The sequence below is a fragment of the Streptomyces sp. NBC_00872 genome (assembly GCF_045161915.1).
Taxonomy (GTDB): Bacteria; Actinomycetota; Actinomycetes; order Streptomycetales; family Streptomycetaceae; genus Streptomyces.
In genome coordinates this window covers 2,470,001-2,585,343 of sequence record NZ_CP108806.1, presented here as the reverse complement: position 1 = coordinate 2,585,343, position 115,343 = coordinate 2,470,001, and the positions used below count along the sequence as shown (strand labels likewise).

Here is a 115,343-nt window from a genome sequence, read left to right as displayed (position 1 = left end):
AGATGAAGCCCGCGGAGAGCCCGAAGGACACCGCCGTGGTGGCGGAGCGCTTGGAACGTCCCTGGATGAAGTCGAGCATGAAGGGGCGTACACCGTCGTTGAAGACGGCCAGGGCCAGATGCGAGATGAAGGCGGTCAGCGCGCACATGGCTATGACGAACAGTTTCTGGGTCAGCGAGAAGTCCAGACCGGTGCTCGCTGCGAGGACGGTGCTCACGGGGATGTCTCCTGGTCGGCTTCGGCGGTCAGTCGCGCGCGGCGATCGCGCGGGCCATGATCGGGGCGATCACATCGATCTGGTCGATGGCGAAGCCGAAGACCTTCTTGCCGTCCGCCAGCAGTCCGGCGACCTGCTCCTCGGTGGGCACGGACCGGCCGAAGGTGTGGCAGAGCGGCTGTCCCAGCAGCCCGACGAGGATGCCGAGAGAGGCGCCGGCGCCGGTGTGGCAGGTGCCGAGGTAGTAGTCGGCCTGGCCGGCGCGGAGTTTCATCGCCGCGTCCATGTCGTTGGAGAGGGTGATCTCCAGTCCGTCGAGGGCGAGGGCGCCCACGGTCTGCGCGACCTCGGTCTTGCCGACGCCACCGGTGAGAATCTTTGTCATGGCTCAGTCCTTGTCCTTCTCGCTCGGGGGAGTCGAGGGCGGTTCGGGTCGAGGGCGGTTCGAGTCGGGGGCGGTTCGGTCGGCGGTCTCAGCCGGCGGAGTGCCGGCCGAGTACGGCGAGATGCAGTGCCAGGAAGTTGATCTCGGACTCCGGGAGCGCGGCGCCCAGTTCGCGCCGGGCCCGTACGGAGACGGCGCGCGCCCGCGCCACGGCGTCGGGGTGTCCCACGAGTTCGGCCGCCACCTGCTCGTCGGTACGGAACTCGTCGATCGGCGCCCCGTCGAGGAGCCGGTTGAGCGCCATCATGAGATGGCTGGTCAGCATGGCCGCCGTGTCCTCGGTCACGGTGTTGCCCTCGGCGGCCAGGGCGTCCAGCTCGTCCCCGACGAACGCGGCGACCTCGGGCCTGACCTGGCCGCTCTCGCGGAACAGCGTGATGCGCAGGGCGAGCTGGTCGTCCATGGTGCTCCTTTCCCTCCGGCCGGGTTCTTCCGGCGATCGATCGGACAGTAACCAGGATTTTGTATTTTGAGCCGCCGGGGACTGTGCGTCTCCCCGTGGCGGCGGTCGGTACGAGGGCGGTCGGTAGGGGGGTCAGTACGAGGGCGTGCGTTCACCGTTCAGTACCTCGGACTGGAGTGTGGTGACGACAGACAGGTCGAGTGAGTCCCGTACGGCACCCAGGGCCTTCGCCCCCTCGGTCCTGCCGATGATCGCCGCCCGGGAGTTGCGCAGGGCCAGATCGCGGGTGACCTCGTCGCCGAGCGGCAGGACGTCCACGCCCGGACCGAGCCGGCCCTGCACCTCGTCGAGGTTCCAGACGGTCGCGTCGGCCAGGTCGTGCTCGAACAGCTCGCGGAGCTGCATGTACGAGGCCTCCACCCACTTGATGTCCGCGCGCCCGGCGAACGCCCGCTCCGCGAGCATGCGCTGGTCCTCGGAGGCGTGGTCGACGGCGACGCGCAGCCCCGGTGTGCCGGGCGTGGTGCCGTGCCGCAGCAGCAGTCCGTGCGCGCCCACATAGGTCGCCGGGCCGAGATCCGCGACCAGTTCGACCGGGTGCTCCTCGATCAGGCGGTCGGCGGCGAAGCGCGAGAGCACCACGAGATCGACCTTGCCTTCGAGCAGGGCGGTGGTACGGGCACCGGCGCCCCGCATGAAGGTGATCGCGAAGGGGGCGCCCGCCGCCTCGAAGGCCGAGCGCAGCCCGGTGGCCAGTCCTTCGTAACGACGGGAGTACGGCAGCGGCATCGCGGCGAGCAGGGTTCCGAGCCCGGAGAGCCGCCACAGTATCGAGCGGTCGGAGCGGACGAGGAAGGTGCCGAGATGGCCCCGGGCCGTGGTCTCGATGGCCTGGGCGTTCTCCAGAAGCTGGAGCGCGGCCTGGACGGTTCCGTTTCCGACGCCCAGCTCCACGGCGAAGTCGCGGACGCGCGGCAGCCGGGTGTCCGGCTCGTGGTTCAGCAGCAGAACGGCGAGCTGCCGGGCCGCGAGGCCGTTACGGGTCAGAAGACGTTCGTCGAAGCCGGTCACGCAAGAGACAGTAAACAGGATTCTGGATAGTGGCAAGGGTGTGTGCCGATCCGTTGCCGAAGCGGCGGCCGGCCGTCCCGTCGCGCCGGATCGTCGCGGCTCAGGGCGTACATGCTCAGGGATTACGTGCTCAGGGCGTACGGGCGATCAGATAGCGGAAGACATTCGGCATCCACACCGTGCCGTCGCGCCGCAGATGCGGCTGGAGCGCCTCGCCGATCTCCTTCTCCACCCGCTGCCGGTCCTTCGCCAGGACCGCCCCGTCGAACACGCCGGTCGACAGCAGTCCGCGGACCGCGCTCTCCGTGTCCGCGTAGCCGAACGGGCAGGCCACCCGCCCCGAGCCGTCCGGTTCCAGCCCGGCCCGCGCCGCCACGTCCTCCAGATCGTCCCGCCGCGGCGGGCGCGGGGAGCCCTCGCGCAGCCCGCCGACCGGCCCGTCGGCGGACCGCAGCACGGCGTATGTGGCGCAGCGCTCCGGAGGACCCCAGCCCGCCAGCACCACCGGAGCACCCCGTTCCACCAGCGGTATCGCCGAGTCGAGGGCGGGCACCAGCCCCTGCGCGTCGCCCGCCACGGTGCCGATCGGCTGGAAGGCGGTGATCAGGTCGTACGGCGGCCGGCCGGGCTCCGCGGTGACCTCGGCGGTTTCGGTGATCCGGTCCGCGGGCAGGACCGTTCCGGTGCCGGCGGGCCGGTCCTCACCGTCCCGCTCCCCGTCGGCGAGCAGTCGCTCACGGGCCAGCGCCAGCCGCTCCTGGTCGGTGTCGACTCCCGTCACTCGCGCGCCCCGCGCGGCGGCGAGCAGCAGCGCGAGCCCCGAGCCGCAGCCCAGACCGAGCACCCGTGTCCCGGTACGGACCTCCAGCCGTTCGTACACCGCTTCGTAGAGGGGTACCAGCATCCGTTCCTGGATCTCGGCCCAGTCGCGGGCGCGCGCGCCCGCGCCCGTCCGTGTGTCCACGCGCGCCGTCGGGCCCATCGGTCCGTTCCCGGTGCCCGGAGCGGGCGGGCCCGCATGAGGAGGAAGCTGATGCCGGCCGAGCGTACGTGCCATGGATAGCGCCCCAATCCGCCGAGGTCCTCGATGCCCCTGTCGGGCAGCCCCCCCGATACGTGCGCGTAAAACCCCCGAACGCCAGGGAACTCCCGATCCGTGCCCACGTCCAGTGGGTGAGGGGCAAAGCGTGGATGCCCCGGGCGTGCGCCCCCGCGCACATGGCCCGATCCCGCCGCCCGTCCCCGCCGCCGTACGATTCCTGTCATGGCGAGAGCGCCAGTTCCGACGCCCCGGGCAACCGGTTTCCCCCGCGCGATCCGGCGGGCGGCACCGTGGCGTTCGTACGCCGACGGGCCGGTGCCCGAGGCGGACGACACCCCCGGTACTGTCGCCGTCGTGGCCCGCGCCTGCTGACGCCCACCGGCCGGGGGCGCCGCTCCGGCCCCGTCCGGCCCGGTACTCCCGCCCGTCGCACACCCGCACGGTGAGCTGGGGAGACGACCGGCAGACGTAGATCGTCTACGCGTCTCTGCGTACGCGGCGCTACGTACCACCTTGGGACGAGCTGTGAGGCTTCTCCGCAGATCGACGCACCTACCCTCGTCAGGACGCATCAATGGCAACTGACGGGTACGTGCAAATTATTTGGGATGCCCCGTAATGGAACCCACGGGGGCCCAGGCTCGTTGTTCACGACGTGAGCACGACACCACCTGTTCTCGCCGCAGAGCTGGCGCAGGCGTGGGCCGACATTCAGAGGTCCCACCCCGAGCTGCCGGATCTTGCCGCGCCAGAGTCCCTGATCGGAGAGTCCTCGTCCGCCTGCGGCGCGGAGCTCTCCTTCGAACGACTGCTTCATGAAGCGGTCCATGGCATCGCCGCGGCCAGAGGTGTCCGCGACACCTCGCGCGCGGGCCGCTATCACAACCGCCGATTCCTGGCCATCGCCGAGGAGATGGGCCTCGACCATCCCGAGGAGCCGCATCCCAGCAGCGGTTTCTCCCTGGTCTCGCTCAGTCCCGAGGCCAAGCGCCGATATCGCCCCACCATCGAGCGCCTCCAGCGCGCGCTGAAGGCGCACACGGTCGCGACGGCCGCCGACACCAAGCGCAGTTTCCGCGGTCCGGCCGCCCGGCACGGCTCGTCCGGCGGCGGCGTACGCGTCAAGGCGGTCTGCGACTGCGGGCGGAACGTCCGGGTCGTTCCCTCGGTCCTCGCCCAGGCGCCGATCGTCTGCGGCGGCTGCGGGAAGCCCTTCCGTATTCCGGAAGTGGTGGGAGCCGCGAGCTGATCACCCGCCACCGGGGCGGGACCCGGGGCGGGACAGCGGGCCGCCGACGGGGGGGCACGTCCCGGTTCGGGGGTGTGGCAGAATGGCGAGCTGTACTCGACAGTCGCACAGGACCCCTCTCTCCTCCGGCTGACGCGTCCATCGGGCGGATCGGGTACCGCAACCCCACGCGGCATCCCGTTGCGCCCAACCACGTCAAGACCAGGAGACACCACACCAGTGGCAGTCAAGATCAAGCTGAAGCGTCTGGGCAAGATCCGTTCGCCTCACTACCGCATCATCGTCGCCGACTCCCGCACCCGCCGCGACGGCCGGGCCATCGAGGAGATCGGTCTGTACCACCCGGTGCAGAACCCCTCGCGCATCGAGGTCGACTCGGAGCGCGCGCGTTACTGGCTGTCCGTCGGCGCCCAGCCGACCGAGCCGGTTCTCGCGATCCTCAAGCTCACCGGTGACTGGCAGGCGCACAAGGGCCTCCCGGCCCCCGCGCCGCTGCTCCAGCCGGAGCCGAAGGCCGACAAGCGCGCCCTCTTCGAGGCCGCCGCCAAGGACGCCGGCGACGAGCCCAAGGGCGAGGCCATCACCCAGAAGGCCAAGAAGTCCGACAAGAAGGCCGACGAAGCCGAGTCCTCGGCCGCCGCCGAGTCGACCGAGGCCTGAGCATGCTCGAGGAGGCTCTCGAGCACCTCGTGAAGGGCATCGTCGACAATCCGGAGGACGTGCAGGTCGCCTCGCGCAACCTGCGCCGTGGCCGTGTGCTGGAGGTCCGGGTCCACCCCGACGACCTCGGCAAGGTGATCGGCCGCAACGGCCGCACCGCGCGTGCTCTGCGGACCGTCGTGGGCGCCATCGGCGGCCGCGGCATCCGTGTCGACCTCGTCGATGTGGACCAGGTTCGCTGACAGAGCTGGAACACCGGCACGGGCCGGGGAGGGCCACCGCCTTCTCCGGCCTTCGCTGCTTTCCGCCACCGTGTTGCCGCCGCCTGTTGTCGTCTGTCGTCGTCCGTCGTCGTTGTGAATTGCCGTTCTGCCGGAAAAGAAGGTGCCTGTAGTGCAGTTGGTGGTCGGGCGGGTGGGCCGCGCCCATGGGATCAAGGGTGAGGTCACCGTAGAGGTGCGTACGGACGAGCCGGAACTGCGGCTCGGCCCCGGCGCCGTACTCGCCACGGACCCGGCCTCGGCCGGACCGCTGACGATCGGGGAGGGCCGGGTGCACAGCGGCAGACTGCTGCTGCGCTTCGAGGGCGTACGGGACCGTACGGGCGCCGAGGCGCTGCGCAACGTCCTGCTGATCGCCGAGGTGGATCCGGAGGAACTCCCCGAGGACCCGGAGGAGTTCTACGACCATCAGCTCATGGATCTGGATGTCGTCCTGGCCGACGGTACGGAGATCGGCAGGATCACCGAGATCTCCCATCTGCCCTCGCAGGACCTGTTCATCGTGGAGCGGCCCGACGGCAGCGAGGTGATGATCCCGTTCGTCGAGGAGATCGTCACGGAGATCGATCTGGAGGAACAGCGGGCCGTCATCGACCCGCCTCCCGGCCTGATCGACGACCAGGCGGAAGTCGCCGGCGGCCGGAGCGACTCGGCGAGCGACTCGGCGAGCGACACCGACGGCAGGAGCGCGTCCGGTGGGGACGGCGGCTGATGCGGCTCGACGTCGTCACGATCTTCCCGGAGTACCTGGAGCCGCTGAACGTCTCGCTGGTCGGCAAGGCCCGTGCGCGCGGCCGGCTCGACGTCCATGTGCACGACCTGCGGGAGTGGACGTACGACCGGCACAACACGGTCGACGACACCCCCTACGGCGGCGGTCCGGGCATGGTCATGAAGACCGAGCCCTGGGGCGAGGCCCTGGACGACATCCTGGCGAGCGGCTACGAGACCGGGGCGCGCGGACCGGTCCTGGTCGTCCCCACCCCCAGCGGACGCCCCTTCACCCAGGAAGTGGCCGTCGAACTGTCCGAGCGGCCCTGGCTGCTCTTCGCGCCCGCGCGGTACGAGGGCATCGACCGCCGGGTCATGGACGAGTACGCGACCCGGATACCGGTCGTCGAGGTGTCCATCGGTGACTATGTGCTGGCCGGCGGCGAGGCGGCCGTACTGGTCATCACCGAGGCCGTCGCCCGGCTGCTGCCCGGTGTCCTCGGCAACGCCGAGTCGCACCGCGACGACTCCTTCGCCCCCGGAGAGATGGCCAACCTGCTGGAAGGCCCCGTCTACACCAAGCCGCCCGAGTGGCGCGGGCGCGGGATTCCGGACGTCCTGCTCAGCGGCCACCACGGCAGGATCGCGCGCTGGCGCCGGGACGAGGCGTTCCGCCGTACGGCGCTCAACCGGCCCGATCTGATCGAGCGCTGCGACCCCGTGGCCTTCGACAAGAAGGACCGCGAGACACTCTCGATCCTGGGCTGGTCGCCGGAGCCCGGCGGCCGATTTTGGCGCAGGCCGGATGACATGGAAGAATAGGCCGCTGCCGTACGTCCGGTGTGCGCCCCTGCCACAGGGGGAACGACGCCCGCCCGACGCGAACGGCACCCCCGAACTCTCCTCTCGACATCCGCTGATGACCTGTGGCATCAGCGAGGAAGCAGATCCACATGTCCAGCCTGCTCGACACAGTCGACGCCTCGTCGCTCCGCAGCGACCTCCCCGCCTTCCGCCCCGGTGACACGGTGAACGTGCACGTACGGGTCATCGAGGGCAACCGCTCCCGTATCCAGCAGTTCAAGGGCGTGGTCATCCGCCGTCAGGGCTCGGGCGTCCGCGAGACCTTCACGGTCCGCAAGGTCTCCTTCTCCGTCGGTGTCGAGCGCACCTTCCCGGTCCACAGCCCGATCTTCGAGAAGATCGAGCTGGTGAGCCGTGGTGACGTCCGTCGCGCCAAGCTCTACTACCTGCGTGAGCTGCGCGGCAAGGCCGCCAAGATCAAGGAGAAGCGCGACAACTGAGTCGCGCCGACCGGGCGGGCGTTCGTCACGTCGCACCCGGGTCCATAGGAGGGCCGGATAAGCTCTGGCCCCGATGGACACCGAAGCGGAGCACACGGAGCGCGACCGCTCTTCCGAATTCCTCAGTGGGACGAACCCCACAGGGACGGAAGAGCGGTCGCGCTCCGCGCGTTCTCCGCTCTCGCTGGGCAGGCTCTCCTTGGGCAGAGCGGGACTGCTCGGTGTCGGCTGCGCGGTCGCCGTGCTGCTCTTCAGCGCATTCGTGGTGCAGCCCTTCCAGATTCCCAGTGGCTCGATGGAGCCCACCCTCCAGGTGGGGGACCGGGTGCTGGTCAACAAGCTGGCGTACCGTTTCGACGCCGAGCCGGAGCGTGGTGACGTGGTCGTCTTCGACGGCACCGGATCCTTCGTCCAGGAGCCTCCTCGGGAGAACCCCGTCACCGGGCTGCTGCACGGGGCCGCCGCGGCCCTGGGGCTCGCCGAGCCCGCCGAGACCGATTTCGTCAAGCGCGTGATCGGGGTCGGGGGCGACCGGGTGGTCTGCTGCGACAAGGGGGGCAGGGTCCAGGTGAACGGCCGGGCGGTGGACGAGCGGTATCTCCACCCCGGGGACGCGCCTTCCCAGGTCCCCTTCGACATCGTCGTACCGCCGGGCACCCTGTGGGTCATGGGCGACCACCGGAGCGATTCACGCGACTCCCGGGACCATCTCGGCGAGCCGGGCGGCGGCATGGTGCCCGTCGACAGGGTCATCGGCCGGGCGGACTGGATCGGCTGGCCGCCGGTCCGCTGGTCGGGGCTGGACCCGACCGGCGCGTTCCGGGGTGTACGGAGCCCGGACGGGGCCCATGGGTAAGCGCGGACGGCCGGCGGCCCATGGAGCCGACACCAGGCTCCCGACGGGCTCACGGCCCACCACGGGGCGGGCGCTGCCGGGCCGCGCCGAGCGGCGCAAGCTCGCCCGAAGGGTCAAGCGGCGGCGCCGCAGGTCCGCCGTCGCCGAGATACCGATCCTGATCACCGTGGCGCTGCTGATCGCGCTCGTCCTCAAGACCTTCCTGGTGCAGGCCTTCGTGATCCCCTCCGGATCCATGGAGCAGACGATCAGGATCAGTGACCGGGTCCTGGTGGACAAACTCACACCCTGGTTCGGCTCCCGACCCGAGCGGGGCGATGTCGTGGTCTTCAAGGACCCCGGCGGCTGGCTCCAGGACGAGAAGCCCCCGCCGGACGACTCCCCGGTCGTCGTCAAACAGGTCAAGCAGGCGCTGACCTTCATCGGACTGCTGCCGTCCGCCGACGAGCAGGATCTGATCAAGCGGGTCGTGGCGGTGGGCGGCGACACCGTGAAGTGCTGCGGCGAGGACGGGAAGGTCTCCGTCAACGGTGTGCCTCTGGACGAGCCGTATCTGTCCCCGGGCGATGTGCCCTCGGAGCTGCCCTTCGAGGTCAGGGTGCCGGCGGGGCGTGTCTTCGTGATGGGTGACCACCGGTCCAATTCGGCCGACTCGCGCTTCCACCTCGACGAGGGTTTCCGCGGCACGGTCTCGGAGGACGAGGTGGTGGGCCGGGCCGTCGTCATCGCCTGGCCGTTCGACCACTGGCGCGGGCTGGAGGAGCGGGAGACGTACGCTTCGGTGCCGGACGCCTCGACTCCGGAGGCTTCGGCCCCGGACGCGCGAGCCGCGCCGACGACGGCGCGGGGCGCGTCGAATAGTGTGTCCTCCCAGGATCTCAACGGATTGATCCGGCTCCCGAGCCCTGCGGAACTCCCGCTCGTTATGGGAGTGGTGGGCCTGTCCCGTATCGGCGGCAGGCGATGGCACCGCGTAATCGCGCGGAGCGCTCGCACGGAGTGAGGAGTGGATGTGGGGGATGTGGCGGTCGGCGCACGATCCGGACACGATGATCCCGAGGAGGGACACGAGCAGCTCGCCGAGTCGCCCGAGAATGTGACGGACGCGACGGAACAGCGGAACGACGGTCGGGGCGGTGACGGATCCGAAGCCGAGGACGGCGGATCCACGGACATGCGCAAGCAGCGTTCCTTCTGGAAGGAACTGCCCCTGCTGATCGGTATCGCGCTGCTGCTGGCGCTTCTGATCAAGACGTTCCTGGTGCAGGCGTTCTCGATTCCCTCGGACTCGATGCAGGACACCCTCCAGCGCGGTGACCGCGTCCTGGTGGACAAGCTCACCCCCTGGTTCGGCTCCGAGCCCGAGCGCGGCGAGGTCGTGGTCTTCCACGACCCGGGCGGCTGGCTGGAGGGCACCCCCACGCCCGACCCGAATGTGGTGCAGAAGTTCCTGAGCTTTATCGGGCTGATGCCGTCCGCCGAGGAGAAGGACCTGATCAAGCGGGTCATCGCGGTCGGCGGGGACACGGTGGCGTGCGAGAAGGGCGGCAAGGTCGAGGTCAATGGGCACCCGCTGAACGAGGACGCGTACATCTACCCCGGCAACACTCCCTGTGACGACGAGCCGTTCGGGCCGATCAAGGTACCCGAGGGCCGGATCTGGGTGATGGGCGACCACCGGCAGAACTCGCTGGACTCCCGGTACCACCAGGAGCTGCCGGGCCGTGGCACGGTCTCCACGAAGGAGGTCGTCGGCCGCGCCTTCGTCGTCGCCTGGCCGGTCAACCGCTGGTCCTTCCTGCCGGTGCCCGACACCTTCGACCAGTCCGACCTCGGCACCGCTGTGGCGGCGGCCTCGACGGCTGCCCCGGGGGCGCTGGGTCTCGCCGGGGCGGTGCCTCTCGTGCTCTGGCGCAGGAGGAGGCTGACCTCCGGCGGTACCGCCGGGTAGGGTGCCGTCCCGGATCGTCGGTCTCGGGAACGGGGGGAGTGCTGGGATGAGCGGACGTACCGAAGCCACGGAAGCGGGGCGTACGGAAGCGCGAGTCACAAGAGACGGCCACGGCCGCCTCGGCAGTGTGCTGTCGGGGCTGGCCGTGGCCGTCGGCTGTGTGCTCTTCCTCGGCGGCTTCGCTTGGGGAGCCGTGGAGTATCTGCCGTACACCGTTCCCACGAACTCGATGAACCCGACCGTGCGGGCGGGGGACCGCGTGCTCGCCCAGCGGATATCCGGCGACGAGGTACGGCGCGGGGACGTGGTGGTCTTCACCGACGCGGACTGGGGCGATCTGCCGATGGTGAAGCGGGTGGTCGGGGTCGGCGGTGACAAGGTCGCCTGCTGTGACAAGGACGGCCGGATGACCGTGAACGGCGTTCCGGTTCAGGAGCCGTATGTCCGCGGGGTGATCGACGGGCTCGCGTCCACCACCGAATTCGATGCGAAGGTGCCCGCGGGGCAGCTTTTTCTGCTCGGGGACGAGCGCGGGGGCTCGCTGGACTCCCGCGTCCATCTCCAGGACCCGGGGCAGGGCTCCGTACCGCTCTCCTCCGTGGACGCGCGGGTCGACGCCGTGGTCTGGCCGCTCGGCCGTCTGATCGCCCGGCCGGAGGGCTTCGCGGCGCTGCCGGGCGGGGTGTCCGGGGCGGGACCGGTGCGGCTGGTGGCCGCGGCGATCGTGGGCGGGGCGGTACTGATCCTGGGCGGTGCGGCGTACGGACCTCTCGCGCGCTTGCTGTCGCGCCCGCGACGGACCCGGGGAGCCGGGGAAGGGGGGTCCGCCGGTGTCCGCTGAGGGCGAGGCGGGGGCAGCACGGGGAGAGCAGGGCGAGCAGGGCGAGCAGGGCCGGCCCGGGGCGTTCAGGAAGGTCGCCCGGGTGGTGCTGCTGGACCCCCAGGACCGGATTCTGCTGCTGCACGGATTCGAGCCGGACGACCCGGACACGGACTGGTGGTTCACGCCCGGCGGCGGTCTGGAGGGGGACGAGACCCGGGAGGCGGCCGCGCTGCGCGAGTTGGCGGAGGAGACGGGGATCACAGAGGTGGAGCTGGGACCCGTGCTCTGGCGCCGGATGTGCTCCTTTCCGTTCGACGGGCGACGCTGGGATCAGGACGAGTGGTACTTCCTGGCACGTACGGCGCAGACCGAGACCTCGCCGGACGGGCTGACGGAGCTGGAGCTGCGCAGCGTCGCGGGGCTGAGGTGGTGGACCTCCGCCGAACTCTCGGCGGCGCGTGAGACGGTGTACCCGACCAGGCTCGCCGAGCTGCTGCGTACGCTGCTCGACGAGGGTCCTCCGGGTTCGCCGGTGGTCCTCGCCCCCGAAATCGTCTGAGGGTGCGTGACTCCGGAGCACAATGGGGGGACGTACGGCTGAAGGGGAACATGCCATGAGCGCCGAGGACCTCGAGAAGTACGAGACCGAGATGGAGCTGAAGCTCTACCGGGAGTACCGCGATGTCGTCGGTCTGTTCAAATACGTGATCGAGACCGAGCGTCGTTTCTATCTCACCAATGACTACGAGATGCAGGTGCACTCGGTGCAGGGTGAGGTCTTCTTCGAGGTCACGATGGCGGACGCGTGGGTCTGGGACATGTACAGACCGGCCAGGTTCGTCAAGCAGGTGCGTGTCCTCACTTTCAAGGACGTGAACATCGAGGAGCTGAACAAGAGCGACCTCGAACTGCCCGGCGGCTGAAGGGCATGAGCGGGGCCTGAGCCGGGCGTGAGCTGGGCCGTTGCGCCCGCCTCGCGAGAACGACGGAGCCGCTTCGCGAGACGACGGAGCCGCCTCGCGAAGGGTGACCGAGTTATCCACAACGGGTGAGTTGTCCACCAAGATCCACTCGTTGCGGGAGGTCGCGTCAGAGTCGGTGCCGGAGGTGGTGCCGGATGAACGCGACGAGGGCACTGGGACGGTACGGCGAGGAGCTGGCGGCCCGCCGGCTGGCCGAGGCGGGAATGACCCTGCTGGCCCGCAACTGGCGGTGCGGCAGGACGGGCGAGATCGACATCGTGGCCCGGGACAGCGATGCCCGGGGAAGTGATGTGCTGGTCGTCTGCGAGGTGAAGACCCGCAGGGCCGGCTCGTTCGAACATCCGATGGCCGCGGTGACCCAGGAGAAGGCGGACCGGCTGAGACGGCTCGCCGCCTGCTGGCTGGAGCGGTGCGGCGGCCCGCCGCCCGGTGGGGTGCGGATCGATCTGATCGGAGTGGTGCTGCCCCGGCGGGGCGCGCCCGAGATCGAGCACGCGCGGGGGGTGGCCTGATGGGGTTCGCGCGGGCGTGCTCGGTGGCGCTGGTGGGTGTCGAGGGCGTGGTGGTCGAGGTCCAGGCGGATCTGGAGCCGGGCGTGGCCGCGTTCACCCTGGTCGGACTGCCGGACAAGAGCCTGGTGGAGAGCCGGGACCGGGTCAGGGCGGCGGTGGTGAACTCCGGCGCCGAGTGGCCGCAGAAGAAGCTCACGGTGGGGCTGAGCCCCGCCTCCGTGCCCAAGGGCGGCAGCGGATTCGATCTCGCGGTCGCCGCGGCGGTGCTCGGCGCCGCCGAGCGCGTCGACGCCGGCGCCATCGCCGATCTGGTGCTGATCGGGGAGCTGGGTCTCGACGGGAGGGTCAGACCGGTGCGCGGGGTGCTGCCCGCGGTGCTCGCGGCGGCCGAGGCAGGCTATCGCCAGGTGGTCGTCCCCGAGCAGACCGCCGGTGAGGCGTCCCTGGTGCCCGGGGTCTCGGTCCTCGGGGTACGGAGCCTGCGGCAGCTCATCGCCGTGCTCACCGACGAGCCGGTGCCCGAGGAGCCGCGGGACACCGTGGCGGGGCGTCCGGCCGCGATGACGGCGGGGCTGATGGTGCCGGGCGCGGGGGTCGGCACCGGTCTGGCGACAGGGGTCGGGGAGCACGGGGGCCACCGTCCGGACCTGGCCGATGTGGCCGGTCAGACGCCGGTGCGCAAGGCGCTGGAAGTGGCCGCGGCGGGCGGACACCATCTGCTGCTCCAGGGCCCGCCCGGGGCGGGCAAGACGATGCTGGCCGAGCGGCTGCCCGGGATCCTGCCACCGCTGACCGCACGGGAGTCGCTGGAAGTCACCGCGGTGCACTCGGTGGCGGGCATTCTGCCGCCCGGCGAGCCGCTGGTCCGTACGGTGCCCTACTGCGCGCCCCACCACTCGGCCACCATGCAGTCCCTGGTCGGCGGTGGGAACGGACTGCCCAGACCGGGCGCCGTGTCGCTGGCGCACCGGGGCGTGCTCTTTCTGGACGAGGCGCCCGAGTTCTCCGGGCGCGCGCTGGACGCGCTGCGGCAGCCGCTGGAGTCGGGGCATGTGGTGGTGGCGCGCAGCGCGGGAGTGGTGCGGCTCCCGGCCCGCTTTCTGATGGTCCTCGCGGCCAATCCCTGTCCGTGCGGGCGGCACACCCTGCACGGCTCCGGGTGCGAGTGCCCGCCCTCGGTGATCCGCCGCTATCAGTCGCGGCTGTCCGGGCCGCTGCTCGACCGGGTCGATCTGCGGGTCGATGTCCAGCCCGTCCACCGCGAGGATCTGATGGGACAGGGCGGCAGGGGCGAGCCCACGGCGGCGGTCGCCGCACGGGTGCGGGACGCCAGGGCCCGGTCGGCGGCCCGGCTGGACGGCACCCCGTGGTCGGTCAACAGCGAGGTGCCCGGCCATGAGCTGCGCACCCGCTGGCCGGTCGCCCCCGGCGCGCTGGTGGCCGCCGAACGCGACCTGGAGCGGGGACTGCTCACCGCGCGCGGTCTTGACCGGGTGCTGCGGGTGGCCTGGACGGTCGCGGATCTCGCCGGACACGACAGGCCGCAGGCACACGATGTCGCCCTCGCGCTGGAGCTGCGTACCGGTATCGCACGGGGCACGGCGGTCGCGGCCGGAGGACGGTCATGACCCCGGGGGCCGACCCGGGGGAGCGGCTGGCGCGAGCGGCGCTCACCCGGGTGCTGGAGCCCGGGGACGAGCACGGCGGACGGTGGCTGCGCCAGTTCGGGGCCGCCGGGGTGCTGGCGCTGCTGACCTCGCCGGACGCCGGGCGGGGCCGGCTCACCGGGGTCGGGGAACAGCGGCTCGACGGCTATCGGTCACGGGCCGAGGCGGCCAGGCCCGAGCGGGATCTGGCGGCGGTCACCGCACTCGGCGGGCGGTTCGTCTGCCCGGGTGACACCGAGTGGCCCAGCCAGCTCGACGACCTCGGGGAGGCCAGGCCCATCGGGCTCTGGGTGCGGGGCCACCCGGACCTGCGGATCTGGTCACTGCGCTCCGTCGCCGTGGTGGGCGCTCGGGCGTGTACCTCATATGGGGCACATATGGCCGCGAGCCTCGGCTCGGGTCTCGCCGAGCGCGGCTGGGTGGTGACATCGGGCGCCGCGTTCGGCGTGGACGGCGCGGCACACCGGGGCGCGCTCGCGGCCGGCGGGGCGACCGTGGCCGTGCTGGCCTGCGGGGTCGATGTGGTCTATCCGCGTGGTCACACCGAATTGATCGGGCGCATTGTCGAACAGGGCCTGGTCGTGGCGGAGCTGGCGCCGGGCGCCCATCCCACCCGCAGCAGATTCGTTCTGCGCAACCGGGTGATCGCCGCGCTGACCCGGGGCACGGTCGTGGTGGAGGCGCAGTACCGCAGCGGATCGCTGGTCACCGCGCGCGACGCACAGCGGCTCGGCCGCTTCACGATGGGTGTACCCGGGCCGGTCACCAGCGGACTCTCGGCCGGTGTGCACGAGCTGCTGCGCGGCGAGGGAGTGCTGGTCACGGACGCCGCTGAGGTGGCCGAGCTGGTCGGTGACATGGGCGAGCTGGCGCCGCCGCGCCGAGGCCCCGTACTCCCCAGGGATCTGCTCGATCCCGTCAGCGCACGAGTCCTGGAGGCGCTGCCGGCCCGGGGCACCGCCGCGGGGCGGGAGATCGCACGGAGCGCCGGGACGACCCCGGACGAGGCGCTCGGCAGGTTGTACGAACTCCACTCCCTGGGATTCGCCGAGCGGCACGGAGACGGCTGGCGGCTGGCCCGCCGGGCGACTCCGACGGCCACCGCGCGGCGAGGCGTTACTTGACCTGGGGCATTCGGGTGAAAGGGTGAGAGCGATGATCTCCGCGACTCCATCAGCGATGCCTGACAGACCGGCGCGAGCGGTGTCGGCCGTGGATCGAAGGTGTGGTCGAAGGCGTCCACCGGAGCGGGCGCGGTCGCCGGTCGTACGCGTGGAGCGACGCCTCACTCACGCTACGCTCACCTGCATTCCGGCCCCAGACAGACGTCCCCCGCACTCGACTGCAGAACGGCTCAAGGCAACGCATGCCCCAGCACACCTCCGGGTCTGACCGCGCGGCGGCGCCCCCGGCTGCACGGAGCGCCGTACGGCCCCCGGCGCCCTCGTCGCTCGACGAGCTGTGGCGGTCGTACAAGACCACGGGCGACGAGCGGCTGCGCGAGCAGTTGATCCTGCACTACTCACCGCTGGTGAAGTATGTGGCGGGCCGGGTCAGTGTGGGACTGCCGTCCAATGTCGAGCAGGCCGACTTCGTCTCCTCCGGGGTCTTCGGACTGATCGACGCGATCGAGAAGTTCGACATCGAGCGGTCCATCAAGTTCGAGACCTACGCGATCACCCGGATCCGTGGCGCGATGATCGACGAACTGAGGGCCCTGGACTGGATCCCGCGCTCCGTACGGCAGAAGGCCAGAGCCGTCGAGCGCGCCTACGCCACGCTTGAGGCGCAGCTCAGACGCACGCCCTCCGAGGCCGAGGTCGCCGCGGAGATGGGGATCGCGCTGGAGGAGCTGCACGCCGTTTTCAGCCAGTTGTCCCTGGCGAATGTCGTGGCGCTGGAGGAACTGCTGCATGTCGGCGGCGAGGGCGGTGACCGGCTCAGCCTGATGGACACCCTGGAGGACACAGCCGCCGACGACCCGGTGGAGGTCGCCGAGGACCGGGAACTGCGGCGGCTGCTGGCGCGCGCGATCAACACGCTCCCCGACCGGGAGAAGACGGTGGTCACGCTCTACTACTACGAGGGCCTCACGCTCGCCGAGATCGGCCATGTCCTCGGGGTGACGGAGAGCAGGGTCAGCCAGATCCACACAAAGTCCGTACTGCAGCTGCGGGCCAAGCTGGCCGACGTCGGACGCTGACGCTGTATCCCGGGCGCCCCATCCGTAAAGTGGGTGCGTGCCCAGGATTCGAGCGGCCTCGGTGGCCGAGCACCGGACCATGCAACGCGGCGCCCTGTTGGACGCCGCGCGCTCCCTTCTGTCCGAAGGCGGCACGGACGCGCTGACCTTCCCGGCCCTCGCCGAGCGCACCGGCCTCGCCAGGTCCTCCGTCTACGAGTACTTCCGCTCGCGCGCCGCCGTCGTCGAAGAGCTGTGCGCCGTCGACTTCCCGGTCTGGGCGGCGGAGGTCGAGGCGGCCATGGCCGGGGCGGAGACGCCCGAGGCCAAGATCGAGGCGTACGTACGACAGCAGCTCGCGCTGGTCGGTGACCGCCGGCACCGCGCCGTCGTCGCCATTTCCGCCAGTGAACTCGACGCGGGAGCCCGGGAGAAGATCCGCGCCGCGCACGGCGGTCTGATCGCCATGATCGTGGAGGCCCTCGGCGAACTCGGGCATGACCAGCCCCGGCTTGCCGCGATGCTGCTCCAGGGCGTGGTGGACGCGGCGGTCCGACGCATCGAACTCGGCGCGGCCGAGGCTCCGCCGGAGATCGCCGAGGCGGCGGTGTCCATGGCGCTGCGCGGCGTACGGGGCTGACCTCCCGCGCCGACCGGACCCACCGGGCCACCCGGATCCACCGGGGCGCCCGGATTCCCATAAGCCCCCGTCCTCTCCGCGCCCCGGTGGGTACGCGCCGGCGCGAGCGCCCGGGACGCGCGTCGCGCGCCCGGCGGCGCCCCGCACAGTGAGCCCAGAGCGCCAGGGCCGACAGGACGACCGCATGCGGTGCGCCGTACGCCACGGACGCCGTCGCGGGGGACAGCGGGGGCGTGGCGGCAGGGGACACCGGGACGCCGAGGACCGGGAGCAGCCGGGAGGGGCCCAGCCGGAGCAGTTCGGGCGGCAGCAGCGACAGCGGGTTCACATAGACGGTCCCCCTCAGCAGCCCCCAGTGCAGACAGCCCACACCGCAGTGCGACAGACCGGCGGACAGCGTGGCCACCGCCTGGCCCGTGATCACCTCGTCGCCCTCGGAGACCAGCGGCTCCACCGGCTCATAGGTGATCCGTAACGGCGGGGCGCCCGACCGGGTCAGGGTGATCGCCAGCACCCCGCGGCCGGCCACCCGGCCCGCGAAGGAGATCCGGCCCCCGGCGGCGGCCCGTACCGCCGCTCCCGGGGCGGCGGCCAGATCCACCCCGCGGTGGCCGGGGCCGTACGCCGACGCGGGCGGCTCCCAGCCGCGCAGCACCACGGGCCGCGGTCCGACCGGCCAGACCCGGCCGCCGTCCCCGACTTCTCCGCCAGGCCCGGACCCTCCGCCCCGCGTCCCGGTGGCCGCGGCGGCGGAGTGGCAGAACAGTGGGAACAGCGGGACGACGAGAGCGAGAGCGAGAACGAGGGCGAGAACGGGTGCGAGGAGAGGGACGAGGACGCGGGGTCCCCGCCGCCGTGACAGCGCACGGGAGGGACGGCCCGCGCGGACACGGCGGACAGGACGGGCAGGACGGACAGGGGGACATACGCCGATACGGACAGTGATCATGGCACCCAGCGTGGCCCGGAACGACGCGATCGCGCTGATCATGACCCGGATCTGTGGAGTACCGACCGGTTGTGGACAGCGCCGTCACCCGTGGGTGCGAAGGTCCCGTACACTTCTTGTGGCGATCCGGGTCACCGGGTCGACTTCGCACGCCCCGCCATCGGCCCTCTTCGCGCCGATGTCAGCGCTTCTCGGTCCTCCGTGGCACAGCGCACCGGGACGTCAGGCGCGTCCGCCGTCCGGCGGACGCGACAACCGAGTACCTCAAGGAGTACGGCCATGGCCGTCGTCACGATGCGGGAGCTGCTGGAGAGCGGCGTCCACTTCGGTCACCAGACCCGCCGTTGGAACCCGAAGATGAAGCGGTTCATCTTCACCGAGCGCAACGGCATCTACATCATCGACCTGCTCCAGTCGCTGTCGTACATCGACCGCGCCTACGAGTTCGTCAAGGAGACCGTCGCGCACGGCGGCTCCATCATGTTCGTCGGTACGAAGAAGCAGGCCCAGGAGGCCATCGCCGAGCAGGCGACGCGCGTCGGCATGCCCTATGTCAACCAGCGCTGGCTGGGCGGCATGCTCACCAACTTCTCCACCGTCTACAAGCGCCTCCAGCGTCTGAAGGAGCTTGAGCAGATCGACTTCGAGGATGTGGCCGCCTCCGGTCTCACCAAGAAGGAGCTGCTGGTCCTCTCCCGCGAGAAGGCCAAGCTGGAGAAGACCCTCGGTGGTATCCGCGAGATGCAGAAGGTGCCCAGCGCCGTCTGGATCGTCGACACCAAGAAGGAGCACATCGCCGTCGGTGAGGCGCGCAAGCTCCACATCCCGGTCGTCGCGATCCTCGACACCAACTGCGACCCCGACGAGGTCGACTACAAGATTCCGGGCAACGACGACGCGATCCGCTCCGTCACCCTGCTCACCCGCGTGATCGCCGACGCCGTCGCCGAGGGCCTCATCGCCCGCTCCGGTGTCGCCACCGGCGACTCCAAGCCGGGCGAGAAGGCCGCCGGCGAGCCGCTCGCCGAGTGGGAGCGCGACCTGCTCGAGGGCGAGAAGAAGGAAGACGCCGAGAAGGCCGCCGAGGCAGCCAAGCCGGAGACCGACGTCCAGACGTCCGCCGAGACGGAGAAGGTCGCCGACGCGGAGGCCGAGGCCCCGGTCGCGGACGCCGAGGCCCCGGTCGCGGACGCCGAGCAGGCCTGACCCTTTCATCGGTTCGGCAGTTGACGGCGGGGGCCGTACGGCCCCCGCCGTTCACCCGTAGATCTTTCAGACCTTCGAGAGAGAATTACAGATCATGGCGAATTACACCGCCGCCGACGTCAAGAAGCTCCGTGAGCTCACCGGCGCCGGCATGATGGACTGCAAGAAGGCGCTGGACGAGGCCGACGGCAACGTCGACAGCGCCGTCGAGTTCCTCCGCGTCAAGGGCCAGAAGGGCGTCGCCAAGCGCGAGGGCCGTTCGGCCGAGAACGGCGCCGTCGTCTCCCTCATCTCCGAGGACAAGACCTCCGGCGTTCTGCTCGAGCTGAAGTGCGAGACGGACTTCGTCGCCAAGGGCGAGAAGTTCCAGACCGTGGCCAACACGCTCGCCGCACATGTCGCCGCGACGTCCCCGGCCGACCTGGAGGCGCTGCTCGCCTCCGAGATCGAAGCCGGCAAGACCGTTCAGGCGTATGTGGACGAGGCGAACGCCAACCTCGGCGAGAAGATCGTCCTGGACCGCTTCGCGCAGTTCACCGGCGGTTACGTGGGCGCGTACATGCACCGCACCATGCCCGACCTCCCGCCGCAGGTCGGTGTGCTGGTCGAGCTGGACAAGGAAGACGCCCTGGTCGCCAAGGACGTCGCGCAGCACATCGCCGCCTTCGCCCCGAAGTACCTCAGCCGCGACGAGGTCCCGGCCGAGACGGTCGAGAACGAGCGCCGTGTCGCCGAGGCCACCTCGCGTGAGGAGGGCAAGCCCGAGGCCGCCCTTCCCAAGATCGTCGAAGGTCGCGTCAACGGCTTCTTCAAGGAGGTCGTCGTCCTGGAGCAGGCGTTCGCGAAGGACAACAAGAAGTCCGTCCAGAAGGTCCTGGACGAGGCCGGTGTCACCCTGAAGCGCTTCGTGCGCATCAAGGTCGGCATCTGAGTCTGTACGCGATCAACCGAAGACCCCGATAGGGTCTGACGCAGTCGTCCGCGTACGCGCCGGGCGACCGCAGATCTGACGAGGAGGCCATTGCCGCACTGGGAACCGTGAGGACCCCCGGCAATGGCCTTCTTCGTATGTGCACGAGGAGATCTCCATGGAACAGGCCGACAAAGCCGACAAGAGCGACGACGGCACGAAGCACGGCCGCTTCATGCTGAAGCTGTCCGGTGAGGCGTTCGCCGGCCGGGGAGCGCTCGGCGTCGACCCCGACGTCGTACACGCCATCGCCCGCGAGATCGCCGCAGTCGTCCGGGACGGCGCCCAGATCGCGGTCGTCATCGGCGGCGGCAACTTCTTCCGCGGCGCCGAACTCCAGCAGCGCGGTATGGACCGGGCGCGCTCCGACTACATGGGCATGCTCGGCACGGTGATGAACTGCCTGGCCCTCCAGGACTTCCTGGAGAAGGAAGGCATCGACTCCCGCGTCCAGACCGCCATCACCATGGGCCAGGTCGCGGAGCCGTACATCCCGCTGCGCGCCGTGCGCCACATGGAGAAGGGCCGAGTGGTCATCTTCGGCGCCGGTATGGGCATGCCGTACTTCTCCACCGACACCACCGCCGCCCAGCGCGCCCTGGAGATCGACGCCCAGGCCCTGCTGATGGGGAAGAACGGGGTGGACGGGGTGTACGACTCCGACCCCAAGACCAACCCCGACGCGGTCAAGTTCGACGCGCTGGAGTACAGCGAGGTGATCGCCGGCGATCTGCGCGTCGCCGACATGACCGCGATCACGCTCTGCCAGGACAACAAACTGCCGATCCTTGTCTTCGAACTGCTGAAGGAAGGCAATATCGCGCGTGCGGTCAAGGGTGAGAAGATCGGCACGCTCGTGAGCGACCAGGGCACCCGGACCTGATCCGGGGCGGCCCCGTACGGGATGGACAGAGCCCTGCCGGTCGGACACCGTGCAGGAGAGACGCGACGCAGGTTCCGCCGGCCCACGCGCACGCCGGGCCCACTCAAGACACGCAGGAGCAAGTGGTGATCGAAGAGACCCTCCTCGAGGCCGAGGAGAAGATGGAGAAGGCCGTCCTGGTCGCCAAAGACGACTTCGCCGCGATCCGCACAGGGCGGGCACATCCGGCGATGTTCAACAAGATCGTGGCGGACTACTACGGTGCCCTGACCCCGATCAACCAGCTCGCCTCGTTCGCCGTGCCCGAGGCGCGGATGGCCGTGGTGACCCCGTTCGACAAGAGCGCCCTGCGCAATATCGAGCAGGCGATCCGTGACTCCGACCTCGGCGTCAACCCGAGCAACGACGGCAACATCATCCGGGTGGTGTTCCCGGAGCTGACCCAGGACCGCCGCAAGGAGTTCATCAAGGTCGCCAAGACCAAGGCCGAGGACTCGAAGATCTCGATCCGCGCGGTCCGCCGCAAGGCCAAGGAGACCATCGACAAACTGGTCAAGGACGGCGAGGTCGGCGAGGACGAGGGACGCCGCGCGGAGAAGGAGCTCGACGACACCACCGCGAAGTATGTCGCGCAGGTGGACGAGCTGCTCAAGCACAAGGAAGCCGAGCTGCTCGAGGTCTGATGAACGACTCTTCCCGGGGGGCCCCGCCGACGGCCGGTTACTCCGGTTACACCGACTACTGGGGACCGGCCGACCACGGGGCCGCCCCGGCGGGTCCCGCGTACGACGCGCTTGACGCACAGCAGACTCGCCCCATGCCCATCGTGCCCGACGGACCCGCGAACGGCGGGGACCAGGATGACGACCGGGAGGGTGCTCGGCCGGGCGGCCCTCTGTTCCGTGACGAGACTCCACAGGAGCCCATGGGAGCCCCATCGCCACCGCCGCCCAAGAAGCGGGCGGGCCGTGATCTGCGCGCGGCCATAGGAGTGGGACTCGGGCTCGGCGCGCTCGTCGTGGCGTCGCTCTTCATCGTCAAGGCCGTGTTCGTCGGCGTCGTCGCGGTCGCGGTGGTCGTCGGTCTGTGGGAGCTGACGTCCCGGCTCGATGAGAAGAAGGGCATCAAGGCCCCGCTGGTACCGCTGGCCGTCGGCGGCGCCGCGATGGTCGTCGCCGGCTATCTGCGCGGCGCCGAGGGCGCCTGGGTCGCCATGGCCCTCACGGCGCTCGCGGTGCTGGTCTGGCGGATGACGGCACCGCCCGAGGGCTATCTCAAGGACGTCACCGCGGGGGTCTTCGCCGCGTTCTACGTGCCGTTCCTGGCCACCTTCGTGGCGATGATGCTCACGGCGGACGACGGCCCGCGCCGGGTCCTGATGTTCATAGTGCTCACGGTCGTCAGCGACACGGGCGCGTACGCGGTCGGCTGGCGCTTCGGTACGCACAAGCTCGCGCCGCGCATCAGTCCCGGCAAGACCAGGGAGGGACTGGGCGGAGCCATCGTCTTCGCCATGGTGGCGGGCGCGCTCTGTATGGAGTTCCTGATCAACGACGGCATCTGGTGGCAGGGGCTGCTGCTGGGGCTGGCGGTCGCGGCCACCGCCACGCTCGGCGATCTCGGCGAGTCCATGATCAAGCGGGATCTCGGCATCAAGGACATGGGCACCCTGCTGCCGGGACACGGCGGCATCATGGACCGGCTCGACTCGCTGCTGCCCACGGCGCCGGTGGTCTGGCTGCTGCTGGTGATCTTCGTAGGGTCCTGACCCGGGCGCCGGGGCGCCGCCGAGCGCCGGTCCGCGTGAGCGGCTTTCGCGGCTCAGGCGCCTCGGACCACGCCTTTGACCAGGCCCGATACCGTACGGGGGCCCGTTGTCCACAGGGCAGCGGGCCCCCGCCGTACGTCTGCGACACTGGATCCACCATGCCTGTACCTGGAGAACTCACCTTTGTCGCGCCCCGCGGAGCCAAGAAGCCCCCGCGGCATCTCGCCGACCTCACCCCCGCCGAGCGCCGCGAGGCCGTCGCCGCGATCGGCGAGAAGGCGTTCCGTGCCAACCAGCTTTCGCAGCACTACTTCGCGCGGTTCGCACATGACCCCGAGCAGTGGACCGACATCCCGGCCGCCGCGCGTCAGAAGCTCGCGGAAGAACTGCTGCCCGACCTGATGTCGGTGGTGCGGCACATCTCCTGCGACGACGACACCACCCGTAAGACGCTCTGGCGGCTGCACGACGGCACCCTGGTCGAGTCCGTGCTGATGCGCTATCCGGACCGGGTCACGATGTGTATCTCGTCGCAGGCGGGCTGCGGGATGAACTGCCCGTTCTGCGCCACCGGACAGGCCGGTCTCGACCGCAATCTGTCCACCGCCGAGATCGTCCACCAGATCGTGGACGGGATGCGCGCCCTGCGTGACGGCGATGTGCCCGGCGGTCCCACCCGGCTGTCGAACATCGTCTTCATGGGCATGGGCGAGCCGCTCGCCAACTACAAGCGGGTGGTCGGCGCGATCCGTCGGCTGACCGACCCCGAGCCCGACGGTCTGGGGCTGTCGCAGCGCGGGATCACCGTCTCGACGGTCGGTCTCGTGCCCGCGATGCTGCGCTTCGCCGACGAGGGCTTCAAGTGCCGGCTCGCGGTCTCCCTGCACGCGCCGGACGACGATCTGCGCGACACCCTCGTCCCGGTCAACACGCGCTGGAAGGTGCGGGAAGTGCTGGACGCGGCGTGGGAGTACGCGGAGAAGTCGGGCCGCCGGATCTCCATCGAGTACGCGCTGATCCGTGACATCAACGACCAGGCGTGGCGCGGTGACCGGCTGGGACGGCTGCTCAAGGGCAAGCGGGTGCACGTCAATCTGATCCCGCTCAACCCGACACCGGGTTCGAAGTGGACGGCCTCGCGCCCCGAGGACGAGAAGGCCTTCGTCGATGCGATCGCGTCCCATGGCGTGCCCGTGACGGTACGGGACACCCGGGGCCAGGAGATCGACGGAGCGTGCGGACAGCTGGCCGCGTCGGAGCGGTAGGGCGTTCGGGGTGGCTCGCGGACGCCTGGCGGGCGGACCGTCCGGGAGGCGAACCGGGCCCCGATTTGCGGTGCATGTAACCTTGGCGCGAACGCATTGCATATTTTCCGACAGGGGAGCGCCACAGCGCTGAGAGTGCGGCACATGTCCGTGAGAGCGGGCAACGGTCGCAGACCCTCTGAACCTCGCCCAGGTCATTCTGGGTAGGAAGTTCGGTCACTACTCAAGCTGTTGCGCCCTGCCCGCGGTCCGGTCCGGCCGGACTCCGGGCAGGGCCGCGTCTTCTCCTGGACATCCCAGGAGGAAAATCAGTGAGCACGAACAGCGTCAGAAGGATGGCGGTCGCCGCGGTCGCCGCCGCGCTCGGTGTCTCGTCCCTCGCCGCCTGCGGCGGCTCCGACGACTCCGCGTCGTCCGGCGGCGGTGGTACGGGCGGCGGCGGGACACCGTCGAAGACCGTCACCCTGGTCAGCCATGACTCGTTCAACGCCTCTCCCGCCGTACTCAAGGAGTTCACGAAGCGGACCGGCTACACGGTCAAGGTGCTCAAGAGCGGAGACGCGGGCGAGGCCCTCAACAAGGAGATCCTGACGAAGGGTTCGCCCCAGGGCGATGTCTTCTTCGGCGTCGACAACACCCTGCTCTCCCGCGCCCTCGACAACGGCCTGTTCACGCCGTACGAGGCGAAGGGGATCGACCAGGTCGACGCGGCCACCCGGCTCGACCGGAGCGAGAACCGCGTCACACCGATCGACACCGGTGATATTTGTGTCAACTACGACAAGAAGTACTTCGCGGACAAGAAGCTCGATCCGCCCCGGTCCTTCGGCGATCTGCTCAAGCCCGAGTACAAGAATCTGCTGGTCACCGAGAACGCCGCGACCTCCTCACCCGGCCTCGGCTTCCTTCTCGGCACGGTCGCGCGGTACGGCGACGACGGCTGGCAGGAGTACTGGACGAAGCTGAGGGCCAACGGGGTCCAGGTCGTGGACAGCTGGGAGCAGGCCTACAACGAGAGCTTCTCGGGCTCGGCCGGCGGCAAGAAGGCCAAGGCCGACCGCCCGCTCGTCGTCTCGTACGCCTCCAGCCCGCCCGTCGAGGTGCTGTACGCGGAACCGCGGCCGAAGGAGGCCCCGACCGGCGTCTCCACGGGCACCTGCTTCCGGCAGATCGAGTTCGCCGGGCTGCTGACGGGCGCGAAGAACGAGACGGGCGGCAAGGCCCTACTGGACTTTCTGATCAGCGAGACCTTCCAGGCGGACATGCCGCTGAACATGTTCGTCAATCCGGTCGTCCAGGATGTGCCGCTGCCCGAACTCTTCACCGAGTTCGGCGCGAAGGTCGACAAGCCGGAGACGATGGCGCCCGACGAGATCACCACCGGCCGTGAGCAGTGGATCCAGTCGTGGACCTCACTCGTAGTGAAGTAGCCGTCAGGACCAGGGCCGGAAAAGGGCCGCGGCGCGGGGCGGCCGGGCGCGCGAACGCCGTCCGGCTCGCCCTGATGGCCGTCCCCGTCGCGTTCTTCGCGGTCTTCTTCGCCTATCCGGTGACCGCGATCGTCGGCCGCGGGCTCACGTCCGAAGGCGTCTGGCGGTTCGGCCGCATCGGTGAGGTACTGAGCCGTCCCGACATCCTCGACGTCCTGTGGTTCACCACCTGGCAGGCGCTCGCCTCCACCGCCCTCACTCTGCTGATCGCACTGCCCGGCGCGTATGTCTTCGCGCGCTTCGACTTTCCCGGCAGACAACTGCTGCGCGCGGTGGTCACCGTCCCGTTCGTCCTGCCCACCGTGGTCGTCGGTACGGCCTTCCTGGCGCTGCTCGGGCGTGGCGGACTGCTCGACGAACTGTGGGGCGTACGGCTCGACACCACCGTCTGGGCGATCCTCCTCGCGCATGTCTTCTTCAACTACGCCGTGGTCGTCAGGACCGTGGGCGGTCTGTGGGCACAGCTCGATCCGCGCCAGGAGGAGGCCGCGCGGGTGCTGGGCGCGGGCCGGTTCATGGCCTGGTGGCGGGTGACGCTGCCGGCCCTCGCCCCCGCCGTGGCCGCCGCCGCGCTGATGGTCTTCCTCTTCACCTTCACCTCCTTCGGGGTCGTACAGATCCTCGGCGGCCCCGCCTACTCCACCCTGGAGGTGGAGATCTACCGGCAGACCGCGCAACTGCTCGACCTGCCCACCGCGGCCGTGCTCACACTCGTACAGTTCACGGCGGTCGGCGGAGTGCTGGCCGTCCACGCGTGGACGGTACGCAGACGCGAGGGCACGCTGAAGCTCGTCGACCCCGCGCTCACGGCGCGCAGACCGCGCGGGGCCGGGCAGTGGGCGCTGCTCGGCGGAGTGCTCGGCACCGTGCTGCTGCTGGTACTGCTGCCGCTGGGCGTCCTCGTCGAGCGCTCCCTCGACGGACCGGGAGGGTACGGTCTCGGCTTCTACCGGGCGCTCGGCTCGGTGGAGGCGAGCGGCGGGACCTTTCTCGTACCGCCGCTGGAGGCCGTCTGGAACTCGCTGCGGTACGCGCTGGTCGCGACCGCCGTCGCGCTGGTGGTGGGCGGTCTGGCCGCCGCCGCGCTCACCCGGCGAGCGGGCCGGCTCGTCCGGGGCTTCGACGCGCTGCTGATGCTGCCGCTCGGGGTCTCCGCCGTGACCGTCGGCTTCGGTTTTCTGATCACGCTCGACAAGCCGCCGCTCGATCTGCGTGCCTCCTGGATTCTGGTGCCGCTCGCGCAGGCCCTGGTGGGCGTCCCCTTTGTCGTACGGACGATGCTGCCTGTGCTGCGGGCGGTGGACGGACGGCTGCGCGAGGCGGCGGCCGTCCTCGGAGCGTCCCCGCTGCGTGTCTGGCGCGAGGTCGATCTGCCGCTGGTACGCAGGGCGTCGCTGGTCGCGGCGGGTTTCGCGTTCGCCGTCTCGCTCGGTGAGTTCGGTGCGACAGTGTTCATCGCGCGCCCGGACCGGCCGACGCTGCCGGTGGCCGTGGCACGGCTGCTGGGACGGCCCGGCGAGCTCAACTACGGGCAGGCCATGGCCCTGTCCACCGTACTGATGGTGGTGTGCGCGGTGTCGCTGCCGGCGCTGGAACGTATCCGTACCGACCGCTCCGGGGAGTTCTGATGGCCCTGCTGACCCTGTCGGACGTCACCGTGCGGTTCGGTGACCGTACCGCGCTCGACGCGGTCGATCTGGAGATCGCCGAACACGAGACCGTGTGTGTGCTGGGGCCGAGCGGAAGCGGCAAGTCGACACTGCTGCGGGTGATCGCCGGACTGACCCCACCGGACGGCGGACGGGTCCTGCTGGACGGCGCCGACCAGTCGGGGGTGCCCGTGCACCGGCGCGGGGTCGGGCTGATGTTCCAGGACCATCAGCTCTTCCCGCAGCGGGACGTGGGCGGCAATGTCGCCTTCGGGCTGCGGATGCGCGGTGCCCCGCGCGGTGAACGGACAAGCCGGGTGGCGGAGTTGCTCGACCTCGTCGGGCTGCCGGGCGCGGAGCGGCGGGCCGTCGCCGCACTGTCCGGCGGTGAACAGCAGCGGGTCGCGCTGGCGCGGGCGCTCGCCCCACGGCCACGGCTGCTGATGCTGGACGAGCCGCTCGGACAGCTCGACCGGAGTCTGCGCGAACGGCTCGTGGTCGAACTGCGCGGTCTCTTCGGACGGTTGGGTACGACCGTGCTCGCCGTCACCCATGACCAGGGCGAGGCGTTCGCGCTCGCCGACCGGGTCGTGGTGATGCGGGACGGGCGCGTCGCCCAGACCGGTACACCGGTGGAGGTCTGGCAGCGGCCCGCCTCGGCGTTCGTGGCGCGCTTCCTCGGTTTCGACAATGTCGTGGACGCCACGGTGAGCGGCGGGACCGCCGATACGGTCTGGGGAAGGATCCCGGTGCCCGAGGGGTCGGCGCGGGGAGAGCGGTCGGTGCTGGTGCGGCCGGCCGGGATACGGCTGGTCGAGCCCGCCGGCGGACTGCGCTGCACGGTCCAGGCGCGTACGTTCCGGGGCAGCCGGGTCGCGGTGCTGCTGCGGCCCGACGGGCCCTCCGGCGGCGGACCGGTCCTTGAGGCCGAGTGCGGGCTTAGGGACGCGCCGCACGAGGGGGCGACGGTGGGGGTGGTGTTCGCCGCGGAGGATGTGGTGGTGCTGCCCGACAGGGACACGGAGCTCCAACGGCCGGCCAGCGGCGGGCCGTCGTACGGCGGGGCACTGTGACGCGCCAGCAGCGGCACCGGCGCTAGCAGCGGCACCGGCGCTAGCAGCGGCACCGCACGCGCCCGCTTCCGCCTCCGCTGCCGATGAGCCGACGGGCTTTCCGGGTGCGGCGACCGCGTGTCGAGTAGCGTGGTCGCTCCGTGCCAGGACGGTCCGGAGCACCCTCAGTGGCCCGCTCCATCCGCTGAGGGGGGAAGGCATCGAACCGCAGCAGAACGTCATGGCCGAGGACACGGCGGCCGAGAGCCCCGGCGCCGAGTCGCCCGCGCGGATATCCGGCCGTCCCGGACGTGACCGACAGGGCCTGGCGGCCGGGCTGATACCCGCCGCGGCGGCCTTCGCCCTCGGGATGTGGGGCATCACGCGCGAGGGCACGATGTGGCGCGACGAGTCCGTCACCTATCAGGTGGCGCACCGGGGTCTCCCCGAGATCTGGCGGCTGCTGCGTCACGCCGACGCCGTACACGGGCTCTACTACTTCTTCATGCACGCCCTGTACGGGGTCTGGGACGGGGGCCTGCTCACGCTTCGGATCCCCTCCGTGCTCTCCATAGCGGTGGCGGCGGCCTTCGTCGGGCTCATCGGCCGCCGGCTGGCGGGGGTACGGGCGGGAGTACTCAGCGGTACGGTCTTCGCCCTCGTTCCGGACATCCAGATGTACGCGCAGGAAGGGCGCTCCTACGCGATGGTGTGCGCGCTGGTCGCGTGTTCCACGTACCTTCTGGTCCGGTCGCTCGACTCGTCGTCAGGAATGTGCTGGACGCTCTACGCGCTGGTGAACCTGACGGCGGTCTGGCTGCATGAATTCGCCGTCCTCGCGCTGCTCGCGCACGGTGTCTCGGTGGCGGTCACCCGTCCCGGGCCGAGGAACGGACGGTCCTGGTCCATCGCCGCCGCCGTCGCCTTCGTCGGATCCCTCCCGCTGATCCTGTTCAGCATGGGCCAGTCCGACCAGGTCTCCTGGATCGGCTGGCCCAAGGCGGCGGAGTGGGGAGAGATCGCGGGGTGGACCCTCGTCTCCCTGGCCGCCGCCGGATATCTGGGCAGAGGCAAGGCCAGGAGCGGTGGCAACGGCCCTAGCGGCAACGGCCGTAGCGGGAGCGGGAACAGGGGCGAGGGCAGGGGCTCAGGAAATACCGCCGTGCGGCGCGTGGGACTTCCCCTCGCCGTGCTCCCGACCGCCGTTCTGCTGCTCGGCTCCCTCCACGAGCCCATGTACGTCGACCGGTACGCGCTCTTCACCAATGTGGGCATCGCGCTGCTGCTCGGCACCGCGCTGGACCGGCTGTCGGCGCCGGACCGGCTGTCGGCGCCGGACCGGCTGTCGGCGCCGAGCCGGCGGACCGGCACCGATGGCGGTCACGGCACCGCCGTCGCGCAACGCCCCACCGCTCATGTCGCCGCCATGGCCGGTGTGTTCGCCGTACTCGCGCTCGTTCTCGTCCCGGTCAGCTCGCAGTTGCGGAAGCCCGAGAGCCGCAAGGACGATCTGACGGCCATAGCGAAGGCGGTCGAAGAGGTCTCCGCCGACGGGGACGGGGTGATCTTCACCCCCGCGCGGCGCCGTGAATGGAAACTCTCCGCCACCGGCCGGTTCGACGCCCTGGACGATCTGGCCCTCGAAGAGACCCCGGCGGTGTCGGGTTCTCTCCAGGGCGAGGAGATGTCCGCCGCGCGCGTCCGCGCCCGGATGCTGTCCGCGCCGCGCATCGTGGTGCTGAGCGATCCGCCGGGGGAGCCCGAGGACGCCGTGGCGCGGGAAGCGATGAAGCGCGCGGTTCTCCGTACGTACTTCCACGTATGCGCGCGGGAGCGGGTCCGGGGAGCGCAGATCACGCTGTACGCCCAGTCGGTCCGAGCGTGCGACGACGGACCCGCGCCCGCGGGGACACCCACACGGACACCCGCGTCGGCACCCGCGCCGGTACCGACGCGGAGGAACACGGTGTGAGAACGGCCGCGGGGCCGGGGAGTCGTTCCCCGGCCCCGCACACTCCCGGACGGAGTGCCTATGTCGTCCGTGCCTATGTCGTCAGGGGGACCGCCGCCAGGGCAGCCACCATCCAGGTCAGGGGCGCGAAGATCGCCAGGACCGCGGTCGCCCGCACCGCCGCCGCCGTACGCAGCAGCCCGGCGTGGGCGCCCAGGTGATGAAGGGTCGTGGTGGTGGGGAGCCGGGCCTGCCGGGTCTCCACGGCGGCCGTCAGCAGCGTGGCCGCCGCACAGCCGATGACCAGGGCCGCGCCGAGGCTGGTGAGCGGGCCGAAGGGAGTCTCGTCACCGGGCCCGTAGAGGGAGTTGGCGGCGAACACGCCCGAGAGCACCGCGCACAGGACGCCCAGCGGACGCCCGATCCCTTGGGCCTCGGCCATCAGGGTGCGGCCCGCCAGCAGACGGATCGCGCCGGGGCGCAGGGTCTGGAGCAGCCGGCCGCAGAGATAGGTGATGCCGGGTCCGGCCAGGGCCAGTCCGACGGCCGTCAGCGACCAGCCCGCCAGAACACCGGCCGAACTTCCGTCGAAGCGGCCCGGCAGCGGCGGTGTGGAGCCGCCGCCGCCCCGGCTCGCGTAGGTCTCGATCGCCAGGCCCGCCGTGGTCAGGGCGACTCCCCACGGCAGTCCGGTCGGCGCGGGCGCCGGGTCCGTGCTCTCGGGGGGACGCGCGGTCCTGCGGGTGTGCCGCCGCATCACGAGCCCGGTCGCCGCCGTCGCGAACGTCGGCACGAGCGCCAGCAGGGTCAGCACCGCCGCCAGCGGGAGCGGCTGGTTCCTGGCGAGGAGGTCGGCGCCCTTGCCGTCGAGGGGCATCGCGCTCAGATCGCCCCGGAGATGCAGGAAGAAGAGCAGCGCCACCGCGCTGCCCAGGGTGCAGGAGACGGCGGTCGAGGTGGCGGCCAGCGTGGTCAGCCGGGCCGGGCCGAGGCCCACCGCCGACAGTCCGGTACGTGGCCGGGTGCCGGGATCGGTACGGGCCACCGCGACCGCGAACTGCACCGTCGCCGCCAGCGGGATCAGGCACCAGAGCAGCCGTGGCAGTGAGCCGACCGGATGGCTCATCGCCCAGCCGAGGGTGCACAGCAGCAGGAATCCGACCCCGGCGGACGCCGCGACGACCAGCAGCCGGCGCAGCAGGGCCAGGGGATGGGCGCCACGGCCTAGACGGAGAGCGAGCACGCGGCCTGACCTTCCGCCTCGGAGGGTCCCAGGGGGTCGACCCGGCGGCCGTCCATCAGCGAGACCGTGCGGTCCGCGAGGGTCGCGACCTCCTCGTCCAGGGTGGCCAGGACGACAGTGATGTTGTGCGAACGGGCCGCGGTGGTCAGCGTACGGATCACCTGGGCCCGGTCCGTACGGTGCAGCGGCGCCGTCGGCTCGTCGGCGAAGAGCACCGAGGGCGTGGTGACCAGGGCGCGGGCGACGGCGATCCGCTGCCGCTGGGCCTGGAGCAGGGCGTACGGACGCTTCCGGGCGCAGTCGCCGATGTCGAGGCGGTCCAGCCACTCCATCGCGGTGGTCTTGGCGGCGCGGTGCGAGGAGCCGCGCAGCAGCAGCGGCAGCGCCGCGTTCTCCCACGCGGTCAGCTCGGGCACCAGCGCGGGTTCGGGGTCGATCCAGCTGAAGCGGTCCCTGCGCAGCCGCTCGCGCAGCACCGCGCTCATGGTGTGGACGGGTGAGCTGTTGAACCAGACCTCGCCCTCCTGCGGGACGAGCTGACCCGACAGACAGCGCAGAAGAGTCGTTTTTCCGCTGCCGCGCGGGCCGTACACGGCGAGGATCTCGCCCTCGCTCACGCCGAGCGAGACACCGTCGAGCGCGGGCGATCCATTGTGGGAGCAGGTCAGGGAACGCGCCCAGAGCACGTCGTTGTCAGGCGGGGCCACCATGGCGTACACCTCGGTTCTGATCGGACTTACCTCCGCCGTCCGGGTGAACGAAGGCGGCGACGATCGGTCACAGGGCACGCTAAGTATTCGGAACGGGGTGAGCGGACAGCACACGGCCCGGGTGCCGCCCTTCTCACTCGAAAGGCGGTACCCGGGCCGTCATGCGGGTGGTCCGGTCGGTCGCGGCCCGGTCCACCGCGCCGCCGGAGCGTGGTACACGCCGCTCGGCCGGCGCGTGCGCCGTCAGAGCTTGGTCCAGGCCTCCGTCAGCACCGATCGGAGGATCCCCTCGATCTCGTCGAAGGTCGACCGGTCGGAGATCAGCGGCGGCGCGAGCTGGACGACCGGGTCGCCCCGGTCGTCGGCGCGGCAGTACAGCCCGTTCTCGTAGAGCTCCTTGGAGAGGAACCCGTACAGGACGCGCTCGGTCTCCTCGTCCGTGAACGTCTCCTTGGTCGCCTTGTCCTTGACCAGCTCGATGCCGTAGAAGAAGCCGTTGCCCCGCACATCGCCGACGATCGGCAGATCGTGCAGCTTCTTCAGGGTGTCGAAGAACGCGCCCTCGTTGTCGAGCACATGCTGGTTGAGACCCTCGCGCTCGAAGATGTCGAGGTTGGCGAGACCGACCGCGGCCGAGACCGGGTGGCCGCCGAACGTGTAGCCGTGCAGGAAGGTGTTGTCACCCTGGTAGAACGGTTCCGCGAGCCGGTCGGAGATGATGCAGGCGCCGATCGGGGAGTAGCCCGACGTCATGCCCTTGGCGCAGGTGATCATGTCCGGTACGTAGTCGAACTTGTCGCACGCGAACATCGTGCCGAGCCGGCCGAAGGCGCAGATGACCTCGTCCGAGACGAGCAGCACGTCGTACTGGTCGCAGATCTCGCGGACCCGCCGGAAGTATCCGGGCGGCGGCGGGAAACAGCCGCCCGCGTTCTGCACCGGCTCCAGGAAGACCGCCGCGACCGTCTCGGGGCCCTCGAAGAGGATCTGCTGCTCGATCTGGTCGGCGGCCCAGCGGCCGAAGGCCTCGGGGTCGTCGCCATAGATCGGCGCGCGGTAGATATTGGTGTTCGGGACCTTGTGCGCACCCGGGACGAGCGGCTCGAACGGCGCCTTCAGGGCCGGCAGACCCGTGATGGACAGGGCTCCCTGAGGCGTGCCGTGGTAGGCGACGGCACGTGAGATCACCTTGTACTTGGTCGGCTTGCCGGTCAGCTTGAAGTACTGCTTGGCGAGCTTCCAGGCGGTCTCGACCGCCTCACCGCCACCGGTGGTGAAGAAGACCTTGTTGAGGTCGCCGGGCGCGTAGTGGGCGAGCCGTTCGGCCAGCTCGACCGCCTTCGGGTGGGCGTAGGACCACACCGGGAAGAACGCCAGCTCCTGGCCCTGCTTGTAGGCGGTCTCGGCCAGCTCGTGGCGGCCGTGGCCGGCGTTCACCACGAACAGCCCGGAGAGGCCGTCGAGGTAGCGCTTGCCCTTGTCGTCGAAGATGTAGGTGCCCTCACCGCGCACGATGGTGGGCACGGGCGCGTTCTCGTAGGACGACATGCGGGTGAAGTGCATCCACAGGTGGTCGTACGCGGTTCTGGAGAGGTCCTTGCTCACGGCTATCGGGTTCCCCACATATAGGTCTGCTTCTTCAGTTTCAGATAGACGAAACTCTCGGTGGAGCGCACGCCGGGGAGCGCGCGGATCCTTCTGTTGATGACTTCCAGCAGGTGGTCGTCGTCCTCGCAGACGATTTCCACCATCAGGTCGAAGGAGCCCGCGGTCATCACCACGTACTCGCATTCGTCCATGGCCGTCAGGGCGTCCGCGACCGTCTCCATGTCGCCCTCGACATTGATCCCGACCATCGCCTGCCGTCGGAAGCCCACGGTGAGCGGGTCGGTCACGGCGACGATCTGCATCACGCCCTGATCGAGCAGCTTCTGGACCCGCTGGCGTACGGCCGCCTCGGAGAGACCGACGGCCTTGCCGATCGCCGCGTAGGGGCGCCGTCCGTCCTCCTGGAGCTGTTCGATGATGGCGAGAGAGACGGCATCGATCGACGACGACGATCCGTTCCCGGTCCTGGAACCGGACCCGGAGTCTGTTCTGGAGTCTGCGTTACGACTGGCCACGCGCCTCACTGTGCACTGCGACTCGTCCGTCCCGCAACCCTCCATCGATGATATTCGTTGTTGAAGGGCTTCTATCTCACCGAATCCGAAGTTCCCGGGGGGTTGACCTGTCGAAAGCGTCGGCCGACGGGCTAGGGTTGGGGTGTCTCACCCATCGGACATCCGAGCATGAGCGACCAGGAGGAGGGGTGGCAGTGACCACCGAGCTGCGCCGGCTGCGCAACTACATCAACGGGGAGTTCCGGGACGCCGCCGACGGGCGGACCATCGAGGTGGTCAACCCGGCCACGGGCGAGGTGTACGCCACCTCCCCGCTCTCGGGACAGGCCGATGTCGACGCCGCCATGGAGGCCGCCGCGGCCGCCTTCCCCGGCTGGCGCGACACCACTCCCGCGGAGCGCCAGAAGGTACTGCTCAAGATCGCGGACGCCATCGAGGAGCGCGCCGAGGAGCTGATCGCCGCCGAGTCCGAGAACACCGGCAAGCCGCTCGAACTCACCCGTACCGAAGAGATCCCGCCGATGGTGGACCAGATCCGCTTCTTCGCGGGCGCGGCCCGGATGCTCGAAGGCCGCTCGGCCGGCGAGTACATGGACGGCTTCACCTCGATCGTCCGCCGTGAGCCGGTCGGGGTCTGCGCCCAGGTCGCGCCCTGGAACTACCCGATGATGATGGCCGTCTGGAAGTTCGCGCCGGCCCTCGCCGCGGGGAACACCGTGGTGCTCAAGCCGTCGGACACCACCCCGGTCTCGACCCTGCTGATGGCGGAGATCATCGGCGCGATCGCGCCCAAGGGCGTCTTCAACGTCATCTGCGGCGACCGCGACAGCGGCCGGGCCATGGTCGAGCACCCGATCCCGGCGATGGCCTCGATCACCGGTTCCGTACGGGCGGGCACGCAGGTCGCCGAGTCCGCGGCCAAGGACGTCAAGCGGGTCCATCTGGAGCTGGGCGGCAAGGCTCCGGTCGTGGTGTTCGAGGACGTGGACATCGCCAAGTCCGTCGAGGACATCGCGGTGGCGGGCTACTTCAACGCGGGGCAGGACTGTACGGCCGCCACCCGCGTCCTGGTGCACGAGTCCATCCACGACGAGTTCGTGGCGGCGCTGGCGAAGGCCGCGGCGGAGACCAGGACGGGGGCCGCGGACGACGAGGACGTGCTGTACGGGCCGCTCAACAACGCGAACCAGCTCAAGCAGGTCTCCGGCTTCATCGAGCGCCTTCCCGCGCACGCCAAGGTCCAGGCGGGCGGCCACCAGGTCGGCGACAAGGGCTACTTCTACGCGCCGACCGTCGTCTCCGGACTCAAGCAGGACGACGAGATCATCCAGAACGAGGTTTTCGGCCCGGTCATCACCGTCCAGTCCTTCACGGATGAGGCGCAGGCACTGGAGTACGCGAACGGCGTCGAGTACGCGCTCGCCTCCTCGGTGTGGACGAAGGACCACGCGCGCGCGATGCGGATGTCGAAGGCACTGGACTTCGGGTGTGTGTGGATCAACACCCATATCCCGCTGGTCGCGGAGATGCCGCACGGCGGGTTCAAGAAGTCCGGCTACGGCAAGGACCTCTCGGCCTACGGCTTCGAGGACTACACGCGCATCAAGCACGTGATGACGTCGCTCGACGCCTGACGCGGACGCCTTACGCGGCACCCGACGACCGACGACCGACGACCGACGACCGGCGCCTGGGCGGGCGGCGGACAGCTTGTCCGCCGCCCGCCCCGTACGGCCCGCCCGTCCGTGACGGCCGGTACCGTTCTGGGCGCCGTCAGGGCTTGCGGGCCACCAGGCCGAACTGGGCGACCTCCGCCGTGACTTCCTCCTCGTCCGGGTCGGGACGCCGGCGCGCGCAGGAGACGATGCCCGGCTCCAGCAGCTCCAGGCCCGCCACGAACGACGCGATGTCGGCCCGGCAGCGCGCGGTGATCGGCGGTGTTGGACGATCCGGGACCCGGGGGCGATCCGCTGGGCCACCTCATGGGTGTTGTCGACCGTGGCCCGGCCGAGGAACGCCCGGTCCGCGCGCGCCACTTCGCGGATGCCCGGATACATGCCGGTGATCCGGTCACCGACCTCGCGGTCCACCAGATAGTTGTCCTTGCCGCCCAGCCAGTAGTTCTATACCCGGGCATTGTGGGCGATGCCGGAGCGTACGCGCTCCGCCATACGCCGGGGGCTCCGGTCGTCGGTCACTGCTGCTCCTTCTCCTCCATGTGCGCGGGCCGCTCCCTGCGCGCGGGCGACCGTCGGCAGGGCGTCCGGGCCGCGGGGCTCCCTAGCCGGTCAGGAGGGCGGACAGGACGTCGACGCGGTTGGTCGTGATCGAGTCGGCACCCCGGGCGATCAGCCGGCGCATACTGCGCCGCGTGTCGGCGGTCCAGGCCGAGACCAGCAGTCCGTCGCGGTGGTCGCGGTCGGCCAGCTCCCGGCTGATCAGCCCGAAGCGGTAGTTGAGCCAGCGCGGCCGGACCGCCGCGAGCAGCGTGGGGCGTGGCGGCGCGAGCGTCGTCCAGGTCATCGCGATCTCGGCGCCCGCGTCCGCGGCCCGGACGGCGAGCATGGTGCGCGCGCCCGCGCAGTAGTAGACCCGCTCGGCGGCTCCGCACTCGCGTACCGTACCCACGACCGTCCGCACCGACTCCGCCGTGGCGCCGGGGAGATCGATCATGAGCCGGGCCCCGTCCACCGCCATGAGCGTCTCCCGCAGGGTCGGCACCCCGCCGCCGGTCAGTTCGTCCAGCTCCCGGTGCGTGAGCTCCGCGAGGGGGCGGTCATGGCCCCAGAGCCGCTTCGGCGAGGAGTCGTGCAGCAGGACGGGCACCCCGTCGCGGGTGAGCCGTACGTCGATCTCGACGGCATGGGCCCCCCGCTCCAGCGCGGAGCGCACCGAGGGAAGGGTGTTCTCACGGATCCGGTAGGGATCGCCCCGGTGGCCCACGGCGACCACGGTACGCGCGGCTTCCTCGCCGTCGCCGGTCATCGTCGCTACCGCGCGAGCCACTTGGCGGTGTACGTGTCGATCTCCGTGGCGAGCCGCTCCTTGCCCGCCGTGTCGAGGAAGGACGCCTCCACCCCGTTCTTCGCGAGACCGGCGACTCCCCGCTCGTCCAGTCCGAGCAGCCGGGCGGCGACCGCGTACTCCTGGTTGAGGTCCGTGCCGAACATCGGCGGATCGTCGCTGTTGACCGTCACCAGCACACCGGCCGCGACCATCGCCTTGATCGGGTGCTCGTCGAGATCGGCGACCGCGCGGGTGGCGATGTTGGAGGTGGGGCACACCTCCAGCGGGATGCGGTGCTCGGCGAGATACGCGAGCAGCTCCGGGTCCTGGACGGAGCTGGTGCCATGGCCGATACGCTCCGCGCGCAGATCGCGCAGCGCGTCCCAGACGGTCTCGGGCCCGGTGGTCTCACCGGCGTGGGGTACGGAGTGGAGCCCGGCGTCGATGGCACGGTCGAAGTACGGCTTGAACTGGGGCCGGGGAACCCCGATCTCGGGGCCGCCGAGACCGAAGGCGATCAGGCCCTCAGGACGCAGGTCGACCGCGAGCCGGGCGGTCTCCTCGGCCGCCTTCAGCCCCGCCTCGCCGGGGATGTCGAAGCACCAGCGCAGGACGACGCCCAGCTCGCTCTCGGCGGCCTTCCTGGCGTCCTCGATGGCCTCCATGAAGGCCACCTCGTGAATGTCGCGGCTGGTCGAGCTGAACGGTGTGACGGTCAGCTCGGCGTAGCGGATGTTCTGCCGGGCCATGTCACGGGCGACCTCGAAGGTCAGCAGCCGGACGTCCTCGGGCGTACGGATCAGATCCACGACGGAGAGATAGACGTCGATGAAGTGCGCGAAGTCGGTGAAGGTGAAGTACTCGACGAGCGCCTCGGGGTCGGCGGGCACCTGGGAGTCCGGGTGCCGGGCGGCCAGTTCGGCCACGATACGGGGCGAGGCGGAGCCGACATGGTGGACATGCAGCTCGGCCTTGGGCAGCCCCGCGATGAAGGGGCGCAGATCGGTCATCGGGATCCTCCGGATGGTGGGGCGGGTGCCCGTGGTGAGGCTGGTGCGGTGTTCCGCGGGACGGTGGTCGCCCGCCCCCTGCCCGGGGCCGCCCGGGTCAGGGATCATCGTAGGCCGGGCCCGTTCCGCCCAGGGCGGAGGCCGTAGCATGACGGAACACGATGGGGGAGGCACATGTCTGACAAGAGCGAGCGGCCGTCCGGCGGCTACGAGCCGAGCGATCCCTGGGCTCCGCCGGAGCACAAGGCGCCGCTGGACGGTCCGGCGACGCACCAGGAACCGCCGCCGCACGGCGGAACCGTGCATGAGCAGCCCACGATCCTCGGGATACCCGGAGGCGAGCCCGGCGCCGTACCGCCACCGCCGACCGCCCCCGGCGGACCGGCCCAGCCGGCGCCCGGCCCGTACGGCTACCCCGGCGTCCCGCCGCAGCCGGCACCGGGCGCCCAGCAGTCGGCGACCCCCTACGGCGCCACACCGGGCTATGGCTACCCCGCCGCCGGATACCCGGGTTACGGCACCACCGGCTGGCAGCCGGGTCCGTCGAACGGCATGGGTGTCACCGCGCTGGTGCTGGGCATCATCGCCGTCGTCGCCTTCTGCTTCTGGGGCCTTGGCATCGTTGTCGGTGTCCTCGCGCTGATCTTCGGGATCGTCGGCCGCCGCAAGGCACGGCGGGGCGAGGCGACCAACGGCGGGATGGCGCTCGCGGGTATCGTCCTCGGCTCGATCGGCGCCCTGATCAGCGCCGCCTTCCTCGCCTTCCTGATCTGGGCGATCGCGAACGACGACAGCTTCGACACGACGGACACCGATCCGTTCGCCACCTCGCTCGTGGCCGGCACCCGCCACTGATCCCTGCCGGGCCCGGCCCGGCCGCTCCCGTCACCAGGCGTTCCTCACGCCGACCGGAGCCGCTCGCGCGCCTCCATCAGTGCGAACCCCAGCAGATTGAGCCCGCGCCAGCGGCCGGGATCCTGGGCGCGCTCATCGTCCGAGGCCAGTCCGATGCCCCAGATCCGGTCCATCGGGCTGGCCTCGACGAGTATCCGCTCGCCCGTGCCCAGCAGAAACGCCCGCAGCCCGGCATCCTGTCCGAACTTGTGGACGCTGCCCGCCACCACGATGCCGAAGCGCTCGCGCTGCCAGACGGCCTCGTCGAAGGCGCGCACCAGCCGCCCCGCCTCCTTGGCGAGCGCCGGATTCGCCGCGCCGACGGCCGCGCGCTCCGCCTGCTCGTCCCCGAAGAGCCGGGCCTTGCCCGCCATCATCCAGTGCTCGGCCGTCGCGTACTCCACCCCGTCGACCGTGAAGGGCGAGGGCCACCACTGGCTGAGACAGCTCGCGCCCAGCGTGCCGTCCGCCCGCGGGGTGTGCCCCCAGAAGCACAGATACTTGATCTTCTCGCCGCGCTCCGCCCGCTCGACCAGCCCGGCCGCCGTACGGACCACGCTCCCCCGTTGATTCACCATGCACGCGAGTCTGGCAGCCACCACTGACAGTCCGTATGCCTCCGAGCACCCCGACGCGACACATGGTCGACCGATTCCGTCGCGTAACCAAAAGGCAACAACGGAATCCCTTGTTGAGCAGCATGTGCTCTGTCAGGATCGGCACTCAATTGAAGCCGGAGCTACAACTGGGCCAATGGAGAGCGTCATGACCAACCGCTTCCAGGTGCGGGACCGCTTCGTGGACGGTGCGCAGTTCATCGGCGGGCGGCTCCGGCCGGGCACGTCGGGACGTACCCACGCCGTCGTGAACCCGGCGACGGGCGAGGAGATCCACACATACGAGCTGGCGGGACCGGCCGATGTCGACGCCGCCGTCGCCGCCGCGCTCGGCGCGTTCCCCGGCTGGGCGGGCGCCACCCCCGGCACGCGCTCCGACGCCCTCCACCGCTTCGCCGAGGTCCTCGCGGAACAGGCCGCGGACTTCGCCTACGCCGAGACGCTCCAGTGCGGCAAACCGATCAGACTCTCCACCGAGTTCGACGTGCCCGGCACCGTCGACAACACCGTCTTCTTCGCGGGCGCGGCCCGCCATCTCGACGGCGTCTCGGCCGGTGAGTACAGCGGCGACCACACCTCCTACGTCCGCCGCGAGCCGATCGGTGTCATCGGCTCCATCGCGCCCTGGAACTATCCGCTCCAGATGGCCGCCTGGAAGATCCTCCCGGCCGTCGCCGCGGGCAACACCATCGTGCTGAAGCCCGCCGAGATCACCCCGTTCACCTCGCTGATGTTCGCGCAGGCCGCCCAGCGGGCCGGACTCCCCGACGGTGTGATCAATGTCGTCACCGGCGCGGGCCCCGACGCCGGTGAACATCTCGTCGGCCACCCCGATGTCGTGATGACCTCCTTCACCGGCTCCACCGCCGTCGGCCGGCGCGTCGCCGAGATCGCCACCGCCACCGTCAAGCGACTGCATCTGGAACTCGGCGGCAAGGCCCCCTTCCTCGTCTTCGACGACGCGGACCTGGAAGCGGCGGTGCACGGCGCGGTCGCCGGGTCGCTCATCAACGCCGGCCAGGACTGCACGGCCGCCACCCGCGCCTATGTCCAGCGTCCCCTCTACGACGCCTTTGTCGCCGGGGTCGCCGCGCTGATGGAGACCGTACGCATGGGCGACCCCCTCGACCCGGAGACCGACCTCGGCCCGCTGATCTCCCACGCCCACCGGGACCGGGTCGCCGGCTTCGTCGACCGGGCCCGCCGCCACGCGCGGGTCGTCACCGGCGGCGAGGCGCCCGGAGGGGAGCTCAAGGAGGGCGCGTACTACCGTCCCACGCTCATCGTGGACGCCGCCCAGGAGAGCGAGATCGTCCAGTCCGAGATCTTCGGACCGGTCCTCGTCGTCCTCCCCTTCGACTCCGACGACGAGGGCATCCGCCTCGCCAACGACACCCCGTACGGTCTCGCCGCCTCCGCCTGGAGCCGCGACGTCTACCGCAGCGGTCGCGCGACCCGGGAGATCAAGGCCGGCTGTGTCTGGGTCAACGACCACATTCCGATCATCAGTGAGATGCCCCACGGCGGCTACAAGGCCAGCGGGTTCGGCAAGGACATGTCCGTGTACTCCTTCGAGGAGTACACCCAGGTCAAGCATGTGATGTACGACAACACCGCGGTGGCCAGGAAGGACTGGCACCGCACGATCTTCGGCGACCGCTGTTAGGACCTGGACCGGTCGGTCACCGGTCTTCTCACCCACCCGAAAGGGCACAGCGCATGGAGCAGTACGAGCCCGACCGTCTCTCCGCGGCCCAACTGGCCGCCGTGCGGCGCAGTGTGACCAGCGGCCGGGGCGCCCTCACCCGCCGCTCGATGCTGCGCGCCACCGGCGTCGGCGCGCTCGCGATCGGCGGGCTCGCCGGTCTGAGCGGCTGCGGGATCCCGCCCGCGAAGCGTGAGGACGACGGACCCGCGTCCACCGACCACTCGGCCGAGGAGAAGCGGATCGTCTTCTCCAACTGGACCGAGTACATGGACGTCAGCGAGGACGAGAAGCACTACCCCACGCTGGACGCGTTCACCGAACGCACCGGAATTACGGTCAAGTACACCGCGGACATCAACGACAACGTCGAGTTCTTCGGCAAGATCCGGCCGCAGCTCGCGGCCGGCCAGGACACCGGCCGTGACCTCATATGCGTCACCGACTGGCTCGCCGCCAGGATCATCCGGCTCGGCTGGGCGCAGAAGCTCGACCCGTCGAACCTGCCGCACGCGTACGCCAATCTCTCCCAGCAGTTCCGCTCGCCCGACTGGGATCCGGGCCGTGCCTACAGCTATCCGTGGACCGGGATCCCCACCGTCATCGCCTACAACTCCAGGGCGACTGGCGGACGCGAGATCGAATCGGTTTCCCAGCTCCTGGACGACCCGCAGCTCAAGGGCCGCGTCGCCTTTCTCTCCGAGATGCGGGACACCGTCGGGATGACCCTGCTCGACCAGGGCAAGGACCCGGGGAGCTTCACCGACGACGACTTCGACGCGGCGATCGCCCGGCTCCAGGGCGCCGTCGACAAGAAGCAGATCCGCCGCTTCACCGGCAACGACTACACCGCGGACCTCGACAAGGGCGACATCGCCGCCTGCGTCGCCTGGGCCGGGGATGTCGTCCAGCTCCAGAACGACAACCCCGACGTCAAGTTCGCGATCCCCGAGACCGGTTACATCATCTCCAGCGACAATCTGCTGGTCCCGGCCAAGGCACGGCACAAGACCAACGCCGAGCGGCTTATCGACCACTACTACCAGCCGCCGATCGCCGCCCAGCTCGCCGCGTACATCAACTACGTCTGCCCGGTGGACGGGGTACGCGCCGAACTCACCAAGATCGACAAGTCGATGGCCGACAACACGCTGATCCTCCCGGACGCGGCGATGGCCGCCTCCTCGCACGCCTTCCGCTCGCTGAGCAGCAAGGAAGAGACGGCGTACGAGGAGAAGTTCGCCAAGCTCATCGGCGCGTAGCCGCGCGCCCGCCGCCCGCCCGTCCACCTCTCATCCCCGGGACCGTTACCCATGACAGAGACCGCATCCACCAGCCGGGGCGGCGGCGACGTCCGCCTCACCGGGATCAGCAAGACATACGGATCCTTCCGCGCCGTCGAGCCGCTCGACCTCACCGTGCCCCAGGGCTCCTTCTTCGCCCTCCTCGGCGCGTCGGGCTGCGGCAAGACCACCACGCTGCGGATGATCGCCGGCCTGGAGGAACCGACCACCGGCACGGTCTTCCTCGGGGACACGGATGTCACGGGACTGCCGCCGTACAAGCGCCCGGTCAACACCGTCTTCCAGAGCTACGCGCTCTTCCCGCACCTCGACATCTACGAGAACGTCGCCTTCGGACTGCGCCGCCGCGGGATCAAGTCCGTACGCAAGCAGGTCGGTGAGATGCTCGATCTGGTCCAGCTCGGGGAGTACGCCAAGCGCAAGCCGCACCAGCTCTCCGGCGGCCAGCAGCAGCGTGTCGCCGTCGCCCGCGCGCTGATCAACCACCCGCGGGTCCTGCTGCTCGACGAGCCGCTCGGCGCCCTCGACCTCAAGCTGCGCCGTCAGATGCAGCTCGAACTCAAGCGCATCCAGACCGAGGTCGGCATCACCTTCATCCATGTCACCCACGACCAGGAGGAGGCCATGACCATGGCCGACACGGTCGCGGTGATGAACGCGGGCCGGGTCGAGCAGCTCGGCAGCCCCGCCGATCTCTACGAGAACCCGAACACCACCTTCGTCGCCAACTTCCTCGGCACATCCAATCTCATCGAGGCCGAGATAGCCGGGACCAGCGGCGGTGAGGTGGTGGTCACGGCGGGCGGCGCCAAGCTGCGGCTGCCCGCGGACCGGTGCTCCGCGCCCACCACGAGCGGCGGCAAACTGCTCGTCGGCGTACGGCCCGAGAAGATCTCCCTGGCACACGCGGACGACGCGGGGACCGTCCCCGACGGCCGCAACCGGATCACCGGGCGGATCGCCGACTCCAGCTTCATCGGTGTCTCCACGCAGTATGTGATCGACAGTCCGGTCTGTCCCGGCTTCGAGGTCTACGCGCAGAACATCGAGCGGGACGCCCGTCTCGGTCCCGGCGCCGAGGTCGTACTGCACTGGAACCCGGCACACAGCTTCGGGCTGGACGCCGCCATGGACATCGACGCGGGCACCGGAACCGTGGCCGAGGAGGCCTCGTGACCACCACGCAAGCCCCTCCCGCCGCGCCCACCCCGCCCACTCCGTCCGCCGCCGGGTCCGAGCCGCCGCCGCGCAGGACCTCCACCCGCAAGCGGCTCGTCCCGTACTGGCTGCTGCTGCCCGGCATCCTCTGGCTGCTGGTCTTCTTCGCGCTGCCGATGGTCTACCAGGCCTCGACCTCCGTACAGACCGGCTCCCTGGAGCAGGGCTTCGAGGTCACCTGGCACTTCCAGACCTACTGGGACGCGCTCCAGGAGTACTACCCGCAGTTCCTGCGCTCCCTGCTGTACGCGGGCACCGCCACGGTCCTGTGTCTGCTGCTCGGCTATCCGCTCGCCTATCTCATCGCGTTCAAGGCGGGCCGCTGGCGCAATCTGCTGCTGGTCCTGGTCATCGCGCCGTTCTTCACCAGCTTTCTGATCCGTACGCTCGCCTGGAAGACGATCCTCGCGGACGGCGGCACGGTCGTCGGTCTGCTGGACACCCTCCATGTGCTCGATGTGACGAGCTGGCTCGGCTGGACCGAGGGCAACCGCGTCCTGGCCACACCCATGGCGGTCGTCTGCGGTCTGACGTACAACTTCCTGCCGTTCATGATCCTGCCGCTCTACACCTCGCTGGAGCGTATCGACGGCCGGCTCCACGAGGCGGCGGGCGATCTCTACGCCAGACCGCTGACCACCTTCCGGAAGGTGACGTTCCCGCTCTCCATGCCGGGTGTCGTCTCCGGCACGCTGCTCACCTTCATCCCGGCGAGCGGCGACTACGTCAACGCCGAACTGCTCGGCTCCACCGACACCAAGATGGTCGGCAGCGTCATCCAGACACAGTTCCTGCGGGTCCTCGACTATCCGACGGCCGCCGCGCTCTCCTTCATCCTCATGGCGGTCGTCCTGCTGATGGTCACCGTCTATATCCGCCGCGCAGGGACGGAGGACCTGGTCTGATGGGTGTTCTGACGGATATGACACGCTGGATCCGGCGCAATCTGGTGGTCCTCGCGGGCCTGCTGACGCTCGGCTACATGATCGTCCCCAACCTTGTGGTGATGGTCTTCTCCTTCAACAAGCCGAACGGGCGGTTCAACTACTCCTGGCAGCGTTTCTCCCTGGACGCCTGGAAGGACCCCTGCGGTGTCGCCGATCTGTGCGGCTCGCTGACCCTCTCGCTCCAGATCGCCGCCTGGGCGACGCTCGGTGCCACCGTGCTCGGCACGATGATCGCCTTCGCGCTGGTGCGCTACCGGTTCCGGGCGCGCGGCTCGATCAACTCGCTGATCTTTCTGCCGATGGCCATGCCCGAGGTCGTGATGGCCGCCTCGCTGCTGACGCTCTTCCTCAACCTCGGCGCACAGCTCGGCTTCTGGACCGTTCTCATCGCCCACATCATGTTCTGCCTCAGCTTCGTGGTGACGGCCGTCAAGGCACGGGTCATGTCCATGGACCCACGGCTGGAGGAGGCCGCGCGCGATCTCTACGCGGGGCCCGTGCAGACATTCGTACGCGTCACCCTGCCGATAGCCGCCCCCGGGATCGCGGCGGGCGCGCTGCTCGCCTTCGCGCTCTCCTTCGACGACTTCATCATCACCAACTTCAACGCCGGGTCGACCGTGACCTTCCCCATGTTCGTCTGGGGCTCGGCACAGCGCGGCACACCGGTGCAGATCAATGTCATCGGCACGGCGATGTTCGTCATCGCGGTACTGATGGTGGTCGCCGGCCAGCTCGTCAGCAACCGGCGGAAGAAGACCGCCGCCGTGTGACATCCCGTGGCGCCCCGAGCGCTCCCGCCGGGCCGGCAAGGTCGGCCCGGCGCGGCGGCCGAGGGCGCCACGACCAGGTTACGAAGGAGTTGGAAGACATGGCCCCAGGTGCCATGCGTACTGCCCTGACCTCACTCTCCGACGCACAGCCGGTCCCGTACTGGCTGGACGATTCCGGCAGGCCCGGGGCGCTGCCCGCCCTCACCGGCGACGAACACTGCGATCTCCTTGTCATCGGCGGCGGCTACAGCGGACTGTGGACCGCGCTGCTCGCCAAGGAGCGCGATCCCGGCCGTGATGTCGTACTGATCGAGGGCCACGAGGTGGGCTGGGCCGCCTCGGGCCGCAACGGCGGCTTCTGCTCCGCCTCCCTGACCCATGGCTTCGGCAACGGACTCGCCCGCTGGCCGGGCGAGCTGCGCAGACTGGAGGAGCTCGGCGAGCGCAATCTCGACGCCATCGAGGCGACGGTCGCCCGCTACGGGATCGACTGCGCCTTCGAGCGCACCGGCGAGATCGATGTCGCCACCGAGCCGTACCAGCTCGACGATCTGCGCGCGCTGTACGAGGAGGCGACCGGGCTCGGCTTCACCGGGCTCGAACTGCTCGACAGGGACGCGGTACGGGCCGAAGTCGACTCACCGACCTTTCTCGGCGGGCTGTGGGACCGGCGCGGGGTCGCCATGCTGCATCCGGCCAAGCTCGTCTGGGGTCTCAAACAGGCGTGTCTGGACCTCGGCGTACGGCTCTACGAGAACACCCGCGGGCTGGAACTGGCCCGCGTAGGACGGCGCGCGGGGCCGGCGGGGGCCGGGCCGGCGGGTGCCGGAGCGGCCGGTGCCCGGCGGACCGGTGCCGGGATGGCGGTCCGTACCCCGTACGGCAGGGTCTTCGCACGGCGCGTCGCCCTCGGCACCAATGTCTTCCCGTCGCTGGTCAGACGGGTCCGTCCATACACCGTCCCGGTCTACGACTACGCCCTGATGACCGAGCCGCTGACGGACGGACAGCTCAGCGCGATCGGCTGGAAGAACCGTCAGGGGCTCGGCGACAGCGCCAATCAGTTCCACTACTTCCGGATCACCCCCGACCACCGGATCCTGTGGGGCGGCTACGACGCGGTCTATCCGTACGGCGGACGGCTCAGTGCCGAGCTCGACCACCGTCCGGAGACCTATCTCAAGCTCGCCACGCACTTCTTCGACTGCTTCCCGCAGTTGGCGGGGCTGCGCTTCAGCCATGCCTGGGGCGGTGCGATCGACACCTGCTCGCGCTTCTCGGCCTTCTTCGGCACGGCGTACGACGGTCAGGTCGCGTACGCGGCCGGATACACCGGTCTCGGTGTCGGGGCGACCCGGTTCGGCGGTGAGGTGATGCTCGATCTCCTGGCGGGTGAGCGCACCGAGCGCACGGAGCTGGAGATGGTACGGAGCAAGCCGCTGCCGTTCCCGCCCGAGCCGGCCGCCTGGGCCGGGATCGGCCTCACCAAGTGGTCGCTGGCGCGCGCGGACGCCCGGGGCGGCCGCCGCAATGCCTGGCTGCGCACGATGGACCGGCTGGGTCTCGGCTTCGACAGCTAGGCGCGCTCTCCGGCCGATCAGTCCTACCCGTCACCCCCGTCACCGGCGGCCGATGCCCGGCAGCGGTCCGGGTCTTTGTGGTGTGAGTCAGATCACTGGCAAGTAGTCGTCCGAACCCGCGTCATCCACCGGCGCCATCCGTGTCTCGCCTCCTGTGGACACACTGTCCAACAATACGGATGGGAGGCCGGGCTTATGACTGGCTCGGGGGCACAAGGCGCGGTGGAGTGGCTGGCATCGGTGGCACCGGATCCCGAGGCCTGCCGGTGGGAGTGGGAGCGCAACCCGCTCGGGATCGCTCTCCTGCCCGCCGGCCGGCGCTGGGACGTACTGATCCTCCCCGGCGATCTCGGCTATCCGACGCTCGACGTGCTGACCAGGCTCGTCGACCGTCCCGGACCGGTTCTCGCCGACTTCGGCGACTCCCGGATGGGCTTCTTCGTACCGCCGGGGACGGCCGCGCGCTGGCTCGGTACGGGCGTACGGGGCGCAGGCCGCGGCACCTGGATCGTCGTCCCGTACCCGGGGCGGGCGAGCGGCGGGATGCGCTGGCTGATCCCGCCGGACGGCGCGGGCACCCTCACCGACCCGTCGCTGCTCGAACTGGCGATGCACGAGGCGGCGGCCGGGATGGCGGACAGGCCCGGTGACGCGGCCGAGGGGGACCGGGAGGACGACGGGCGGTGAGCGGGCGGGGCGCGGGGCGGGCGCAGTGGTGTCAGAGGTCTTGACCAAACAATTGGTCTGGACCATGCTGTGCGCGCCCCGCCACGTCAACTCCCCCCATGCCCGGAGGCATTTGTGGAACGATCCAGACGTCCGGCTCTCTACCCCAGACTGGTGGCCGCCCTCGCGGCCGCCGTCCTCACCGCGAGCGGACTCGTCGCCGCCGCGCAGACGGCGCGTGCCGCCGACGCGGACATCGCCCGTAACGGAAACTTCGAGTCCGGTCTCAGCGGCTGGAGCTGTACGGCCGGCAGCGGCGCCGTCGTCTCCACACCCGTGCACGGCGGCGGCGGCGCGCTCAAGGGGACCCCGGCGGGCAGCGACAACGCCAAGTGCTCCCAGACGGTCGCGGTCCAGCCGAACTCCGCGTACACGCTGAGCGCGTGGGTCCAGGGCAGCTATGTCTACCTCGGCGCGTCCGGGACCGGTACGACCGATGTCTCGACCTGGACGCCGTCCGCGCCGGGCTGGCAGCAGCTCACCACCAGTTTCCGCACCGGGCCGAGCACCAGCTCGGTGACCGTCTACACCCATGGCTGGTACGGCACCCCCGCCTACTACGCCGACGATCTCACCCTGGTGGGCCCCGGCGGCACCCCCGCCCAGCCTCCGGCCGTCCCCACCGGCCTGAGGGCGGGCTCGGTCACCTCCTCCTCCGTCGCCCTCTCCTGGTCGCCCGTCACCGGCGCCACCGGCTACACCGTCTACCGGGGCGGCACCAAGGCCCTCGACGTCAGCGGCACCTCGGCGACCGTCACCGGGCTCAGCCCGTCCACGGCGTACAGCTTCCAGGTCGCAGCGACCAACGCCGCCGGGACGTCGGCCCTCTCATCGGCCGTCAGCGCCACCACGTCCGCCACCGGCGGCGGGGGAGACGGAGGAGGCGGGGGCCTGCCCGCCCATGCCCTCGTCGGTTATCTGCACTCCAGCTTCGCCAACGGCTCCGGCTATACGCGGATGGCGGATGTGCCGGCCTCGTGGGATGTCATCAACCTCGCCTTCGGCGAGCCCACGTCGGTCACCTCCGGCGACATACGGTTCGGCCTCTGCCCGGTCGCCGAGTGCCCGAACGTCGAGTCGGCGGCCGAGTTCAAGGCCGCCATCAAGGCCAAGCAGGCCGCCGGCAAGAAGGTCCTGATCTCCATCGGCGGCGCCAACGGCCAGGTCCAGCTCGCCACCACCGCCGCCCGTGACACCTTTGTCTCCTCGGTCTCCAGGATCATCGACGAGTACGGTCTGAACGGTCTGGACATCGACTTCGAGGGCCACTCGCTCTCGCTGAACACCGGTGACACCGACTTCCGCAGCCCCACCACCCCGGTCATCGTCAATCTGATCTCCGCGATCAAGACCCTCAAGGCCAAGTACGGCGCGGGCTTCGTCCTGACGATGGCGCCCGAGACCTTCTTCGTACAGCTCGGGTACCAGTACTACGGATCCGGCCCCTGGGGCGGCCAGGACCCGCGCGCCGGGGCCTACCTCCCGGTGATCCACGCCCTCCGGGACGATCTCACCCTGCTCCATGTCCAGGACTACAACTCGGGCTCGATCATGGGGCTGGACAACCAGTACCACTCGATGGGCGGCGCCGACTTCCATATCGCCATGACCGACATGCTGCTCACCGGCTTCCCGGTGGCCGGTGACACCTCGAAGGTCTTCCCGGCGCTGCGCCCCGACCAGGTGGCCATCGGCCTCCCGGCCTCGACCCAGGCGGGCAACGGACACACCTCGCCCGCCGAGGTCAACAAGGCGCTGAACTGTCTGACGAAGAAGACCGACTGCGGTTCCTACCAGACCCATGGCACCTGGCCCGCGCTGCGCGGACTGATGACCTGGTCGATCAACTGGGACCGCTTCAACCAGTGGGAGTTCTCCCGGAACTTCGACGCGTACTTCGGCTGAGAGCGGACGGCCGCCCGCTGAGACCGGGCGGTCCGACCGCGCGGAACGTCCGCTCCAGGGCCAGGAGCAGCGTTCCGCACAGCGCCAGGCTGCCGAGGACGTCCAGCGGCCAGTGGTAGCCGCGCAGTACGAGACCGATGCCCGTCGCCAGGGTGAGCACGACGGCGACGGGCATCGGCCAGTTCCGCCGGGTGTACGGCGCGAGAAGCAGCGCCGCGCCGCCGTACGCCACCATCGCCGTCGCCGTGTGCCCGGAGGGGTAGTAGCCGGTCGCGTCGGTCAGCGGTCCCTGCCGGTCGGTCAGGATCTTGAGCGGTACGACCAGCGCGGGGACGGCGGCCATGGCGATCCCGGCGGCCAGGGCCCGTGCGCGCTGCCCGCGCCACACGGCGTATCCGATCGCCAGGGCCAGTACGGGGAGCGCCACCGGCATGGCGCCGAGGTCCGCGAGGAGTTCCGTCAGAGGTGTGGGCCCTTGGCGGGCGAGCGCCCGGCCGAGCCGTTCATCGGCGTCGCGCAGCGGTCCGCCCGCGGCGGCCTGCCAGGTCAGAAGCGGGAAGAGGAGCGCGCAGAGCGCGAAGGCCAGGACCCTGGGGGACCGGAGGAACCCGAAGGGTCCGGGAGATTTGGGTGCGCCGGGGGATCCGGGGGATCCGGGGAGAAAAGCCGGCCGCCCCGGAACAGGGGGGGTAGTTCCGGGGCGGCCGTCCGTATCGGTGTACCGCACGCCCCGGGGGGTTTGGGGCGGGCGGCCGTCCGATCGGCAAGGAGTTCCAGAGCCTGAATCTCCAGTGGTGTGCGCGAAGGCACGACCAAAGCGGGGCTGGGGACGCTCCGCTCCGGTGTCGCCCGCAGTCCCCTGCGAGCGGGGTGTTTCTCTCATCTGCGGAAACCGTACGGCAGGGCGGCGAGGACCGACAGCCGGAAACGGGTCCCGCCATCGCCCTCGCACACCTTCTTCACAGGCCCTCACCGATGGCCCCGGCGGGTTCCCCGGATGCCCGACCGGGCTTTCCGCAGGGCCCCGAGCGGGTTCCTCAGAGGGCGGAGAACGCCTGCTCGACGATGTCCAGGCCCTCGTTCAGCAGGTCCTCGCCGATCACCAGGGGCGGCAGGAAGCGCAGCACATTGCCGTAGGTGCCACAGGTCAGGACCACCAGTCCCGCCAGATGGCAGGCCTTGGCGAGCGCGGCGGTCGACTCGGGGTCCGGCTCCTTGGTGGCGCGGTCCTTGACCAGCTCGACCGCGATCATCGCGCCCCGGCCCCGGATGTCGCCGATGATGTCGTACTTCTCGCTCAGGGCGGAGAGCCGGCCCTTCATGACGGACTCGATGTGCCGGGCCTTCGAGACGAGGTCCAGCTCCTTCATCGTCTCGATGGCGCCGAGCGCGGCGGCGCAGGCCACCGGGTTGCCGCCGTACGTACCGCCGAGGCCGCCCGAGTGCGCGGCGTCCATGATCTCGGCGCGGCCGGTCACGGCGGCGAGCGGGAGACCGCCCGCGATGCCCTTGGCGGTGGTGATCAGATCCGGGACGACGCCCTCGTCCTCGCAGGCGAACCACTGGCCGGTACGGCAGAAGCCGGACTGGATCTCATCGGCCACGAACACGATCCCGTTGTCCTCGGCGAACTTCGCCAGCGCGGGGAGGAAGCCCTTGGCGGGCTCGATGAAACCGCCCTCGCCGAGCAGCGGCTCGATGACGATCGCGGCGACGTTGCCGGCCCCGATCTGCTTGCTGATCTGGTCGATGGCCTGGGCGGACGCCTCGGGGCCGCAGTTCTCGGGGCCGGTGGGCCAGCGGTAGCCGTAGGCGACCGGCACCCGGTAGATCTCCGGCGCGAACGGTCCGAAGCCGTTCTTGTACGGCATGTTCTTCGCCGTCAGGGCCATCGTGAGGTTCGTACGCCCGTGGTAGCCGTGGTCGAAGACCACGACCGCCTGGCGCCCGGTGTACGAACGGGCGATCTTGACGGCGTTCTCGACGGCTTCCGCGCCCGAGTTGAACAGGGCGGACTTCTTCGCGTGGTCGCCGGGGGTCAGCTCGGCGAGCCGTTCACAGACCTCGACGTACCCCTCGTACGGCGTGACCATGAAACAGGTGTGGGTGAAGTCCGCGAGCTGGGCGGAGGCACGGCGTACGACGGCCTCGGCGGAGGCGCCCACGGAGGTCACGGCGATACCGGAACCGAAGTCGATCAGCCGGTTGCCGTCCACGTCCTCGACGATTCCACCGCCGGCGCGGGCGGCGAAGACGGGCAGCACGGACCCCACACCGCCGGCGACCGAGGCGGTACGGCGGGCCTGCAGCTCCCGCGACTTCGGCCCGGGAATGGCGGTGACGAGGCGGCGCTCCTGCGGGATGGCGGTCATGAGGGGCTCCTGGGGGTGTTTTGGGGGTCTTTCTTCGCAGGCTAGGGGCGGGGGAGGGGTGCGGGCATGCGCCGTTCGGTAGTAGTGGGGGCGTGTCGTTGTCCGGGACGGACAGAGAGCGGTCCGAGAGCGAGCCAGGGAGAGGCCGGAGAGAGATCCAGGCAGAGATACGGAAAGCCCCCGGGGAGAGACGGACACGGAGGCCGGCGCGGCCGGGGCGGGGAGCGCGCCAACACCCCTGCGTACACGGGACGGTGGGCCAGCCGCCGAATAGGCGGCGGTGGCAATACATTGAGCGGATACAGCACGGCGGACGGCGGACTGCACAGGGGGCAGGGGTACGGATGGACACCGACGGCACGCACGACTCACGGGGCACACGCGCCAACCCCGTGCCGCGCCCGGCAGGGCCGCCGCCCATGCCACCGGCCACGCCACCGCCCATGCCGCCCCCGCCGTCCTCGGCGCCCTTCGAGACGGCGCCGCCGCCCGCGCCCGGCCACGCGCCCGACGCCGGTCCGACCCTGCGGGAGTGGCTGCTCGTCCCGCGTACGCCGGACGCCCCGGGGACCTGGGCCTATGGACACCGGCCGCGCCCCCCGGAGGAGCCGGAGCGCACGCCGGTACGGCAGCTCGTCAGCGGAGCGCTGATCTCGCTGCTGGCGGGGATGCTGCTCTGGTCGCTGCTGTGGAACGGCTACCTCGGCGGGTTCTGGCTCTGGCCGATGTATCTCCTCACCCCCGACTCCTGGTGGGCCGGAACGCCGGAAGGCGCCACCGCCCAGAACATCTACAACGCGCTGGTCATCGGCGGTCTCCTCGTCGTCTTCGGTCGCCTCGGCCGCTGGCCCGAGCTGGCCCGCCGCGTGCTGGGCCGCGGTCCCGGGGCCGGGTCCGCCACGGCCGCCCCCGCGCCGCCCGAGCCCGAGGACGATCTCGCCGAGTGGCCCGAGCTGAGAGCGGCCGGACTGGGCGAGATCGCCGTGCGCCTCGCGTCCGAGGCGCGCGACGGGCGCATGAGCGATGTCGACTACGCCCGTATCCGCCGCGCCTGGCACTCCGTACGGGCCGATCCCTCACGGCTCACCGCGTTCGCCGAGGCCGTGCGCGGGAAGGGGGCGGGCGCCTGTGTCCACCCCTCGGGCAAGCGCGATCTGCCCATACGCGCCGCCCGCCACGATCTGCTCGTACGGCAGGTCAGGATCGGTACGGTCCACGACGGGGAGCGGAATCCGTATCCCCGGCGGGGTACCGGTCTCGCGCTCGACCCGGTGCTCCTGGGGACCTCGCTGCTCGCCGTCGGTCCGCCCGGGGCGGGCAAGACGCACGCGCTCGTCCGGCCCGTCGTCGAGTCGCTCTCGCTCCAGGCGCTCGCGGGCCAGGCCGCCGTCATCGTCGTCTGCGCCTCCGGCACCCAGCTCGGCCCCGACGGCGCCTATGACGTCGTGGTCCGGCTCGGTGATCCCGACTCGGTGTACGACCTCGATCTGTACGGGGGCACCACGGACCCGGACGAGGCCGCCGTCGTGCTCGCCGAGGGTCTCGTCGGCGATCTGACGGACACCGACAGCCGACGGGCCACCACCGCGCTCGCGCAACTTCTCGGCCCCTTCCGGGCCGCGCACGGCCGGCTGCCCGCCGTACCGGAACTGCGTGAGCTGCTCGACGGTTCGCCCGCCGCCGTGGCCGACCTGCGGGAGCGGCTCGACGCCGAGGGGCAGCACGCCATGCGGCGTGAGCTGGAAGCGCGCGAGCGGCAGTCGGGCGCGCCCGGCGACCCGGGGCGTGCGCTCGCCGACCGGGTCGCGCTGCTCGACCGGCCCGCCTTCGCGGGCTTCTTCGACACCACCGGCAGGACCAGGCCGTTCTCGCTGCGCACCCTGGAGCATCCGCTGCGGGTCCGTATCGAGCTGCCCGAGCGCGGGCACGCCGAGGCCTCGCGGATGCTGGCCCGGCTGATACTGGCCCAGTTCACCGCCAACGCGGCGGTCCGGGGCGACCGCTCCCTCTTCGCCTGCCTCGTCCTGGACGACGCGACCCGCACCCTCACCGCCGAGACCCTGCGGGGCGTACAGCGGCTGCGCTCGGCGAACGCGGGCGCGGTGCTCACCCTGCGCACGCTCGACGACGTGCCCGAGGCGCTGCACACCGCGCTGCTCGGGGCCGTCGGCTGCCGGATGGCCTTCTCCGGGATCACCACCTGGGACGGCAAGCGCTTCGCCGAGGCGTGGGGTACGGAGTGGGTGGAGACCCGCGATGTCACCCAGCGGACGGTCTTCGCCGATCAGCCGCTGACCCGGGCCATCCACGCGTTCCGGAAGCTGGTCACCGGCAAGGCCGTGACGACGGACGCGGTGACCGTGCGGAAGGTCGAGCGGGAGCGCTGGTCCGCCTCGGAGCTGGCGCACTCGGTACCGGCCGGGCACGCGGTGCTGTCGCTGCGGACGGTGGGCGGCGAGTACGCGCCGCCGCTGCTGGTGGACCTGAGGAGCTGAGGAGCTGAGCTGAGAAGCCGAGCTACCCGATGGCCGCCCGGTGGGACAACCTGGCAGAATCGAGGCACGCCGTTCATACAGGACGTCGTAGACGCCGTCGTCGTCCAGGGTGGCCGGTCATATGCCAGGCGCCCTGCCCGTCCGCAGCCGAAGGCCCTACGGTTCCACCATGCCGCCCACCCTCGCCTCGCTCCTTCAGCATTCGGCGCTCAACCTCACCGTGCTCGCGGGGGAGGACCGGCTCCAGACGCCCGTGCGCTGGGTCCATGCCAGCGAGCTGGCCGATCCCGTCCCGTACATGGAGGGCGGCGAACTCCTCCTCATCACCGCGACGACGCTGGACGCCGAGGACCCCGGGGCGATGCGGCGGTATGTGCAGCGGCTGGTGAACGCCGGGGTCGTCGGCCTCGGCTTCGCCCTCGGTGTGCACTACGAGGACATCCCCGAGGCGCTCGTCACGGCCGCGCGCGAGGCGGGACTGCCCCTGCTGGGAGTGCCCCGCCGTACGCCGTTCCTCGCCATCAGCAAGGCCGTGTCGGCGGCGATCGCGGCCGATCAGTACCGCGCGGTCACGGAGGGGTTCGAGGCACAGCGGGAGCTGACGCGCGCCGCGCTCACCGAGGGGCCCGCCGCGCTGCTGGCCCGGCTCGCGGGGTATGTGGACGGCTGGGCGGCGCTGTACGACACGTCGGGAGCGGTCGTCGCCGCCGCGCCCGAGTGGGCCGCGCGGCGGGCCGCCCGGCTCTCGGCCGATGTGGAACGGCTGCGGGAGCGGCCCGCGCCCGCGAGCGCGGTGCTCGGCGACCCGGCGGGCGCGAACGCCGGCGACCGGGTCGAACTCCAGTCCCTGGGGACGGGACGGCGCGTAAGGGGTGCGCTCGCCGTCGGGACGGAAGGGGCGCTGGGCACGGCGGAGCGGTACGCCGTGCACTCGGCGATCGCCCTGCTGACGCTGACGACGGAGCGTTCGAGCGGCCTTCGGGCGGCGGAGCAGCGGCTCGGGTCCGCGGTGCTGCGCATGCTGCTGTCCGGACAGCCCGACCACGCGCGCGCGGTGGCGGGCGATCTCTACGGAGGACTCCTGGACGCACCCTTCCGGCTGCTGATCGCGGAGTCGGTGGAGACCGTGGCCGACGATCCGCTGCCCTCGGTCGCCGAGACGCTGGAGGCCGCGGCCGCGCGGGCCCGGGAGGCGGTGCTGGCGGTCCCCGACGGCGAGGGGCCCCGGCTGGTGGTGCTCGCCGTGGACGGCGGGACGGTGGTCACGGCGGCCGAGGAGTACGCCGCACGGGAGGCGGAGGAGGCGGGCGTCTTCATAGGCCTGTCCGCGCCGACCGGCCCGATCGCCGCGGCGGGCGCGTACAAGCAGGCCGAACAGGCGCTGTCGGTGGCCCGCCGCAGGGGCCGCGCCCTGGTGGAGCACGAGGAGCTGGCGGCCGGCTCGATCCTCCCCCTGCTGGCGGACGACGCGGTACGGGCCTTCGCGGACGGCATGCTCCGCGCGCTGTACGAGCACGACACCAAGGGCCGGGGCGACCTGGTCGCCTCGCTCCGCGCCTGGCTCTCCCGGCACGGCCAGTGGGACGCGGCGGCGGCGGACCTGGGCGTCCACCGCCATACGCTGCGCTACCGGATGCGGCGGGTCGAGGAGATCCTGGGCCGCTCACTGGACGATCCGGACGTCCGGATGGAGCTGTGGCTGGCGCTGAAGACGACAACACGCGCGGAGACGGTGCCGCCGCCTGAGTGACACGGCCGCCTGGGTGACGCGGTCGGCGAAGTGAGGGCCACCGGAGCGACGGACGGCACCGGAGTGGTGCACGGGAGTGACGGGCGCACGGGAGTGACGGGCGCACGGGAGCGCCGGGCGTACGCGAGTGCCGGGTGCACGGGAGTGCCGGGCGCACCGGAGCAAGTACGTCACCTGCGCGCGCGTACGCCCGCCGCGTAACCCTTCCAGGACCGCGTAGCGCTTCCGGGACCGGGAAGGAGCCGGACGGGCGAGGCTTTCCGCCGCAGCCCGCCGCAGCCCGCCGCAGCTCCCAGCACCCCGCCGCGTCCGCCGTACCCGACAAAGCGGCGTACGCGCCGCGCCCCATCACTCCACCCCGGACAACCCATCTCCCGCCGTCGCACCCCTACCGTGGAGACGGACACCGCCGTGCTCCACCCCCACCCACGCGGACCATCTACTCGGAAGGGCCCGGACTCGCAATGACTTCCACCCACGCCTTCTGGCTCGCCGGCCGCCAGGCCACCGGCGAGGACACCCTCGATGTCACCTCCCCCTGGGACGGCCGGCTCGTCGGCACCGTCTCCGTGCCGACCGAGGCCCAGGTCGAGGAGGCCGTCGCCGCCGCGCACTCCGTGCTCCACGAGTTCGCCGCGACACCCGCGCATGTACGCGCCGCCGCCCTCGACCATGTCTCCCGCAGGCTCGTGGAGCGCACCGAGGAGATCGCCCGGCTGATCTCCGCCGAGAACGGCAAGCCCCTCAAGTGGGCCCGGGGTGAGGTCGGCCGCGCCGTCTCCGTCTTCAGGTTCGCCGCCGAGGAGGCCCGCCGGTTCAACGGCGGCGAGGCCCAGCGCCTCGACACCGACGCGGGCGGCGCCGGCCGTCTCGCGCTGACCCGCCGCTTCCCGCGCGGCGCCGTCCTCGGTATCGCGCCGTTCAACTTCCCGCTCAACCTCTGCGCCCACAAGATCGCCCCCGCCATCGCCGTCGGCGCGCCGATCATCCTCAAGCCCGCCCCGGCGACCCCCCTCTCCGGACTCCTGATCGGCGAGCTGCTCGCCGAGACCGAGCTGCCGGCCGGCGCCTGGTCCGTACTGCCCGTGCCGAACGACCGGATGGCCGCCCTCGTCCAGGACGAGCGGCTGCCGGTGATCTCCTTCACCGGCTCCGACAAGGTCGGCTTCGCGATCATGGACTCCGTCCCGCGCAAGCACTGCACACTCGAACTCGGCGGCAACGGCGCGGCCGTCGTCCTCGCCGACTACGCGAGCGAGCGGGACCTGGACTGGGCGGCGACCAGGATCGCGGCCTTCGCCAACTACCAGGGCGGTCAGTCCTGTATCTCCGTCCAGCGCGTGATCGCGGACGCCTCGGTCTACGAGCGGCTCGTGCCCAGGATCGTCGCCGCCGTCGAGGCCCAGGTCACGGGTGATCCCGCCGACGAGACCACCGATGTGGGGCCGCTCGTCAGCGAGGATGCCGCCAGGCGCGTCGAGGCCTGGGTCGACGAGGCGGTACAGGCCGGTGCCCAGGTGCTCGCGGGCGGCAAGCGGGACGGCGCGTCCTACGCGCCCACGGTCCTCTCCGAGGTCCCCGCGGACGCCACGGTCGCCCGCGAGGAGGTCTTCGGTCCCGTTCTGACGCTCCGTCGGGTCGAGAGCGAGAGCGAGGCGTTCGAGACGGTCAACGACTCGAAGTACGGTCTCCAGGCCGGGGTGTTCACCCATGACCTCCAGGCCGCGTTCCGCGCCCATCGCGCCCTTGAGGTGGGCGGTGTGATCATCGGCGACGTTCCCTCGTACCGCGCCGACCAGATGCCGTACGGCGGTGTCAAGCAGTCCGGCGTGGGCCGCGAGGGCGTGCGTTTCGCGATGGACGACTACACCTACGAGCGCGTCATGGTGCTCACCGGCCTCACCCTCTAGCCCTCCAGGCACTTCCAGCCCTCTGCGCCCTGCCCGGTCGCACGCCGGGCGAACGGCCGGAGTCCGCGGTACGGGACTCCGGCCGTCCGCGTTCCCCCGCTCCGGGGCCGGTCCTCCGTCCACGACTGGTGGGGGCGGCATTAATCGGGTAGATACGGACGAGTAGCACCAGCCGGCAAAACCCCCATTGGACCCGACTCCGCGGCGAGGTGAGTTCCTCATGTCCGCCCCATCCGCACCCTCAGCAGCATCCGCCCCGCAGGAACCGCAGGGCAAGCCCAAGGTCTCCGAGCGGGAGGCGCGCCAGGTCGCCGAGGCCGCCCGGGAACAGGGCTGGCGCAAGCCGAGCTTCGCCAAGGAGATGTTCCTCGGCCGCTTCCGGCTCGATCTCATCCATCCGCACCCCCTGCCCGCCCCGGAGGACGTCAGGCGCGGCGAGGAGTTCCTGACGAAGGTGCGCGCGTTCTGCGAGACGGAGATCGACGGCGCGCTCATCGAACGTGAGGCCCGTATCCCCGACCGGGTGATCAACCGGCTCAGGGAGCTGGGCGCGCTCGGTATGAAGATCGACACCCAGTACGGCGGCCTCGGCCTCACCCAGGTGTACTACAACAGGGCGCTGGCTCTGATCGGCTCCGCGAGCCCCGCGATCGGCGCGCTCCTCTCCGCGCATCAGTCGATCGGCGTACCGCAGCCGCTCAAAATCTTCGGCACCCAGGAGCAGAAGGACACCTTCCTGCCCCGGCTGGCCCGTACGGACATCTCGGCCTTCCTGCTCACCGAGCCGGATGTGGGCTCCGACCCCGCCCGGCTCGCGACGACGGCCGTGCCGGACGGCGACGCGTACGTCCTCGACGGTGTGAAGCTCTGGACGACCAACGGCGTCGTCGCCGATCTGCTCGTGGTGATGGCCCGGGTCCCGGCCTCCGAGGGCCACAAGGGCGGTATCACCGCGTTCGTCGTCGAGGCGGACTCCCCGGGCATCACGGTCGAGAACCGCAACGCCTTCATGGGGCTGCGCGGTCTGGAGAACGGGGTGACCCGCTTCCACCAGGTCCGCGTCCCCGCCGCGAACCGTATCGGCCCCGAGGGCGCCGGTCTCAAGATCGCTCTCACCACGCTCAACACCGGCCGGCTCTCGCTGCCCGCGATGTGCGTGGGCGCGGGCAAGTGGTGTCTGAAGATCGCCCGCGAGTGGTCGGCGGCCCGTGAGCAGTGGGGCAGGCCCGTCGGCCGCCACGAGGCCGTGGGCGGGAAGATCGCCTTCATGGCCGCGACCACCTTCGCGCTGGAGGCGATGGTCGATCTCGCGTCCCAGATGGCCGACGAGGACCGCAACGACATCCGGATCGAGGCCGCCCTGGCCAAGCTGTACGGCTCGGAGATGAGCTGTCTGATGGCCGACGAACTGGTCCAGATCCGCGGTGGCCGGGGCTTCGAGACGGCGGAGTCCCTGGCCGCCCGGGGCGAACGCGCCGTACCCGCCGAGCAGATGCTCCGCGATCTGCGGATCAACCGGATCTTCGAGGGCTCCACGGAGATCATGCATCTGCTGATCGCCCGCGAGGCCGTCGACGCCCATCTCTCCGTCGCCGGCGACATCATCGATCCGGACAAGTCCCTCTCCGACAAGGCCAGGGCGGGTGCGCAGGCGGGGAAGTTCTATGCGCGCTGGCTGCCGAAGCTGGTCGCGGGACCGGGCCAGCTGCCCGGTTCGTACGGTGAGTTCCACCGGCCGGGGTACCCGGATCTGTCGGTGCATCTGCGCTATGCCGAGCGGACCGCGCGCAAGCTCGCCCGCTCCACGTTCTACGCGATGTCGCGCTGGCAGGGCCGGATGGAGACCAAGCAGGGCTTCCTCGGCCGGATCGTCGACATCGGCGCGGAGCTGTTCGCGATGAGCGCGGCCTGTGTACGGGCCGAACTGCTCCGTACGAAGGGCGAGCACGGACGCGAGGCGTACCAACTGGCCGACGCCTTCTGCCGGCAGGCACGTATCCGTGTGGAGGAGCTCTTCGGCCGTCTGTGGTCCAACACCGACGAACTCGACCGCAAGGTCGTGAGCGGTGTTCTCGCCGGCCGGTACACCTGGCTGGAGGACGGCATCATCGACCCGAGCGGGGACGGCCCCTGGATCGCCGACGCCACCCCGGGCCCCTCCAGCCGCCCCGACGTCCACCGTCACATCCCCTGAACCGGCGAAACCCCGCCCGGGGGCCGTGCCCCGCTAAGGGCACGGTCCCCGGGCCATCGGCCTGTTCGAATCGGCTTAGTTGAACGGGTCGAGGGTGATGAACGCCTGCTGCGGGTTGCCGTCGTGCACCAGGGACTCATGGGCGCCGACATCGTCGAAGGCGAACGCGTACGCCTTGCCGTCGGCCATCCGGGCGTGGATCTGCCGGGCGTAGTGATTGGTCACCGCGTCCTGGTAGAAGCCGGCCGCGCTCGTGTCGGGCTGGTTGGGGTTGGTCAGCAGCGTGGAGCGGTTGAACCCGGCGCAGAGCGTGCGCGAGATCGGCCCGCGTACGAGGTCGTTGGGCGCGTCCAGCAGCTTGTAGCAGCCGAAGACGCTGTCGGCGTCCGGCTTCTGGAACGAGGTGACGACCGCCCCCGCCGTATTGGTGAAGTTCATGACGTTGCCCGAGACCCGGCCGAAGTACTTGGTGTTCGGCTGGTCCGTGAAGGGCGTCACGGTCAGCGTGGACGTGGCGTACTTGCTCCACACCCGGTTGATGTAGTCGTCCATCACCGAGGCGGGCAGAACGCCGGCCCCGATCCCGTGACCGGGCGAGAGCGCGCGCAGGACGGTGCCGTCGGAACGGGTCTGGATCAGATTGGCCCAGCCGCCCGGCTGGCTCCTGAGGGCGTCGTAGAAGCCGTTGTAGCCGCCCGCCTTGAGATGGCCGGTGGACTTGGTGGTGCCGTCGGGGAGCTTGACGCCCACGGCGTAGGGCGCCGAGAACATGTCGACCTGGGTGCTGTTGATCCACAGCCCGGCGTCGTTGAGCGTGTACTCGGTCCAGTTGAAGAGGATGTTCCGGTTGGGGTCGGCCGGGTTCTGCACGGCGGGCTGCACCAGTCCGCCCGTGGTCAGCCTGAAGTCGAGCTTCTGGCCGTACGAGAAGTAGACCCGGCCGGAGAACTTCGGCATCCGGATCGTGAGCGACTGCCCGTTGGCCGGGCCCGCGATCGACGCGTCGGGCGCGGGGGTCGGCGGATTGCCTCCGACGGGCCAGGCGTGGAACGTGCCGTTCGCGTCGGCCCAGCCCTGCTGGCCCGTCGAGAGGTTGGTCCCGAGGTTGTAGACGTAGACCGGGTCCGTACGGCCGGAGCTGTTCGAGATCGTCAGGGGGATGGTCGCCGGGACCGCGGCCTCGGCGGCCTCAGCGGCCTCGGCCGGTGTCCCGGGGCCCGCGGCCGTGAACCCCGCGGCGAGGATCACCGCGGCGGCCAGTGACGCGAGCAGTTTTGTTGTGCCCAACACGCTCTGCCTCCTGCGTTGTGGGGGGTTTGAGAGCGCTCTCAAGAATCGGCGCACGGATGGGAGGTGTCAATGAGCGCGGCCGACTCGCCCTCATGGACGGTCCCGCCGAAAACCGTTGGAACCGGCGGGAATTGACGGCATAACATCCGCCCCGTGATGACCGCGGACACCGTACTGACCGTTCTCGCCCTGCTGCGGAAGGCAGGCGCGGACGTCTGGATCGCCGGCGGCTGGGGGATCGACGCCCTGCTCGCCGCCCAGACCCGCCCCCACCGCGACCTGGACCTGCTGCACCGCGCCGAACAGGAGCCACTCGTCGTCGAGGCGCTGTCCCGCGAGGGCTTCACCGAGACACTGGACTGGCGCCCGGTCCGGTTCGTCCTCTCCCGGCACGGGACCGGTGACGAGATCGACCTCCATCCGCTGTCGTTCGCTCCGGACGGTTCGGCGGTCCAGTCGTCACCGGACCCAGGACGGCCCTTCGTCTACCCGGCGGAGTGCTTCACGACGGGCACCGTCGACGGGGTGAGCGTGGCCTGTATCTCGCCCGAGCAGCAGGTCCGCTTCCACCAGGGGTACGAGCCCTCCGACCGGGACCGCCACGACATGGCCCGGCTCCGCGAGACATTCGGTATCGCCACGCACTTCTGAGTACGGGCCCGGCCGCCCGTTCCATGCAGCACAATCGGGCGTCGGGCCGATCCACCCAGCGGATCGGCCGCGCGGCAGATCAACTCACCACGGGGGCAGCCATGTTCGGGGCCGGGAGAAGGCGGACGCGGCGGACGCGGTCGGCGCCGCGGACATGGCGCGGCGGTGCGGCGGCCCTGACCGCCGGTCTCGTACTCGTCGGGGCGACCGCGTGCGGCGGTGGCGAGCGGGCCGGCGGCGGTGACGACGGAGCCAAGGGCGCGAGTCCGGCCGGCGGGACCTCCGCCCCGGCCACGGGCGCCGCCCCCGGCCTCGCACCCCTCACCGAGCGGCAGCTCACCGCCGCCTCCCTCACCGACGGCGAGCGGATCGGCGAGTACACCGCCTCCGAGTACGCCCTCGGCGCCCCGCTCGGCGAGGACTACACCGCGGACCCGGCCGGCTGCCAGCCGCTGGTCAGCCTCGCCCGGGGCGCCACCGCGTTCGATCCCGTCGCCGAGGTCCACCGCAAGGTCGACATCCCGGACGAGATGCTCGGGCTCACCGTCTCCGTACAGCTCCGCTCGTACGCCGGCCAGGGCGCGACCGGCGTGCTGAAGGCCCTGCGTACGGCGGGCCGCGACTGTGCGGGCGGCTTCACCGAGGACCGGGCGCTGGCGCGGGCGAAGTATCTGAAGGCGGAACCGGCCAAGGCGCCTGACGTGGGGGACGAGGCCGTCGCGTACCGCTTCACGATTCTCGATGTGAAGGGAAAGCTGAAGCTGTACGAGTATCTGACCGTCGTACGGTCCGGCTCCACCACACTCTCCTTCCGCGCCGAGATCACCGGCACCGAGGACGTCGGGGGAGTGCCCGACGAGATCGTCCGGACCCAGTGGCGGAAGTTCCGGTCCACCGGAAAAGCCTGAAGGATCCGCAGGCCGCCCGGTCCGCGAAGACCGGCGCACGGAACGACCGAGGACCGGCGCACGGAACGGGACCGAGGACCGGCGCACCGAACAAGCGCGGGGGCGCGCTGTCCAACCGGCGCACGGATGGGGCAAGAATGGGGGGCATGAGCGACAGCCCAGCCCCTCTCGCCGATCCGCACATCGCCTTCGACCCGACCGAAGGCCGCCGGGACATCGTCGTCCTCGGCTCCACCGGATCCATCGGCACCCAGGCCATCGACCTGGTCCTGCGCAATCCCGACCGCTTCCGTGTCACCGCGCTCTCCGCCGCGGGCGGGCGCCCCGCGCTCCTCGCCGAGCAGGCCCGGAAGCTACGCGTCCGTACCGTGGCGGTCGCGCGCGAGGACGCCGTGCCCGCGCTGCGGGAGGCGCTCGGGGCGCAGTACGGTACGGGCGAGCCGCTCCCCGAGATTCTCGCGGGGCCGGACGCCGCCACCGAGCTGGCGGGTTCCGACTGCCACACCGTCCTCAACGGCATCACCGGCTCCATCGGGCTCGCCCCCACGCTCGCCGCCCTCACCGCGGGCCGCACCCTCGCTCTCGCCAACAAGGAATCGCTGATCGTCGGCGGTCCCCTGGTCAAGGCCGTGGCCGAACCCGGCCAGATCATCCCCGTCGACTCCGAGCACGCCGCGCTCTTCCAGGCGCTGGCCGCCGGTACCCGCGCCGATGTGCGCAAACTCGTGGTGACGGCCTCCGGCGGGCCCTTCCGCGGCCGTACGCGCGCCGAACTGGCCGATGTCACCCCCCGGGACGCCCTCGCGCATCCCACCTGGGCGATGGGCCCGGTGATCACGATCAATTCGGCGACCCTCGTCAACAAGGGGCTCGAAGTGATCGAGGCGCATCTTCTGTACGACATTCCCTTCGAACGCATTGAGGTGGTCGTCCACCCCCAGTCGTATGTCCACTCGATGGTGGAATTCAGCGACGGCTCGACCCTGGCCCAGGCGACCCCGCCGGATATGCGCGGGCCGATCGCCATCGGTCTCGGCTGGCCGGGGAGGGTCCCCGACGCCGCTCCCGCGTTCGACTGGACCAAGGCCTCGACCTGGGAGTTCTTCCCGCTCGATACGGAGGCCTTCCCCTCCGTGGGACTCGCCAGACAGGTAGGGGCCCTGGGCGGCACGGCCCCGGCGGTGTTCAATGCCGCGAACGAGGAGTGCGTCGACGCGTTCCTCGCGGGCAGGCTGCCGTTCAACGGCATCATGGATACGGTCACCGAGGTCGTCGCGGAACACGGCACGGTGCACGGCGTGGTGCGCGGTGACTCACGTACGGGAACCTCGCTCACCCTGGCGGACGTCCTCGAAGCGGAGACCTGGGCACGTGCCAGGGCCCGTGAGAAGGCGGCGGCCCTGGCAGACAAACTGGCAGACACAATCGGCGAAGAACAGCCGGCGGAGGCTCGCGCATGACGATTCTGTTGACGGTCCTCGGCATTCTGGTCTTTGTCGCCGGACTGCTCTTCTCCATCGCCTGGCACGAACTCGGCCATCTCTCGACGGCCAAGTTCTTCGGTATCCGCGTGCCCCAGTACATGGTCGGCTTCGGGCCGACCATCTGGTCGCGGAAGAAGGGCGACACGGAGTACGGCATCAAGGCGATCCCGCTCGGCGGCTATATCCGCATGATCGGAATGTTCCCGCCGGGCCCCGACGGCAGGATCGAGGCGCGGTCCACCTCGCCCTGGCGCGGGATGATAGAGGACGCCCGCTCGGCGGCCTTCGAGGAGCTGCAACCGGGCGACGAGAAGCGCCTGTTCTACACGCGCAAGCCGTGGAAGCGCGTGATCGTGATGTTCGCGGGCCCGTTCATGAATCTGGTGCTCGCCGCCGTGATCTTCATCGGTGTGGCGATGAGCTTCGGCTTCCAGACGCAGACCACCCAGGTCGCGGGCGTCCAGAAGTGTGTGATCCCGCAGAGCGAGAAGCGGGACACCTGTGAGAAGGGCGACAAGATCTCGCCCGCCCAGGCGGCCGGTCTCAAGGAGGGCGACAGGATCGTCGCCCTCAACGGACAGCGGGTCGAGGACTGGACCACGCTCTCCAACCTCATCCGCAAAACCATCGGCCCGGCCACCGTCACCGTGGAGCGCGACGGCACCCGGCAGGATCTGCACGCCACACTCGCCAGGAACATGGTGGCCGAGAAGGACTCCGACGGAGAGATCGTCCCGGGCGAGTACGTCCCGGCCGGCTATCTCGGCTTCGCCGCCGCCACCGAGATCGTCCCGCTCTCCTTCCCCCAGTCCGTGGACCGGATGGGCACCATGATCGGCGACGGTGCCGAGTCGATCGTCGCCCTGCCGTCCAAGATCCCGGACCTCTGGAGCGCCGCCTTCGGGGACGGCCCCCGCAAGGACGACTCACCGGTCGGTGTGGTCGGCGCGGCCCGTATCGGCGGCGAGGTGATGACGCTGGACATCCCGGCGCAGAACCAGATCGCGATGATGCTGTTCCTGCTCGCGGGCTTCAACCTCTCGCTCTTCCTCTTCAACATGCTGCCGCTGCTGCCCCTCGACGGCGGGCATATCGCGGGCGCGCTCTGGGAGTCCCTGCGGCGCAGGCTCGCACGTCTCTTCAAGCGGCCCGACCCGGGCCCGTTCGATGTCGCGAAGCTGATGCCGTTCGCCTATGTCGTGGCGGGCATCTTCATCTGCTTCACGCTGCTCGTGCTGGTCGCCGACGTCTTCAATCCCGTCAAGATCTCCTGACTCCCGCGGCACACCCAGATCAGCTGTTTGCACCTGTTTCAAGCGGCCGGACACCTTTCGTGTCCGGCCGCTTACCTTTGGGTGGAGTTTTGGCGGCGATGTGCTCGGGCGCCGTGCGGTGGCGTAATCTCGGGGCCGGAGCCCGCCCATCTCGGGACCTTGATCCACACCTTGGGGTTGCACAGCAGATGACTGCAATTTCTCTCGGAATGCCGTCCGTTCCGACGAAGCTCGCCGACCGTAGGGTCAGCCGCCAGATCCAGGTCGGGTCGGTGGCGGTCGGTGGGGATGCGCCGGTGTCGGTGCAGTCGATGACGACGACGCGTACGTCGGATGTGGGTGCGACGTTGCAGCAGATCGCTGAGTTGACGGCGTCGGGGTGTCAGATCGTGCGGGTGGCGTGTCCGACGCAGGATGACGCGGACGCGTTGGCGGTGATCGCGCGGAAGTCGCAGATTCCGGTGATCGCGGATATTCATTTCCAGCCGAAGTATGTGTTCGCGGCGATTGACGCGGGGTGTGCGGCGGTGCGGGTGAATCCGGGGAACATCAAGCAGTTCGACGACAAGGTGCGGGAGATCGCGAAGGCGGCGGGGGACGCGGGGACGCCGATCCGTATCGGGGTGAACGCGGGGTCGCTGGACGCGCGGCTGCTGCGGAAGTACGGGAAGGCGACGCCGGAGGCGCTGGTGGAGTCGGCGCTGTGGGAGGCGTCGTTGTTCGAGGAGCACGGTTTCCGGGACATCAAGATCTCGGTGAAGCACAACGATCCGGTGGTGATGGTGAACGCCTACCGGCAGTTGGCCGCGCAGTGCGACTATCCGCTGCACCTCGGGGTGACGGAGGCGGGTCCTGCGTTCCAGGGGACGATCAAGTCGGCTGTGGCGTTCGGGGCGTTGCTGAGTGAGGGGATCGGGGACACGATCCGGGTGTCTCTGTCGGCTCCGCCGGCGGAGGAGGTCAAGGTCGGTCTGCAGATTCTGGAGGCGTTGAATCTGAAGCAGCGGCGGCTGGAGATCGTGTCGTGTCCGTCGTGCGGGCGTGCGCAGGTGGATGTGTACAAGCTCGCGGATGAGGTGACGGCGGGGCTGGAGGGTATGGAGGTTCCGTTGCGGGTCGCGGTGATGGGCTGTGTGGTGAACGGTCCGGGTGAGGCGCGTGAGGCGGATCTGGGTGTGGCGTCGGGCAATGGCAAGGGGCAGATCTTTGTGAAGGGCGAGGTCGTCAAGACCGTGCCGGAGTCGAAGATCGTGGAGACCCTGATCGAAGAGGCGATGAAGATCGCCGAGCAGATGGAGAAGGACGGCATCCCCTCGGGCGAGCCCGAGGTCTCCGTGAGCTGACGGATCCCGGCGACGGATCCTGTCGGCGTATCCCACCCGACGGATCCCGGCGAGGCGGCTCCAAGCGCCCGCTCCGAACCGGTTCCGGCCGACCGCTCCGAACCGGCTTCGGGCGACCGCTCCGGGCAGGCTTCTCCCGCCCTCCGCCGCCGCCCGCCCCCGGCGTTCTTCCCGCCCCGCTCCTTCACGTACCGGGGTCCCACGGCTACGTACCGGGGTCCCGCGGCCCCTGCCCAGGGCACCGGCCGCGGGACCTTCCCCTGTGAGCGGCACGCCACGGACCCGCCAGGTACAGTGCGGAGATCAGCAGACCGTATGGTGAGGCCCCTCGTGTTGACGCAGACCACCACTCGGGTCCTCGAACCCGGTGAACTCGGCGCCGCGCTCGCCATCCTGGAGAGCGAACCCGTCGCCAACGCCTTCGTGACCTCCCGGGTGCAGATCGCGGGACTCGACCCCTGGCGCCTCGGCGGCGAGATGTGGGGCTGGTACGCGGACGGGCGGCTGCGCTCCCTCTGCTACTCCGGCGCCAATCTCGTACCGATCTGCGCCGGCCCCGAGTCCGTACGCGCCTTCGCGGACCGTGCCCGCAGAACCGGCCGCCGCTGCTCCTCGATCGTCGGCCCCGCCGAGCCCACCGCCCAGCTCTGGCGGCTGCTGGAGCCCAGTTGGGGCCCCGCCCGCGAGGTCCGCGCCCATCAGCCACTGATGGTGACCGAGGAGATCCCCGCCGTGGTCGCGCCCGATCCCTTCGTGCGCCGTATCCGCAAGGACGAGCTGGAGGTGATCATGCCGGCCTGTGTCGCCATGTTCACCGAGGAGGTCGGTGTCTCCCCGCTCGCGGGCGACGGCGGACTGCTCTACCAGGCGCGGGTGGCCGAACTGGTCGGCGCGGGGCGGTCGTTCGCCCGTATCGACGACGGCAGGGTCATCTTCAAGGCCGAGATCGGTGCCGCGACCACCCAGGCCTGCCAGATCCAGGGCGTCTGGGTCGACCCCGAGTACCGCGGCCGGGGTCTGTCCGAGTCGGGTATGGCGGCGGTCGTACGGCACGCGCTGGCCGATGTCGCACCCGTCGTGAGCCTGTACGTGAACGACTACAACACGCCTGCCCGCGCGGCCTATCGGCGCGTCGGCTTCCGTGAGGTGGGCGCCTTCATGAGCGTGCTCTTCTGAAAGTAGGGTTCGGCCATGCTGAGCATCCCCGGGGACACCCCCCGGATTCCCGACGTCCAGGTAGCGCCGGTCGATCTCGCCTCACGCGTCGACGAGGCACTCGCCGTGCAGGCCCTCGCCTTCGGGCTCAGCGACGACGAGATCGGGGTACGCCGCCATATCGTGCTCCGGCATCTCATGTACCCCGGCTGCCGTGCCTTCGGCGCGACCACCGGGTCGGGCCGGCTCGTCGGGTTCGTGTACGGCCTGCCGAACGACCGGGGCCACTGGTGGTCCACGGTCGTCGAGCCGTATCTGCGCGCCACCGCCTCCGACGACTGGCTCGACGACTCCTTCGTGATCACCGAACTCCATGTCCATCCCGAGTTCCAGGCCCGGGGCATCGGCCGCGCGCTGATCACCGCCATCACGGACGGCGCCGTACAGCCGAAGTCGATCCTGTCCGCCATCGACACCGAGAGCCCGGCCCGCCGTCTCTACCGCGCACTCGGTTACGAGGACCTCGCCCGCCAGGTCCACTTCCCCAGCGCGCCCAAGCCGTACGCCGTGATGGGCGCCCCGCTGCCGCTGCGCGGACGGCGCGCCGGCGGCAGCTGAGCGGCAACTGATTTCCGCCTGCCGGGGCGCCCCGGCTAACCTCCAGGCATCACCCGAGAGAACGCAGAACGCAGAACGCCAGGAGTGTTCCCCATGTCCCAGGTCCAGCGCATGTCCCGTTTGATGGTCAAGACACTGCGCGACGACCCGGCGGACGCCGAGACCCTCAGCCACAAGCTGCTCGTCCGCGCGGGGTATGTCCGCCGTACGTCCGCCGGCATCTGGAGCTGGCTGCCGCTGGGCAAGAAGGTCCTCGACAACATCTCACGCGTCGTCCGCGAGGAGATGGACGCGATCGGCGCGCAGGAGGTGCTGCTGCCCGCGCTGCTGCCCAGGGAGCCGTACGAGGCCAGCGGCCGGTGGGAGGAGTACGGCGATCTGCTGTTCCGTCTCAAGGACCGCAAGGGCGCCGACTATCTGCTGGGCCCGACGCACGAGGAGATCTTCACCCAGGTCGTCAAGGACCAGTGCACGTCCTACAAGGACCTGCCGGTGATGCTGTACCAGATCCAGACCAAGTACCGCGACGAGGCCCGGCCGCGCTCCGGTGTGCTGCGCGGCCGTGAGTTCCAGATGAAGGACTCGTACTCCTTCGACACCACGGACGAGGGCCTGGCCGAGTCGTACGCGCTGCACCGCGCCGCGTACCAGAAGATCTTCGCCCGGCTCGGTCTCGACTTCCGTATCGTCTCCGCGGTCTCCGGCGCGATGGGCGGCTCCGCGTCCGAGGAGTTCCTGGCGCCCGCCGCGGCGGGCGAGGACACGTTCGTGGACTGCCCGGCGTGTGACTACGCGGCGAACACGGAGGCGGTCACTTTCGCGGCCCCCGCGCCCGCCACGGCGGAGCACGGCCCGGTCGAGGAGCTGGACACCCCCGACACCCCGACCATCGAGACGCTCGCCGCGTACCTCGGGGTGTCGGCCTCGGCGACCCTGAAGAACCTGCTCGTCAAGGTCGACGGCGAGATCACCGCGGTGGGCGTCCCCGGCGACCGCGAGGTGGACCTCGGCAAGCTGGGCGAGCACCTCGCGCCCGCCGTGGTGGAGCTGGTGACGGCCGAGGACTTCGAGGACCGGCCCGAGCTCGTACGGGGCTATGTCGGCCCGCAGGGCCTCAAGATCCGCTATATCGCGGACCCCCGGGTCGCGCCCGGCACCGCCTGGATCACCGGCGCCAACAAGCCCGGCACCCACGCGCGCGATGTGGTCTGCGGACGGGACTTCGAGGTCGACACCTATCTCGACGTGGTCGTCGTCGAGGAGGGCGACCCGTGCCCCGTGTGCGGTACGGGCCTCAAGCTCGACCGCGCGATCGAGATCGGCCATATCTTCCAGCTCGGCCGCAAGTACGCCGACACCTTCCAGCTCGATGTGCTGGGCCAGCAGGGCAAGCCCGTACGCGTGACCATGGGCTCCTACGGCATCGGCGTCTCGCGCGCCGTCGCCGCGCTGGCCGAGCAGACGGCCGACGAGCAGGGCCTGTGCTGGCCCCAGGAGATCGCCCCGGCGGACGTCCATGTCGTGGCGGCGGGCAAGGCGCTCCAGACGGAGCTGGCCCTCCAGGTCTCCGAGAAGCTCTCGGCGGCGGGGCTGCGCGTGCTGGTGGACGAGCGGCCCGGGGTCTCCCCGGGCGTCAAGTTCACCGACGCCGAGCTGATCGGCGTACCGCACATCCTGGTGGCGGGCCGCCGTTCCGCGGAGGGCGTCCTGGAGCTGAAGGACCGCCGTACGGGCGAGCGCGAGGAACTGACGGCCGAGGAGGCCATCGCCCGCCTCACCGCCTGACCTCACGGACCGGGGGGCTGTGCCCCCCCGTCCGCCGTCGCCGTACGGGCCCGAATCCTTTCGGGCCCGTAACGCGTTACAGCCAGCCCGCGAACTCCAGCAGGAGCTCACCGCTCTGACGGCGGCCCGCCCCCAGCGCCCGCACCCCCGACTCCACCGCGCGGAACAGCGTCCAGCCCCGCAGCCGCTCCCCGTCCACCTCCAGCGAATCGGCCAGTCTGCTCACCCGTCTGCGGGCCGACGAGGGCCCGGAAGAGGCCGCCACCAGGTCCTCCACCCGGTCACGGACCAGCCGGGCGAGATCGTAGGCCCGCTCACCGACCAGCGGCTCGGGGCCCACCGCGAGCCAGGGCGTCCGGTCGCCCGCGAGCACCTTGCCCTGGCCGAAGGCGCCGTGCAGGAGCCGGGTCTCCGCCGAGGAGGCGCAGAGCTCCTCACGCGCGGCCAGCGCGGCCGACACGAGCGGCGCGAGGCTCCCGTCCTCCGGAGCGCGCAGCGCCGCCGCCTCCCGCGCCGTCCGCCCGGCCACCGTCTCGAAACCATGGCCCACGGGCGGGTCGACCCAGAGCTTGCGTACCGTACCCGCCGCTTCCAGCAGGGCCTTCGCCTCAGGCAGGGAGCGGAGCGAGATCTCCGGCTGGAGACGTTCCAGCAGCAGCGCGCCGTCCGCGGGGGAGGTGGGGGAGGCGGAGTCGGCGGCGTCGAGCAGTTCGACCGCGCCCCAGCCCTTCCAGTGCGCCAGCGCCGCCCGCTCCAGCGAGGGAGCCGCGAGGGACGGGGCGACCTTGAGCGTCGCGGGGGATCCGTCGGACCGCCGTACGAGCACCACCAGACCGCTCCGGCCGCCCGGCGCGACCACCCGCTCGACCTCCAGCCCCCGCGCCGCGACCGCCTCCCCGGCAAGGGCGGGGAGCCGGTTCAGCCACTCGGCGGCGGCCGGCTCGCCGTACTGCCGGCCGAGCGCGCGCACCAGACGCTGCGGCGGTTCGAAACCCATACGTGCGTCGTTCCCCTTCGTGGCCCGTGGGCTCACACGCGCTCGGCGAGCCCAGGAAAGGCTACGCCGGTGCCGCGCCAGCGCACCGCGCGTACCGCGGCCTCCCGCAGCGCGTCCGCCGCCTCCCGCCGCAGCGGCCCCTCGGCGGCCCGGACGAGATCGGAGTAGACACCCGCGATCCGGTCCTCCAGCTCGGCGGCGAGCCGTACGGCCGCGGCGGCGTCCGGCACCGCGAACGGCAGGGCGTACGCGGGCTCCGCCACGGCCGGCTTCCCGCCGAGGTCGCGCACGGTCCGGGTGAGCGCGTCGCGCCGGGCCCGGTGCGCGGTGTACGCGGCGTCGGCCTCGCCCCGGCGGTCGCCGCCGACCCGGCCGCCGACGACTCCGTACCCGTACGCGGCGGCGTGCTCCGCCGCGAGTGCGGCCTGCGCGGCGGCCAGCGCACCGGTGCTCACTAGCGGGATCCTTCCGTCAGCAGATAGGCGTGGGCGGCGCTCGCCGCCGCGAGGGAGGCCAGCAGCCTGGCCAGCTCCGGGGGCGCGTCCATAAGGGTGGCGGTGTGCGCGTCGGCGGTCCGGCGCTCGGCCGTCGCCAGCGCCTTGAGGGCCTGCGCCGGGTCGTCCGCGACGGCGGGGAGCACCGGCGGCCTCGGTCCGGTCGAGGCACCGGGGGACTCGGACCCGGACCCGGGCCCGGACGCGGAAGGGGCGGACGAGGGTAACGGGCGCGCGGACTCGCGTGCCGCCGGCGCCAGCGCGTCCACCTGCCGCGCGACCGCCGTCCGCAGCGGGGTCAGCAGTTCGTCCTCGTCCGGGTGGCGTGCCAGCACCGCGTCGTACTGTCCGAGCAGCGCCCGGCTGGTGGCGGCGGACCGCCGCCGCAGCGCGCTCTCGGTCCGCGCGGCGCCCGTCCCGCTCGCGGACCTCCGTCCGCCCGCGGAATCGGAGGTACAGCCCGCCAGCAGACCGGCCGCCGCGGCTCCCGCGGCGCCCGCGGCCATGAGCGCACGCCTCCGTGTCGTCCCCGTGCGCCCCACGCGTCTCTCCTCGGGCCTCGCGATGATCACCGCAGGCGAGCGTACCCGCGGGTCATCGACGGGTGGACGGCAACACCCCTTCGGACCGGATACCCTTTGATCTGACACACGACGATCCCACAACAGCACACGCGGCCGAGGAGTCACCCGGATGAGCACCACCCAGAGCGAAAGGCTGCGCGGACTGCTGGAACCGCTCGTCAGCGCGAAGGACCTGGATCTGGAGGAGATCGAGGTGTCCCGGGCAGGCAGGCGTCGTGTGCTGAGAGTCGTGGTCGATTCCGACGAGGGCGTGGACCTCGACGAGTGTGCCGAGCTGAGCCGCTCCATCTCCGAGAAGCTCGACGAGACCGACGCGATGGGCGAGGACGAGTACCAGCTCGAAGTCACCTCCCCCGGCGCCGAGCGCCCTTTGACCGAGCACCGTCACTATCTGCGCGCCGTCGGCCGGCTGGCCAGATTCCAGCTCCACGAGGACGGCGAACTGGTGGCCCGCATCCTCACCGTGGACGACGAGGGGCTCGGTCTCGAAGTGCCGGGTGTGAAGGGGCGCAAGCCCACCGCCCGCCGGGTCGAGTTCGCGCGGATCGCCAAGGCGCGGGTGGAGATCGAGTTCAGCCGCAAGGACAAGAAGGAAGAGGAGGCGTAGCCGTGGACATCGATGTGAAGCTCCTGAAGGGCTTGGCACAAGAGAAGGAGATCCCCTTCGATCTGCTGGTCGAGGCGATCGAATCCGCCCTCCTCATCGCCTACCACCGCACGGAGGGCAGCCGCCGGCACGCGCGGGCCGTTCTGAGCAGGGACAACGGCCATGTCACGGTCTGGGCCAAGGAGGACCCCGCCGAGCTGGAGGAGGGCCAGGAGCCCAAGGAGTTCGACGACACCCCGTCGGACTTCGGCCGGATCGCCGCGACCACCGCGCGCCAGGTCATCCAGCAGCGGCTGCGGGACGCCGAGAACGATGTCACCTTCGGCGAGTACGCGCGCCGGGAGGGCGATGTCGTCGCCGGTCTGGTCCAGCAGGGCAAGGACCCCAAGAACGTCCTCGTCAAGCTGGACGACAAGCTGGAGGCCATCCTTCCGGTGCAGGAGCAGGTGCCGGGCGAGGAGTACACGCACGGTCTGCGGCTGCGTACGTATGTGGTGCGGGTGGCCAAGGGGGTGCGCGGCCCTTCGGTCACGCTCTCCCGTACCCACCCCAACCTGGTGAAGAAGCTCTTCGCGCTGGAGGTCCCGGAGATCGCGGACGGCTCGGTCGAGATCGCCGCGATCGCCCGCGAGGCCGGCCACCGCACCAAGATCGCCGTACGGTCGACCCGTTCCGGCCTCAACGCCAAGGGCGCGTGTATCGGTCCGATGGGCGGCCGGGTCCGCAATGTCATGGCCGAACTGCTCGGTGAGAAGATCGACATCGTCGACTGGTCGGACGACCCGGCCGAGATGGTGGCCAACGCGCTCTCCCCGGCCCGGGTCAGCAAGGTCGAGGTCGTGGATCTCGCCGCGCGCTCGGCGCGGGTGACCGTGCCGGACTACCAGCTCTCGCTGGCGATCGGCAAGGAAGGGCAGAACGCACGGCTCGCCGCCCGGCTCACCGGCTGGCGGATCGACATCCGCCCGGACACGGAGCAGACGGACGACGACCGTGACCGCGGTGGCGACCGCGACCGCGAGCGTGGCGGTGACCGCGAGCGCGAGCGTGGCTGACCGCCGGCGCCGGCGGCGGGCCCCCGGGCTCCGTGGCCGGCGGGTTCCGCTGCCGTCGGGCTCCGGGCCGTCGGTCCGTCGGGTGCCGGTCCGTCGGGTGCCGGTCCGTCGGGAATGATCTCGGGAGGGTCCCTGTCGCACACCGCGACGGGTCCCGTGCCACGAGCCGGGACGAGCTGACACGATCTTCACAGCTGTCACGCGTTCGAGTCTTGCCCCAAAGGGGTGAGGTCGGCGCGGGGAGGTAGACTTGAACATGTCCGGCCGGACGAGCGCCCGAGCCTGCCCTGAGCGAACCTGCGTGGGATGCCGGGAACGAGCGGCCAAGAACGATCTGCTGCGCATCGTGGTGGTCGGGACGCAGTGTGTCCTCGATCGACGCGGTACGCTGCCCGGCCGGGGTGCGTATACGCACCCCGCCTTGAACTGTCTCGATCTGGCGGTCCGCCGCCGGGCGTTCCCCAGGGCCTTCCGGGTCCAGGGTCCGCTCGACAGCGCGGAGCTGCGCCGGGCCTTCGAGGCAGTGACGGTGCAGGCAGCACTGTAGGAAGAAGTACGGCACGGAACCCCGTGCGGTTCAGGTACCTCGCGAGTTGGAAGTAGGTCGAGATTGCGATGAGCACTCGATGAGTACGCGATGAGTACGCCCATGAAGTAGCGACGGTCCGGCGGTAACCCGGACCTAAAAGGAGCGAAGTGGCTAAGGTCCGGGTATACGAACTCGCCAAGGAGTTCGGCGTGGAGAGCAAGGTCGTCATGGCCAAGCTCCAAGAACTCGGTGAATTCGTCCGTTCGGCGTCGTCGACGATCGAGGCGCCGGTTGTACGTAAGTTGACTGATGCTTTGCAGGGGCCCGGCGGCAACGCCGGCAAGACCACTGCCAAGCCCGGGGCGCCGCGCAAGGCGACCCCCGCCAGGCCGGCCGCACCGGCCGCCCCCGCCGCCCCGTCGGCACCCTTGCCGGGGGCCTCGGCCCAGACGGCGCGTCCCGCCGCACCCAAGCCCGGTGTCCCGGCTCCCAAGCCGGCCGTCGCCGAGGCTCCCAGGAGCACTCCCACCGCGCCGAGCCCCGGACCCCGTCCGGCGCCGGCCCCCAGGCCCGCCCCGGCCACGCCGAAGCCGGCTCCCGCCGCTCCGGCCGCCCCGGAGTTCACCGCGCCCCCGTCGGCCCCGGCCGCCGGTCCCCGGCCCGGTGCCACCCCTGGACCGCGTCCGTCGGCCCGCCCCGGGAGCGACCAGCGCGACCAGCGCCAGGGCGGCGACCGTGACCAGCGTGGCGGCGACCGCGAGCAGCGCGGTGGAGACCGCGATCAGCGCCAGGGTGGCCGCTCCGGCGGTGCGCGCCCCGGTCAGGCCCCGCGTCCCGGTGCCCGTCCGGCCGGTCCGCGTCCTGGTAACAACCCCTTCACCTCCGGCGGTTCCACCGGTATGGCGCGCCCGCAGGCGCCCCGTCCCGGCGGCGCCCCGCGTCCCGGCGGCCCCGGTGCCCCCGGCGGTCCGCGTCCGCAGGGCTCCGGCCAGGGCGGTCCCCGTCCGCAGGGCGGTCCCGGCGGTCAGACCGGACGTCCCACCCCCGGTGGTATGCCGCGTCCGCAGGCCCCCCGCTCCGCGAGCGGTCCCGGCGGCGGCCCCGGTGGTAACCGTCCCAACCCGGGCATGATGCCCCAGCGTCCCGCGGCGGGTCCCCGTCCCGGCGGCGGTCCCGGCGGTGGCCGTGGTCCCGGCGGTGCGGGTCGTCCCGGCGGCGGTGGCGGCGGCGGTCGTCCCGGTGGCGGCGGTGGCTTCGCGGGTCGTCCCGGCGGCGGTGGCGGCGGCGGTGGCTTCGCCGGCCGTCCCGGTGGCGGCGGCGGTGGCGGCGCTCCGGGCCGTCCCGGCGGCGGCGGTGGCTTCGGCGGTGGCGGCGGTGGCCGTCCCGGCTTCGGCGGACGTCCGGGTGGTCCCGGTGGCCGTGGTGGCACACAGGGCGCGTTCGGCCGTCCCGGCGGGCCCGCCCGTCGTGGCCGCAAGTCGAAGCGGCAGAGGCGCCAGGAGTACGAGGCCATGCAGGCCCCGTCGGTCGGCGGTGTGATGCTGCCCCGTGGCAACGGACAGAGCGTCCGGCTGTCGCGCGGTGCGTCGCTCACCGACTTCGCGGAGAAGATCAACGCCAACCCGGCGTCGCTCGTCGCCGTGATGATGAACCTCGGCGAGATGGTGACGGCCACCCAGTCCGTCTCCGACGAGACCCTCCAGCTCCTCGCCGACGAGATGAACTACGTCGTCGAGATCGTCAGCCCGGAGGAGGAGGACCGCGAGCTGCTCGAGTCCTTCGACATCGAGTTCGGTGAGGACGAGGGCGGCGAGGAACTCCTCGTGTCCCGGCCGCCGGTCGTGACCGTCATGGGTCACGTCGACCACGGTAAGACCAGGCTGCTGGACGCGATCCGCAAGACGAACGTCGTCGCGGGCGAGGCCGGCGGTATCACCCAGCACATCGGCGCGTACCAGGTCGCCACCGACGTCAACGGTGAAGAGCGCAGGATCACCTTCATCGACACCCCGGGTCACGAGGCGTTCACCGCCATGCGTGCCCGTGGTGCGAAGTCCACCGACATCGCGATCCTGGTGGTCGCGGCCAACGACGGTGTGATGCCGCAGACGATCGAGGCGCTGAACCACGCCAAGGCGGCCGATGTGCCGATCGTGGTCGCGGTCAACAAGATCGATGTCGAGGGCGCCGACCCGACCAAGGTGCGCGGTCAGCTCACCGAGTTCGGGCTGGTGGCCGAGGAGTACGGCGGCGACACCATGTTCGTCGACATCTCCGCCAAGCAGGGTCTGAACATCGACAGCCTGCTGGAGGCCGTGGTCCTGACCGCGGACGCCTCGCTCGACCTGCGGGCCAACCCGGAGCAGGACGCGCAGGGCATCGCGATCGAGGCCCATCTCGACCGCGGCCGCGGCGCCGTCGCCACCGTGCTCGTCCAGCGCGGCACGCTGCGCGTCGGTGACACGATGGTCGCCGGTGACGCGTACGGCCGGGTGCGGGCCATGCTCGACGACAACGGCAACAACGTCGACGTGGCGACGCCCTCGACGCCCGTCCTGGTCCTGGGTCTTACCAATGTGCCCGGTGCCGGTGACAACTTCCTGGTGGTCGACGAGGACCGTACGGCCCGGCAGATCGCCGAGAAGCGTGCCGCCCGTGAGCGGAACGCGGCCTTCGCCCGCAGGGGCGTCCGGTTCTCCCTGGAGAATCTGGACGAGGCCCTCAAGGCCGGTCTGGTGCAGGAACTCAACCTCATCATCAAGGGCGACGCGTCCGGTTCGGTGGAGGCCCTCGAGTCCTCGCTGCTCCAGCTCGACGTCGGCGAAGAGGTGGACATCCGGGTCCTGCACCGCGGTGTGGGTGCGGTCACCGAGTCGGACATCGACCTGGCCATGGGCTCCGACGCCATCGTGATCGGCTTCAACGTGCGCGCCGCGGGGCGTGCCGCGCAGATGGCCGAGCGCGAAGGCGTGGACGTCCGGTACTACTCGGTCATCTACCAGGCGATCGAGGAGATCGAGTCCGCCCTCAAGGGCATGCTCAAGCCGGAGTACGAAGAGGTCGAGCTCGGTACGGCGGAGATCCGCGAGGTCTTCCGCTCGTCCAAGCTGGGCAACATCGCGGGTGTTCTCATCCGCTCCGGCGAGGTCAGGCGGAACACGAAGGCCCGGCTCATCCGCGACGGCAAGGTCGTCGCGGAGGACCTCAACATCCAGGGTCTGCGCCGCTTCAAGGACGATGTCACCGAGATCCGCGAGGGCTTCGAGGGCGGTATCAACCTCGGAAACTTCAACGACATCAAGATCGACGACGTCATCGCCACCTACGAGATGCGCGAGAAGCCGCGCGGCTGACGCACAGGGCGGTCGCTGGAGGACTCCTCCAGACCCCCGAGGTCCGGGGCCGGTCGACGGTATGTATTTCCGTCGATCGGCCCCGGCCGTTGCGTGTACGGTTCTTGTGCCCCTGCCAAGCGCTGGCAGGGCACCGAACCCGTACCGGCGGGACATCCGGACATGCATGTATGTGGGGACGCTGTCCTTCGATCTGCTTCTCGGCGACGTACGGTCGTTGAAGGAGAAACGCTCCGTTGTCCGGCCGATCGTCGCCGAGCTCCAGCGGAAATTCGCGGTCAGCGCGGCGGAGACCGGCAGCCAGGACCTCCATCGCAGGGCCGAGATCGGTCTGGCGGTGGTGTCCGGTGACTGGCGCCATCTCACCGAGGTGCTCGACCGGTGCGAACGCATGGTCGCCGGGCATCCCGAGGTGGAGCTGCTGTCGGTACGGCGGCGGCTGTACGGCGACGAAGACTGACCAGATGAAGACTGACCAGTAGACAAGAAAACCCAGAAGGAAGAGTGACGGACCGGTGACCGACAACGCGCGGGCCCGCAAGCTGGCCGATCGCATCCAGGTCGTGGTCGCGGAGACCCTGGACCGGCGTATCAAGGACCCGCGACTGGGGTTCGTGACCATCACGGACGCCCGTGTCACCGGAGACCTGCGGGAGGCCACGGTCTTCTACACGGTCTACGGCGACGACGAGGAGCGCGCGGCCTCCGCGGCGGCCCTGGAGAGCGCCAAGGGCGTCCTCCGCTCCGAGGTGGGCCGCCAGACCGGCGTCCGCTTCACCCCGACGCTGGCGTTCGTCCCCGACGCCCTGCCGGACAACGCGCGCACCATCGAGGACCTTCTCGACCGGGCGCGTGCCAAGGACGCCGAGGTACGGGAGGTGTCCACCGGCAAGACATACGCGGCCGGGGCCGACCCGTACCGCAAGGCGGACGACGCCGACGACACCCCCGACGGTGTGGACGGGGACAGCACGGACGGTGCCGCCGCGGAATGACTCAGCAGAACAGGACGCCCGACGGCCTTGTCATCGTGGACAAGCCGTCGGGCTTCACTTCGCACGATGTCGTCGCCAAGATGCGCGGAATCGCCGGAACACGGCGCGTCGGCCATGCCGGCACCCTGGACCCCATGGCGACGGGGGTCCTCGTCCTCGGTGTGGAGCGGGCCACGAAACTGCTCGGACATCTCGCGCTGACCGAGAAGGAGTACCTCGGCACGATCCGGCTGGGGCAGAACACCGTGACCGATGACGCGGAGGGCGAGATCACCTCGTCCGCGAACGCCTCCCTGGTCGCGCGTGACGCCATCGACAGCGGGATCGCGGCGCTGACCGGCGCGATCATGCAGGTGCCCTCCAAGGTCAGCGCCATCAAGATCGACGGCAAGCGGTCCTACGCACGGGTGCGCGGCGGCGAGGAGTTCGAGATCCCGGCGCGGCCGGTGACCGTCTCCTCGTTCCGGCTGTACGACGTACGCGAGGCCGTCGCCGACGACGGCACCCCGGTCCTCGATCTGGTCGTCTCCGTCGTCTGCTCGTCCGGTACGTACATCCGTGCCCTCGCCCGCGATCTCGGCGCCGGGCTCGGGGTAGGCGGCCATCTCACCGCGCTGCGCAGGACCCGGGTGGGCCCGTACGCGCTGGACGCGGCGAGAACGCTGGACGAGCTCCAGCGGGAGCTGACCGTCATGCCGGTCGCGGAGGCCGCCGCCGCCGCGTTCCCGCGCTGGGACGTGGACGAAAAACGGGCCGGGCTGCTGCTCAACGGCGTACGGCTGGACATGCCGGCCTTCGACTCCGCGCCGGTCGCCGCGTTCGGCCCCGAGGGGCGCTTCCTGGCGCTCGTCGAGGCACAGCGCGGCAAGGCCAAGAGCCTCGCCGTCTTCGGCTGACACCGCGACGGCGCCGTCTTCGGCCGGGACCGCGGCGGCGGGCTCTGCCCGTCAGGGCCACCGTGACCGGCCCACCGTGGAGCCGGGCAGGCGCACCTGCCCGGCTCCACGGCCCCCCTCCGAGAGGGATCTGTCCATCCCGCGCCCGTCATTCACCCCTGCGAGCAGGCGCTCGGAGGGGAGAGACGGTGCACTGGGGGGCGCGTTCGCACCTGGGTTGCTTCCGGCGCCCGGTGGCCGATGCGTGCCACGGGTGCGGGGCATGGCAGTCTTAGCATTGCGTGACTGGAAATGACGTACATGGGTTCGGGCGAGGAGCGGTCTCAGTGCAGCGCTGGCGTGGCTTGGAGGACATTCCCCAGGACTGGGGGCGCAGCGTCGTCACCATCGGCTCCTACGACGGGGTGCACCGCGGACACCAGCTCATCATCGGCCGCGCGGTGGAGCGGGCACGGGAGCTGGGAGTGCCGTCGGTCGTCGTGACCTTCGACCCGCACCCCAGCGAGGTCGTACGGCCGGGCAGCCATCCGCCGCTGCTCGCCCCGCACCACCGGCGCGCCGAACTGATGGCGGAGCTGGGCGTGGACGCGCTGCTGATCCTGCCGTTCACCGTCGAGTTCTCCCGGCTGTCCCCGGGCGACTTCATCGTGAAGGTCCTGGTCGACAAGTTGCACGCCCGTGCCGTGATCGAGGGCCCCAACTTCCGCTTCGGCCACAAGGCCGCGGGGAACGTCGCCGTACTGGCCGATCTCGGTATCACCTACGACTACGAGGTCGAGGTCATCGATCTGCGGGTGACCGGGGAGGCGGGCGGCGGCGAGCCGTTCTCGTCCACCCTCACCCGCCGGCTGGTCACCGAGGGCGATGTCGCGGGCGCGGCGGAGATCCTCGGCAGGCCGCACCGGGTCGAGGGCGTGGTGGTGCGCGGCGCCCAGCGCGGACGTGAACTCGGCTATCCCACGGCCAATGTGGAGACCCTGCCGCACACCGCGATCCCGGCGGACGGGGTGTACGCGGGCTGGCTCACGGCGGACGGTGAGCGGATGCCGGCGGCGATCTCGGTCGGTACGAACCCCCAGTTCGAGGGGACGGAGCGGACGGTCGAGGCGTACGCGATCGACCGGGTGGGGCTGGATCTGTACGGGCTCCATGTGACCGTCGACTTCCTCTCGTACGTCCGCGGGCAGCGGAAGTTCGAGTCGATCGAGGCGCTGCTGGAGGCGATCGCCGACGACGTCAAGCGCTCACAGGCGCTGACGGAGGAGTACGACGCCCGGTAGGACGCCAGGACCGCAGAAAGCAGGACGCAGACGCAGGACGCCGGGGCGCCCGGCGGGCGGGGCGCGGGGGAGTGCACCGCTCGCTCACCTCGCCGTCGCCCAGTGGCACGCGACCTGCGTGGCCGGGCCGCCCGTCAGCACCGGCGGTGAGTCCGTACGGCACCGTTCGTCGACCCCCGCCCGCGCCGCCTCGCCCGAGGCGAGCACCTGGCACCGGGCGTGGAAGCGGCAGCCGTCCGGGATGCGCGACGGGTCCGGCGGCTCGCCCATGAGGACGACCGGCGTCCGCCCCGACTCCGGCAGCACGGACAACAGCGCCCGTGTGTAAGGGTGCTGAGGGTCTGTCAGTACGTCTTCCACCGGGCCCGTCTCCACGATCCGCCCGAGATACATCACCGCGACCCGGTCCGCGATGTTCCAGGCCAGACCCAGATCGTGTGTCACCACCAGCGCGGAGAGCCCGAGTTCCGCACGGAGAGACAGCAGCAGCGCGAGGATTTCACCCCGTACGGACGCGTCCAGGGACGCCACCGGCTCGTCGGCGACGATGAGTTCGGGTTCGAGGACGAGCGCGCCCGCGATGACGACCCGCTGCCGCTGACCACCGGACAGCTCGTGCGGGTAGCGGAGGAAGAACCGCTCGGGCGGCCGGAGACCGGCCCGGGACAGCGCCTGGGCGACGGCCGCGCGCTCATCGCCCCGGTAGCCGTGGATCCGGAGTCCCTCGGCCACCGCGTCGTACACCGTATGGCGCGGATTGAGCGAGCCGCTCGGATCCTGGAGCACGAGCTGTACGCGCTTGCGGTACGCCTTGAGGGAGCGGGCACCGTACCCGAGCGGCTCCCCGGCGAAGGTCACCCGGCCCCGGGTGGGCGGCACCAGACCGAGCAAAGTCCGCGCCAGTGTGGTCTTGCCACAGCCGGACTCGCCGACCAGGGCGACGATCTCCCCGGCGCCGATGTCGAGATCGACCCCGTCGACGGCGCGGGCCGGAGGCGCGCCGCGCCGCCCGGGGAAGGTGACATTCAGCTCGGCGGCCGACAGCAGGGGCGGGAGCGGGGAGGTGTCGGTGGTCGTCGTCATGGGTGGCTCCTGAAGGGTGGCCGGGCTTCACGGGGTTTCGCGGTGTTTCACGGGCGAGGGCGTACGGCGGGGGCGGCCCTCACCGCGGCGGCTCCGCCAGGGGGACCGCGGAACCCACCCGCACACATGCCGCGCTCCGGCCGGGACCGGCCGCCCGCAGTGTCTGGTCCTCGCGCGCGCAGACGTCCAGCGCGACCGGGCAGCGCGGATGGAACGTACAGCCGGACGGCAGCGCCGAGGGGTCCGGCGGATCACCGGGCAGTCCACGCGGAGCGCGCCGGGACGCGAGATCCCCGACGCGCGGGAAGGCGGCGGAGAGCGCCCGGCCGTAGGGATGCTCCGCCGCGTCGTAGACCTCCCGCGCCGGGCCCTCCTCGACGATCCGGCCCGCGTACATCACGGCGAGCCGGTCACAGGTGTCCGAGAGCACCGCCAGATCGTGGCTGATCATCAGCAGACCGATGTCCCGCTCCGCGACCGACCGCTCGATCAGCCGCAGGATCTGCGCCTGGATCATCACATCCAGCGCGGTGGTCGGCTCGTCCGCGACGATCAGCCGTGGATCGCAGGCGAGAGCCATCGCGATCATCACCCGCTGACGCTGTCCGCCGGAGAGCTCGTGCGGATACGCGTCGGCGCGCGCGGCGGGCAGACCGACCTGTTCCAGCAGTTCGGCGGCGCGCGAGCGGCCGGCCGCCGGGGTGGCACGCCCGTGCAGCAGCACCGGCTCGGCGATCTGGTCCCCGATCCGGTGCACCGCGTTGAGCGAGTGCATGGCCCCCTGGAAGACGATCGACGCCCCCGCCCACCGTACGGCGCGCAGCCGGCCCCACTTCATGGTGCGGACGTCCTCGCCGTCGAGCAGGATCTCGCCGGTCAGCCTCGCCGACGGCGGCAGCAGTCTGAGCAGCGCCAGTGCCAGGGTGGACTTGCCGCATCCCGACTCCCCGGCGACACCGAGCTTCTGTCCCGGCCCGAGGGTCAGATCGACGCCCCGTACGGCGGGCACGGCCGACGCCCCCGAGCCGTAGGTCACGGACAGGTTCCTGATCTCCAGCAGGTTCGACGTTCCAGACGTTCCAGAAGTGCCAGATGTGCCAGATGTGTCGGACGCGTCGGTCGCGTCGCTCGCACCGGTCGTTTCCGTCGTTTCTTTCAACGGGGCACCCCCAGCTTCGGGTTGAGCACGGACTCGATCGCACGGCCGCAGAGCGTGAACGCCAGCGCGACGAACGCGATCGCGAGTCCGGGGGGTGCCAGATACCACCAGTGCCCGGAGGAGACCGCGCCCGCCTCCCGCGCGTCCTGGAGCATGCCGCCCCACGAGACGATCGTCGGATCGCCGAGACCGAGGAAGGCGAGCGTCGCCTCCGTCAGGATCGCGCTGGAGATACCGAGCGTGGTCTGCGCGAGCACCAGCGGCATCACATTGGGCAGTACATGGCGGCTCATGATGTGGCCGTGCCCGCCGCCCAGCGCCCGTGCCCGCTCGATGTACGGACGCGACTCGACGGCGATCGTCTGCGCCCGTACCAGTCGCGCCGTGGTCGGCCAGCTCGTGACACCGATCGCCACGATCACCGTCCAGATGGACCGCGACATGACCGTGGCCAGCACGATCGCCAGCACGAGTGTCGGCATCACCAGGAACCAGTCGGTGATCCGCATGGTCACCGTCGCCGCCCAGCCGCCGTAGTGCCCGGCGAGGATGCCGACGAGCGTACCGATGGCCACCGACAGCACGGCGGCCAGCAGCCCCACGGTCAGTGAGATCCGGGCACCCCAGATCAGCAGCCCCAGCAGGGGCCGTCCGAACTGGTCCGTACCGAGCGGGAACCGGCCGCTCGGCGCCTCCAGCGCCTTGCCCGGCGCCCGGGTCACGCTCTGCACATCGCCCCCGACGAGCAGCGGCGCGGTCAGGGCGATCAGCGCGACGAGCGCGAGTCCGGCGAGCCCGAAGAGCCCGGCGCGGTGCGTGCGGTACCGCTGCCAGAAGCGGACCGCCGACGCGCGTCTGCGGGCCCGTGCGAACGAGCGAGCCGCGGTGGAGGCGGGTGGCTCCTCCGGTACGGGGGAGGGACTCGACGGCTTGGCGAAGGTCATCGGCCCACCCGGGGATCGAGCAGCGGATAGAGCAGATCGGCGAGGAGGTTCATCACGATCATCGCGCCGGCGAAGACCAGGAACAGCCCCTGGACCAGCGGCAGATCGGGCACACTCAGCCCCTGGTAGAACAGCCCGCCGAGCCCCGGCCAGGAGAACACCGTCTCCACCAGGATCGAACCGCCCGCCACATGGCCCAGATTGATGAAGACCATGGTGACGGTGGGAAGCAGGGCGTTGGGCACCGCGTGCCGGCGCCGTACGAGGTCGTCCCGCAGCCCCTTCGCCCGCGCCGTCGTCAGATAGTCGCCGCCCATCTCGTCCAGCAGGGAGGCGCGCATCACCAGCAGCGTCTGCGCGTACCCCACCGCGACCAGGGTGAGCACCGGCAGCACCATATGGTGCGCCACATCGAGGATCCGGGCGGGACCGGCCGTATCGCCCGACTCCATACCGCCGGTGGGGAACATCCCGGGGACCGGACCGATCCCCACCGAGAAGACGATGATCAGCAGCAGACCCAGCCAGAAGGACGGCACGGACCAGAGCGTCAGTGCCACACCCGTGTTCAGCCGGTCGCCGGGACCGCCGTGGTGCCAGGCGGAGCGGGTGCCGAGCCAGAGACCGAGAGCCGAGTAGATCACCACCGCGACCCCCGTGAGCAGCAGGGTCGCGGGCAGCTTCGCCGCTATCAGCTCACCGACCGGCGCGTGGAACTGGTACGAGGTGCCGAGATCGCCGGTCAGTGCCTTGGCGCAGTAGTCGGTGAACTGCTGCCACAGCGGCAGATCCAGCCCGAACTGCCTGCGCAGGGTCGCCAGTTGCTCGGCGGAGGTCGGTGCGCCATGGGTCATGGCCCGGACCGGGTCCCCGGGGACGATCCGGAAGAGGAAGAAACTCGTGACGAGGACGGCGAGCAGCGAGACGGCCGCGCCGCCGAGCTTGCCCGCCACATAGAGCGGATACGCGGTCCTGGTACCGGCGCGGGTGCGGGCCGCCGTGCCGGACGGCCCGGTCCGTGCCGGGCCGTCGACTGCGTCCCGCACCACACCGGGAGTGCTTGCGGTGCTCATGGGTCATTCACGGTCTTCCGCGGTGGAACGGCGCCGCATCGCGACGAAGAGCCCGAGCACGGCGGCGACCGCTCCGGCGGCCCCGAGCCCGATCGCCACACCGGTCGAGGAGGAGGACCCGCCGGATCCGCCGCCGCCGTCGGCCGGTACCGCGGACCACCAGCTCCAGTAGCCGTCCTGGCCCCAGAGATTGCCGGCGGCCTCCGGCATCGTCGTGATCGACTTGATCTGGTCCGTACGGTACGCCTCGACCGCGTTCGGGTACGCCATGACATTCATGTACCCGGTGTCGTACAGCCTCGACTCCATCCGCTTGACGAGATCCGCGCGCTTGGCGGCGTCGTACTCCACGGCCTGCCGGGCGTAGAGGCCGTCGTACTCCTTGTCGCAGATGAAGTTGTCGGTGGCGCCGCTGTCCTTGCGGGTGGCGGGGAGCGCACCGCACGTATGAATGGAGAGGACGAAGTCGGGATCGGGGTTGACGGACCAGCCGTCGAAGGCCAGATCGTAGTCGCCGGCGAGCCAGGGGTCGGAGACATTGTCGAGGCACTCGACCTTCAGCCCGATGCCGAGCCCGCCCCACCACTCCTGGAGGTACTTGCCGATGGCCTTGTCGTTCGGGTCGGTGGCATGGCAGAGGATCCGGAAGTCGAGCGGCTTGCCGTCCTTGCCCACTCGCTTGCCGCTTCCGGTCCTCCTGTAGCCCGCCCGGTCGAGCGTACGGGCCGCCGCGGCCGGGTCGTAGGCGATCTTCTGCTCGGCGGAGGGCTCCCAGAAGTACGCACCGAAGCGGGGCGGGATATAGCCCTGGCCCTCGACGGCATGGCCCTGGAAGACCCTGTCGATGATGCTCTCGCGGTCCACCGCCTGGAAGAGCGCCTTGCGTACCGCGGGGTCCAGCAGCGCCGGATGGCCGTTGCCGAATCTCTCGCCGTCCTTCGACCTGGCGCCGGGGTTGACGGCGAGCGCGTAGAAACGGCGGCCCGGCGCGTCGTTGACCTTGATGTTCTCGGCGCTTTTCAGTGCCGAGGCCTGGGCCGGGGTGAGATTGGAGACGAAGGAGACCTCGCCCTTCCGGAGTGCGGCCACGGCCGCGTCCCCGTCCTTGTAGTACTTGAGGAGCAGTTCGTCGAACTTGGGCGTACCACGCCAGAAGTCCTTGTTGGGCTCCAGCCTGATGTACTGGTCGGCCTTGTAGTCCGTGACGATGAACGGCCCGTTGCCGACGATCGGGAACCGCTCGTCGTTGTTGAACTTCGAGAAGTCGCCGACCTTCTCCCAGATGTGTTTGGGCACGATGGGCACATCGAGGGCCGTCATGGTGGCCTGAGGCTTCTTCAACTCGATGACCAGCGTCTTCGGGTCGGGCGCGGTGACCCGCTCGAAGTTGGCGGTGAAACTGCCGTTGGCGGTGGCCGCGTTCGCGTCCGTCATCATCTTGCCGAAGGTCCAGGCGGCGTCCTCGGCGGTGGCCGGCCGGCCGTCGGACCACTTCGAGTCGTCGCGGATGGTGAAGGTCCATGTCAGCTTGTCCGCGGAGGGCCGCCACGCGGTGGCGAAGCCGGGGACCGTACGCGCGTCCTTGGCGTCGTAGTTGGTCAGATACTCGTACGCCAGCCGGTGGACGCTGGTGCTGACGAGCCGCTGGGCCAGGAACGGACTGAGGGAGTCGACGCTCTGACTGACCGCGACGGTGAGGACCCGCTTGCCGTCGTCGGCGGCCTGGGCCTGCTGGGGCGCGGGGAGCAGCGGCTGGACGGGGATCACGGTCCCGGCCACGAGCGCGGCGGACACGGCGGCGGAGACCGGAAGCAGTCGGAGGCGGGGGCGTTGCCGGACGGGCTGCCGCGGTGTCCGCGGCGGAACGCTATGAACCATGGGACGGGGACCTCGTGTTGTCACTCGCACGGAGAAGCCGGGTTGAATCTGGTTCGCCAATCGGTGAAGCGAGGTTTACCAGCGGGCGTCAGGGCGCGTCAACGGCGGCTCAAACAGCGTGTGGGCTGCGGGAATGCGCCGAGGGTCCGCACCGTCGGGACGGTGCGGACCCTCATTGGTATCGACCTCTGCCGCCTTACTGCTGAGGCGCTGGCGGTGCCTGCGGAGGCTGCTGCTGCGGCCATCCGCCCGGCGGGACGGGGCCCTGCAACTCGTTCTGGGCCTGCGGCGGTTGCGGCTGCTGACCGTACGGTCCGGGCAGGGCCGGCTGTCCGGGGTGAGCGGGCTGGCCGGGGTGAGCGGGCTGGCCGGGGTGAGCGGGCTGGCCCGGCTGTTCGGTCTGTCCGGGCGGAAGCTGTCCGGGCGGGGGACCGGCCGGGGTCGCGGGAGACTGCGCCTGGGACGGCGGCGACTGCTGCCAGCCCTGCTGCACCCCGGGCTGGGGCCCCGGTGCCTGCTGCTGCGGATAGGGGTAGTAGGGAGGCTGCGGCTGGCCCTGCTGGGGGTACTGCTGCGGATACTGCTGGGGCGGGTACGGGTGTCCCTGCGCCGGGTGTCCTTGTGCCGGGTGTCCCTGGGCCGGCTGTCCGTACGGGGGCTGTCCGTACAGCGGCTGCCCCTGGGCCTGCTGCCCGGGTCCCGGCATCGGCGGTACGAGATGCGGCGGCGGATTGCCGTCCGCGGTCCACAGCCCCTGGGCCTGCTGGGCCCGCGCGAAGTCCTCGGCGACCAGCGCCGAGAGATGGAAGTACGCCTCACGCGTCTTGGGCCGCATCATGTCGAGGTCCACCTCGGCACCGGCCGCGAGATGCTCGTCGAACGGCACCACGACCACACCGCGGCAGCGGGTCTCGAAGTGCTGCACGATGTCATCGACCTTGATCATCTTTCCGGTCTCACGGACCCCGGAGATGACCGTGAGGGAGCGCTGCACCAGATCCGCGTATCCGTGCGCGGACAGCCAGTCGAGCGTTGTCGAGGCGCTGCTCGCGCCGTCCACGGAGGGGGTCGAGATGATGATCAGCTGGTCGGCGAGATCCAGCACTCCGCGCATCGCGCTGTAGAGCAGACCCGTGCCCGAGTCGGTGAGGATGATCGGGTACTGCTTGCCGAGGACCTCGATCGCGCGCCGGTAGTCCTCGTCGTTGAACGAGGTGGAGACGGCCGGGTCCACATCGTTGGCGATGATCTCCAGACCGGAGGGCGCCTGCGAGGTGAACCGGCGGATGTCCATATAGCTGTGGAGATACGGGATCGCCTGGACCAGATCGCGGATGGTCGCCCCGGTCTCGCGCCGTACGCGGCGGCCGAGCGTACCGGCGTCCGGGTTGGCGTCGATCGCCAGGATCTTGTCCTGCCGCTCGGTGGCCAGGGTCGATCCCAGCGCAGTGGTCGTCGTGGTCTTGCCGACACCGCCCTTGAGACTGATGACCGCGATCCGGTAGCAGGAGAGCACGGGCGTACGGATCAGCTCCAGCTTGCGCCGGTACTCGTTCTCCGCCGCCTTCCCGCCGATCCTGAAGCGCGAACCGGCGGACGGGTTACGGCTGCTCTTCGGCTTCTGCTTGTTGTTGCGCAGCAGACGGTCGGAGGACAGCTCGACGGCGGCCGTGTAGCCGAGCGGCGCGCCGGGGACCGAGCGCTCGCGGTGGTCGTGCGCGACGGGCGAGGGCCAGGCGGTGCCGGCGCGGGGATCCACGGCGGGCGGCTGAGCACCGGGCTGCTGCTGCGGGTGCTGCGAGTGGTGTGGCTGCTGCGGCTGCTGAGCGGGCTGCGGTTGCTGTGGGTGCTGCGGCTGTGCGGCCTGCTGGGCGGGGAGATACGGCGTCTGGGCGGACGGGGGTACGGGAGCGTGTGCGCCCGGGGCGCCGTACGGGGCCGGGTGCTGCTGCGCACCGGGATGCCCGGACTGGTCCTGCTGCTGGGGGAAGCCGTAACCGCTCTGCTGCTGTGCGGGCCCGGGGGTGGGTCCGTACGGTCCCGGCTGCTGCCCCGGCTGCGCCTGCTGGTGCGGGAAGCCGTAACCGGCGGGCGGGACGGCGCCGGGCGGGACGGGGGCGTCAGGACCCGGTACGGCGGGTGGCAGCGCGGCCGGAGGTGTCGTCGCGCCCTGCCCGTGCTGCTGGGGGTGGCCCTGCTGAGGGAAGCCGTAACCGCTCTGCGGCGGCTGCGTGGCCCACGGGTACGGGTTCGCCGGCTGCTGAGGGATGTGAGGCTGGGGCTGCTGCGGCGGCTGTGACTGGACTTGGAGCTGGGGCTGCGGGGTGGCGGGCCGCTCGGCGGCCTGTGCCGCCACGGGCCACTGCGGCGCGGACGCCGGCGCGGCCGGCTGGAAGGCGGGCGGCAGCGGGGGCAGCGCGGAGTCCTGGGGCGCGGGCGGCTGAAGGGCCCAGGACTGGGCCGACGCGGCGGCCGGGGGAGCGTCCTGCGGCTCATCGGCCGCTACGGCGTCCTCGGCGTCCTCAGTGTCCTCGGCGTCCTGAGTCCGTACGGCGTCCTGGGGCGCGGTGTCCTGTACGGCGTCCTCGGGCTCGGCGCCGGACGGTTCGTCCTCGTCCTCGGCCACGCCGTCCTCGGTCGTCGCCTTGTCCTCGGCCGTGGCTCCGGCGGCGGCCTCGCCGACGGTTCCGGGGTCCTTGTCGGCACCGCCGGCACCGTCCGTACCGTCGGCGGTGGGCGTGCTGTCCGTACCGTCGGCGGTGCGCGTGCCGTCCGTACCGTCCACGCGGTCACTGACCGGGGCCTCAGCGACCGGTTCCGCCCCGGGCTCCGACGCGTCGGCCGACGCGTCCCCGTCCCCGGTCCCCGCACCGTCCTTGTCCGTGGGCTCGGCGGGCCGCTCGGAGTCCGCCTCGTCGCCCGACGCCGCCACGGCGGGAGGGGCCACGGCGGGAGAGGGCACGGCGGGAGAGGGCACGCTCTCCGCGTCGGATCCGGCGTCGGCTCCGACTCCGGCGTCGTCGGCGTCGCCGGTCCCGGCGGCGGACGCGGCCGTCCCCGCCGTTCCGTCGTTCCGCGCGGACTCCCGTTCGGCGATCTCCCGTTTGAGCGCCACCGGGGGGAACCGCATCGTCGCCCCGCTCTCCACATCGCCACCGCCGAACGGCTCCGACGTAACGGACGGGGAGTCCGGGGCCGGTGCCCCGGCTGTCGGCGGAGCAGGATCGGCCGCCGGAGCCGGAGCCGGAGCCGGAGCAGGCGCGGGTACGGGCGCCGGGGCCGGCGCGGGCGCCCAGTTCGGCTCGAAGCCGCTGCCCGCGGGCAGCCCGGGTACGGCGACGGGCGCACCCTCCGGCGGCGGGGGTGAGTTCGTGAACGACGCGGGAGCGCCCGAGGCACCACCACCGGACGTGTCCCCCGGCGCGTTCTGCGTGTACCAGGCGGGAGGGGTGTAGTCGATGGTGAACTCACCCGTCATCTCGGGCTCCGCGTCGGACTGATCGTCCACAGGAGGCCGGTTCCAGCCTCCGCGGATCTCGTCCCGATCGCCGTTCACTTTGCCTCCTGGTGTGGTCGAGCACCCTTGTGCCGTGGTGGGCGGGGCGTCCGCATCGCCGTGTCCGGTCCGCCCGGCTCTTCCTCAGGGGGGCCAACCCGCCCGCAGGTTCTCTACTCCCGCGCCCACTCCCACCCTAATCGCCAACGGCGTGGGTACGTCAGGCCGGTTCCGCCCGTCGGCGGCCGCCGGATACGTCATGCCCCGCCCCCAAGTGAACAGCCAGGGGCGGAGCGTGAGGCCGGGGAGCGGTCAAATCCGCATATCTCCCTACGAGATCCTGGCGGAATCCACACCAGCGGGGCGCACAGGGCCCGTTCGGCGGGCCTCAGTCCATCCGGCGCGCGCTACCCAACAATCCGGTCTCGGCGTCCGTCGCCTGGACCATCACGAACTGGCGGTCCCGCGCCGTGCACCAGAGCGTGACCCCGTCGGCCAGGGTGGACAGCGCCTCCGTCTCGGCCCGCGGCAGACTCATGATCCGGCCGATCTGCGCCGCCTCGTCCGGCGACACCCGCTGGACACCGACCAGCCCCGACTTCTCCATCAGCCTCGGCGCCACCGGGCTGAGATAGGGCAGCAGGGTCATCACCGACTGCCAGGGCGCCGAGACCACCCGGCCGCGCGGCGGACGCATACCGCAGTCCCGCACCACGACCACCGGACTGCCGGCCGAGGCTCCCTGCGGGGGCACCCTCCCGACATCGTGCAGCGTCACACACGGCTGACCGCCGCCGGCCGCCTGCGCGAGCGCCGTCCAGGCCTGCGCCCGGCCCGTCTCGACGGCGATCCGCGCCCCCGTCGCCGCCGCGCGCAGCACCAGCACCTGCGCCGTCCACAGACCGCCGATCAGTGTGACGTCGTACGGCGTGGGCCGGTTGATACCGAGCACCGCGGGTCTGTTCCCCGGGTCGACGCCTATCACCATGCCGTCGTCACCGACCGGCAGGGCGAACGCCTCCAACTGCTCGGCCGAGAGCGCGTGACGCTCACGCCGGGGCCCGATCAGCCCGAAGCCGATGCGCGGCCTGCCGCCGCTCCTGGCGGCCCCCCGCGCGGGGGCGGGACCCGACGGGGCGGTGTGTGACGGCACGGACATCATCGAGTACCCCCGAGCGGCAGAGTGGCGAGCATCGCGGGGAGCTGTTCGCGGTCCAGTCGCACCAGCCCGGTCTTCACCCCGCGGGCCGCGCGCTCCAGTTCATGGCGCGCGGTCACCAGCTCGTCGTCGCTGCGGCCGGTGATCCGTATGTGTCCGCCGACGGTCACGCCCTGCCGCTCACCGCGCCCCAGGGTGAGGCTGAAGGTGGTGGCCAGGGCCGGGATCGAGGTCAGCAGCGCGACGAGCTGCGGCATCGAGGCCCCACCACCGCCCAGCTGCGGCCAGCGGCCCACCCAGTAGGTCGTATGCCTGCGGTCGTCGCAGCGCCAGGTGCGCGAGGTCTCCTGGGTGCGCCGGCCCGGTGTGTCCGTACGGCCCGCCTGCGCGATGGCCAGCGGATTGGCGCAGGACGAGATGGCGACGGCCGCGGTCAGCTCCTGCTCCGTCAGCACCGTCGCCCGGAATCCGGCGCCGGTCAGCCGGCTCGCCAGCTGGTCCGCCGCCCGCACCACACACTTCTGGGCCCCCGTCAGACCGCCGCCCCGCGCGGTGACCGCCTCCGGGCACAGCTCGGGATCGAGCTTCAGCGCGATCCAGGTGATCCGGATGGCGGGCGACCCGGTCTGCGCCTGGAGCGGCGCGTAGTTGCGCGCGGCCACCGACTGCTCCGGCAGATGCGGGGCCGGGGCGGGCTGGGTGTGCTGGACGATCTGCGCCGACTCCAGCCGGATGCCGTCGACATCCAGCACGTCCCGTACGAGGGAGACGGGCAGCGGCCGGGCGGAGCGGTCGGGGCGCAGCGCGGTGGCCTCCGACTCGATCTGGAGCACGGCCGTCAGGAACGTACCGTCGCCGATCATCCCGACCGGGCGCCGGTCACGGTCGCTGTACGAGTACGTACGCAGCGCCGGGTCGCACTCGACGGCGGGCGCGAGGCCCGGTTCCGTACCGGGCGGGAGCACCAGCGAGGCGGCCCTGCGCCTACGCGCCCGCAGTGCGACGACGGTCGACAGCCACTCGGGCAGCGAGCGGCGGTGTCTGCGTACCAGCGCCAGCGGTATCAGCAGCGCGGCGATCACACCCGCCGGCATCAGCAGCAGAGGATCGATCACCCAGGCCACCAGCAGCAGGGCGGCGGCGACCTCGATCAGCACGAGTTGTTGCATTCGGAACGGACCGAGATGCCCGCCGGCTCTTGGTCCGGGTGCCGCCGGAGCCCGGGAGGCAGCGGAGGACGGCGCCGCCGCCGCGGGCCGCGTCTGCGTCGCGGAAGCCATGATGGAGAAACCCCCCAGATTGTCCCGATCACCCTGGCCGGCCAGGGCGTTGACGGCTGAATCACCCTACCCGCCCCGCATACGCGCCCGGCCTACAAGGCATAGTAGGGGGCCGGTCCGACAGTCAGGCAGGACCCGGGGGACGCGCCGACCGGACGGGGCCTGGCTCCCCCCTGGGGGGAGACCTCGCCTTTTTCACCGATGGGGACTCATGGCATCACGGCGGGACGAGCTGAACGCGTACACCTTCGCGAAGAAGCGCACGGTGGCCGCATTTCTCCAACCCTCACCCACCGGTACGGAGGAGGGCGCCCCCAGACCGCTGCGCGCGGTGGTCCCGGGGCTGATCGTCGGCGCGCTCATCCTGGCCGGCTTCGGAGCCTGGGGCATGTTCAAACCGTCCGCTCCCAAGGACTGGGCCCGGCCGAACACCAATGTGATCGTCGGCAAGGACTCCACCACCCGCTATGTCGTGCTGAACACCCCCGGCGCGGACAGGAAGAACCAGACCCTGCTCCACCCGGTGCTCAATCTCGCCTCGGCCCGGCTGCTGCTGACCCCGCAGCAGGGCAAGGTCATCCAGGTGCCCGACAAGATCCTGGACGCGGGCAAGCCCGCGCGCGGTCCGGTCCTCGGTATCCCGTACGCCCCCGACCGGCTGCCCTCCGACACGGAGGCCGCGAAGGCCAAGCGGTGGGCCGTGTGCGAGCAGCCGGGCGGCGGGGACGGCGCGAGCGTCCAGAAGGCCGCGTTCATCCTCGCGGAGCGGGACTTCTCCAGGACGGAGGGCAGCCGCCGGCTGACCGGCGGTCAGGTGCTCTACGTCCAGGGCCAGAAGGACCAGGCACGCTTCCTGGTGGACGCGGCGGGCACCAAGTATCTGATCGCCGAGACCGCCGCCGACCAGGGACATCTGACGAACGCGCTGGTCGGCACCCGTGAGCCGCAGCAGGTGACCGACGACTGGCTGGCCACGCTGCACACGGGCAGCCCCCTCGCCTTCCCCCGCATCCCGGGGGAGATCGGCGCACCGGCGAATGTCGAGGGGCAGCTCTCGGACCAGGAGAACAGGATCGGCATGATCCTGAGGACCCGGACCGGCGGCGGCACGAGCCACTACGTTGTCCTGGCGGGCGGGGCCCAGCCGATCTCCGAGTTCACCGCCGGACTGCTCATCAGCTCTCCGCAGACCGCGCTCCTGAACCTGGACGGCGAGGCACGCTCCGTCGGACTCCAGGACTTCGTTCCCGACGCCCGGCCCTTCGCGGGTCAGGCCGCCCGCTGGCCCGAGCGGAAGGCCGCCCAGGTCAACTCGGTCGGCGGCGAGGGCGCCCGGGACACGGTGTGCAGTGTGCTGCGCAAGGTCGACGACAAGGGCGGTACGGCCCTGTCCACCTGGGCCGGACCCGCGTATCCGGCGGACATCACCGCCGGGGGCACCAGCACCTATGTCACCCCCGGCAGCGGACTGCTCTACACCCAGGTCCGGGGCCGGCAGACCAGCCCCGACGGATCGCTCTTCCTGGTGACCGACACCGGGCTGCGCTACGCGGTCCAGGCGAACGGCGACAGTGACGCGGCCCGTTCCGACATCGGCACCGGCGGCCGGCGGGAGCAGCAGGACGGCAGGCCCGAGCCCAGCCAGGCCCAGATCCGGCTCGGCTACGAGAAGGTCACCCCGAGCCTGGTCCCCATCGCCTGGTCCGAGTTCCTGTCCAAGGGCCCGCGGCTCGACACCAACAGTGCCCGTCAGCCCCAGGGCTCATGAGGGGAGTACGACCGATGCCGATGCCGTACACGCGCCGCCGGACCGCACTGCTGACCGCCGCCCTGGCCCTCACCGGCCTCGCGGCCCTGCCCCCGGCGGCATACGCCGGTGAGCGGCCCGGGAACCTCCGTACCGACGGCAGCGGTGAGTGCACCTTCCCGATGAAGACACAGATCGCGGGCACCCCCTGGGCCCTCCAGCGGGTGATGCTGGAGGAGCTGTGGGCGGACACCAAGGGCAAGGGGGTGCGGGTGGCCGTCATCGACACGGGAGTCGACAACGCCAACCCCCAGCTGAAGTCGGCCGTCGACACCGCGGCGGGAACGGAGTTCCTGGCCAAGAAGATGGCGAAGGGCTCGCCGGCCGACGGCACGGACGACCGGGTCGGCCATGGCACCAAGGTCGCGGGGATCATCGCCGCGCGCCCCCGCGCGGGCACCGGCTTCGTGGGGCTCGCCCCCGAGGCCACGATCATCCCGATCCGCCAGAACGACGAGCGGAACAGCGGCGACCAGTCGACCATGACCAAGGCGATCGACCACGCCATCGCCGAGCGCGCCGATGTCATCAACATCTCGCAGGACACCACCAAGCCCCTCGACGGGGAGTCCGACCTCGGCCAGGCCGTGGCGCGGGCCGTCGCCGAGGACATCGTCGTCGTCGCCTCCGCGGGCAACGACGGCCTCGACGGACAGCGCAAGAACACCTACCCGGCGGCCTTCGACGGGGTGCTCGCCGTCGCCTCCTCCGACCGCAACAACGAACGCGCGGCCTTCTCGCAGTCCGGGGAGTTCGTGGGAGTGGCCGCGCCGGGCGTGGACATGGTCTCCACCGTCCCCGGCAACGGCCAGTGCGTCGACAACGGCACCAGTTTCTCGGCCCCTTATGTCGCCGGGGTCGCCGCCCTGCTGCGCGCCGAGCACCCCGACTGGAAGGCGCACCAGATCATCGCCCAGATCGAGCAGACCGCCGAGCGCAGCATCAACGGCCACGACGCCTTCGTCGGCTGGGGAGTGGTCGACCCGGTCCGCGCGCTGAGCGAGGACGACCGCGCGCCCGAGTCCCCGCGCCCCGACCCGGGGCCGCCCAGGGCGCCCGCTCCCGAGCCCGCGTATCTGGCCATGTCGGAGACCGCCCAGGAGCGCACCGAACGCCACGCGACCTACGCCCTCGGGATCACGGCGGTGCTGGTCGCGGTCGTGGCGGGGACGGCCACGGTCGTCCGTGACACCCGCGCGAAAGCGGCCGGGCGGACCGTACGCGAATCAACTGCCCAGGACTGACTTTGCAGTTGGAACTGTCGTACCGAGTAGCTAAAGTGTTTGGCGGGATTGTGCGGGTGACCGCCGATTCCACACGGGGGCGGCATCGAGGTGCTTCCCGTCCAGCGCGCCGGTTCTCAGGGCGCATCGCAGGAAGACAGGAAGAAGGGGCAAGATGTCGAGGGATCTGAATGTCACCAGCGGAGATCAAATTGATCTCGCCAACAGGATCCAGACCTTCCATGACGAGCTGCAGAGCCGTATCACCTCGCTCAACGGTGTGGTGGACCGTATCCAGGCGGGCTGGCAGGGGGCGGCCAGCAAGGAGTACGACCGGGTTCAGAACGATCTGAACCAGCGCCTGCGGAACATGCGCGTCGAGCTGGTCAAGCTCGAAGAGATCATGCGTATGAGCGCCGACGGTTTCACCCAGCAGGAAGAGGACCGCATCGCGTCCTTCCGGCGGATGGACAACACCTCCCAGGGTCAGAGCTCCATTCTCGGGATGGCCTGAGCCGCCGTCCGTCATCTCCCGCCGCATTCCGTCTTGAGGAGCATCACATGACCACTGCCGTCAATTACGACACCGTGACCACGGCGGCCACCGACGTCCGGACGACCGCCAGCCAGCTCAGCCAGGGTCTTGAGGACCTGATGACCAGGGTCAAGGCCGTCGCCGAGAACTGGGACGGTGAGGCCAAGATCGCCTACCGCGAGAGCCAGGACCGCCTCGCCCGCGACATGGCCGGTATGAACCAGGACCTGGGCCAGATCGCCCGCCTGCTCGACGAGTCGGTCATCGGCTACCAGGACACCGACCGCGGCAACGCGGCCCGCTTCCGTATGCAGATGGGCTGACCGGCCGTACGCGCCGAAGAAGGGGGTGTCCGCCGTGCGGACACCCCCTTCGCCATGAGCCGGGCACTACTTGAGGTCGAACTCCCCGTCCCGCGCCCCCAGGACGAACGCGTCCCACTCCGCCTTCGTGTACCGCAGCACCGTCTCCGGATCCTGCGACGACCGCATCGCGACGGCCCCCTCCGGCAGATACGCGATCTCCACCCGCTCCTCGTCCGGACTCGTCCCGGGCGCGCCGAGCCACTCCACACCGGAGATGTCCAGGGCGTACAGCTCTTCCTTCTGACGTTCCTTGTCCGTCGCGTCAGCCATGGTGCGATCCCTCCCGGGGCGTTGCGTGCGAGCTACATCACTCAGCCTCTCAGCCTAGGGCCTGTCCGGCAGCCACCCCACCTGCACCAGGGGCGCGCCGCGCTTGCGCGAGACGAAGGTGCCCCGGCCCGGAGGCATCGGACGGGCCCTGACATTGCCGAGGATGTCGCCCTCGCCCGGATCGCCGGAGAGGATCACGCCCTGGGCGCCCAGTTCCTTCATCCGCTGCATGAACGGCTCGTACATCGCGCGCGACGCGCCCGCCGCGCTGCGCGCGACGATGAAGCGGATACCGACGTCCCGCGCGAACGGAAGATGCTCCACCAGACCCGCCAGCGGATTGCCCGAGTTGGTCGCGACCAGTTCGTAGTCGTCGATGAACACGAAGAGCTGCGGACCGTTCCACCAGCTCCGGTCGCGGAGCTGCTGCGGAGTGATGTCCGGCTTCGGCGCCCGCTTCTGCATCACCGTGCCGATGGCGTCCATATGCATCTGCATGGCCGACGCCATCGGCGCGTACTCCAGCAGATGCGAGGACGGTACGGCCTCCAGCAGCGAGCGGCGGTAGTCACCGACCACGATCCGCGCCTGCTCCGGGGCGTACCGCTCGGAGATCTGCTTGGCGATCAGCCGCAGCAGCGCGGTCTTCCCGGATTCGCTCTCCCCGAAGATCATGAAGAACGGGTCGGTCTCGAAGTCGACGAACACCGGCTCCAGATTGGTCTCGTCGATACCGATCGCGATGCCGTGCTGCGGGAACTCGAAGCCCTTCGGAAGCTGTTCGACGGGCAGCCTGCGCGGCAGCAGCCGTACGGTCGGCGCCGCGGGCCCCGTCCAGCCCTCCTTCACCGCGCGGACGAACGCCGTCTGGCCGTCGGAGAGATCGGCGGCGCCGCTCACCCCGTCGATACGCGGCAGCCCGCCCATGAAGTGCAGCTTCTCGGGCACCTGGCCACGGCCCGGCACCCCCGTGGGGACATTGGCCGCGACCTTGCGGTCGAACTCCGAGTCCATGACATCGCCGAGCCGCAGCTCCAGCCGGCCCAGCATCTGGTCCTTGAGCGCCGCGCGCACCTCCATGTAGCGCGCCGCGGTGACCACGACATGGACGCCGTAGCCCAGACCGCGCGCCGCCAGGTCGGAGATGACCGGCTCCAGCATGTCGTAGTCGTTCTTGAAACCGCCCCAGCCGTCGATGACCAGGAAGACATCACCCCAGGCCTCGCCGGGCAGTTCGCCCGCCGCCCGCCTGCGCCGGTAGGTCGCGATGGAGTCGATGCCGTGCGAACGGAAGAACTCCTCGCGCCGGTTGAGCACCCCCAGCACCTCCGCGACCGCGCGCCTGACCCGCTCGGGGTCGAGCCGGGACGCGACCCCGCCGACATGCGGCAGATCGGCGAGCGAGGCAAGGCCGCCACCGCCGAAGTCCAGTGCGTAGAACTGCACTTCGTGCGGGGTGTGGGTCAGGGCGAACGACGCGATCAGCGTCCGCATCAGCGTCGACTTGCCGGACTGCGGACCGCCCACCACGAGCATATGGCCGGCCGCGCCGGAGAAGTCCCGGTAGAGCACCTCACGGCGCTGCTCGAAGGGCTTGTCGATCAGACCGAGCGGAACGGTCAGACCCCCGGGACGGGTGTACTCGGTCGCGTTCAGCCCGCGCTCCTCGGTCACCGCGATCCCGGGCAGCAACTGGTCGAGCGTCGGCGCCTCGTCCAGCGGCGGCAGCCACACCTGGTGCGCGGGCACCCCCTGCCCGTCCAGCCGCCGCACGATCACATCGAGGACCGTGTCCGCCAGCGCGTCGTCCTCCGAGGTCGAGGGCGTGAGCACGGCGGCCGGATCCGGCGCCGCGTACACCACCGGCACCGGCGTGGCGGTGAAGAGCGCGGGCCGCCGCTCGACATGGAGCTGCCCCACCGAGAGATCGGGACCGCCGGTGCGGTACGTACCCGAGACATACGCCGCCTTGAAGCGCGTCATCTCGTCCGTACCGAACTTGAGATAGCCGGAGCCGGGCACCGACGGCAGGTGGTACGCGTCCGGCACCCCCAGCGCCGTACGCGACTCGGCCGCCGAGAACGTCCGCAGACCGATCCGGTACGAGAGATAGGTGTCGAGCCCGCGCAGCTTGCCCTCCTCCAGCCGCTGCGAGGCGAGCAGCAGATGCACACCCAGCGACCGGCCGATCCGGCCGATCTGGATGAACATGTCGATGAAGTCGGGCTTGGCGGTGAGCAGTTCGGAGAACTCGTCGATCACGAGAACGAGCGAGGCCAGCGGCTCCAGCGCGGCGCCCGCCGCCCGCGCCTTCTCGTAGTCGTGGATATTGGCGTAGTTGCCCGCCGAGCGCAGCAGCTCCTGACGGCGCTGGAGCTCACCGCGGATCGCGTCGCCCATCCGGTCGACCAGGGTCAGATCGTCCGCCAGGTTGGTGATGACGGCCGCCACATGCGGCATCTGTGACATCCCGGCGAAGGTCGCACCGCCCTTGAAGTCGGCGAGGACGAAGTTCAGCGTCTCCGAGGAGTGGGTGACGGCGAGCCCGAGCACCAGGGTGCGCAGCAGCTCCGACTTGCCGGAACCGGTCGCGCCGACACAGAGCCCGTGCGGTCCCATGCCCTCCTGCGCGGCCTCCTTGAGGTCCAGCATCACCGGCTGGCCGTCCTCGCCGACACCGATCGGCACCCGCAGCCGCTCGGCCGTCGACCGGGGCCGCCAGGTACGGGCCACATCGACCGCCGCCGCGTCGCCCAGATTCAGCAGATCCGTGAAGTCCAGATTGGCCAGCAGCGGTTCGTCCTCGTCGCCGCCGCCCGTCCGCAGCGGGGCGAGCTGCCGTGCGAGCGCCTCGGCGGCGGGCAGCGAGATCCCGTCCGGCACCCCCTCGTACGCCAGACCCCCGCCGGACTCCAGCCGCAGCCGCCCCGGCCGCACCTTCACGGAGAGACCGCCGCGCGGCTCGTCCAGTTCCCCGGACACGACCTCCACGATCGTCACGCCCTGCAGCCCCTCGGCCGCCGCGAACAGCGAGTCCGGCGGCACCATCCCGCCGTCCAGCACCACCACCACATGCGGCTGGTCCAGCACCGGCTGGCTGTCCCGGCCGAACCGGGGCCGCCCGTCCAGCCTGCCGCGCAGCAGCTGTTCCAGTTCCCCGAGATCGTCGCCGAACAGCCGCTTCGTACCGGCACCGTCGATCTGTCCCGGCACCTGTGTGTGCGGCAGCCACTTCGTCCAGTCCCAGCGCGCGACCGCCCCCGGCGCCGCCACCACCGCGACCATCACATCCTCGGGCGAGTGCAGCGTCACCAGCTGGGCGACCAGCGCGCGCGCCGCCGAGTGCGCCGACTCCGGCTCACCCGAGACCGTCACATGGTAGAAAGCGCGCATCGACACGGCCATCGGCAGCCCGTCCAGCGAGCCGTGCACCGCGAGGAACTGCTGCATCGCCCCGGCGCACAGCGGCTCCAGCTCATCGACCGGCGCCGTGTCGGGCGCGACCAGCGGAGTGGCGAGCTGCTGCGCGCCGAGCCCGATCCTCAGCTGCCCGAAGTCCCCGTCGCCGACCCGCCGTTCCCACACCCGCGACCCCTCGGCCACCACCGACCAGAGCTGCTCGGGCGAGGGGTGCAGATAGAGCTGGGCGTCGCGCTGCGTCCGCGCCGTCCTGCGGACCGTACGCCGCGTCTGCGCCAGGTACTTGAGGTAGTCGCGCCGGACATCGGCCATTTGCCCCTGCGTACCGCGGCGGAATCTGACGATCTGCGCGACGATCATCGCCACCGTCGAGAACAGCATCAGCACGCCCATGATCCGCATGAACGGCGGGGCCTGCGGCGAGAAGAAGAAGACCACCGACGAGCCCATGCCGAGCACCGGCAGGACCTGCATCAGCATGCCCTCCTGCTGGCCGCGCGGCAGTTCCGGCGGGGCCTCCAGGGCAAGGGCATCCGTGGGCACTTCCGGCGGAAGGGACCGTGGTGGGCGTTTGACGACGATCTGGCTCACCGGCGCATCAATCCCTCAAGACGGACGGGCAGTTCCGTACCGGCGCCCCCGTGGCGACGGTCTCCCTCCGCGCGACGGCGATCCTACTTGCAGACCTCCACGCGACGCCCCGGTAGGGTGGCGCGCGCATCGTGCGCAACCGCGAATCAGGGGGACAGACACGTGAGTACGACCGCAGCGACGGGTTTCTGCCGCGTCACTGTCGTGGCGCCGGACAGCAGGATCGATGTCGCGCTCCCGGAGGACATCCCCGTCGCCGACATCCACCCGGAGATCCTGCGACTGACAGGCCAGACCCAGACGGCGGGCACCCCCACCGGATATCACCTGGTCCGGCGTGACGGCACCGTGCTCGACGGCGCCCGCACCCTTGTCGCCCAGCGGGTACTCGACGGCGAGGTCCTCAGTCTGCGGCCCTTCGCCGAGTCCCTGCCGCCCGCGGTCTTCGACGACGTCTCGGACGCCGTCGCCTCCGCGGTCCGGCGCGACCGTCATCTCTGGAGCGACGAACTGCTGCGCTCCGCCGGTCTGATCGGCGGGGTCCTGCTGCTCGTCCTCATGGGCTTCGTCCTCTGGTTCGCCGATCCCGTCCGCCACGACATGCACAGCCTTCCCGGTGTCATCGCGGGCGCGGCCGGTGCGCTGCTGACCGCCTTCGCGGGCGTACGGGCCCGGGTCTACGCGGACCGCGCCACCGCCGTCGCGCTCGGACTCGGCGCCCTGCCGCTGCTGCTGATCGGCGGCTCCGGGATCATCGGCCCCGACCCGGGCCAGGGCCCCGGCCGGCTCCAGTTCCTGCTCGGCTGCGTCACCGTACTGGTCGCCGCCGTCGTCCTCGTCGCGCTCACCCCGAGCGGCGACGCCCCCTTCGTGGCCGCGACCTTCCTGGCCACCGTCGGCACCCTCGCGACCTTTGTGATGATCCTGACGGAGGCGTCGGCCACCGGGACCGCCGCCGTCTGCGCGCCGGTCGCCATCGGGATCGTCGCCTTCCTGCCCGGTCTCTCCGCCCGCTTCGCCCGGCTGCCCATCGGCTACGCCTCGCCGCGCGGCGCCGAGGGCGCCGAGTACGGTGACGACACCTTCGCCGATCCGCACGCCACCCCCGACGCCGAGCCCGTCGACGCCGAGCGCATCGCCGCCCAGGCCCGCCGCGGCCACGAGATGCTGCTCGGCCTGGTCGGCGGCTGCGCCGCGGTCGTCGTCGGCGCCGCGGCGGTGCTCGGCTTCTCGGACACCGTCTGGGGCCAGTTCCTCGCCCTCGCGGCCGGCCTCGCGATGCTGCTGCGCGCCCGCCTCTTCCGCTACACCTCGCAGGTCACCTGTGTCCTGGCCGCGGGTATCTCGGCGATCGCGCTGCTGGTCCTCGGCCTCTCCCTGAACCCGCCCGCCGACCTGGTCAGGGAGCTCCTGACCTACGGCGACCGCGGCGCCCTCGACATCCGTACGATCTGGCTCGCCGCGTGCGTCGCCGCGGGCGCCGCCCTGATCACCGCCATCGGTCTGATCGTCCCGCACAAGGGCCTCTCACCCTTCTGGGGCCGGCTCCTCGATCTCGCCGAAGGCGCGGTGCTGCTCTCGCTGGTACCGCTCTGTCTGGCGGTCCTCGACGTCTTCACCGCGGCCCGCGCCCTCACCAGCTAGACCCTGTCCGGGCGGACAGAACCCAGGTCCTGTCCGGGCCGTGTTCCCCTGTCCCTGTGCGGACTCCCGGCCCGTGGCCAGGGGCCCGTCCAGGGGCTGGTACCCTGTGTGACGGCCGTCTGTGTACGTGACCCCGGAGCCTCCGCTCCGCGATCGACGCCCAGCGGACCCCGCCTCCCGAGTAACGGAAGCTCCCCAGAGTATTCGACCTGGGGCACTCGGTGGCCATGAAGACCCACGAGGAGTACGCGTGTCGCTCGACGCCGCTACGAAGAAGCAGATCATGACCGAGTTCGGCACCAAGGAAGGTGACACCGGCTCCCCCGAGGTCCAGGTCGCCATGCTGTCGCGCCGGATCTCGGACCTGACCGAGCACCTCAAGACCCACAAGCACGACCACCACTCCCGTCGCGGTCTGCTGATTCTGGTCGGCCAGCGCCGTCGGCTGCTCCAGTACCTGGCCAAGAAGGACATCCAGCGTTTCCGTACGCTGGTCGACCGCCTGGGCATCCGCCGCGGTGCGGCCGGCGGTGCCAAGTAAGACACCGTGAAGGGAGCGGTTCCCACCATCCGGGGACCGCTCCCTTTGCCGTATGTACGGGACGTTCCCCATGTACGGCACGGTTTCGCCGAACGTACGGGCGATCATGAGCACCGGCCCGGGACGATCGGAATGTCGCCCCCCGGCGAAGCTCAGTAACCTGGACGCACAAGTACAACTGAAGACGTACGAGTACAACTGAAGAGGAAGAGGAGGAGCGACCTCCGCCGCCGCCGGTCCTCGGTAGTGGCGCCCGGAAGGACGCGCGGCCCATGCCGCGGTCCCGGGTGCTTCGATCGAAGACCGGCCCGCACCAAGGAGCGCTTCTCCGCCACGTCCCCTGCCACACGGGCACCGGACGAAGACGAGGAGAAATCACTAGTGGAGAACGAGACCCACTACGCCGAGGCCGTTATCGACAACGGAACCTTCGGCACCCGCACCATCCGCTTCGAGACGGGCCGGCTGGCCCGTCAGGCCGCCGGCTCCGCCGTGGCCTACCTGGACGACGACACCATGGTGCTGTCGGCCACCACCGCCTCCAAGAAGCCCAAGGACCAGCTCGACTTCTTCCCCCTCACGGTGGACGTCGAGGAGCGGATGTACGCGGCCGGCAAGATCCCCGGCTCCTTCTTCCGCCGCGAGGGCCGTCCCTCCGAGGACGCCATCCTCACCTGCCGGCTCATCGACCGCCCGCTGCGCCCGTCCTTCAGGAAGGGCCTGCGCAACGAGATCCAGGTCGTCGAGACGATCATGGCGCTCAACCCCGACCATCTCTACGACGTGGTCGCGATCAACGCCGCCTCCTGCTCCACGCAGCTCGCGGGCCTGCCCTTCTCCGGCCCCATCGGCGGCACCCGGGTCGCCCTGATCAAGGGCCAGTGGGTCGCGTTCCCGACGCACACCGAGCTGGAGGAGGCCGTCTTCGACATGGTCGTCGCCGGCCGGGTCCTGGACGACGGCGACGTCGCGATCATGATGGTCGAGGCCGAGGCCACCGAGAAGACCATCCAGCTCGTCAAGGACGGCGCCGAGGCTCCCACCGAGGAGATCGTCGCCGCCGGTCTCGAGGCGGCCAAGCCCTTCATCAAGGTCCTCTGCAAGGCGCAGTCGGACCTCGCCGCCAAGGCCGCCAAGCCCACCGGCGAGTTCCCGATCTTCCTCGACTACGAGGACGACGTCCTGGAGGCGCTCACCTCGGCCGTCAGGTCCGAGCTGGCCCAGGCGCTCACCATCGCGGGCAAGCAGGAGCGCGAGGCCGAGCTGGACCGCGTCAAGGTCCTCGCCGGCGAGAAGCTGCTCCCGCAGTTCGAGGGCCGCGAGAAGGAGATCTCCGCCGCGTACCGCTCGCTGACCAAGTCCCTGGTCCGTGAGCGCGTCATCAAGGACAAGGTCCGTATCGACGGCCGTGGCGTCACGGACATCCGTACGCTCGCCGCCGAGGTCGAGGCCATCCCGCGCGTGCACGGTTCGGCGCTCTTCGAGCGTGGCGAGACCCAGATCCTGGGCGTCACCACCCTCAACATGCTCCGGATGGAGCAGCAGCTCGACACGCTCTCCCCGGTCACCCGCAAGCGCTACATGCACAACTACAACTTCCCGCCGTACTCCACCGGTGAGACGGGCCGTGTCGGTTCGCCGAAGCGCCGCGAGATCGGCCACGGCGCCCTGGCCGAGCGCGCGCTCGTGCCGGTGCTGCCGACGCGCGAGGAGTTCCCGTACGCCATCCGCCAGGTCTCCGAGGCGCTGAGCTCCAACGGCTCGACGTCCATGGGCTCGGTCTGCGCCTCCACCATGTCGCTGCTGAACGCCGGTGTGCCGCTCAAGGCCCCCGTCGCCGGTATCGCCATGGGTCTGATCTCCCAGGAGATCGAAGGCGAGACCCACTACGTCACCCTCACCGACATCCTCGGTGCGGAGGACGCCTTCGGTGACATGGACTTCAAGGTCGCCGGTACGAAGACCTTCGTCACCGCGCTCCAGCTCGACACCAAGCTCGACGGCATCCCCGCCTCGGTCCTGGCCGCCGCGCTGAAGCAGGCCCGCGACGCCCGCCTCCACATCCTCGATGTGATGAACGAGGCCATCGACGTCCCGGACGAGATGTCCCCGAACGCCCCGCGGATCATCACGGTCAAGATCCCGGTGGACAAGATCGGCGAGGTCATCGGCCCCAAGGGCAAGATGATCAACCAGATCCAGGAGGACACCGGCGCCGACATCACGATCGAGGACGACGGCACCATCTACATCGGTGCCGCCGACGGACCGGCCGCCGAGGCCGCCCGCGCCACGATCAACGGCATCGCCAACCCGACCATGCCGGAGGTCGGCGAGCGCTATCTGGGTACGGTCGTCAAGACGACCACCTTCGGCGCGTTCGTGTCGCTGCTCCCGGGCAAGGACGGTCTGCTGCACATCTCGCAGATCCGCAAGCTCGCCGGCGGCAAGCGTGTGGAGAACGTCGAGGACGTCCTCGGTGTCGGCCAGAAGGTCCAGGTCGAGATCGCCGAGATCGACCAGCGCGGCAAGCTCTCCCTCATCCCCGTGATCGAGGGCGAAGAGGCCGCGGACTCCGAAGAGGCGAAGGACGACGCGACCCAGTGACGGCCGGCTTCCAGGCGACGGCCCGCACCTCCTCGGAGGCGCGGGCCGTCGCCCGTACCCAAACCCTGCTCAAGGGCGAGAACGGCATCGGCACGGTCCGCCGTACGACGCTCCCCGGCGGTCTGCGCGTCGTCACCGAAACCCTGCCCTCGGTCCGCTCCGCGACCTTCGGCATCTGGGTCCAGGTCGGCTCGCGTGACGAGACGCCCGCCCTCAACGGCGCCACCCACTATCTGGAACACCTCCTCTTCAAGGGCACCAGCCGGCGCAGCGCCCTGGACATCTCCTCCGCCATCGACGCGGTCGGCGGTGAGATGAACGCCTTCACGGCGAAGGAGTACACCTGCTACTACGCGCGTGTGCTCGACACCGATCTGCCGCTGGCCATCGACGTCGTCTGCGACATGCTCACCGGATCGCTCATCGAGGCCGCGGACGTCGACGCCGAGCGCGGTGTGGTCCTCGAAGAGATCGCCATGACCGAGGACGACCCGGGCGACTGTGTGCACGATCTCTTCGCGCACACCATGTTCGGTGACACCCCCCTCGGCCGGCCGGTCCTCGGCACCGTCGAGACCGTCAACAGCCTGGACCGCGACCGGATCGCGCGCTTCTACAAGAAGCACTACGACCCCAGGCATCTCATCGTCGCCGCCGCGGGCAACGTCGACCACGCCACGGTGGTACGGCAGGTCCGCAAGGCGTTCGAGAAGGCCGGTGCCCTCTCCCGTCCGGACGCCACCCCCGTGGCGCCCCGCGAGGGCCGGCGCACCGTACGCACCGCAGGCCGGGTCGATCTGCTCGACCGCAAGACCGAACAGGCCCATGTGGTCCTCGGGATGCCGGGGCTGTCCCGTACCGACGAGCGCCGCTGGGCCCTCGGCGTACTGAACACCGCCCTCGGCGGCGGGATGAGCTCCCGCCTCTTCCAGGAGGTACGGGAGAAGCGCGGGCTGGCCTACAGCGTGTACTCGTACACCTCGGGCTTCGCCGACTGCGGGCTCTTCGGGGTGTACGCGGGCTGCCGCCCGAGCCAGGTCCACGATGTGCTGAAGATCTGCCGCGACGAACTCGACCGGGTCGCCGCCGAGGGGCTCAGCGACGAGGAGATCTCGCGCGCCGTCGGGCAGCTCTCCGGCTCCACGGTCCTCGGTCTCGAGGACACCGGCGCGCTGATGAACCGCATCGGCAAGAGCGAGCTGTGCTGGGGTGCCCAGATGTCGGTCGACGAGATGCTGGCCCGGATAGCCGCGGTCACCCCGGACGAGGTGAGCGCGGTCGCCCGCGATGTACTGGGACACCGTCCCTCACTGTCGGTCATAGGTCCGCTGAAGGAGAAGCAGGCGGCCCGCCTCGACGAAGCCGTCTCCTGACCCGCACCCCGAAGCCGTAGCCAAGCCGAAGCCGTAAGGAAGCAAGAGCGATGAGCAAGCTGCGTGTGGCCGTTCTCGGTGCCAAGGGCCGTATCGGCTCCGAGGCCGTACGGGCCGTCGAGGCCGCGGACGATCTGGAACTGGTCGCGGCCCTCGACCGGGACGACAAGCTGGAGGCCCTGGTCGAGTCCGGCGCCCAGGTCGTGGTGGAGCTGACCACCCCCGCCGCGGTGCTGGACAACCTCGACTTCTGCGTACGCCATGGCATCCACGCGGTCGTCGGCACCACCGGCTGGACCGACGAGCGGCTCGCGCGGGTCCGTGGCGCACTGGCCGCGGCCCCGGAGACCGGTGTGCTGATCGCACCGAACTTCTCCATCGGCGCGGTTCTCACCATGAAGTTCTCCGAGACGGCCGCACGCTGGTTCGAGTCGGTCGAGGTCATCGAGCTGCACCACCCGAACAAGGTCGACGCGCCCTCCGGCACCGCCCAGCGCACCGCCCAGCTCATCGCCGCGGCCCGTACGGAGGCGGGGCTCGCCCCGCAGCCCGACGCCACGGCCACCGCGCTGGACGGCGCGCGCGGCGCGGACGTCGACGGGGTGCCGGTGCACTCCGTACGGCTGCGCGGACTCCTGGCGCATCAGGAGGTCATCCTCGGCGGCGAGGGCGAGACCCTCACCATCCGCCACGACTCCCTGCACCACAGCAGCTTCATGCCGGGCATCCTGCTCGGTGTGCGCCGTGTGGTCTCCACCCCCGGGCTCACCTTCGGCCTGGAACACTTCCTCGATCTGAACTGAGATCCATGCGAGCGAAGATCACCTACTGTGTCACGGCCGCCGTTCTCGTCGTGTACTTCGTCCTAATCGGCAGCCGCGGTGTGCTGCTGATCCAGCAGGGCACCGCGGTCACCGTGGCCCTCGGGGCGGCGGTGCTGGTGCTGCCGGTCATCGGTGTCTGGTTCCTCTGGAAGAACACCCAGTTCGTCAGCCGTGCCAACCGGCTCGCGGCGGAGCTGGACGCCGAGGGCGGGCTGCCGCCGGACGAACTGGTCCGTACGGCAGGCGGCAGGATCGACCGGGATTCCGCGGACGCGGTCTTCGCCGAGCGCCGGGCCCAGACGGAGGACTCACCCGACGACTGGCGCTGCTGGTTCCGGCTCGCCGTCGCCTATCACGACGCCCGGGACACACCACGCGCCCGCAAGGCGATGCAGCGGGCCATCGCGCTCCACGACGGCAAACCGGTCCGGGTCTGAGCCGACCGGACACGCGGGAACCCGGACACCCAGGCACCGCGAGGGCGGGAAAACGAAGAGGCGAGAACACGAAGAGCGGGGTCCGGCCTTTCCAGGCGGGACCCCGCTCCACTGTGTACGGGCAGGCTGTACGCCTACGGACTGCTACGCCCGCGGGCTGTACGGAGGTACGGGCTGTACGGACGTGTCCGCGTCGGCGGGGCGTCCCCCGGGCCCGGGGCGGCGGATCAGGGGCGGCGGTACTCGTCGCCCCAGGCCTCGACCGTGTCGGCCGCCCGGTCGAAGGCCTCCGGCCGCGCCAGGAAGTCACCGTTGTGGTCGGTCAGCAGCGGCAGGGCCTCGCCCTTCCTGCGTACGACGACGAGCGCCTGACCCTGGACCGTACGCGGCATCCCGAGCCAGCGCACCGGCTGCTGGACCGTCCGCACGGCGGTGATCTGGTCCCACGCCACGGTCGAGGTCCGCAGCAGGGCCACCCGTCGCACTCCGTGCCGGCTCACCCACGCGCCGACCCGCAGCAGCCGCAGCGCGACGGCGATCATCACCGCGGCGACGCTCAGACACAGCACGGTACCCGGCAGGGCACCGGCGAAGGCGATGATCATCGTCGCCAGCAGAACGAAGGAGGCGAGCAGCAGAAGCAGCGCCGCCGCCACCACCCGCCAGGGGCCGGGGCGGTACGGACGCCGCCAGGAATCATGATCGTCGAACGGCAGCGCGACATCCTCGGTGGTCGCGTCAAAAGCCCGGTCGGCCGTCAGGAAGGGCAGGGGCACGACTGATCCTCACTCACAAGCACGCTCGATTGCTGTGCCCGGTGAGGCTACCGATCGCGCACCGCACCGGACCACCCCAGGGGGGCCGGACGAGTCAGCGCCCCCCTGGCATCGGTCTCGGCGGCGAACGCGAACGGTACGGCCTCGCGCGGGCGGAACATGGAACAACGCCCCTGGTGGTCTCGTGCGATCCAGTGACGGACGCCGCCCATGGGGAAGTTGTCATCGGGTAGGACGCGTGATGACGTCATTCGGTGCCAGGATTCCCGAATTGATCGATGAAAGCCGCTCGCGGCCGCCCCGGCCTTCGCTGTCGGAGCCGCCACGTAGAGTAGGCGCCGCCCGAGCGACGCGAACGGAAGGACCCCCGCCGGTGAGCGACACCCCCGCCGACACTCCCGAGGAGACGAAGCCGAGTTTCCGCGGTGATGTCACCGTCGAGCTGCTGAAGCACTCCGCCAGCGACACCGATGTGCTGTGGGCCGCGCGCGTCTCCACGGCGGGGGAGCAGTCCCTGGAAGAGGTGTCGAAGGACCCCGAGCGCTCGAAGGGGCTCATCAACTTCCTGATGCGGGACCGCCACGGCAGCCCCTTCGAGCACAACTCGATGACCTTCTTCATCAGCGCCCCGATCTTCGTCTTCCGCGAGTTCATGCGGCACCGGGTGGGGTGGTGCGTCGCGGGCGACACCGAGATCACCCTGGAGAGCGAATCGGGGACACTCCGCCGCAGGACCATCGCGGATCTCCACCGGCTCTGGCATCTCGACGCCGGAGACCGCCTGCCGCACTCGGCCGGCGGAGTCACCTGGCACGCCGGGGCCGGCCGGTGGACGGCACGGGTCCACGGGGACGACACCGACCACTACCTCGGTCTCTTCGAGAACAGGGAAGCCGCCGAGTCCGCGGTCGTGGAATTCCGGGAGCGGCACCCGGGTACCCGGCTCCGCAATCTGGAGCCGGCCCGCCGCACACATGTCCGCTGCTACGACGAGGACACCCTCACCGCGGGCCGGGCGCGCATCGTCGATGTCATCGAGTCGGGCGTGAAGCCGCTGATCAGGATCACCACGGCCACGGGGCGGGAGCTGCGCTCGACGGTGGACCACGCCGTGCTGACCCCGGACGGCTGGCGCAAGGCCGGTGAGCTGGCGGTGGGCGACGCGGTGCTGGCCGAGGCCACGGAGCGTGACGCCTCCCCGGCAGCCGTGCCGCCGGGCCTGCACCGCGGAATCGGGGTGTGGACCGCGGCGCGGCGCGAGCGACTGATCAAGGAGACCGACTCCTGCCATCTCTGTGGCGGGGAGTTCCCCCGCAGCGGGCTCGCCCTCGACCATGTGATCCCGGTGGAGAGCGATCTCGCGCGGGCGCTCGACGAGAGCAATCTGGCCCCGGTGTGCGAGGAGTGCCACGCGCGCAGGAGCGCCGAGGAGCGGCGGGCGCCGGCCGGAGCCGGGGCGGGGACCGCCGTCGCCAGGCCGGACACGATCGTCTCCATCGCGGACGACGGCGAGGAGATGACCTACGACCTGTCCGTCGAGGGCCCCTGGCACAACTTCCTCGCCAACGGAATCGTGGTGCACAACTCGTACAACGAGGAGTCGGGCCGCTACCGCAACCTCCAGCCGGTCTTCTACGTCCCCGCCGAGGACCGCAAACTGGTGCAGCGGGGCAGGCCCGGCAAGTACGAATTCGTGCCGGGCAGCGCCGCCCAGCAGGATCTGACCGAGCGCGCGATGCGGGATTCCTACCTCCAGGCGTACGAGGCGTATCAGCGGATGCTGGCCGAGGGGGTGGCCCGTGAGGTGGCCCGCGCGGTCCTGCCGGTCGGGCTGTTCTCGTCGATGTACGCGACCTGCAACGCGCGCTCGCTGATGCACTTCCTCGGGCTGCGCACCCAGCACGAACAGGCGAAGGTCCCGTCCTTCCCGCAGCGGGAGATCGAGATGGTCGGGGAGCGGATGGAGGAGCACTGGGCGAAGCTCATGCCCCTCACCCATGCGGCCTTCAACGCCAACGGCCGAATCGCGCCTTAGGCCCGGTTCAGGACAGGGCCGAGCGGGGCTCTGAGCACAGGTGTACGGGCGGCTCAGCGAAGCGCCCGGATTGCGGCGTTTCGAGAAGTTCATCTAGGCTGATCAAACGGACCCGGCACTGCTTGAACCCCCGAGCAGGCAGTGCCGGGCTCCTCTTGTCCCGTCCCCCAAAGGGACACGGTGAGCTGAGCAGCGAGTAGCGTGTTACCCATGGCTCCGATCTCCACTCCGCAGACCCCCTTCGGGAGGGTCCTCACCGCCATGGTCACGCCCTTCACGGCGGACGGCGCACTCGATCTCGACGGTGCCCAGCGGCTCGCCGTCCACCTCGTGGACGCGGGCAACGACGGCCTGATCCTGAACGGCACCACCGGTGAGTCGCCGACCACCAGCGACGCGGAGAAAGACCAGCTCGTACGGGCCGTCCTGGAGGCGGTCGGAGACAGGGCCCATGTCGTCGCGGGCGTCGGCACCAACGACACCCGCCACAGCCTGGAGCTCGCCCGAGCCGCCGAGCGCGCCGGCGCGCACGGCCTGCTCGCCGTGACGCCGTACTACAACAAGCCGCCGCAGGAAGGTCTCTTCCGGCACTTCACCGCGATCGCCGACGCCACGGACCTGCCGGTGATGCTCTACGACATCCCGGGCCGCAGCGGTGTCCCCATCGACACCGAGACGATCGTCCGTCTCGCCGAGCACCCGCGCATCGTCGCCAACAAGGACGCCAAGGGCGACCTCGGCCGCGCGAGCTGGGCCATCGCCCAGTCCGGCCTGGCCTGGTACTCGGGCGACGACATGCTCAATCTGCCGCTGCTCTCGGTCGGCGCGGTGGGCTTCGTCTCCGTGGTCGGCCATGTGGTCACCCCGGAGCTGCGCGAGCTGCTCGACGCCCATCTCACCGGCGATGTCCACAAGGCCACCGAGATCCACCAGAAGCTGCTCCCGGTCTTCATCGGCATGTTCAGGACACAGGGCGTCATCACCACCAAGGCCGCTCTCGCGCTCCAGAAGCTGCCCGCCGGACCGCTCCGGCTCCCGCTCGTGGAGCTGTCCCCCCAGGAAACCGCCCAGCTCAAGATCGATCTCGTGGCCGGCGGGGTACAGCTCTAATCATTGACTTCACAACTGAATAAGCGAAGACAACAGACCCATCGACAAACCGACGAGTCGGTCAACACAGACAACAGCAAGTGCACGAATGTCATGCGCGCCACGTGCCTCAGCGGTACGTGGCGTGTGTGGTGAGGAGAGTCTTTTGAGTCATCCGCATCCTGAACTCGGTGCCCCGCCGAAGCTGCCCAAGAACGGCTTGCGCGTCACCCCGCTCGGCGGCCTTGGTGAGATCGGCCGCAATATGACGGTCTTCGAGTACAACGGCCGTCTGCTCATCGTCGACTGCGGCGTGCTCTTCCCGGAGGAGGAACAGCCCGGTATCGACCTGATCCTGCCGGACTTCACCACCATCCGGGACCGCCTCGACGACATCGACGGCATCGTCCTCACGCATGGTCACGAGGACCATATCGGCGGTGTCCCGTATCTGCTCCGGCTGAAGGCGGACATCCCGCTGATCGGCTCGAAGCTGACCCTCGCGCTGATCGAGGCGAAGCTCCAGGAGCACCGCATCCGCCCGTACACCCTTGAGGTCACCGAGGGCCACCGCGAGCGCATCGGTCCCTTCGACTGCGAATTCGTCGCGGTCAACCACTCCATCCCGGACGCTCTGGCGGTCGCCATCCGCACTCCCGCGGGTATGGCCGTCCACACCGGCGACTTCAAGATGGACCAGCTTCCGCTGGACCGCAGGCTCACCGATCTGCCCACCTTCGCCAAGCTCGGCGAGGAAGGCATCGACCTGCTGCTGGCCGACTCCACCAATGCCGAGGTCCCGGGCTTCGTCCCGCCCGAGCGGGACATCTCGAACGTCCTGCGGCAGGTGTTCGGCAGCGCTCAGAAGCGCATCATCGTGGCCAGCTTCGCCAGCCATGTCCACCGCATCCAGCAGATCCTCGACGCGGCGCACGAACACGGCCGCCGGGTCGCCTTCGTCGGCCGCTCGATGGTCCGCAACATGGGCATCGCACGCGATCTCGGCTATCTCCGGGTCCCCGCGGGCCTGGTCGTCGACGTCAAGACCCTCGACGACCTCCCCGAGCACGAGATCGTGCTCGTCTGCACGGGCTCCCAGGGCGAACCGATGGCCGCGCTCTCGCGCATGGCCAACCGCGATCACCAGATCCGGATCGTCCAGGGCGACACGGTGATCCTGGCGTCGTCGCTCATCCCGGGCAACGAGAACGCGGTCTACCGCGTGATCAACGGCCTGACCAGATGGGGCGCGAATGTCATCCACAAGGGCAATGCCAAGGTCCATGTCTCCGGTCATGCCTCGGCGGGCGAGCTGCTGTACTTCTACAACATCTGCAAGCCGAAGAATCTGATGCCTGTCCACGGCGAGTGGCGCCATCTGCGCGCCAACGCCGAACTGGGCGCCCTGACGGGTGTCCCCAAGGACCACATCGTCATCGCCGAGGACGGCGTGGTCGTCGATCTGGTCGACGGCAAGGCGAGGATCGTGGGCAAGGTCCAGGCCGGTTATGTCTATGTCGACGGCCTCTCGGTCGGCGATGTCACCGAGACCTCCCTCAAGGACCGCCGCATCCTCGGCGACGAGGGCATCATCTCGGTCTTCGTGGTGGTCGACTCCACCACCGGCAAGGTCGTCGGCGGTCCGCACTTCCACGCGCGTGGATCCGGCATCGAGGACGCGGCGTTCGCCGCCGTGCTCCCCAAGGTCGAAGAGGCGATCGCCAGATCGGCCCAGGACGGTGTAGCCGAACCGCACCAGCTCCAGCAGCTCGTA

At 70.6% G+C, this 115,343-nt stretch carries 99 protein-coding genes, 4 pseudogenes and 1 riboswitch (2 of these 104 running past the window's edge); of the genes and pseudogenes, 72 read left to right on the top strand and 31 right to left on the bottom strand.

All coding sequences use genetic code 11. The features are described from left to right. From OG214_RS10965 to OG214_RS10945, 5 genes are all read right to left on the bottom strand, one after another. Positions 1-217, bottom strand: the start of a protein-coding gene (locus tag OG214_RS10965) for a YhfT family protein (protein ID WP_405984635.1). The gene continues 1,196 nt to the left of window position 1, outside the view; 217 of the gene's 1,413 nt are visible here — the first part of the coding sequence; its start codon is at positions 215-217; the stop codon falls past the left edge of the window. A 28-nt stretch (positions 218-245) separates the two neighbouring features. Then, positions 246-602, bottom strand: a complete 357-nt coding sequence (locus OG214_RS10960; RefSeq protein WP_405984634.1) for a DUF2620 domain-containing protein — start codon at positions 600-602, stop codon at positions 246-248. Between the two features lie 88 nt (positions 603-690). Continuing rightward, positions 691-1,065 (bottom strand): PRD domain-containing protein, encoded by a 375-nt coding sequence (locus tag OG214_RS10955; protein ID WP_363081467.1) that lies wholly within the window; start codon positions 1,063-1,065, stop codon positions 691-693. 132 nt (positions 1,066-1,197) lie between these two features. Then, positions 1,198-2,136 carry a GntR family transcriptional regulator YhfZ gene (gene yhfZ / locus OG214_RS10950; RefSeq protein WP_405984633.1) on the bottom strand — a complete coding sequence of 313 codons (939 nt, stop codon included), beginning with the start codon at positions 2,134-2,136 and terminating at the stop codon, positions 1,198-1,200. A 130-nt stretch (positions 2,137-2,266) separates the two neighbouring features. After that, the gene (locus OG214_RS10945; RefSeq protein ID WP_405984632.1) at positions 2,267-3,118 is read right to left on the bottom strand and encodes a methyltransferase domain-containing protein; all 852 of its coding nucleotides are present in this window, start codon (positions 3,116-3,118) and stop codon (positions 2,267-2,269) included. 282 nt (positions 3,119-3,400) lie between these two features. On the opposite strand from OG214_RS10945, the gene OG214_RS10940 reads away from it, so the two are divergent. The 18 genes and pseudogenes from OG214_RS10940 to OG214_RS10855 all read left to right on the top strand — a co-directional run bounded on the left by OG214_RS10940 (position 3,401) and on the right by OG214_RS10855 (position 16,997). Next, positions 3,401-3,550, top strand: coding sequence for a hypothetical protein (locus tag OG214_RS10940; RefSeq protein WP_405984631.1), 150 nt, complete (start codon positions 3,401-3,403; stop codon positions 3,548-3,550). 283 nt (positions 3,551-3,833) lie between these two features. Then, complete coding sequence (locus tag OG214_RS10935) at positions 3,834-4,427, top strand: hypothetical protein (RefSeq protein ID WP_066950741.1); 594 nt, start codon at positions 3,834-3,836, stop codon at positions 4,425-4,427. A gap of 219 nt (positions 4,428-4,646) precedes the next feature. Next, positions 4,647-5,087 carry a 30S ribosomal protein S16 gene (rpsP, locus tag OG214_RS10930; RefSeq protein ID WP_066950739.1) on the top strand — a complete coding sequence of 147 codons (441 nt, stop codon included), beginning with the start codon at positions 4,647-4,649 and terminating at the stop codon, positions 5,085-5,087. Between the two features lie 2 nt (positions 5,088-5,089). Further along, positions 5,090-5,329 (top strand): RNA-binding protein, encoded by a 240-nt coding sequence (locus tag OG214_RS10925; RefSeq protein WP_017947632.1) that lies wholly within the window; start codon positions 5,090-5,092, stop codon positions 5,327-5,329. A 151-nt stretch (positions 5,330-5,480) separates the two neighbouring features. Continuing rightward, positions 5,481-6,080, top strand: a complete 600-nt coding sequence (gene rimM / locus OG214_RS10920; RefSeq protein WP_405984630.1) for a ribosome maturation factor RimM — start codon at positions 5,481-5,483, stop codon at positions 6,078-6,080. Continuing rightward, entirely contained in the window at positions 6,080-6,901 is an 822-nt protein-coding gene (trmD, locus tag OG214_RS10915; protein ID WP_363081472.1) for a tRNA (guanosine(37)-N1)-methyltransferase TrmD, read from the top strand. Before rimM ends, trmD begins: the two co-directional genes overlap by 1 nt. Before the next feature lie 131 nt (positions 6,902-7,032). Next, complete coding sequence (gene rplS, locus OG214_RS10910) at positions 7,033-7,383, top strand: 50S ribosomal protein L19 (protein WP_066950731.1); 351 nt, start codon at positions 7,033-7,035, stop codon at positions 7,381-7,383. A gap of 73 nt (positions 7,384-7,456) precedes the next feature. Further along, entirely contained in the window at positions 7,457-8,239 is a 783-nt protein-coding gene (lepB, locus tag OG214_RS10905) for a signal peptidase I (RefSeq protein ID WP_405984629.1), read from the top strand. After that, a pseudogene (gene lepB, locus OG214_RS10900) lies at positions 8,232-9,289 on the top strand (signal peptidase I); the annotation flags it as partial. The gene lepB (OG214_RS10905) and the pseudogene lepB (OG214_RS10900), both read left to right, overlap by 8 nt. Beyond that, positions 9,261-10,190, top strand: a complete 930-nt coding sequence (lepB, locus tag OG214_RS10895; protein WP_363081480.1) for a signal peptidase I — start codon at positions 9,261-9,263, stop codon at positions 10,188-10,190. The pseudogene lepB (OG214_RS10900) and the gene lepB (OG214_RS10895), both read left to right, overlap by 29 nt. 46 nt (positions 10,191-10,236) lie before the next feature. After that, positions 10,237-11,031: a signal peptidase I gene (gene lepB, locus OG214_RS10890; RefSeq protein WP_363081474.1), complete on the top strand. Its 795-nt coding sequence runs from the start codon at positions 10,237-10,239 to the stop codon at positions 11,029-11,031. Further along, a complete protein-coding gene (locus OG214_RS10885) occupies positions 11,021-11,572 on the top strand; it encodes an NUDIX hydrolase (RefSeq protein ID WP_405984628.1) in 552 nt (183 codons plus the stop codon). Before lepB (OG214_RS10890) ends, OG214_RS10885 begins: the two co-directional genes overlap by 11 nt. A gap of 55 nt (positions 11,573-11,627) precedes the next feature. Beyond that, a complete protein-coding gene (locus tag OG214_RS10880) occupies positions 11,628-11,936 on the top strand; it encodes a DUF2469 domain-containing protein (protein WP_014675276.1) in 309 nt (102 codons plus the stop codon). 194 nt (positions 11,937-12,130) lie between these two features. After that, complete coding sequence (locus tag OG214_RS10875; protein ID WP_363081476.1) at positions 12,131-12,508, top strand: YraN family protein; 378 nt, start codon at positions 12,131-12,133, stop codon at positions 12,506-12,508. Next, positions 12,508-14,136: a YifB family Mg chelatase-like AAA ATPase gene (locus OG214_RS10870; protein ID WP_363081477.1), complete on the top strand. Its 1,629-nt coding sequence runs from the start codon at positions 12,508-12,510 to the stop codon at positions 14,134-14,136. Before OG214_RS10875 ends, OG214_RS10870 begins: the two co-directional genes overlap by 1 nt. After that, entirely contained in the window at positions 14,133-15,299 is a 1,167-nt protein-coding gene (gene dprA, locus OG214_RS10865) for a DNA-processing protein DprA (RefSeq protein ID WP_405984627.1), read from the top strand. The genes OG214_RS10870 and dprA overlap by 4 nt, the downstream gene beginning before the upstream one ends. Positions 15,300-15,541: 242 nt before the next feature. Beyond that, entirely contained in the window at positions 15,542-16,378 is an 837-nt protein-coding gene (gene whiG / locus OG214_RS10860) for an RNA polymerase sigma factor WhiG (RefSeq protein ID WP_066950716.1), read from the top strand. 79 nt (positions 16,379-16,457) lie between these two features. Then, the gene (locus OG214_RS10855) at positions 16,458-16,997 is read left to right on the top strand and encodes a TetR/AcrR family transcriptional regulator (protein ID WP_363081481.1); all 540 of its coding nucleotides are present in this window, start codon (positions 16,458-16,460) and stop codon (positions 16,995-16,997) included. 331 nt (positions 16,998-17,328) lie between these two features. Here OG214_RS10855 and OG214_RS10850 read toward each other — a convergent pair. Beyond that, positions 17,329-17,598: pseudogene (locus OG214_RS10850) on the bottom strand (peptidoglycan DD-metalloendopeptidase family protein); the annotation flags it as partial. Positions 17,599-18,225: 627 nt separating this feature from the next. Here OG214_RS10850 and rpsB point away from each other — a divergent pair. The 10 genes from rpsB to OG214_RS10800 all read left to right on the top strand — a co-directional run bounded on the left by rpsB (position 18,226) and on the right by OG214_RS10800 (position 30,201). Beyond that, on the top strand, positions 18,226-19,152 hold the full coding sequence (gene rpsB, locus OG214_RS10845; RefSeq protein ID WP_363081479.1) for a 30S ribosomal protein S2: 927 nt from the start codon (positions 18,226-18,228) through the stop codon (positions 19,150-19,152). A 94-nt stretch (positions 19,153-19,246) separates the two neighbouring features. Next, on the top strand, positions 19,247-20,083 hold the full coding sequence (gene tsf, locus OG214_RS10840) for a translation elongation factor Ts (RefSeq protein WP_405984626.1): 837 nt from the start codon (positions 19,247-19,249) through the stop codon (positions 20,081-20,083). Positions 20,084-20,240: 157 nt separating this feature from the next. Beyond that, the gene (gene pyrH, locus OG214_RS10835) at positions 20,241-21,005 is read left to right on the top strand and encodes a UMP kinase (RefSeq protein ID WP_046499667.1); all 765 of its coding nucleotides are present in this window, start codon (positions 20,241-20,243) and stop codon (positions 21,003-21,005) included. 125 nt (positions 21,006-21,130) lie between these two features. Beyond that, positions 21,131-21,688 (top strand): ribosome recycling factor, encoded by a 558-nt coding sequence (gene frr, locus OG214_RS10830; protein WP_046499668.1) that lies wholly within the window; start codon positions 21,131-21,133, stop codon positions 21,686-21,688. Continuing rightward, positions 21,688-22,773 (top strand): phosphatidate cytidylyltransferase, encoded by a 1,086-nt coding sequence (locus tag OG214_RS10825; RefSeq protein WP_365903307.1) that lies wholly within the window; start codon positions 21,688-21,690, stop codon positions 22,771-22,773. Before frr ends, OG214_RS10825 begins: the two co-directional genes overlap by 1 nt. Before the next feature lie 158 nt (positions 22,774-22,931). After that, the gene (gene rlmN, locus OG214_RS10820; protein ID WP_363086285.1) at positions 22,932-24,038 is read left to right on the top strand and encodes a 23S rRNA (adenine(2503)-C(2))-methyltransferase RlmN; all 1,107 of its coding nucleotides are present in this window, start codon (positions 22,932-22,934) and stop codon (positions 24,036-24,038) included. A 102-nt stretch (positions 24,039-24,140) separates the two neighbouring features. Next, a riboswitch (TPP riboswitch) is annotated at positions 24,141-24,266 on the top strand. A gap of 107 nt (positions 24,267-24,373) precedes the next feature. Further along, positions 24,374-25,468 (top strand): thiamine ABC transporter substrate binding subunit, encoded by a 1,095-nt coding sequence (locus OG214_RS10815; RefSeq protein ID WP_405987471.1) that lies wholly within the window; start codon positions 24,374-24,376, stop codon positions 25,466-25,468. A gap of 74 nt (positions 25,469-25,542) precedes the next feature. After that, the gene (locus tag OG214_RS10810) at positions 25,543-27,156 is read left to right on the top strand and encodes an ABC transporter permease (RefSeq protein WP_405987470.1); all 1,614 of its coding nucleotides are present in this window, start codon (positions 25,543-25,545) and stop codon (positions 27,154-27,156) included. A 5-nt stretch (positions 27,157-27,161) separates the two neighbouring features. Beyond that, positions 27,162-28,250: an ABC transporter ATP-binding protein gene (locus OG214_RS10805; RefSeq protein ID WP_405987469.1), complete on the top strand. Its 1,089-nt coding sequence runs from the start codon at positions 27,162-27,164 to the stop codon at positions 28,248-28,250. 220 nt (positions 28,251-28,470) lie between these two features. After that, a complete protein-coding gene (locus OG214_RS10800; protein ID WP_405984625.1) occupies positions 28,471-30,201 on the top strand; it encodes a hypothetical protein in 1,731 nt (576 codons plus the stop codon). Between the two features lie 73 nt (positions 30,202-30,274). Here the strand turns inward: OG214_RS10800 and OG214_RS10795 are convergent, their stop codons facing one another. The 4 genes from OG214_RS10795 to OG214_RS10780 all read right to left on the bottom strand — a co-directional run bounded on the left by OG214_RS10795 (position 30,275) and on the right by OG214_RS10780 (position 34,256). Beyond that, on the bottom strand, positions 30,275-31,423 hold the full coding sequence (locus OG214_RS10795; RefSeq protein WP_405984624.1) for a hypothetical protein: 1,149 nt from the start codon (positions 31,421-31,423) through the stop codon (positions 30,275-30,277). After that, entirely contained in the window at positions 31,405-32,133 is a 729-nt protein-coding gene (locus OG214_RS10790; protein ID WP_363084045.1) for an ATP-binding cassette domain-containing protein, read from the bottom strand. Before OG214_RS10790 ends, OG214_RS10795 begins: the two co-directional genes overlap by 19 nt. A 243-nt stretch (positions 32,134-32,376) precedes the next feature. After that, a complete protein-coding gene (locus OG214_RS10785) occupies positions 32,377-33,756 on the bottom strand; it encodes an aspartate aminotransferase family protein (RefSeq protein WP_363084044.1) in 1,380 nt (459 codons plus the stop codon). Next, positions 33,741-34,256 carry an Lrp/AsnC family transcriptional regulator gene (locus OG214_RS10780; RefSeq protein WP_363084043.1) on the bottom strand — a complete coding sequence of 172 codons (516 nt, stop codon included), beginning with the start codon at positions 34,254-34,256 and terminating at the stop codon, positions 33,741-33,743. Before OG214_RS10780 ends, OG214_RS10785 begins: the two co-directional genes overlap by 16 nt. Positions 34,257-34,450: 194 nt before the next feature. Here OG214_RS10780 and OG214_RS10775 point away from each other — a divergent pair, with 194 nt between their 5' ends. After that, positions 34,451-35,890 carry a gamma-aminobutyraldehyde dehydrogenase gene (locus OG214_RS10775; RefSeq protein WP_363084049.1) on the top strand — a complete coding sequence of 480 codons (1,440 nt, stop codon included), beginning with the start codon at positions 34,451-34,453 and terminating at the stop codon, positions 35,888-35,890. A 139-nt stretch (positions 35,891-36,029) separates the two neighbouring features. On the opposite strand, the pseudogene OG214_RS10770 reads toward OG214_RS10775, so the two are convergent. The 3 genes and pseudogenes from OG214_RS10770 to OG214_RS10760 all read right to left on the bottom strand — a co-directional run bounded on the left by OG214_RS10770 (position 36,030) and on the right by OG214_RS10760 (position 38,272). Continuing rightward, positions 36,030-36,370 (bottom strand): annotated as a pseudogene (locus OG214_RS10770) (SAM-dependent methyltransferase). A 166-nt stretch (positions 36,371-36,536) separates the two neighbouring features. Next, positions 36,537-37,241 (bottom strand): glycerophosphodiester phosphodiesterase, encoded by a 705-nt coding sequence (locus OG214_RS10765; protein WP_363083382.1) that lies wholly within the window; start codon positions 37,239-37,241, stop codon positions 36,537-36,539. Between the two features lie 5 nt (positions 37,242-37,246). Beyond that, positions 37,247-38,272, bottom strand: a complete 1,026-nt coding sequence (locus tag OG214_RS10760; protein WP_363083381.1) for an adenosine deaminase — start codon at positions 38,270-38,272, stop codon at positions 37,247-37,249. 174 nt (positions 38,273-38,446) lie between these two features. Between OG214_RS10760 and OG214_RS10755 the strand changes: the two genes are divergently transcribed. Further along, positions 38,447-39,127 carry a DUF4190 domain-containing protein gene (locus OG214_RS10755; protein ID WP_405984623.1) on the top strand — a complete coding sequence of 227 codons (681 nt, stop codon included), beginning with the start codon at positions 38,447-38,449 and terminating at the stop codon, positions 39,125-39,127. 44 nt (positions 39,128-39,171) lie between these two features. Here the strand turns inward: OG214_RS10755 and OG214_RS10750 are convergent, their stop codons facing one another. Beyond that, the gene (locus OG214_RS10750; RefSeq protein ID WP_405984622.1) at positions 39,172-39,744 is read right to left on the bottom strand and encodes an NADAR family protein; all 573 of its coding nucleotides are present in this window, start codon (positions 39,742-39,744) and stop codon (positions 39,172-39,174) included. 187 nt (positions 39,745-39,931) lie between these two features. Here OG214_RS10750 and OG214_RS10745 point away from each other — a divergent pair, with 187 nt between their 5' ends. The 8 genes from OG214_RS10745 to OG214_RS10710 all read left to right on the top strand — a co-directional run bounded on the left by OG214_RS10745 (position 39,932) and on the right by OG214_RS10710 (position 49,941). Next, a complete protein-coding gene (locus OG214_RS10745) occupies positions 39,932-41,449 on the top strand; it encodes a gamma-aminobutyraldehyde dehydrogenase (protein ID WP_405984621.1) in 1,518 nt (505 codons plus the stop codon). A gap of 53 nt (positions 41,450-41,502) precedes the next feature. Further along, positions 41,503-42,750: a PotD/PotF family extracellular solute-binding protein gene (locus OG214_RS10740; RefSeq protein WP_405984620.1), complete on the top strand. Its 1,248-nt coding sequence runs from the start codon at positions 41,503-41,505 to the stop codon at positions 42,748-42,750. A gap of 51 nt (positions 42,751-42,801) precedes the next feature. Further along, positions 42,802-43,968 (top strand): ABC transporter ATP-binding protein, encoded by a 1,167-nt coding sequence (locus OG214_RS10735; RefSeq protein ID WP_405984619.1) that lies wholly within the window; start codon positions 42,802-42,804, stop codon positions 43,966-43,968. Next, positions 43,965-44,915, top strand: coding sequence for an ABC transporter permease (locus tag OG214_RS10730; protein ID WP_363083375.1), 951 nt, complete (start codon positions 43,965-43,967; stop codon positions 44,913-44,915). Before OG214_RS10735 ends, OG214_RS10730 begins: the two co-directional genes overlap by 4 nt. After that, positions 44,915-45,730: an ABC transporter permease gene (locus OG214_RS10725; protein WP_363083374.1), complete on the top strand. Its 816-nt coding sequence runs from the start codon at positions 44,915-44,917 to the stop codon at positions 45,728-45,730. Before OG214_RS10730 ends, OG214_RS10725 begins: the two co-directional genes overlap by 1 nt. 98 nt (positions 45,731-45,828) lie before the next feature. Next, the gene (locus OG214_RS10720) at positions 45,829-47,310 is read left to right on the top strand and encodes an NAD(P)/FAD-dependent oxidoreductase (protein ID WP_405984618.1); all 1,482 of its coding nucleotides are present in this window, start codon (positions 45,829-45,831) and stop codon (positions 47,308-47,310) included. Positions 47,311-47,505: 195 nt separating this feature from the next. Then, positions 47,506-47,997 (top strand): hypothetical protein, encoded by a 492-nt coding sequence (locus tag OG214_RS10715; RefSeq protein ID WP_363083372.1) that lies wholly within the window; start codon positions 47,506-47,508, stop codon positions 47,995-47,997. Positions 47,998-48,111: 114 nt separating this feature from the next. Next, the gene (locus OG214_RS10710; protein ID WP_405984617.1) at positions 48,112-49,941 is read left to right on the top strand and encodes a chitinase; all 1,830 of its coding nucleotides are present in this window, start codon (positions 48,112-48,114) and stop codon (positions 49,939-49,941) included. Here OG214_RS10710 and OG214_RS10705 read toward each other — a convergent pair. Both OG214_RS10705 and gabT read right to left on the bottom strand, forming a co-directional pair. Then, positions 49,895-50,824: a phosphatase PAP2 family protein gene (locus OG214_RS10705; protein ID WP_405984616.1), complete on the bottom strand. Its 930-nt coding sequence runs from the start codon at positions 50,822-50,824 to the stop codon at positions 49,895-49,897. The two genes, OG214_RS10710 and OG214_RS10705, sit on opposite strands and share 47 nt — an antisense overlap. A gap of 154 nt (positions 50,825-50,978) precedes the next feature. Further along, complete coding sequence (gene gabT / locus OG214_RS10700) at positions 50,979-52,313, bottom strand: 4-aminobutyrate--2-oxoglutarate transaminase (RefSeq protein WP_382852304.1); 1,335 nt, start codon at positions 52,311-52,313, stop codon at positions 50,979-50,981. Positions 52,314-52,657: 344 nt separating this feature from the next. On the opposite strand from gabT, the gene OG214_RS10695 reads away from it, so the two are divergent. The 4 genes from OG214_RS10695 to OG214_RS10680 all read left to right on the top strand — a co-directional run bounded on the left by OG214_RS10695 (position 52,658) and on the right by OG214_RS10680 (position 60,662). After that, positions 52,658-54,808 (top strand): ATP-binding protein, encoded by a 2,151-nt coding sequence (locus tag OG214_RS10695; protein ID WP_405984615.1) that lies wholly within the window; start codon positions 52,658-52,660, stop codon positions 54,806-54,808. 169 nt (positions 54,809-54,977) lie between these two features. Next, complete coding sequence (locus OG214_RS10690) at positions 54,978-56,558, top strand: PucR family transcriptional regulator (protein ID WP_405984614.1); 1,581 nt, start codon at positions 54,978-54,980, stop codon at positions 56,556-56,558. Positions 56,559-57,022: 464 nt separating this feature from the next. Continuing rightward, on the top strand, positions 57,023-58,468 hold the full coding sequence (locus tag OG214_RS10685; RefSeq protein WP_382852312.1) for an aldehyde dehydrogenase family protein: 1,446 nt from the start codon (positions 57,023-57,025) through the stop codon (positions 58,466-58,468). A gap of 220 nt (positions 58,469-58,688) precedes the next feature. Next, positions 58,689-60,662, top strand: coding sequence for an acyl-CoA dehydrogenase family protein (locus tag OG214_RS10680; RefSeq protein ID WP_363084715.1), 1,974 nt, complete (start codon positions 58,689-58,691; stop codon positions 60,660-60,662). Between the two features lie 75 nt (positions 60,663-60,737). On the opposite strand, the gene OG214_RS10675 is transcribed toward OG214_RS10680, so the two are convergent. Beyond that, on the bottom strand, positions 60,738-61,952 hold the full coding sequence (locus tag OG214_RS10675; RefSeq protein WP_405984613.1) for a glycoside hydrolase family 64 protein: 1,215 nt from the start codon (positions 61,950-61,952) through the stop codon (positions 60,738-60,740). A gap of 156 nt (positions 61,953-62,108) precedes the next feature. On the opposite strand from OG214_RS10675, the gene OG214_RS10670 reads away from it, so the two are divergent. From OG214_RS10670 to OG214_RS10635, 8 genes are all read left to right on the top strand, one after another. Continuing rightward, entirely contained in the window at positions 62,109-62,603 is a 495-nt protein-coding gene (locus OG214_RS10670) for a nucleotidyltransferase domain-containing protein (RefSeq protein ID WP_363084721.1), read from the top strand. Positions 62,604-62,704: 101 nt separating this feature from the next. Further along, a complete protein-coding gene (locus OG214_RS10665; RefSeq protein ID WP_405984612.1) occupies positions 62,705-63,511 on the top strand; it encodes a hypothetical protein in 807 nt (268 codons plus the stop codon). A gap of 146 nt (positions 63,512-63,657) precedes the next feature. Next, entirely contained in the window at positions 63,658-64,971 is a 1,314-nt protein-coding gene (gene dxr / locus OG214_RS10660) for a 1-deoxy-D-xylulose-5-phosphate reductoisomerase (protein ID WP_363084718.1), read from the top strand. After that, positions 64,968-66,269, top strand: a complete 1,302-nt coding sequence (locus OG214_RS10655; protein WP_405984611.1) for a M50 family metallopeptidase — start codon at positions 64,968-64,970, stop codon at positions 66,267-66,269. Before dxr ends, OG214_RS10655 begins: the two co-directional genes overlap by 4 nt. Before the next feature lie 188 nt (positions 66,270-66,457). Further along, positions 66,458-67,612 carry a flavodoxin-dependent (E)-4-hydroxy-3-methylbut-2-enyl-diphosphate synthase gene (ispG, locus tag OG214_RS10650; protein WP_405987468.1) on the top strand — a complete coding sequence of 385 codons (1,155 nt, stop codon included), beginning with the start codon at positions 66,458-66,460 and terminating at the stop codon, positions 67,610-67,612. Between the two features lie 315 nt (positions 67,613-67,927). Continuing rightward, the gene (locus tag OG214_RS10645; protein WP_405984610.1) at positions 67,928-68,788 is read left to right on the top strand and encodes a GNAT family N-acetyltransferase; all 861 of its coding nucleotides are present in this window, start codon (positions 67,928-67,930) and stop codon (positions 68,786-68,788) included. 15 nt (positions 68,789-68,803) lie between these two features. Further along, positions 68,804-69,385 carry a GNAT family N-acetyltransferase gene (locus tag OG214_RS10640; RefSeq protein WP_363085810.1) on the top strand — a complete coding sequence of 194 codons (582 nt, stop codon included), beginning with the start codon at positions 68,804-68,806 and terminating at the stop codon, positions 69,383-69,385. Positions 69,386-69,478: 93 nt separating this feature from the next. Next, a complete protein-coding gene (locus tag OG214_RS10635) occupies positions 69,479-71,170 on the top strand; it encodes a proline--tRNA ligase (RefSeq protein WP_405984609.1) in 1,692 nt (563 codons plus the stop codon). Between the two features lie 76 nt (positions 71,171-71,246). Here the strand turns inward: OG214_RS10635 and OG214_RS10630 are convergent, their stop codons facing one another. The 3 genes from OG214_RS10630 to OG214_RS10620 are packed head-to-tail and all read right to left on the bottom strand — an operon-like array spanning position 71,247 to position 73,167. Next, positions 71,247-72,167 (bottom strand): aminoglycoside phosphotransferase family protein, encoded by a 921-nt coding sequence (locus OG214_RS10630; protein WP_405984608.1) that lies wholly within the window; start codon positions 72,165-72,167, stop codon positions 71,247-71,249. 32 nt (positions 72,168-72,199) lie between these two features. After that, positions 72,200-72,622, bottom strand: coding sequence for a DUF4439 domain-containing protein (locus OG214_RS10625; protein WP_405984607.1), 423 nt, complete (start codon positions 72,620-72,622; stop codon positions 72,200-72,202). Further along, a complete protein-coding gene (locus OG214_RS10620) occupies positions 72,622-73,167 on the bottom strand; it encodes a hypothetical protein (RefSeq protein WP_405984606.1) in 546 nt (181 codons plus the stop codon). The genes OG214_RS10625 and OG214_RS10620 overlap by 1 nt, the downstream gene beginning before the upstream one ends. A gap of 187 nt (positions 73,168-73,354) precedes the next feature. On the opposite strand from OG214_RS10620, the gene rimP reads away from it, so the two are divergent. From rimP to OG214_RS10580, 8 genes are all read left to right on the top strand, one after another. Then, positions 73,355-73,852 carry a ribosome maturation factor RimP gene (rimP, locus tag OG214_RS10615; RefSeq protein WP_363085928.1) on the top strand — a complete coding sequence of 166 codons (498 nt, stop codon included), beginning with the start codon at positions 73,355-73,357 and terminating at the stop codon, positions 73,850-73,852. 2 nt (positions 73,853-73,854) lie between these two features. Further along, positions 73,855-74,907, top strand: a complete 1,053-nt coding sequence (gene nusA / locus OG214_RS10610; RefSeq protein WP_363085927.1) for a transcription termination factor NusA — start codon at positions 73,855-73,857, stop codon at positions 74,905-74,907. A 256-nt stretch (positions 74,908-75,163) separates the two neighbouring features. Then, positions 75,164-75,454 (top strand): YlxR family protein, encoded by a 291-nt coding sequence (locus OG214_RS10605; protein WP_363085926.1) that lies wholly within the window; start codon positions 75,164-75,166, stop codon positions 75,452-75,454. A gap of 149 nt (positions 75,455-75,603) precedes the next feature. Then, positions 75,604-78,789 carry a translation initiation factor IF-2 gene (gene infB, locus OG214_RS10600; RefSeq protein WP_405984605.1) on the top strand — a complete coding sequence of 1,062 codons (3,186 nt, stop codon included), beginning with the start codon at positions 75,604-75,606 and terminating at the stop codon, positions 78,787-78,789. A gap of 166 nt (positions 78,790-78,955) precedes the next feature. Next, complete coding sequence (locus OG214_RS10595) at positions 78,956-79,249, top strand: DUF503 domain-containing protein (RefSeq protein WP_405984604.1); 294 nt, start codon at positions 78,956-78,958, stop codon at positions 79,247-79,249. A 55-nt stretch (positions 79,250-79,304) separates the two neighbouring features. Then, positions 79,305-79,784 carry a 30S ribosome-binding factor RbfA gene (gene rbfA, locus OG214_RS10590; protein WP_363085733.1) on the top strand — a complete coding sequence of 160 codons (480 nt, stop codon included), beginning with the start codon at positions 79,305-79,307 and terminating at the stop codon, positions 79,782-79,784. Beyond that, entirely contained in the window at positions 79,781-80,680 is a 900-nt protein-coding gene (truB, locus tag OG214_RS10585; protein WP_365906302.1) for a tRNA pseudouridine(55) synthase TruB, read from the top strand. The genes rbfA and truB overlap by 4 nt, the downstream gene beginning before the upstream one ends. A gap of 326 nt (positions 80,681-81,006) precedes the next feature. Next, entirely contained in the window at positions 81,007-81,960 is a 954-nt protein-coding gene (locus tag OG214_RS10580) for a bifunctional riboflavin kinase/FAD synthetase (protein ID WP_363084323.1), read from the top strand. Positions 81,961-82,044: 84 nt separating this feature from the next. Here the strand turns inward: OG214_RS10580 and OG214_RS10575 are convergent, their stop codons facing one another. From OG214_RS10575 to eccE, 8 genes are all read right to left on the bottom strand, one after another. Beyond that, entirely contained in the window at positions 82,045-83,043 is a 999-nt protein-coding gene (locus OG214_RS10575) for an ABC transporter ATP-binding protein (RefSeq protein ID WP_405984603.1), read from the bottom strand. A 79-nt stretch (positions 83,044-83,122) separates the two neighbouring features. Beyond that, complete coding sequence (locus OG214_RS10570) at positions 83,123-84,103, bottom strand: ABC transporter ATP-binding protein (RefSeq protein ID WP_363084324.1); 981 nt, start codon at positions 84,101-84,103, stop codon at positions 83,123-83,125. Positions 84,104-84,198: 95 nt separating this feature from the next. Next, positions 84,199-85,146 carry an ABC transporter permease gene (locus OG214_RS10565; protein WP_363084321.1) on the bottom strand — a complete coding sequence of 316 codons (948 nt, stop codon included), beginning with the start codon at positions 85,144-85,146 and terminating at the stop codon, positions 84,199-84,201. Continuing rightward, on the bottom strand, positions 85,143-86,219 hold the full coding sequence (locus tag OG214_RS10560; protein WP_382852368.1) for an ABC transporter permease: 1,077 nt from the start codon (positions 86,217-86,219) through the stop codon (positions 85,143-85,145). Before OG214_RS10560 ends, OG214_RS10565 begins: the two co-directional genes overlap by 4 nt. Before the next feature lie 3 nt (positions 86,220-86,222). After that, complete coding sequence (locus OG214_RS10555) at positions 86,223-88,097, bottom strand: ABC transporter substrate-binding protein (RefSeq protein WP_405984602.1); 1,875 nt, start codon at positions 88,095-88,097, stop codon at positions 86,223-86,225. A 196-nt stretch (positions 88,098-88,293) separates the two neighbouring features. Beyond that, entirely contained in the window at positions 88,294-91,653 is a 3,360-nt protein-coding gene (locus tag OG214_RS10550; protein WP_405984601.1) for an SCO5717 family growth-regulating ATPase, read from the bottom strand. 328 nt (positions 91,654-91,981) lie between these two features. Further along, complete coding sequence (locus tag OG214_RS10545; RefSeq protein WP_363083206.1) at positions 91,982-92,752, bottom strand: hypothetical protein; 771 nt, start codon at positions 92,750-92,752, stop codon at positions 91,982-91,984. Continuing rightward, positions 92,752-94,032, bottom strand: a complete 1,281-nt coding sequence (gene eccE, locus OG214_RS10540) for a type VII secretion protein EccE (RefSeq protein ID WP_405984600.1) — start codon at positions 94,030-94,032, stop codon at positions 92,752-92,754. The genes OG214_RS10545 and eccE overlap by 1 nt, the downstream gene beginning before the upstream one ends. Before the next feature lie 211 nt (positions 94,033-94,243). Here eccE and eccB point away from each other — a divergent pair, with 211 nt between their 5' ends. The 4 genes from eccB (at position 94,244) to OG214_RS10520 (ending at position 97,920) form a co-directional block, all read left to right on the top strand. Then, complete coding sequence (eccB, locus tag OG214_RS10535; protein WP_405984599.1) at positions 94,244-95,800, top strand: type VII secretion protein EccB; 1,557 nt, start codon at positions 94,244-94,246, stop codon at positions 95,798-95,800. 20 nt (positions 95,801-95,820) lie between these two features. Next, complete coding sequence (gene mycP / locus OG214_RS10530; RefSeq protein ID WP_363083209.1) at positions 95,821-97,083, top strand: type VII secretion-associated serine protease mycosin; 1,263 nt, start codon at positions 95,821-95,823, stop codon at positions 97,081-97,083. Positions 97,084-97,237: 154 nt separating this feature from the next. After that, complete coding sequence (locus OG214_RS10525) at positions 97,238-97,576, top strand: WXG100 family type VII secretion target (protein WP_363083211.1); 339 nt, start codon at positions 97,238-97,240, stop codon at positions 97,574-97,576. 47 nt (positions 97,577-97,623) lie between these two features. Beyond that, positions 97,624-97,920 carry a WXG100 family type VII secretion target gene (locus OG214_RS10520; protein WP_405984598.1) on the top strand — a complete coding sequence of 99 codons (297 nt, stop codon included), beginning with the start codon at positions 97,624-97,626 and terminating at the stop codon, positions 97,918-97,920. A gap of 66 nt (positions 97,921-97,986) precedes the next feature. Here OG214_RS10520 and OG214_RS10515 read toward each other — a convergent pair whose 3' ends face one another. Both OG214_RS10515 and eccCa read right to left on the bottom strand, forming a co-directional pair. Next, entirely contained in the window at positions 97,987-98,232 is a 246-nt protein-coding gene (locus OG214_RS10515; protein ID WP_363083213.1) for a DUF397 domain-containing protein, read from the bottom strand. A gap of 54 nt (positions 98,233-98,286) precedes the next feature. Beyond that, a complete protein-coding gene (eccCa, locus tag OG214_RS10510; protein WP_405984597.1) occupies positions 98,287-102,243 on the bottom strand; it encodes a type VII secretion protein EccCa in 3,957 nt (1,318 codons plus the stop codon). A 162-nt stretch (positions 102,244-102,405) separates the two neighbouring features. Between eccCa and eccD the strand changes: the two genes are divergently transcribed. From eccD to OG214_RS10480, 6 genes are all read left to right on the top strand, one after another. Next, positions 102,406-103,887: a type VII secretion integral membrane protein EccD gene (gene eccD, locus OG214_RS10505; RefSeq protein ID WP_405984596.1), complete on the top strand. Its 1,482-nt coding sequence runs from the start codon at positions 102,406-102,408 to the stop codon at positions 103,885-103,887. A 250-nt stretch (positions 103,888-104,137) separates the two neighbouring features. Beyond that, the gene (gene rpsO, locus OG214_RS10500; protein WP_030351649.1) at positions 104,138-104,428 is read left to right on the top strand and encodes a 30S ribosomal protein S15; all 291 of its coding nucleotides are present in this window, start codon (positions 104,138-104,140) and stop codon (positions 104,426-104,428) included. Between the two features lie 381 nt (positions 104,429-104,809). After that, entirely contained in the window at positions 104,810-107,035 is a 2,226-nt protein-coding gene (locus tag OG214_RS10495) for a polyribonucleotide nucleotidyltransferase (RefSeq protein ID WP_363083216.1), read from the top strand. Beyond that, entirely contained in the window at positions 107,032-108,408 is a 1,377-nt protein-coding gene (locus OG214_RS10490; RefSeq protein ID WP_405984595.1) for a M16 family metallopeptidase, read from the top strand. The genes OG214_RS10495 and OG214_RS10490 overlap by 4 nt, the downstream gene beginning before the upstream one ends. A gap of 50 nt (positions 108,409-108,458) precedes the next feature. Continuing rightward, a complete protein-coding gene (gene dapB, locus OG214_RS10485; RefSeq protein ID WP_363084841.1) occupies positions 108,459-109,211 on the top strand; it encodes a 4-hydroxy-tetrahydrodipicolinate reductase in 753 nt (250 codons plus the stop codon). Positions 109,212-109,216: 5 nt separating this feature from the next. Further along, positions 109,217-109,669, top strand: a complete 453-nt coding sequence (locus OG214_RS10480) for a hypothetical protein (RefSeq protein WP_405984594.1) — start codon at positions 109,217-109,219, stop codon at positions 109,667-109,669. A 227-nt stretch (positions 109,670-109,896) separates the two neighbouring features. Here OG214_RS10480 and OG214_RS10475 read toward each other — a convergent pair whose 3' ends face one another. Then, positions 109,897-110,445: a hypothetical protein gene (locus OG214_RS10475; protein WP_363084843.1), complete on the bottom strand. Its 549-nt coding sequence runs from the start codon at positions 110,443-110,445 to the stop codon at positions 109,897-109,899. Between the two features lie 373 nt (positions 110,446-110,818). Here OG214_RS10475 and OG214_RS10470 point away from each other — a divergent pair. The 4 genes and pseudogenes from OG214_RS10470 to OG214_RS10455 form a co-directional block, all read left to right on the top strand. Further along, positions 110,819-111,118: pseudogene (locus OG214_RS10470) on the top strand (FAD-dependent thymidylate synthase); the annotation flags it as partial. Further along, positions 111,098-112,480, top strand: coding sequence for an FAD-dependent thymidylate synthase (gene thyX, locus OG214_RS10465; RefSeq protein WP_405987467.1), 1,383 nt, complete (start codon positions 111,098-111,100; stop codon positions 112,478-112,480). The pseudogene OG214_RS10470 and the gene thyX, both read left to right, overlap by 21 nt. Before the next feature lie 210 nt (positions 112,481-112,690). Next, positions 112,691-113,590 carry a 4-hydroxy-tetrahydrodipicolinate synthase gene (dapA, locus tag OG214_RS10460; RefSeq protein ID WP_405984593.1) on the top strand — a complete coding sequence of 300 codons (900 nt, stop codon included), beginning with the start codon at positions 112,691-112,693 and terminating at the stop codon, positions 113,588-113,590. Positions 113,591-113,735: 145 nt separating this feature from the next. Beyond that, positions 113,736-115,343, top strand: the 5' portion of a protein-coding gene (locus OG214_RS10455) for a ribonuclease J (RefSeq protein WP_363084846.1). 78 nt of this gene lie beyond the right edge of the window; only the first 1,608 of its 1,686 coding nucleotides appear in the window; its start codon is at positions 113,736-113,738; its stop codon lies beyond the right edge, outside the window.

Bases quoted from the DNA above. Each gene is read 5' to 3' on its own strand.
- OG214_RS10665 (WP_405984612.1), top strand. From the start codon at position 62,705: ATGTTCGGGGCCGGGAGAAGGCGGACGCGGCGGACGCGGTCGGCGCCG.
- OG214_RS10740 (WP_405984620.1), top strand. From the start codon at position 41,503: ATGGAGCAGTACGAGCCCGACCGTCTCTCCGCGGCCCAACTGGCCGCC.
- OG214_RS10670 (WP_363084721.1), top strand. From the start codon at position 62,109: ATGACCGCGGACACCGTACTGACCGTTCTCGCCCTGCTGCGGAAGGCA.
- OG214_RS10620 (WP_405984606.1), bottom strand. From the start codon at position 73,167: ATGGCCGCGGGCGCCGCGGGAGCCGCGGCGGCCGGTCTGCTGGCGGGC.
- OG214_RS10735 (WP_405984619.1), top strand. From the start codon at position 42,802: ATGACAGAGACCGCATCCACCAGCCGGGGCGGCGGCGACGTCCGCCTC.
- OG214_RS10720 (WP_405984618.1), top strand. From the start codon at position 45,829: ATGGCCCCAGGTGCCATGCGTACTGCCCTGACCTCACTCTCCGACGCA.
- OG214_RS10565 (WP_363084321.1), bottom strand. From the start codon at position 85,146: ATGACCTTCGCCAAGCCGTCGAGTCCCTCCCCCGTACCGGAGGAGCCA.
- OG214_RS10750 (WP_405984622.1), bottom strand. From the start codon at position 39,744: ATGGTGAATCAACGGGGGAGCGTGGTCCGTACGGCGGCCGGGCTGGTC.
- OG214_RS10705 (WP_405984616.1), bottom strand. From the start codon at position 50,824: ATGAGAGAAACACCCCGCTCGCAGGGGACTGCGGGCGACACCGGAGCG.
- rpsB (WP_363081479.1), top strand. From the start codon at position 18,226: ATGGCCGTCGTCACGATGCGGGAGCTGCTGGAGAGCGGCGTCCACTTC.
- OG214_RS10690 (WP_405984614.1), top strand. From the start codon at position 54,978: ATGCCGCCCACCCTCGCCTCGCTCCTTCAGCATTCGGCGCTCAACCTC.
- dapB (WP_363084841.1), top strand. From the start codon at position 108,459: ATGAGCAAGCTGCGTGTGGCCGTTCTCGGTGCCAAGGGCCGTATCGGC.
- OG214_RS10800 (WP_405984625.1), top strand. From the start codon at position 28,471: ATGGCCGAGGACACGGCGGCCGAGAGCCCCGGCGCCGAGTCGCCCGCG.
- whiG (WP_066950716.1), top strand. From the start codon at position 15,542: ATGCCCCAGCACACCTCCGGGTCTGACCGCGCGGCGGCGCCCCCGGCT.
- OG214_RS10525 (WP_363083211.1), top strand. From the start codon at position 97,238: ATGTCGAGGGATCTGAATGTCACCAGCGGAGATCAAATTGATCTCGCC.
- OG214_RS10555 (WP_405984602.1), bottom strand. From the start codon at position 88,097: ATGGTTCATAGCGTTCCGCCGCGGACACCGCGGCAGCCCGTCCGGCAA.
- lepB (WP_405984629.1), top strand. From the start codon at position 7,457: ATGGACACCGAAGCGGAGCACACGGAGCGCGACCGCTCTTCCGAATTC.
- OG214_RS10940 (WP_405984631.1), top strand. From the start codon at position 3,401: ATGGCGAGAGCGCCAGTTCCGACGCCCCGGGCAACCGGTTTCCCCCGC.
- eccE (WP_405984600.1), bottom strand. From the start codon at position 94,032: ATGGCTTCCGCGACGCAGACGCGGCCCGCGGCGGCGGCGCCGTCCTCC.
- OG214_RS10855 (WP_363081481.1), top strand. From the start codon at position 16,458: ATGCAACGCGGCGCCCTGTTGGACGCCGCGCGCTCCCTTCTGTCCGAA.
- OG214_RS10595 (WP_405984604.1), top strand. From the start codon at position 78,956: ATGTATGTGGGGACGCTGTCCTTCGATCTGCTTCTCGGCGACGTACGG.
- pyrH (WP_046499667.1), top strand. From the start codon at position 20,241: ATGGAACAGGCCGACAAAGCCGACAAGAGCGACGACGGCACGAAGCAC.
- OG214_RS10640 (WP_363085810.1), top strand. From the start codon at position 68,804: ATGCTGAGCATCCCCGGGGACACCCCCCGGATTCCCGACGTCCAGGTA.
- trmD (WP_363081472.1), top strand. From the start codon at position 6,080: ATGCGGCTCGACGTCGTCACGATCTTCCCGGAGTACCTGGAGCCGCTG.
- OG214_RS10545 (WP_363083206.1), bottom strand. From the start codon at position 92,752: ATGTCCGTGCCGTCACACACCGCCCCGTCGGGTCCCGCCCCCGCGCGG.
- dxr (WP_363084718.1), top strand. From the start codon at position 63,658: ATGAGCGACAGCCCAGCCCCTCTCGCCGATCCGCACATCGCCTTCGAC.
- tsf (WP_405984626.1), top strand. From the start codon at position 19,247: ATGGCGAATTACACCGCCGCCGACGTCAAGAAGCTCCGTGAGCTCACC.
- OG214_RS10630 (WP_405984608.1), bottom strand. From the start codon at position 72,167: ATGGGTTTCGAACCGCCGCAGCGTCTGGTGCGCGCGCTCGGCCGGCAG.
- OG214_RS10875 (WP_363081476.1), top strand. From the start codon at position 12,131: ATGAACGCGACGAGGGCACTGGGACGGTACGGCGAGGAGCTGGCGGCC.
- ispG (WP_405987468.1), top strand. From the start codon at position 66,458: ATGACTGCAATTTCTCTCGGAATGCCGTCCGTTCCGACGAAGCTCGCC.
- OG214_RS10635 (WP_405984609.1), top strand. From the start codon at position 69,479: ATGTCCCAGGTCCAGCGCATGTCCCGTTTGATGGTCAAGACACTGCGC.
- OG214_RS10825 (WP_365903307.1), top strand. From the start codon at position 21,688: ATGAACGACTCTTCCCGGGGGGCCCCGCCGACGGCCGGTTACTCCGGT.
- OG214_RS10725 (WP_363083374.1), top strand. From the start codon at position 44,915: ATGGGTGTTCTGACGGATATGACACGCTGGATCCGGCGCAATCTGGTG.
- thyX (WP_405987467.1), top strand. From the start codon at position 111,098: ATGCGGCACCGGGTGGGGTGGTGCGTCGCGGGCGACACCGAGATCACC.
- lepB (WP_363081474.1), top strand. From the start codon at position 10,237: ATGAGCGGACGTACCGAAGCCACGGAAGCGGGGCGTACGGAAGCGCGA.
- dprA (WP_405984627.1), top strand. From the start codon at position 14,133: ATGACCCCGGGGGCCGACCCGGGGGAGCGGCTGGCGCGAGCGGCGCTC.
- OG214_RS10815 (WP_405987471.1), top strand. From the start codon at position 24,374: ATGGCGGTCGCCGCGGTCGCCGCCGCGCTCGGTGTCTCGTCCCTCGCC.
- OG214_RS10655 (WP_405984611.1), top strand. From the start codon at position 64,968: ATGACGATTCTGTTGACGGTCCTCGGCATTCTGGTCTTTGTCGCCGGA.
- gabT (WP_382852304.1), bottom strand. From the start codon at position 52,313: ATGACCGCCATCCCGCAGGAGCGCCGCCTCGTCACCGCCATTCCCGGG.
- OG214_RS10880 (WP_014675276.1), top strand. From the start codon at position 11,628: ATGAGCGCCGAGGACCTCGAGAAGTACGAGACCGAGATGGAGCTGAAG.
- OG214_RS10790 (WP_363084045.1), bottom strand. From the start codon at position 32,133: ATGGTGGCCCCGCCTGACAACGACGTGCTCTGGGCGCGTTCCCTGACC.
- eccB (WP_405984599.1), top strand. From the start codon at position 94,244: ATGGCATCACGGCGGGACGAGCTGAACGCGTACACCTTCGCGAAGAAG.
- rlmN (WP_363086285.1), top strand. From the start codon at position 22,932: ATGCCTGTACCTGGAGAACTCACCTTTGTCGCGCCCCGCGGAGCCAAG.
- dapA (WP_405984593.1), top strand. From the start codon at position 112,691: ATGGCTCCGATCTCCACTCCGCAGACCCCCTTCGGGAGGGTCCTCACC.
- OG214_RS10560 (WP_382852368.1), bottom strand. From the start codon at position 86,219: ATGAGCACCGCAAGCACTCCCGGTGTGGTGCGGGACGCAGTCGACGGC.
- OG214_RS10945 (WP_405984632.1), bottom strand. From the start codon at position 3,118: ATGGGCCCGACGGCGCGCGTGGACACACGGACGGGCGCGGGCGCGCGC.
- OG214_RS10810 (WP_405987470.1), top strand. From the start codon at position 25,543: ATGGCCGTCCCCGTCGCGTTCTTCGCGGTCTTCTTCGCCTATCCGGTG.
- rimP (WP_363085928.1), top strand. From the start codon at position 73,355: ATGAGCACCACCCAGAGCGAAAGGCTGCGCGGACTGCTGGAACCGCTC.
- OG214_RS10765 (WP_363083382.1), bottom strand. From the start codon at position 37,241: ATGACCGGCGACGGCGAGGAAGCCGCGCGTACCGTGGTCGCCGTGGGC.
- rplS (WP_066950731.1), top strand. From the start codon at position 7,033: ATGTCCAGCCTGCTCGACACAGTCGACGCCTCGTCGCTCCGCAGCGAC.
- OG214_RS10870 (WP_363081477.1), top strand. From the start codon at position 12,508: ATGGGGTTCGCGCGGGCGTGCTCGGTGGCGCTGGTGGGTGTCGAGGGC.
- OG214_RS10760 (WP_363083381.1), bottom strand. From the start codon at position 38,272: ATGACCGATCTGCGCCCCTTCATCGCGGGGCTGCCCAAGGCCGAGCTG.
- mycP (WP_363083209.1), top strand. From the start codon at position 95,821: ATGCCGTACACGCGCCGCCGGACCGCACTGCTGACCGCCGCCCTGGCC.
- OG214_RS10745 (WP_405984621.1), top strand. From the start codon at position 39,932: ATGACCAACCGCTTCCAGGTGCGGGACCGCTTCGTGGACGGTGCGCAG.
- OG214_RS10755 (WP_405984623.1), top strand. From the start codon at position 38,447: ATGTCTGACAAGAGCGAGCGGCCGTCCGGCGGCTACGAGCCGAGCGAT.
- OG214_RS10715 (WP_363083372.1), top strand. From the start codon at position 47,506: ATGACTGGCTCGGGGGCACAAGGCGCGGTGGAGTGGCTGGCATCGGTG.
- OG214_RS10685 (WP_382852312.1), top strand. From the start codon at position 57,023: ATGACTTCCACCCACGCCTTCTGGCTCGCCGGCCGCCAGGCCACCGGC.
- OG214_RS10605 (WP_363085926.1), top strand. From the start codon at position 75,164: ATGTCCGGCCGGACGAGCGCCCGAGCCTGCCCTGAGCGAACCTGCGTG.
- OG214_RS10480 (WP_405984594.1), top strand. From the start codon at position 109,217: ATGCGAGCGAAGATCACCTACTGTGTCACGGCCGCCGTTCTCGTCGTG.
- OG214_RS10955 (WP_363081467.1), bottom strand. From the start codon at position 1,065: ATGGACGACCAGCTCGCCCTGCGCATCACGCTGTTCCGCGAGAGCGGC.
- truB (WP_365906302.1), top strand. From the start codon at position 79,781: ATGACTCAGCAGAACAGGACGCCCGACGGCCTTGTCATCGTGGACAAG.
- OG214_RS10925 (WP_017947632.1), top strand. From the start codon at position 5,090: ATGCTCGAGGAGGCTCTCGAGCACCTCGTGAAGGGCATCGTCGACAAT.
- OG214_RS10960 (WP_405984634.1), bottom strand. From the start codon at position 602: ATGACAAAGATTCTCACCGGTGGCGTCGGCAAGACCGAGGTCGCGCAG.
- OG214_RS10520 (WP_405984598.1), top strand. From the start codon at position 97,624: ATGACCACTGCCGTCAATTACGACACCGTGACCACGGCGGCCACCGAC.
- OG214_RS10575 (WP_405984603.1), bottom strand. From the start codon at position 83,043: ATGACGACGACCACCGACACCTCCCCGCTCCCGCCCCTGCTGTCGGCC.
- OG214_RS10645 (WP_405984610.1), top strand. From the start codon at position 67,928: ATGGTGAGGCCCCTCGTGTTGACGCAGACCACCACTCGGGTCCTCGAA.
- OG214_RS10515 (WP_363083213.1), bottom strand. From the start codon at position 98,232: ATGGCTGACGCGACGGACAAGGAACGTCAGAAGGAAGAGCTGTACGCC.
- OG214_RS10695 (WP_405984615.1), top strand. From the start codon at position 52,658: ATGGACACCGACGGCACGCACGACTCACGGGGCACACGCGCCAACCCC.
- OG214_RS10680 (WP_363084715.1), top strand. From the start codon at position 58,689: ATGTCCGCCCCATCCGCACCCTCAGCAGCATCCGCCCCGCAGGAACCG.